Origin of the sequence: Mesorhizobium sp. M2A.F.Ca.ET.043.02.1.1 (assembly GCF_003952405.1) — a bacterium.
In the GTDB taxonomy this organism is placed as follows: Bacteria; Pseudomonadota; Alphaproteobacteria; order Rhizobiales; family Rhizobiaceae; genus Mesorhizobium.
Genome location: NZ_CP034445.1, coordinates 1,294,393 through 1,408,292, shown reverse-complemented (window position 1 = coordinate 1,408,292; position 113,900 = coordinate 1,294,393). Strand labels below are relative to the sequence as shown.

Sequence of the window (113,900 nt, the reverse complement as noted above, 5' to 3'; positions counted from 1 at the left end):
AGCGAGCCGGCGTTCCAACGAAGATCGACAGCAACGTATTGAGCAATGGAGAAGGCTTGATCGGCTTGGATAGCGCGGCCGCAAACCGCAGACTTTCAATTTCCTTTTTCCTGTCCTCCGACATTGGCACCATGGAACTAAGTAGCACCAGCGGAACGCCTTCCATGCTTTCGAGCGCGCGGATTTTTCTAGCGAGTTCGATGCCATCCATGTCAGGCATGTTCATGTCGAGAACGATGACATCGAAGACTTCCCCTGCTTCAAGCCTTCGCAGTGCGTCGCGCGGGTGTTCGCTCGCCGACGCGACCATATTCCATGACTGCGCCTGCAGGGCCATGATGCGGCGGTTGGTTGCGTTGTCGTCCACGACCAGCAACCGCTTGCCTGCCAGTCCGACGGTAGCCGTCGGGGCGTTTGCTAATTGGCGCGATGCCACGGGCGCGCGAATCGTGAAGAAGAAAGTGGTGCCTTTTCCTTCCGCGCTGTCGACCCAGATCTCGCCGCCCATCAACTCTACCAGACGCCTGCTGATGGCCAAGCCAAGTCCGGTTCCGCCATAGCGCCTGGTCGTAGAAGCGTCGACCTGGCTGAAGGATTTGAAGAGCCGGTCCATCCGGTCGCCGGGGATACCGATGCCGGTGTCGCGAACCGAAAATTGGAGCGTGCAAATCTTCCCCTCGCCGTCCTCGTTTGAACCATGGCTTGTGGCTGCGGGCGCGATCGTCATCACCGAAAGGACGATCTCTCCCCGCTCAGTGAATTTGACCGCGTTATTAAGGAGGTTGATCAGCACTTGGCGAAGCCGACTACTGTCGGCAATTACCGCCTCCGGCGTACCGGGCTCGATCAAATAGCTCAGATCGAGCCCTTTTTCGGCCGTTCTCGGAGCTATTAGATCGATCGCACTTTCCAGGCAATCGCGCAATTCGAACTGCCGGGGATCGAGATCGATCTTGCCCGCCTCGACCTTGGAGAAATCGAGTATGTCATTGATGATGGTGAGCAGGGCCTCGGCGCTGTTGTTAATTGTCTCTCCAATTTCCCGCTGCTCGTCATCTAGTTTTGTCGCCAGGAGCAAGTTGCTCATTCCGATCACGCCGTTCATTGGCGTACGAATCTCGTGGCTCATCGTCGCCAGAAACGAACTCTTCGCCTCATTTGCCGCCTCGGCCGCCTCCTTTGCCTGCTGGAGAGCCAGGGACAACTGTTTGAGCTCAGTGAATAGTTGCGCGTTGTGCAGGGCAGAGCCCGCATTGGCGGCAATGGTGGAAAGCAAGCGGAGCGAGTCATCGGTAAAAATGCCCTCCCGCGTGGTGCTCTGAACACTGATAACGCCAAGCGTTCCTTGGGCCGTTTTGATCGGAACGCCGAGGTAGGACAAGGCATTCTTGCCGACGGGGGTGGCCCCGATCTGAGCCCCCCTTTTCGCCACATCCTGATTGATGAGCAGCGGCTCGCCGGTCTGTATGATCTTGCTCGTCAGTCCCTCGCCGAGCGTGAGCGTGGTGAAGGCCTCGCCAAACTGATAGGGGAAATGGATTAGCTTAGTTTCCGGATGGAGCAGAGCGACGTAGACGATATCGGCATCGAAGATTTCCTGCATCTGATTGCCGATCAGCTGGATCGTGCTTTCGAGTTCGGATTCCGCTATCAGCGCCTGGCTGACCATACTGATGGCGCCGAGCTCGGCAGCGCGAGCTTCTGTCACTCTCAGCAGACGCTGCGTTTCGTTAAACAGGCGCGCATTGGCTATGGCGACCACCATGTTGGAGGCAACCGTCTGCAGGAGGCGTACGTGATTTTCGTCAAACGCATTCTCCCGGTAGCTTTGTACACTGATAACCCCCAGCGTTCTTTCACCAGACTTGATGGGAACACCTATGTAAGATGCGGTCCTGTCCTTTTCGTCTGGAAAGAATGCACCAAGCTCTTTTCCTCCCTCGAGAGTCTTGAAGACTAACGGGCGCCCTGTATCTATGATTTTGGACGCTACACCCACGCCAAACGGAAATGGATCAATAACTCTATATTGCCTGAAGTATGCATAAGGCACATGGATCAAACCGGATTCGCTGTCATGCAGCAGAATTTCACTGACCTCGGTCCCGAAGGCCTCCCGCACCTTATCGCCTACAAGACGAATTACTGTATCCAGGTCTAGTGACTGTGTCATAGCCTCGCCAACGCTATTGAGAATAGCGAGTTCTGCCGCGCGGTCCTCGGTTACCTTCAGCAAGCGCCTGGTCTCGGTGAACAGCCTCGCCTTTTCAACTGCAATAGACGTCGCATTACCAATCGTGGTGAGCAGATTCACGTCCGATTCATTGAAGGCGTGCTCGTGATCGAGGTTTTGCAGGGAAATGACGCCCTTTGCCTGTCCTCCGATGATCAACGGTACGAACAGCCCCGACTTAGCTGCCTCACCCTGCAGCACGGGGTTGCCGTATTTCTCGGACGCAGTGACAGCATCATTGAGCAGCAATGGCTGCCCCGTATCCATGACATGTTTCCGAAAACCAATGAGCGGCATCGGTAAATCGGGGAAGCGAACGTTCCGCTCAATCGTATAAGGAAAATGCAGAAGGTTGTCGTCGGGATCGAACAGTCCGATATCCACCACCTGGGCATCGAAAATCTCATGAATCTGGTCGCCGATCTGGTCATATATCTCCTGCATTTCCAAATTGGAGACGAGCACTTCCTGAACGCCATTCACGAAGGCCAGTTCAGCATTACGAGCCTCCATCATTTTCAATAGGCGCTGGGTCTCGTCGAACAGGTGGGCGTTAGAGATAGCGACGCCCATGCTGGATGAAAGCCCCTGCAACAGACGCACATGATCTTCATTGAAGACATTCTTCTCGTAGCTCTGGACGCTGACGACACCCAAAGTCCTGTCGCCAGCGATGATTGGCACACCTAGGTAGGATTCGGTCCTGTCTTCCTCTGTAGGTATAAGTGCACCCGGAGCAACGTGTTGCTCAGTCGTACCCAATACCAATGGTTTGCCTGACAGTATGACCTTTGAGGTCAGCCCTTCGCCCATCGCAAATGGTTCGGGGTCCTGATAGCCCTTGTAAAATGCATAGGGTACGGTGATTAGGTCAGACTCCTCATCACGCAGGAGGATTTCGGTGACGTCCGTTCCGAATATTTCGCGCACCTTATCACCGACGATGCGTGTGACGGTCTTGACGTTCAGCGTCTTCGCCATTGCTTCGCCGACGCTGTTGAGAATGGCCAGTTCCTTTGCGCGGTCCTCAGATACTTTCAGCAGCCGCTGCGTTTCGTCGAAAAGGCGTGCATTGGCAATCGCAACGCCCATGCTTGATGACAAGCCTTGCAGCAGGCGCAAATGATCTTCGCCAAAGGCATTCTTTTCGTAGCTTTGAACACTGACAACGCCCAGGGTTCTGCCACCGGCGATGATTGGTACGCCGATATACGATTCTGACCGCTCCGCTTCGCTGAGGAAGATCGCACCGAACTCAATGGACTGTTCAGACGTCCCGAGAACCAGTGGTTTTCCAGAGAGGATGACCTTGGAGGTCAGCCCCGCGCCCAAAGTGAAAGGCGCGACGTCCTGGTACTCGCGGTAAAATGAATACGGGACGGTGATGAGATCAGAGGCCTCGTCGTGCAACAAAATTTCGGTTATATCCGCCCCAAATATTTCACGTACCTGATCGCCCACGATGCGGGTCACCGTCTTGACATTCAGCGTCTTTGCCATCGCTTCACCGACGCTGTTGAGGATGGCCAATTCCTTCGCGCGCTCCTCGGCGAGTTGAATCAGGCGCTTGTTTTCGGCGGAAAGTCGATCAAGCTCGATTGCCGCGTCAGCATAATTATTTTCCAGTTCGGCAATACGGCGATCTGCGGATGCCAGGCGACTTGCAAGATCGCTTCCCACCGAGCCCTGCATATTGGCTTCTCCCCAAAGGGCCTTCCGCCGGCTTCAGCGGAATGCTTCCCACCCGTATATTAGTAAGTAGTGTTGCACGACAGGCGCCCGATTGACAGACCGGCGAGGCGTGGCCTTGGGACAAGCTCCGCGGCTCGGCTTCCATGTCTGCTTCCAGGCGGCGGCAAAATTCCCTCCAGCGGCCGAGATGAGCGCAAAGCTGCCATGGCGTCTTTGGGGCCGGAAGCGGACGGTCCGGTTCTGGGACGACCTAGCGAGAAAGATGCCATTCCGCTGGTGCCCCCATCTTGGCCGCAACGACGTCGCTTGCCGTTGCCGGAAAAACAACCGCGGCGCCGCGTCGGCCGCCTTGCGCCAGCACCTGCCTCTTGACGCTTTCAGCCGTGATACGCTCCTACCAATCGGTCATCAGGGGTGCGTGGCTGAAGGCGGGTGACGAGCGTGGCGAGTTTGGCTTGACGGTGTGTGTCAAAGGAATCCTGATTCCTTTAGATTGCGACTAGGCCTAGCCCGGTGGCGAGGCAGCCACAGGATGGACATTTCAGCCCATATGGAAAATGATCATGTGCCGTGCACAATATTGCAGTGCTCGGGTCTCGACGAAAAAGCCTGAGCGTAGAAGCGGATCAACCGACCTCCGGGTCCAGCGAGGGGGACGCAAATGGATATCACAGGCAATGGGCAATTGCGTTGCGACGTGGGCGAGCGACCCCGTCGATCGGCCGGCTGGCTTGCCTGCGCCACCGCGTCGGCGGCATTCCTGCTCGGCATGGCTTTCAGCAGCACTGCGTTTGCGCAGGACCAGCAGCTGCCCGTGGTGACGGCGGCCAAGCCGGTGGTGCGTGACATCATCGAGGACGACGAGTTCGTCGGGCGTTTCGAAGCCGTCGACCAGGTTGCCATCCGTTCGCGCGTCAGCGGCTATCTGGACAAGGTCAGCTTCCAGGACGGCGCACTGGTCAACAAGGGCGACCTGCTCTTCACCATCGACCAGCGTCCGTACCAGGCCGCTTATGATGCCGCCAAATCGCAAGTGGATGTCGCCAAGAGCCTGCTCGAATTCACCAAGATGCAACTGGATCGCGCCAACGAACTTGCCAAGACCGGCAACATCTCGCCCGCCACGGTCGACGACCGCCGGCGGGAATACCTTGCGGCGCAGGCGCAGATGCAGGGCGCGACGGCTGCGCTGACGACGGCCAGCCTGAACATGGAATTCACTGAGATCAAGGCGCCGTTGTCCGGCCGCATCGACCGCCGGCTGGTATCGGTCGGCAACCTCGTGCAGCCGGATTCCACCTTGCTGACGACCATCGTCACGCGCGACCCGATCGACTTCTATTTCGACGTCGATGAGCGTCTGTATTTCAGCTACGCCCGCGACGCGATGGCGCGTGGCGGCAGCATGCAGGAAGGCGCCGGCGGGCTCGATGTGCAGATTCAGGTCGCCGACCGCGCGGAGGCGGTGGTCAAGGGCAAGCTCGATTTTGCCGAGAACCGGATCGACAACGCGACCGGCACAATGCGGGTTCGTGCGACGTTTCCCAACCCCGACGGCGTTCTCCAGCCAGGCATGTTCGGGCGCATCAACGTGCCGGGGTCGCTGCCGCATAGCGGCGTGCTGGTGCCTGACGAGGCGATCGGCGCCGATCAGGATCGTCGCATCGTGTTGCTGGTGGACGAGGCCGGAATGGTGTCGGCGAAGCCCGTGCGCACCGGACCGCTTCTCGACGGCTACCGGGTGATCCGCTCGGGCCTGACCGGCGCCGAGACGATCATCGTCAACGGGCTGATGCACGCAAGGCCCGGCACCAAGGTGAAGGTCGAGATGGTGACGTTGCCGCCCAAGGTCGAAACCGCCGGGTTGCAGCAATGAGGTTCGCGCATTTCTTCGTCGACCGTCCAATCTTCGCATCGGTCGTTTCGATCGTCCTGCTGATCCTCGGCGGTATTGCTTATACCCAGCTGCCGGTCGCGCAATATCCCGAGATCGCGCCGCCGACCATCGTCGTTCGCGCGCAGTATCCGGGCGCCGACGCCCAGACGGTCGCAGCGACGGTGGCAACGCCGATCGAGCAGGAGATCAATGGCGTCGAGGGCATGCTCTACATGTCATCCTATTCGTCGGGCGACGGGTCGATGGCGCTGACCATCACCTTCAAGCTGGGCACCGATCTCGACAAGGCGCAGGTGCTTGTGCAGAACCGCGTGTCGGTCGCCGAGCCGCGCCTGCCCGAAGAGGTCCGCCGCCTCGGCATCACCACCACCAAGAGCTCGCCCGACCTGATGATGGTCGTGCACATGCTGTCGCCCGACAATACCTACGACCAGCTCTACGTCTCGAACTACGCCCGCTCGCGGGTGCGCGACATACTGCTCAGGTTAGACGGCGTCGGCGACCTTATCATCTTCGGCGAACGCGAATATTCGCTGCGCATCTGGCTTGATCCGGAAAAACTGTCCGCCCTGGGAATGACCTCGGGCGATGTGGTGCAGGCGCTGCGTGATCAGAACGTCCAAGTGTCGGGTGGCTCGATCGGCGCGCCGCCGACGGGCACCGGCACGGCGTTCCAGTACACGGTCACCACGCAAGGCCGCTTCAACGACGCCCGCGACTTCCGATACGTGATCGTCAAATCGACCGACGACGGGCGCCTGATCGCGCTGCAGGACGTGGCGCGCATCGAACTCGGAGCCAAGGATTACGTCACCAACTCCTATCTTAACGGCAAACCGGCGGTCGCGCTCGCCATCTTCCAGCGGCCGGGCACCAATGCGCTCGCCGCGGCCGCGGAGATCCAGGACAAGATGAAGGAGCTTTCCCGCGACTTTCCGAAGGGGTTGAACTACGACATCGTCTACAATCCGACCGAGTTCGTCGCCGAGTCGATCCAGGAGGTCTACAAGACGATCCTCGAGGCGATGTTGCTCGTCATCATCGTCATCATCGTCTTCCTGCAGTCGTGGCGCATGGCGATCGTGCCGATCGTGGCGATCCCCGTGTCGCTGATCGGCACCCTGGCGGTGCTTTACGCCGCCGGCTTCTCGCTCAACATGCTGACGCTGTTCGGCCTCGTTCTGGCGATCGGCATCGTCGTCGATGATGCGATCGTCGTGGTCGAGAACGTCGAGCGCAATATTGCCAGTGGGCTGGCGCCCAATCCGGCGTCGCACCTCACAATGAACGAAGTCGGAACGGCCATCATCGCGATCTCGCTGGTGCTGATAGCCGTGTTCGTGCCGACAGCCTTCATCCCCGGCATTTCCGGGCAGTTCTACCTGCAGTTTGCGATTACCATCGCGGTCTCGACGGCGATATCGGCATTCAATTCGCTGACGCTTTCGCCAGCTCTGGCCGCACTGCTGTTCAAGCCGCACCATGCCGCGGCGGCGGCGCCGCGCTTTTTCCCGGCGCGGTTCGGACGGGCGCTCGCCGACGGCTTCAATCGCGGCTTCGACAGGGTCGCCCATTGGTATTCCAGCATCATTCGCGTGCTGGTCGGCTCGCGGATAGCGATCACCGCCATGCTGGCCGTTTTCGCGGCCCTGATCTACGCCACGGTCTACATGGTGCAGACGGTGCCGCGCGGTTTCATTCCGTCGCTCGACCAGGGCTATGCGATCGTCGTCGTCCAGTTGCCCGACGGCGCCTCGCTGTCGAGGACCGATGCGGTCATCCAGCAGGCGTCGCAAATCATCCAGAAAACCCCAGGCGTCGACTACGCAGTCGCGTTCGCCGGCTTCTCCGGCGCGACCTTCACCAACGCCAGCAACCAGGGCGTCATCTTCGCCAGGTTCAAGCCGTTTGATGAGAGGCTGAAAGCCGGCCAGTCGGCGACCAGGGTCATCGGCAATCTGTTCGGCAGCCTGCAAAGCATCAAGGAAGCCTTCATCATAGCACTGCCGCCGCCGCCTATTCGCGGCGTCGGCAATGCCGGCGGCTTCAAGCTGCAGATCCAGGAGCGCAACAGCGCCGACATGCGGCAGATCCTGGCGCTTGCCTACGAAATCGCCGGCAAGGCCAACAAGACGCCGGGGCTGATGGGCGTGTTCACCACCTTCTCCGCGTCGAGCCCGCAATTCTTCCTTGCGATCGATCGCGACAAGGCGCGCATCCTGAACGTGCCGATCCCCAACATCTTCGAGACTCTGTCGATCAATCTGGGCACTGCTTATGTCAACGACTTCAACGCTTTCGGGCGCGTCTACCAGGTGCGGGCGCAGGCCGACCAGGCCTTCCGCCTCGATCGCGCCGACATCTTGAAGCTGAAGGTTCGCTCGGCGACCGGCGCGCTGGTTCCGCTCGGCACGTTGATCGAGATCCGCGACGTCACCGGCCCGGCGCTGGTCCAGCGCTACAACATGTACGTCTCGGTGCCGCTGCAGGGCAACGCCGCGCCCGGCGTTTCCACGGGCGACGCGCTGGCATTGATGGAAGGGATCACGGCAAAGACGTTGCCGGCCGGTACCTCCTACGAATGGACCGAGCTCGCCTATCAGGAACGCAACACCGGCAATGCCGCAGTCTATATCTTCGGACTGTCGGTGCTGTTCGTCTTCCTGGCGCTGGCGGCGCAATATGAAAGCTGGGTGCTGCCGTTCGCCATTGTGCTGGTGGTGCCGCTCGGCGTGCTCGCGGCGTTGCTCGGCGTGACTTTCCGAGGGCTGGACAACAACATCCTCGTGCAGATCGGCCTCATCGTGTTGATCGGGCTTGCCGCCAAGAACGCGATCCTGATCGTCGAATTCGCGCGGCAGGCGCAGGAACGGGGCCTGTCGGTCGCAGAGGCTGCCGTCGAAGCCTGCCGGCTCAGGCTGCGGCCGATCCTGATGACCGCCTTCGCGTTCATCCTCGGCGTCGTGCCGCTGATGATCGCAACGGGCCCGGGCGCAGAAATGCGCCAATCGCTCGGCACCGCGGTGTTCTCCGGCATGCTCGGCGTCACCTTCGTCGGCCTGTTCCTGACGCCGGTGTTCTACGTCACGCTCAGGTCGCTGTTTTCAGGGCGCAACCCCCGTGCCGAAGCCGAGCCTTCGGGGCCGGCAGAGACGCCATCGGAGACGCCCGCCGAGTAGGGTTACGAATTCGCCGCGACCGCGCGAACGGCGACGTTTCTTCCTTCCTGTCGAGGCGAGGTTGGCGATTGTCCGAACTAATGTCGGCCCAACCTCGACGGCTGGTGTCGCTGCCGTTACGAGAGACGCTTGAACCCCATAACGGTCATTCGCCGAGTCGTTCTCAAACGACTGCATTGGGGCGCCAAGCTGCCTGCGAAATCGGATCTGCTTGTGGCTCGGATCGCCACCCGGCAAATCAGCTATGCTGATGAGCGTTACGGCTCACTTCTTTGGAAAGGGCACGCCCTTGGTGGTGAATCGCTGTCCTCTGCCGATCGAGCGCACGGGGCGCTTCGTGGCGGCGGCCTTGCCGGTGCCGGGCGGCTGGTGGGCAGGCACGAGCTGGTCGGGGCGGGGACCGATCAGGTCGGCGCGGCCCATCTCCTTCAGGGCATCGCGCAGCAGTGGCCAATTGTCGGGGTCGTGGTAACGCAGGAATGCCTTGTGCAGCCGGCGTTGCCGCCCGCCGCGAACGGTCTCGACCTTGTCGGTCGCGCCGCGCCGCACGCCCTTCAGCGTGTTGACGCCGGTGTGGTACATGGCCGTCGCGGTCGCCATGGGCGAAGGCAGGAAGGTCTGCACCTGGTCGGCGCGGTAGCGGTTCTTCTTCAGCCAGAGCGCCAGCTGCAGCATGTCCTCGTCGGTCGTGCCGGGATGGGCGGCGATGAAATATGGAATGAGGTAGTATTTCTTGCCGGCTTCCTTGGCGGCTGCGTCGAACATCTCCTTGAAGCGGTCATAGGTGCCGATGCCGGGCTTCATCATCTTGTCGAGCGGCCCGCGCTCAGTGTGCTCTGGCGCGATCTTGAGGTAGCCGCCGACGTGGTGGGTCACCAGTTCCTTGACATATTCGGGGCTCTTGACGGCCAGGTCGTAACGCACGCCGGAGGCGACCATCACCTTCTTGACGCCCTTGACCTCGCGGACCTTGCGGTAGAGCCGGATCAGGTCGTCATGCGAGGTGTTGAGGTTGGGGCAGATGTCGGGAAACACGCAGGACGGCAGGCGGCAGGCCGCCTCGATCTTGGGGTCCTTGCAGGCCATCCGGTACATGTTGGCGGTCGGCCCGCCGATATCGGAGATCACGCCGGTGAAGCCCGGGGTCTTGTCGCGGATCTTCTCGATCTCGCGCAGGATCGAGCCCTCGGAGCGGTTCTGGATGATGCGGCCTTCGTGCTCGGTGATCGAGCAGAACGTGCAGCCACCGAAGCAGCCGCGCATCACCGTCACCGAGAACTTGATCATGTCCCAGGCGGGGATCTTGGCGTCGCCATAGGACGGGTGCGGCGCGCGTGCATAGGGCAGGTCGTAGACGGCGTCCATCTCCTCGGAGGTCAGCGGGATGGGCGGCGGATTGAGCCACAGGTCGCGGTCGCCATGGCGCTGGACGAGCGGGCGGGCATTGCCGGGATTGGCCTCGCGGTGCAGCACGCGCGAGGCGCGGGCATAGGCATCGCGATCGCCCTCGACCTGCTCGAACGATGGCAGCCGGATCACGATATCGCCGGGCTTGCGGCTGGCGCCTTCGTCGGCGGAATCGAGATCGTCGGCATGGAGTTCCGTAAAATGCCCGAGCACGCGGCGAAACAGGGCGACGCCCCTGATGGCGTCGAGTTGGCGTGGCGTGTCGCCGGCGGCGAGCCGGTTCGCCACCTCGACGACGGCGCGCTCGGCATTGCCGTAGATCAACAGGTCGGCCTTGGCGTCGGCCAGGATCGAGCGGCGCACCTTGTCGGACCAGTAGTCGTAGTGGGCGATGCGGCGCAGCGAGGCTTCGATGCCGCCCAGCACGATAGGCACGTCCTTGTAGGCCTCGCGGCAGCGCTGCGTATAGACGATCGTGCAGCGGTCCGGCCGCTTGCCGCCCTCGCCGCCCGCCGTATAGGCGTCGTCATGGCGCAGCTTGCGATCCGACGTATAGCGGTTGACCATGGAATCGAGGTTGCCGCCGGTGACGCCGAAGAACAGCCTTGGCCTGCCCAGCGCCTTGAACGGCTCGGCCGACTGCCAGTCGGGCTGCGAGATTATACCGACCCGAAACCCCTGGGATTCGAGCAGACGGCCGATGATCGCCATGCCGAAGCTCGGATGATCGACATAGGCATCGCCGGTGACCAGCACGATGTCGCATTCATCCCAGCCGAGCGCCGCCATCTCGGCGCGGCTCATCGGCAGGAACGGCGCAGCCTTCCCGGCATGAGGCTTGCTGCCGGACAACGGAACGATGTTCTTTTGGGCGCTGGCTATGGTTTCCATCGGCCGACGTATAGGCCGCCGCCAAGGCGAATTCAATTAAGCTCGATCTTGGGCTCCGGAAATGCATTGGGACGATGGAGCGCGCCCGCTTATGGCTTGCGTCGAGCAGGGCCTCAAAACCCGAAAGGCCCGGGCGCCGCAGCAGGAGCGCGTAATTCCACCAAGAGAATGGAGGTCTTGGTTACCACGCCCATCAGCACAACCAGGCCAATTACCACGGGCATTGGAGAAGCTGGTGCCTGCCACCACTGGAGGCAGTCGTGCTCCACGGCAAACTGCAGCATTTTCCACTTTGAGGCGAAATAGTTCTCAACTATGGTCTTGCTAGGCTTAAGGCATGGGGGATTGCCGATGGTTCTATCACGCAGGGGTGTCGTGATCGGCGGCCTGGCGCTGGTCGCGGTCGGTGCAACCGGCAATATTGTTCAAGCCGCGACCGCGAAATCCTTTTTCGCCGGCACCGCCATCGACAACAATTTCGTCTATCGAAAGACCAACTTCGCCAAGATAGACAAGAGATGGCATCGCCAGATCGTCAAGTATTTCAGCAGCGAGCCGGTCGGCACCGTCGTGGTCGATACCCGCCACCACTTCCTCTACCTCATCATGGAAAACAAGACCGCCATCCGCTACGGCGTCGGCGTCGGCAAGGAAGGCTTCAAATGGTACGGTCGCGCGACGATCGAGCGCCGCGCGCTATGGCCGCAATGGGTCCCGCCGCCCGAAATGCGTAAGCGCAGGCCGGAACTGCCGGACATGATCGCAGGCGGCGCGTCCAACAATCCGCTCGGGCCACGCGCGCTCTATCTGTACCGCGACGGCGCCGACATCGGCTACCGCCTGCACGGTACGCTGGAGCCATGGAGCATCGGCACCGACGCTTCCAGCGGCTGCATCCGCATGTTCCCGGAAGACATAATCGACCTTTACCAGCGGTGCCCGATCGGCACCGCGGTGGAAGTCCTGCCGCACATCGCCGACCAGGCGCCCGCTTCCACCTCTGTCGAATGATGGCGCCTCATGGACCGCATGATTGAAAACACCCGCCGGCTGCTCGCCGCCAGCCTGCTGGTGCTGACCGCATCCTGCTCGACCAGCAACACGCTGGCCCCTTCCACGCCCGACGTCACCAACGCCGAGATTGCCGCCTTCCAGAACGTGCAGCCGGGCAGCGAGGAGGATTTTATCCTTAATGTCGGCCGCCGCACCTATTTCACGAAAGGTTCGGCCGCGCTCGATTCTGTCGCCAAGACCACCCTCGACACCCAGATCGCCTGGTTGGCAAAGTATCCGCGCTGGCTGCTCAAGCTGCAGGGTTTCGCCGACGATCCCGGCGCAAACGAAACGGCGCTGTCGCAGCAGCGCGCCGATGCAGTGATGGACTACCTCGCCGCCGGCGGCATAGACCGTAGTCGCATGTGGGCCAAGGGTTACGGCAAGGACAGGCTCGTCCGCGACTGCCCTGACGCCGCCTGCAGGTCGCAGAACCGCCGCGTTGTGTCTAATTTGCGCGATGAGAGGGACGAGCCGTAGAGGGGGAGTGTCTCAGAAGATGGGAGCGGCTGGTCAACGCCATTGCGAAGGGCCATGGCGACCCAACCGTGCTGGGACCGCAATCAACAACGCTGAACGAAGAGCGCAAGAGCATTTTGGCAGGGTTGGATCGGGTACCCGCTGCGACCGATCGTGCTGCACCCTGCGGTGCTCGCCCGCTACGAGGGGCAACTGAACCAACTTTGGACCGGGCGTGCCAAGGGCATTGCTTCCTGGCGATTCCGGATGTGCAGAGGCAATGCGTGGCCTGATCGAAACCGTTACGGTGTTTCGAGATCCTCGAAAACCGGCGCATTGAAGTCGAAATCGCTGGTCGGATGACGGCACTCTTGGGCAACAACGCCTTCCCCACAGCGTCCAAGGAGTAGGGGGAAGATGGTAGCGGGAGAGGGACTTGAACCCCCGACCCCAGGATTATGATTCCCGTGCTCTAACCAACTGAGCTACCCCGCCAGGGTGGCAAATGGCCCGGAAAACCGTCCAGAAGGAACGGGCGTCGCGAGGCGTTCGCCAAGGTCGCGCGGATATAAGGTTGGGAGGGTGAGCCTGTCAAGCTTGGATGATGCCGACACGCCGGCATAATCCAGCCCGTATAATCTCGTCCCAGAAAAGCTTTGCCGGACAGACACTCAGGGCATCTCCCGGGGTTGAGTTCGGCGGGGCACGTCGCTATGTCTCGGCCATGAAATTCTAGAGTTTGAACGAATGAAGCCGCGCATCGCCGTCCTCGGTTGCGGATACTGGGGCAGCAACCATATCCGCACCCTTAAGGCGCTTGGCGCGCTCTATGCCGTTTCCGACGTCAACCGCGCCCGCGCCGAAGGTTTCGCCAGCGAGCAGGACTGCCTGGCGATCGAGCCGGACAGGCTGTTCGAGAGAAACGATATCGACGCCATCGTCATGGCGCTGCCGCCGCAATTCCATGCCGACACCGCCGTGCGGGCCGTCGAAAGCGGCAAGGACGTGCTGGTGGAGAAGCCGATCGCGCTGACCGTCGCGGACGCCGAGCGCGCGGTGAAGGCGGCCAAGGACAATAGCCGCGTGTTCATGGTCGGCCATGTGCTGCGCTTCCATCCGGCCTTCGAGACGCTGAAGGGGCTGATCGACAATGGCGAGCTCGGCGAGGTGCGCTACATCCATTCGCACCGGCTCGGTCTCGGCAAGTTCCACACCGAGAACGACGCGCTCTGGGACCTTGCGCCGCACGACTTGTCGATGATCCTCGCCATCACCGGCACCGAGCCGATCGAGGTGAGGGGCGAGGGCGCGGCGCTGCTCGACAATCTCAGCGACTTCGCGCATCTGCATATGCGCTTCCCGAACGGCCTGCGCAGCCATCTCTTCGCATCGCGCCTCAATCCCTATCGCGAGCGGCGGCTGACGGTCGTCGGCACCAAGGCGATGGCGGTGTTCGACGACGTCGAGCCCTGGGAGCGCAAGCTTGCCGTCTACCGCCACGCGGTCTGGCAGGACAGCGGCCAGTGGGCATTCACCGCCAACGAGCCCTCCTACGTGCCGGTCGGCGAGGGCATGCCGCTGACGCGCGAGCTCGCCCATTTCATGCAATGCATCGAGACGCGCGCCGAGCCGCGCACCGATGGCGAGGAAGCGATACGGGTGCTGCGCATCCTGACCGCGGGCACAGTCATACACACCGGCTCGTCGGTCTGAGCCGTCCTGAAGCAGCGACGATAAGACTGAGAACTTACTCGGCGGGAATCTGCGCCGGCCTTGCCGCAAGCCTGGACAGCATGGCCTCGGCCTCGGCTCCACGCTCGGAACGCTCGATGAAACCGCCGCCGAACACCCGCGCCTCGTTTCCGTCGTCGGAATAGAGCACGCAGGCCTGCCCAGGCGCGATGCCGGACTCGCCGTCGGCCAGCTCGACCGACGTCACACCGTCGCGGTGATGCAGCACGGCCGGACGCGGCGGCCTGGTCGAGCGGACTTTTGCGAAGAGCTCGATGCCGCCGGCCGGTACGTCCGACAGCGGCCCGTCGCCAAGCCAGTTCATGGCGCGCAGATAGATCTTGTGCGTCTCCAGCGCCTCGCGCGGGCCAACGATGACACGCGCCCGGTCGGCATCCAGATGGACGACATAGAGCGGCTCGCCAGAGGCGATGCCGATGCCGCGGCGCTGGCCGATCGTGTAGCGCAGGATGCCTTCGTGGCGGCCGAGCACGCGGCCATCGATATGGACGATGTCGCCTGGGTTGGCGGCGGCCGGCTTCAGCTTGGCGATGATGTCGGAATATTTGCCCTGCGGCACGAAGCAGATGTCCTGGCTGTCCTGCTTGGCGGCGACCGTCAGCCCCATCTCCTCGGCAATGGCGCGGACCTGCGGCTTCGACAGGCCGCCGAGGGGAAATCGCAGATAATCGATCTGCGCCTGCGTGGTGGCGAACAGGAAATAGCTCTGGTCGCGGTCGGCGTCGACCGGCCGGTAGAGCGCGCGATGCGCGCCATTGGCGCGCGAGCGGATGTAGTGGCCGGTGGCCAAGGCGTCGGCGCCGAGATCCTGCGCGGTGGCTAGGAGGTCGGCGAACTTGACCGTCTGATTGCACGATACGCAAGGGATCGGCGTCTCGCCGGCGACGTAGCTCTCTGCAAAGGGATCGATGACCGCCTTGCGGAAACGCTCCTCATAGTCGAGCACATAGTGCGGGATGCCGAGCGTTTCGGAAACGCGGCGGGCGTCGTCTATGTCCTGGCCGGCGCAGCACGAACCGGCGCGATGGGTGGCCGCGCCGTGGTCGTAGAGCTGCAGCGTCACGCCGACGACGTCATAGCCTTCTCGCTTCAGGATGCCCGCAACCACGGACGAATCGACACCGCCCGACATCGCGACGACAACGCGGGTTTCTTCTGGGCGGCGAGGGAGGTCGAGGCTGTTCATGGTGCTTTCACTGTGCGGCGCTCAATGCCAATGGCCGGAATATAGGTCAAGCGCCACGTCTGCGCCAGCTTGCGGCCCAGGACGAAATTACCGGCAATTCAGGGCCTGGAGGTCGGTGTTTCAAATTCTAAACGATATCCTAACCGGGCGTTCACGATCCTTACCTAGTGATTAGGGTTCGCTTAGGCAATTTTTAAAGCTGTGGCGGTACTGTGGCGGGGATTGGGTCTTTGAGTTTTTAGTAGAGAGTACGATGACCGATCTGGTTAGACCTAGAGTCAAGTATGTTATTGGGCCCGACGGCAGCCCTCTTACCATCGCCGATCTGCCGCCGACGAACACGCGGCGCTGGGTTATCCGGCGCAAGGCGGAAGTTGTCGCAGCGGTACGTGGCGGCCTGCTCAGCCTTGAGGAAGCCTGCCAGCGCTACAAGCTCACCACCGAAGAATTTCTATCCTGGCAGGCATCGATCGACGAATACGGCCTTGCCGGGCTGCGCACCACGCGGATCCAGCAATACCGGCACTAGGCTGGACAGACATTAACGAAAAGGGCGCGACGTTCCGCGCCCTTTTCGCTTTTGTAAAACCTCAGACCGTCAGCACGACCTTGCCAATTGGTCGGGTGGTCAAAAATGCATGGGCTGCTCCCGCCTGGTCGAGCGGGAAGGTCTTCGCCACATGTGGCGAGAGCTTGCCTGCATCCACCAGCCTGGCAAGCTCGACAAGGCCATCGCGGTCGGGCAGCACGGACATGCGCTCGACGTGGATACCGCGCGCGCTGGCCTTCGCCCTGGTGGCATCGTGAACGTTGAGCAGCGAAACCAGAACGCCGCCACGCAGGACTGCCAGCGACTGGTCGGCATGGTCGCCGCCGATCGGATCCAGTACCAGATCGACATTGCCGACTTTCCCCGTGAAATCATCCTTGGTGTAGTCGATCACCTCGTCGGCGCCGAGCGCGCGGACGAAATCCGTTTTGCCCGGGCTGGCCGTGGCAATGACATAGGCGCCGCGCGCCTTGGCGATCTGCACCGCCAGATGGCCGACGCCACCTGCACCGGCATGGACCAGCGCGCGTTGGCCCGCCTGCAGGTGCCGTGGCGGATGAGGCCCTGCCAGTCCGTCAAGCCGGCGAGCGGCAAGGCCGCGGCATGCGCGTGGTCGATGGCTGCAGGCTTCGCGGCGATCTCGTCCGCCGGCGCTGCGGCAAGCTCGGCATAGGCTCCAGCCTGCTTGGGAAAGCGCGGCATGCCTAATACCGCGTCGCCGACCTTGAAGGCGGTCACGCCGGCGCCGAGCGCGGCGACGATTCCTGAAATATCCCAGCCGAGAATGAAGGGCGGCTCGCCGAGCAGTGGGTAGGAACCGCCGCGCACGGCGCCGTCGACTGGGTTGATGCCCGCCGCCTTGACGCGCACGAGCACTTCGCCGGGCTTGGGCGCGGGGTCAGGCTGCTCGGCAACGAAAAGGATCTCGGGTGCGCCGACGGAAGTCTGGACAACGGCACGCATGAACGCCTCCTGTTCAAGTGGATGTGCCGCTATCTTTTGGATAGTAATAGCTGATTGTCGAGTATGCACCTTTTTGATATATAGGCACCCTATGGATAGTGAAGACGTTTCCCCGCTCGGCTACGACGCGTTCCGGCGCACCTGCCCGTCGCACACCGTGCTCGAGATGCTGGCCAGCAAGTGGGTCTATCTTACCGTCTGCGCGCTGCGGCGCGGCCGGCTGCGCAATGGCGAGCTGGCACGCAAGATGGAAGGCATCACGCCCAAGATGTTGACGCAGACGCTGCGCGTGCTGGAACGCGACGGTCTTGTGCGGCGCGAGGTGTTTCCCGTCATTCCGCCGCGCGTGGAGTATGAACTCACGGAGCTTGGCCAGAACCTGGCGGGGCTGCTCAGCCAGATACGCTCATGGGCCGAAGAACATGCGCCGGAAATCAAGGAAGCACGAGCCCGGGCATCGGCTGATCATGACGAGATGGCCATGTCCTGAAGCAGGCGGCGAGGCTGATTCGACCGGCTGGCGGTGCTGAAGCTGCCGGCGGCATCCTCCGGCTCGGCATGTCTGCCGCAATGACTGCGATATGCCGGCGATCAGCCGATCATGGCGCTGCGGCCGCCTATTTCGGCGTCGCGGATCTTGGTGTCGCGCGATTCCAGCATCTCCGCTTTGGAAAGCTCCGCTTCAGCTTCGCCGAGTAATGATTCGGCGGTGCTTCGCTGCTGGGCGAGGTCGCTTTGCGAATTTCTAAGGTTGTCGCGGCGAAGGCGGGCCGCTTTGGCGAAGGTCGGATAGGCGAAATGGTTGATGTCGGTGATGCCGGCTTTTTTCTCCTCGGCGATGATCTGCGCTTCCAGCTCGACGGCCATGCGTTCGAACTCGGCGATCATCATGTCCAGCTGCAAGAGCTGCCGCCGCTTCTCATTCACCTGAAATTGCTTCAGCCGAACGAGGTTTTCACGTGACTTCATGATTCGATACTCCGCAAACGCACACCTGCAATACCGTCCAGTCCGCCCGGAACGACCCAAGCGCCGCCCGTTTCCCCCGGCTTTCCCTGGGCTATAGGAAACAAAGCCCTAAAGATTTTCGCCGGCGGTAACCATTCGTTTACGGGCATTGTTAATCATACGGGCGAGGACTTAAGGCCGGGTAAAAATTCCGGCTCTCGGCGGAAGCCCGGGCCAGCGAGTCTCTGGAGTCACTTAGGCTGACTTTTTGATGTGGTGCATTAGCGGTTTGCGTCTGTGATTCGTTATTAGATTCAAGTGGGTGTAGAAAGGGGTTAAAAAATCTGGTATCGTGTATGGCACGAAATTAGGATTTGTTAACCAGTCGGTGGCACCTTCTGTTCAGGCAATCACTGCTCCGGGTCCCGGACGGGTCGTGAGACGGCCCGGCAGCAGAAAAGGGGAATGAAATGCGTGTTCTGCTGATTGAAGATGACAGTGCAACCGCACAGAGCATCGAATTGATGCTGAAATCGGAGAGCTTCAACGTCTATACGACCGATCTCGGCGAAGAAGGTGTCGACCTCGGCAAGCTCTACGATTACGACATCATCCTTCTGGATCTCAATCTTCCCGACATGTCGGGATACGAAGTCCTGCGCACGCTGCGCCTCTCCAAGGTCAAGACGCCGATCCTGATCCTGTCCGGCATGGCCGGTATCGAGGACAAGGTGCGCGGCCTCGGCTTCGGCGCCGACGATTATATGACCAAGCCGTTCCACAAGGACGAACTGGTGGCGCGCATCCACGCCATTGTGCGTCGCTCCAAGGGCCACGCCCAGTCGGTCATCACCACGGGCGACCTGGTGGTCAATCTCGACGCCAAGACGGTCGAGGTCGGCGGTCAGCGCGTGCACCTGACCGGCAAGGAATATCAGATGCTGGAGCTGCTCTCGCTGCGCAAGGGCACCACGCTCACCAAGGAAATGTTCCTCAACCATCTCTACGGCGGCATGGACGAGCCGGAGCTGAAGATCATCGACGTCTTCATCTGCAAGCTGCGCAAGAAGCTCGACGCGGCATCCGGCGGCCAGAACTACATCGAGACGGTGTGGGGCCGCGGCTATGTGCTGCGCGAACCGGAAGATATCCGCGTCAGCGCGTAAGCGATCCAAGCGATATCAAGCAAAAACCCGGCTCAGGCCGGGTTTTTTGTTGGACCGCGCCCTGCGAATCAGGCGGCGATCTTGAGGAAACGGAAGCTTTCGAGCAGTTGCGCGCGGTTGAAGGGCTTCAGGAGATAACCTTGAGCGCCGGCGCGCTTGGCGCGCATGATCGCGGCCACATCGACCTCGACCAGCGAGACCAGGATTTGGGGCTTGATGGGAGCTTCCATAGCGCGGATGCGGCGAATAAGGTCCACCGCCTGGACGTCGGTCAGCCCGCCGTCGATGACAATGACGTCCGGCATGCCGTCGGCGCAGATTTCGGTAGCCTCGACCCCGGTCGACGCCTCGACGACGATGATGTCCGAGCCGCCAAGAATACGTTTTGCGACCTTCCTGATGACGCTCGAATCATCGACGAAAAGGCAGCGCTTCATGTCCGGATCCTCTTTGCCATCTGCCGAACCGGCAGCCTCCGGGTAACCGGTGAGCACCATAGGCCAATCTGGTAAAGAAGCTGAAAAGCCGTTAGGTAAAGTTTTTCCAAACAGGGGCATCGCGCGGTTTTTGGCCACGACGCTGTTACATGGATCGCGGCCGGCATTGCTCGATCTGCACTGCCAACACTAATATTGGCAATAAAAGATACTTGTATTTTTCTTAATGCGCGTCGCGCTGAACCGGATTCAGGCGACGCGGTTCAGGTCTTTGTTTGATGCATGTCGTTGTCCCAGAACCGCGCACACTTCTGGGCGACATGCATTAAAGCGCGTCGCGATCCTTCGGATTCGCTCCATGCGCTTTAGGTTTTTGATTTTACGCATGTCTTTATCCCGAAACCGGTTCCCACTTTCGGGAGACATGCATTAGGCAGCCGTCAGCACGATCTCTTCGGGGGTCGCGTGGATCGAGATCGTCATGTTGGCCTCGCGCGCCAGGAGCAGCGTGTAGTAAGGCTGGACCGAGTGGGCGTCGATCGGCTCCTCGGGCTTATGCCCGGAATGCAGTTCGAGGAATTTCGGCGGCACGCGCAGCATCGGTCCACTGGCCGACAGCGAAAAGCGCGGTTCGGTTTCGAGGTTTTCCAGCGTGATCACCAGCTTGCCGCCGCGCGGGATCGCCGCATGGGCGACAAGAATGAGGTTGAGCAGCAGCTTGACCTTGTTCTTGGGCAGCAGCGCGCGCGAGCCGTTCCATATAAGTTCCGGTTTTTCGTTCTTCAAGAAGGCGATGGCCACGGCCTCGGCATCACCGGTGTCGATCATCATCCCGGCGGAGCCCGCGGCGCCGAAGGCGATACGGGCAAACTGCAGCCGCGCCGAGGCGTTTTTGGCGCTCTGGCGAATGAGCTTCATGGCGTCTTCGTCGGCGCCGCCTTCGTCGAGCAGTTCCAGGCCATTGTTGATTGCGCCGACCGGCGAAATGATGTCGTGGCAGACGCGGCTGCAAAGCAGCGCCGCGAGATCGGGCGCGGAAAGAGTGAAGAGCTCGGCCATCGGTGAAATCCCTGCTTCAAGTCACTTGTTCATGGCCGAGCGACCGTTTTCGCGCCCGCCTACACGAATCACGCGCCTTTCCAAGGCTTTCTGAATACACAGCGCCTGAGCGCGCAGCAACAAATCCAAATTGCTGAGCCTGAAAATGGTGCGTTCACGGGGGGAAAACCGGTGGTCGGGACCAAAGCTCAGCCTTCGAACCGCCATCTTCGTGTCGGAGCTTAATGGTTGAAAAAGGATTACGGCATAGTTTGCCCGTGATAGCCACCCTGAACGGCCGCCAAGAGCCGCAAGGGTGCGAGGCGTCGGCGAAAGTGCTCCCTGACGGAGATTGGAAGCATGTTTTCCCGATACTACGACCGGACATTCGTCCGTGTCCTCACCATGACCATCACACTCCTGGGGGCTTTGGTCCTTTCGACCGCGGCATCGCGGGCTCAACAGTACACCGCTCAGGAAATCATCGATTCCGGTCATAAATTCTTCGGCGAGACATCCGGTGGCTTGGCCACAGTCGTCGAGAAGATATTCGCGTCCTACGGCCTGCCGAACGGCTACCTGCTGGGCGAGGAGGGATCCGGGGCCCTCATCGGCGGCCTGACCTATGGCGAGGGGACGCTCTACACCAAGAACGCCGGCGACCATAAGGTATTCTGGCAAGGGCCGTCGCTCGGCTGGGATTTCGGCGGCGAGGGCTCCCGGGTGATGATGCTGGTCTACAACCTCGACGACATCAGCAGCCTCTACAACCGCTTCGGCGGCGTTGCGGGCTCCGCCTATGTCATTGCCGGCGTGGGCTTCAACGTGCTGCAGAGCAATCGCGTGCTGCTGGTGCCGATCCGCACCGGCGTCGGCGCCCGCCTCGGGGTCAATCTCGGCTATCTGAAGCTCACCGAAAGGCCGACCTGGAACCCGTTCTGATCGGGTTCTGCCCGTTACAATCGCTCGGACCGTGCTGATCACGCCGCGGCAAGCTCTTGCCGCGGCGTTGAATTTCCGCCATGCCAAGGTGGCACAATCCAGCGATTGCCGCTCCGCAAAGTGGATAGCTGCCTTGGTCCAGTCGGTTCTGTTCTTCGCACTCGGTTTCCTGAGCGCCGTTTTCCTGGTGTCGCTGATCGCGCCGGCGGTCTGGCGGCGGGCCGTCGTGCTGACGCGCAGACGCCTGGAGGCGTCGCTGCCGCTGACACAAGCCGAGATCCAGGCGGACAAGGACCGGGTCCGGGCGGAATATGCAATGACGACGCGCCGGCTGGAGATAACCGTCAAGAACCTGCAGGAGAAGGTGGCCGAGCAACTGGTGGAGATCGCTCGCGGGCACGAGGCCCTGAAGGGGCTCGCGGTCGAAACGAGGGACAAGAACCAGGCGCTCTCCGATTTGCAGACCAAAAATGCGGAGCTCAGGCAGCGCGAGGAGGATTTGCACCGCCTCTCGGAAAAGCACGCGCAGGCCGAGCGGGCGTTGGAGAAGCGCGCGCTGGAGCTGCAGAAGCTCGAGCAAATGTATGATGACGCCAGTTTCTCCTCGTCGAACCGCCAGATCGAGCTGGTTGCGCGCGAGTCCGAGCTGGAAAAGCTCGCCAGCGACATCGCGTTGCTCAAGGGCCAGCGCAAGGAGGCGGACCGCCACAGCCAGGAAATCGCCTCGGAAAGCAAGGCTGCGCGCGAAGCGTTGAAGGTCGAGAAGAAGAAAACGGCCGAGCTCGAGAAGAAGGTGGAGCGGCTGCTCGCCACGCTCGCCGATCGTGAGGAGAAGCTCGACCGGCGCGAGAAGGACCTTGCTCGAATGCGCGAACGTTCGAAGGAGACCGCCGTGGCAAACGGCGTCGCGCGGCTGACTGCCGGCCCGGATGCGAAAAGCGACGATGTCGACAAGGCGATCGCCAAGCTCGAGGCCGACCGGGAACAGCTGGAGGCAAGGCTGACGGCGCTGGCGCGTGAGAACAAGCGGCTGAAAAGCGATCTTGCCGACTCGGGGACAGCAATGCCGGAATCGGCAGGCGACGCACGCTCCGGCGCCGGCCTTCGCGAACAGATGAACGAGCTGGCGGCCGAGGTCGTCAATCTGACGATGAAGCTCGAAGGGCCGGATTCCCCTATCGCCAAGGCCCTGGCGAGTGACGGGCAGCAGAATGGGCGGGGCATCAGCCTTGCCGACCGCGTGAGGGCTTTGCAGAAGGCCAGCTCGTCCAGCTGAGGTGTGTTGATATTCAGGTGAGGCCGGCCTGCAAATAGCGGCTTCCTGCGCTTCCGGTGCTCACGTACGTTAAGTACGCTCCGCTCCGGTTCTCGGAAATCGTCATTTTCTCGGCCTGACTTGAATCTCAACACACCTCCGAGCGCCGCAGCTGCTGGGGCTCAGGTCGGGCCACTACCGGTTTGAAAAGTGATGTAAGGCGACGGCCGAAGCTGCCGCGACGTTCAGGCTGTCGAAGTCTTCCGCCATGGCGATCCTTACCGTGTGCAGTCTGGCAAGCAGCTCTTGTGGCAGGCCTTCGCCTTCAGTGCCGAGATAGAGCGCCAGCCTCGATGGCCGCTCCGCATCGCGGATGTCGGTTGCGCCACGCGGCGAGAGCGCGAACTGGCTGAAGCCAAGCTGGTCGAGCGTCCCGGTGAAGGCTGCGGTATCGTTGAAGGACGCGAAGGGAACCTTCAGCGCCGCGCCGACGGAAACGCGGATCGCCTTGCGGTAAAGCGGATCGCAGCAGGTCCGGTCTAGCAGCACTGCGTCTGCGCCGAAGGCCGCGGCATTGCGGAAAATCGCCCCCATATTGTCATGATTGGAGATGCCGACCAGGACGACGGCCAAGGCTTGCCGAGGCAAGTCTTGCACCAGAAGTTCGGCGGGCGCCGCATCGCCGCGCATGCCGATCGCCAGGACGCCGCGATGCATGTGGAAGCCGGCGATCCGGTCCATGACCTCGCCGGCCGCGACATAGACCGGGAAATCCGAAGGCGCCTTGCGCAAGATCGGCTGCAGGCCCGCCAGCCGGTTTTCGAGGATGAGGGCCGACTCGGCGGCGAAGCGCCCTGTCGACAGCAAGAGGTCCAGCACCACCTTGCCTTCGGCGACGAAGCGGCCGTGCCGGCCGACGAGATCGCGCTCGCGGATGTCGAGATAGGCGGCGACGCGCGGGTCCCGGGGGTCGTCGATAGGGATGATGTTCATACAGGCCTCGCCGAGGATGGTCAGCGAGGTAATGAGCCGCTGGCGCCGCGGGTCAAGCCCCGGCGCGGCGCAACCGATAGGCCATCTGCGAAAGATCGCCGTCGCCGAAAATGCCTTCCAGCATACGCAGCAATTCGCGCACCGCTTCGGATTTGCAGGAATAGTAGATCATCTGGCGGTCGCGCCGGGTCTCGACAAGATCGAGCGCCCTCAGCTTGGCGAGATGCTGCGACAGCGCGGACTGGCTGAGTTGCACCTTTTCGGCGATGGCGCCGACCGACATTTCGTCGTCGATCAGATAGGCCACGATCAGCAGGCGCTTTTCGTTGCCCATGAGAGTGAGAAACGCGGCGGCCGATTCCGCATTGGCGATTAGTTTGTTTGAGATCATAGATCCCCCAAAGGGTCCTGGCTCATCCTGGCGCCAGGGGGCAATGGCGCCTGATTCCACAATGTTCAGATGTCGACAGGCGCTGCTGAATCAGCGCCATAACAAAGGTAGATCATTTCGTTTAACTATCAAGCGTTGCTTTCGCCGGCGCGCGATCAACTATCGCTCTTGCTCTGCTGCGCGTCCCGCCTTCGCCATCTCGACGAGCACCGAACGCAACTCGCGCGCGGCTTGCAAAGGCTGGGGAAAGAAGATCCTGCAGGTCGCGTCCGGTGCGGCGAGATCCATGCCGTCGGCATCGAAGCCGGTGACGGTCCAGCCGTCGCCCGCGGCGCGGCCGAAGTGACGGGCATAAAGGGCAATCGCGTCGCGATGGTCGGCATTCATGTGATCGAGTGCTGCCTGCTCGCTGCCGGCCAGTTCCTCGACAAGGGCGCCGCCGATGATGAAATCATCGCGCTCGAGAAGATAGGCCCTGCCGAAGCCGCCATTCAGGCTGGCGCGGCCAGGCTCGAGCCGGAAGAACGAGAAATCGCCGAGCCCGGCATAAAGCTTGGCCTTCAGATTGCGATTGAGATAGCGGCGTTCGGCTCGGATCTGGTCGGCCGATCCCCGCTCCAGCCGCGCGGCCCGGCAGGCCAGGCTGATGCGCGGATGCGCCAGCGGATCGCCCTTGCCGGGTTCGCCAAGCAGCAGCGAGCAGCGCGGATCGGCGACAAGCGCACCGGTGTGCGCGGACAGCATCGAGACCAGGATCAGCGGCGCGCCGTCGATGTCGGTGGCGACGCCGACCCGGCTCGCCAGCGGCGAGCCGGTGCCGGGCTCGATAACCGCGAGCGCGCCGAAACGCGCCGATCGGATCAGGGTTTTCGCCAGCCTGATCGCTTCGGCGTCGGTCTCGCGAATGACATCTTTTTTCCGTTCGGTCACAAGCTCACCCGAGATAAGTTGATTTCTATTCTCCGGTTATCGGCCGAGTACACCCGCCTTTGCAAGGGCCGCGATTTCCTCCTGGCTCAAGCCAAGACGGGCCAATATGCTTGCGCTCTCGCGATCGGCGGCGGCCGGTGCTGCCGCAGCCGCTGCCGGGTCCTGCGAGAAACGCGGCGCCGGCGCGGGGCGCTCGAACCCGCCAGACGTCACAAAGCTTTGCCTGGCGCGATTGTGCGGGTGGTTCCTGGCTTCGACCAGCGACAGCACGGGCGCGACACAGGCATCGGACGTGGCGAAAAGCTCGGCCCACTCGTCGCGCGTTTTCTCCCTGACCCGCTCGGCAATGGCGGCGCGCATCGCGGGCCACAACGATCTGTCATATTGGCTGCCAACAAAATGCCCGGCGAGCGGCAGCAGCCTGGCGAATTCGCCGAAGAAGCGCGGTTCGAGGCAGCCAACGGCAATGTGCCTCGCGTCCGCCGTCTCATAGGTGTCGTAAAACGGCGCGCCGGAATCGAGCAGGTTCTCGCCGCGCCTGTCGCTCCACAGGCCCGCCGCCATGTAAGCGTGGATCGGTGCGGCGAGCATTGAGGCCCCCTCGATCATCGAGGCGTCGACCACCTGACCCTTTCCGGTCACCGAACGCTGGAAAAGGGCGGCGAGCGCGCCGGCAATCAGCATCATCGCGCCGCCACCTTGATCCGCGAGGAGATTGAGCGGCGGCACCGGCGGCGTGTCCTTCCTGCCGATCGCGTGCAGCAGGCCCGCATAAGCGAGATAGGTGATGTCGTGCCCGGCTCGCCCGGACAGCGGCCCGTCTTGGCCGAAACCGGTCAGGCGGCCATAGATCAGCGCCGGATTGTGTTGGAGCAGGATATCGGGCCCTAGGCCGAGGCGCTTCATCACACCGGGGCGGAACCCTTCGACAAGCAAGTCGGCCCATGCCGCGAGCCGAAGCAACAGCTCCGCGCCCGCCGGACGCTTGAGGTCGAGCTTGAGGATGGAACGGCCGTGGCGGTCGAGGTCGTATTCTTCCGGCAGGTTCAGAAGCGGCTGGCCGGCATCGGCGCGTTCGATGCGCAGCACGTCGGCGCCCATCTCGGCCAGCATCAGGGCGGCAAGCGGCACCGGGCCGAGCCCGGCCATCTCGATGACCTTCAGGCCCGCAAGCGGGCCTGTCCTTTCGGTGGAAACACCGGCACCTGTCGGCGATCCCGTCATCCCGCTATTTCGGCGCCATGCGGATTGCGCCATCGAGGCGGATGGTCTCGCCGTTCAGCATCTGGTTCTCGATGATGTGGAGGGCAAGGGCGGCATATTCCGCCGGCTCGCCGAGCCGCGGCGGGAAGGGCACGGCGGCGCCGAGTGAATCCTGCACGTCCTGTGGCATGCCGGCCATCATCGGCGTCTTGAAGATGCCGGGCGCGATGGTGCAGACGCGAATGCCGGAGCGCGCCAGATCGCGCGCGACCGGCAGCGTCATGCCGACGACGCCGCCCTTGGAACCGGAATAGGCGGCTTGCCCGATCTGGCCGTCATAGGCGGCAACGGAGGCGGTGTTGACGATGACGCCGCGCTCGCCCCCGGCAAGCGGATCGAGCTGCGCCGCCCGATCGGCAACGAGGCGGATCATGTTGAACGTGCCGATCAGGTTGATCTCGATAACCTTGCGGTACTGGTCGAGCGGATGCGGTCCGTCCTTGCCGATCGTCTTCACACCGATGGCGATGCCGGCGCAATTGACCAGGATGCGCGGTTGACCAAGCTTTGCAGCTACTTCGGCGATCGCGACCGTGGCGCTGTCCCCGCTAGAGACGTCGCATTGGACGGCAATGCCGCCGATGTCGGCCGCGACCTTCGCCGCGCGCTCGATGCCGACATCGAGGATGGCGACGTGGGCGCCCTTGTCGGCAAGCGCGCGCGCCGTCGCCTCGCCAAGACCCGATCCGCCACCGGTTACGATCGCGATCTGGCCGTTCGGGTTCATGCAAGCCTCCCAGGATTCCGGATTATGCTACGAGGCGCGCAGGGGAGGCGCAACCGCAATGGCCGGCTCGATCGATAGCTGCGCATTGCTGGCCGGCCGCGCCAGAGCCGGGGCAAATTCCGCGACCCTCGCCATGCTGGCGTGGCAGACCTCACCGGCAAAGCGGGCGACTGCGCCCGGCTTGATCTCGTGATGCAGCAGCCGGTCGAGATCGACCGGGCGCGGCATGGTGATCTGCCCGCGCGGGAAGCGCCTGAAGCCGAGCGGCCCATAATACGGCTCGTCGCCGACCAGGATGACGGCAGGCGCGCCGGCCTTCCTGGCCGCTTCCAGCGCGATCGCGACCAGCTTGCGGCCGATGCCCACATTCTTGAAGGCGGGGCGCACCGCAAGCGGGCCGAGCATCATGGCGCGTCCCGCGCCCGCGGCCACGCGCGTCATGCGCACCGAAGCGATCACCGTATCGTCCTTGACGGCGACATAGGACATCGAGCGGTCGTGCCCGCCCGACTCGCGGATCTTGTAGGCGGCAAGCACGAAGCGGCCCGGGCCGAAGGCCTCGTCGTTGATGGCTTCGATTTCAGCATCATGGGCCGGGGTTTCCGGCAGGTATTTCACGTCGGCAAGGCTCATGGTCTTTGCGTTCCGGCATGCGAGGAAGGTTTGCTGCAAAGCGGCAGCGTTCGCCAGTCAGCGCTTGTTAAGCGCGGGCGCCCTTTCGTCGTCGGTCGAACCGGATCGAGGCAAAGTCGAACATGGGCGCCTCCGCTAGCACCAATTTTGTGCCGCTGCAATCGGCGCTTTTCGTGTTTCTTTGTGCCATTCGACGAACTGGTTTGTCATTTGACGAACTGTTCAGCGTCGAAGGGCTTCGCCAACCCGGCTATCGGCCTAGATTGTTGCGAACCGCAGGGAGATTTCCGCATGGGATTGCTGATCGAAGGCAAATGGCAGGACCGCCCGTTCGAGACGGACAGCGGCGGACGGTTCATACGCAGAGAGTCGCAATGGCGCGACTGGATCACGCGTGACGGCCGTCCGGCGCAGGGCCGCAGGCGGGGCTTCAAGGCGGAGCCCGGCCGTTATCACCTCTATGTCTCGCTCGCCTGCCCATGGGCACACCGCACCTTGATCTTCCGTGCCCTGAAGAAGCTCGACGGCATCATCTCGGTATCGGTGGTGCACCACTTCATGGGCGAAAACGGATGGACCTTCAAAGCCGAGGACGGCGCCACGGGCGACACGCTCTACGACCTCGATTTCCTGCACCAGATCTACACCAGGGCCGATCCGGCCTATTCCGGCCGCGTGACGGTGCCGGTGCTGTGGGACAAGCAGGAACAGACGATCGTCAACAACGAGTCCTCCGAAATCATCCGGATGCTCAACACCGCCTTCGACCAATGGGGCGATGCGGGTCTCGACTTCTATCCTGCCGCGCTGCGCGCGGAGATCGACAGGATCAATGCGCAGGTCTACCCGGCAATCAACAACGGCGTTTATCGCGCCGGCTTCGCCACCACGCAGGAAGCCTATAAGGAAGCTTTCGGCGAATTGTTCCAGGCGCTCGATGCGATCGAGGAGCGGCTGTCGCGACAGCGCTATCTGGCCGGCGAACACATCACCGAGGCCGATTGGCGGCTGTTCACGACGCTGGTGCGTTTCGATCCGGTCTATGTCGGCCACTTCAAATGCAATCTGCGCCGCATCGCCGACTACCCGAACCTGTCGAATTATTTGCGCGATCTCTATCAGGTGCCCGGTGTGTCAGGCACGGTCAACCTGCACCACATCAAGGCGCACTACTACGGCAGCCACAAATCGATCAACCCGACGGGGATCGTTCCAGTGGGGCCGGAACTCGACTATGCCGCGCCGCATGACCGGGCCAGGTTCAGGAAGGCGGCGTGATTACCAGTAGGGTGAGATGCGCTCCCCGCCAAAAATCTCTGCTATCCGTCGTCTTGTCGCCGGGGTCGCGCCTTCCGGCAAGCGATCGATCGGGAAGAAGCCGGCCTCGGCGATCTCATGGTCGGGCAGTTTCGGCGCGGTTTGGCTGAAGGCTTCGATCAGATAAAGGCCGACATGGTCGCGCTTGCTGGAGCGACGGTTGAAATGCATCGACCTCAGCACCGGCGGCGCGAGCAGCGCGATGTTGCCTTCCTCGGCCAGCTCGCGCGTCAACGCTTCCTCGAGCGTCTCGCCGGACTCGACGCCGCCGCCGGGCAACTGCCAGCCTGGAACATAGGTGTGGCGGATCAGGAAGACGGAATTGGAGGCACGCTCATAAACCAGGCCACGCACGCCGAGCGTCATTGGGCGGCGCAGCACGAAGTAAAAATGAAAGAGCCTCGCGCGCAGGCCCGGCCAGCCGGTCTGGCGGAACGCCTCTTCCGGATCGTCTGTGCCGGTCATCGAACGATCCCTGGGCGAACAGCAAAGGGTGAGTGGAAAGCCTCGCCAGCGTCGCTTAAGAAGGGGTCATGTTCAGGCTCACGCATATTTCCGATGCTCATCTGGGACCGCTGCCCGATGTAACCTATCGCGACCTCGCGTCCAAGCGCGTGCTGGGCTATGTCAACTGGCAGCGCAACCGACGCCGCCATATGCATGATGCCGTCATCGACACAATCGTCGCCGACATCAAGGCGAACGCACCGGACCATCTCGCCGTCACCGGAGACCTCGTCAACCTGGCACTCGACGGCGAAATCGAGATGGCCAAGCACTGGCTGGAGACGCTCGGATCGCCGCACGACGTTTCCGTGGTCCCCGGCAATCACGATGCCTATGTGCCGGGCGCCTTCGACAAGGTCTGCCGAGCCTGGGCTCCCTGGATGACGGGCGACGGCGTCAACAGTCCGGTCGACCGCAATTCCTTTCCGTATCTGCGCGTGCGCGGCAATGTCGCGCTGATCGGCGTCACCACGGCGCGCGCCACCGCACCCTTCATGGCCAACGGCTTCTTCATGGAAGGGCAGGCCGAACGGCTCGGCAAGGTCCTCGATGATACGGTCAAACAGGGACTCTTCCGGATCATCATGATCCACCACCCGCCGGTGCGCGGCGCAGTCCCGCAGCACAAGCGGCTGTTCGGCATTGCCCGGTTCCACAAGGTCGTCCGCCGGCATGGCGCGGAACTCGTCCTGCACGGTCACTCGCACCTGCCGTCCTTGTTCGCCATCGGTGCACGCGGCGCCAAGGTGCCGGTGGTAGGGGTCGCCGCCGCCGGCCAGGCGCCGGGTGGCAAACATCCGGCGGCGCAGTACAACATGTTCGAAATCGGTGGTGAAAGGGGCAACTGGCGCCTGCGCCTGACCCGGCGCGGGCTGACCGGACCGGCCATGCCGCCGTCGGACCTCCAAAGCATGGACCTCGACGTGCCGGCAGACGGGCGCCAACTCGTCAGAAGCTGATCTTCATCTGCATGATGCGGTCCCAGAACAAGACCAGCGAAACCGCCAGGCCGACAAGGGCGCCGGCGGCGATCAGGCCGAGGCCGGCGAAGAAGGTCGTCCAGCCGTTGCGGCCGGTTTCGGATCGGATGGGCGGCTCCGCTTCCTGGACCACGTGACGATGCAGGCCGGGAACGGCTCTTTCCATGCCGCCCTCCATCATGTGCTGCCGCTCGACGACACGTTCGGCCACGTAGCGCGTGACAGCATCGGCGACGGCTTTCATCTCGGTCGATTCAGCCAGCACCACGCGGCCGACGCGCGTGTCCTTGAGGAAGCGGTAGGTTCGGCGGTCGCGTCCCATGGCGACGTGGCTCACCGCATCGATCCATAGCCGCGGCTGCAGGCCCGACGAGACGGCGAAGTCGAAGCTGTCCATGTCAGCCGGGACATCGGCAAAGACGGAGGCAAGCTCGGCTGCCAGCAGATCGAGCCGCATGCGGTGCGCCTCGCGCATGTCGACAACCACGTCATCGCGGTCGGCGAAGGCGTTCTTGACGTCGCGTATGGCATCCGAAAGCTTTCGCGATGGCTCGATCGGGGTGATTATGTCGCCTGCATCCTTCATGGCGGCTGTCTCGCTGTTGGTTAACAGCGAGTTAACACAATCGCCGGCAAAATGCACTGAATGATAGCGCCGGTCAGCTTGCTGCCGCCCCGTACACCGGTCGTTGTCGCCTGGCCCCCGTCGCGTGTTGCGACGCACGATCTCGGCAATCAGGTCCGGAGCCTCCTCGACCAGCATGTGACCCGCGTCAAGGACATGGTGCAGATGGAAATGCGACGGCAGGGCCTCGGCCTGCCCGACAGGCAGGAGCGGATCCTCCGCTCCCCAAACAACCATCACCGGCATGTCGAGCGCATCGAGCTGCGCTCGAGGGATGACACCTTGCCGCTCATCCTTGGTTATCGCGGCCGCCATATCGATCAAGGTCTGCAACTGGCCGGGCTGTTCGCGCATGAGGCAAAGCGCATCCACCACGTGGTCAGGCGGCACGCTGCGCGGGGCCGACATGGCCGCAAGGCTGGCGCGGATCTGCTTCCTGCCGGAAGCCGCCGCATAGCGGCGCAGCAGGGCTGCGTTGATCTCCGGGCCGAAGCCGCCGGGCGCCAACAGCGTGAGCGAAGCCACCCTGCCAGGATCGGCTAGCGCCATCAATGTCGCAATCGCGCCGCCCATGGAATGACCGACGAGATGGACCTTGGCCAGCTGACGGGCGGCAAGATCGGCGAGGATGGCCCGCGCGGCCGGCTTGGCCCCGCCCATGCCCTCGCATTGCAGCGAATGACCATGGCCCGGCAGATCGTAGGCCAATATTCTCGCCTCGGCCGCCAGCGGTGCCATGACGTCACGCCAGATCTCACGGCAGGCTCCAAAGCCATGCAGAAAGACGATCGTCCTCGGACCAGCGCCGGCCTCGACGGCATAAGGGAGTGGAAGCATGAAAAAGGAGCGGTGAGCAGGCAGCAATCAGAAATTGTGGCTGAATTGCTCCTGATCCAGACCTGTGGCTAGTAAAATTTTCGCGACCGAAGCGCTCCGTCAGGCGCTCGACGTGGAAACCCGTCCTAATAGGTGTCGGATCACAGCGTGATACTTCCGCTGCTGCGATCAGGTGGCCCAAACACGGGCGTAAGGTGTGCCTATGTCCTAGTCTTGATGCGATTCCGCAATTTCAGACGGAAAACCGCTTCACATTAACTCTAGGTCGGATTGCCGATGCCGGCGGCACGCAAGGATTGCACTAGCCGATCGGTGAGATCCGCGGGATATTTGCGGTCGACGAACGTCGCGCGCGGGTCGGCGGCGAATTTCGGGAATTCGGCGATGAGCTCGTTGGCAAGCTCGCCCGCCAGCTTGTCGCGGCCCGAAAGCCTGGCGCCGATCAGGCGCGCGGCCAGATAATGCGACTTGGATGCCGTCGTGCGCAGCGACTCGCTGGCGATGGCGGCCTTCTTCATATCGCCCTGCATGAAGGCGCCGACGAACAGGCCATAATCCCACCAGGTCGGATGGCCGCTGAAGGCCTCGACCGCGTGGCCCAGGATCGGCGTTCCCTCATCATACTTGCCGGCGAAGATCAGCCCATAGCCATAGGCGGCGGCCATGCCGAGATCATATGGGTTGAGTTCGTAGGCCTTGCGCGTCAAGCGGATCGCTTCGTCCGCGTTGCCGAGGCGCGAGTTGAGGTAGCCGAGGGCACGATGCGCGTGCGGGTTCATAGGCCCCATCTGAACGGCGCGGTGCGCAAGCGACATGGCCTTTTCGAGCGTCGCATCTGGCGGATAAGGATAGTGGGCGGTGACGGCCTCTCCATGAAGCGCGGCCAGTTCCGCATAGACGAGCGACGATTTGGTGCCTGCGGCGGCAAGCTTCTCCAGGCAGCGATACGCAACCTCGTGCGACTGGGCGTTCATGTCGAGAAAGTAGCGGTCGTCGAGCAACAGGCACCCGATCTGGCTGGTCCTGAGGTCGCTCTGGTCGATGTAGCTGTAGATCGCGCCGGAAGCGGGAATGGTCGATGTCAGAAGGCTGGCGATGTTGCTTTCAACCGCGCCGGGCGCGGTTTCGGCCGATGTCAGGTTGCGCGACAGCAGAACCCGACCGGTCGCGACGCTTTGCAGCTCGACCGTGACGTCGCCGGCGGCGGGGCCGGGAACAATATCGAAGACGAAACTGATCGGGTCGGCCGATTGATCGCGCGTTGAATCCGGAGCGCGCCCGATGAAGTCGATGGTGTCGAAACCGGCAAGACCGGCGCGCAACGACGATGCGACGCGAGCTGCCTCTGCTCCATCGGCGTTCATGGCAATGTAGATGAGCGGCAAGGAGTCGAATACTGACTGGGCGGTGGTTCCGGCGATGCCCGCCGTTTCGACCGCCGTGTCGCCGCCGCCGAGCAAGGCATCGCCTTGGCGAAAGATGAGCACGCCGAGCATGGCAATGACCAGAACCATGGCAGCCCAGAAGAATCGCAGTTGCCGCGTCAGTGATTGTGCAGGCGCGGCCGGCGCCATAAACGGCACGGGTTCGTCCGATGTCGGGCTGTCGAGATAGTCGGCCGCCGGAGCGGCTTCGGCCGATGCCAGGGGTTGGCGCGCGATGTTGCCGGTGGCGGACCTTGCGTCACCGGGCAGGCGGATTGCGTTCAGCTCATAGGAGGGGACATAGCCGCCGCGCGGGATCGCGATACGCACCGGTTCGGCGATGCCTTCATTGGCAAAGTACTGATCCAGGAGCTCGCGTAGGCGACCGGCCTGAACCCTGACCACGGCGTCGGTGGAGGCGTCGAAATCGCCGTCCTTGCCGAAGACGTCCATGGCGATGGAAACGCCCTTCAGCCTGTCCGCCTCGCCAGCCTGCTCGCGCTCTACCAGGTAGCGTAAAAGCCTGCGGGCACGCTCGGATCGTCCGAACGTCTCGCTGGCAAGCAGTCGCTCCAATGTCTCGCGCACTGCGGGGGCGGCAGGCGGGGCATGCTCCAAGTGTCGATCCTTCCGAACTCGGCACAGGTTAGGGCGCGATAATATAGCGCTCGCGCCGGCGCACAAGGATGCTTCTGTTATGTGATCGCGTAAGCCACCGGAAATTCCCCCGCCGGTTAACGAACGACAAGGAAGTTGCGTCTGCTTGCAACACGGCGCGCCTTGCGGACGCGCCGTGTTCGGGAGCCTGACTGGTCAGCCGGCCTTACCACCGATGATGCGGTTGGCGGCCGAAACGACGGCCTCCAGCGAGGCGGCGACGATGTTGGTGTTGATGCCGGCGCCGAACAGCTTGCCGCCCGGATATTCCATCTCGACATAGGAGATGGCCGAGGCGTTGGAGCCGCGCTGCAAGGAATGTTCGGAATAGTCGAGCACCGACATGTCGACGCCGACATGGCGCGATAGCGCATCGACAAAGCCGTCGATCGGGCCGGTGCCCGAGCCGGTTATCGTCACTTCCTTGCCATTGTCGATTATATCCGCCTCCACGATGCGCCGGCCCTTCACCTCGGTATCGGGGAAGGTGCGGTGGTCGAGGAACTTCAGCCGCGCGCCGGGCTGGTCGATATAGGTTTCGAGGAAGCGTTCATGGATGCGCTTGGCCGGCACTTCCTTGCCTTCCGCGTCGGTGATCGCCTGGATCGCCTGGCTGAACTCGATCTGCAGATTGCGCGGCAGATTGAGGCCGTAATCCGCCTGCAGCACATAGGCGATGCCGCCTTTGCCCGATTGCGAGTTGATGCGGATGATCGCCTCATAGGTGCGGCCGACATCGGCCGGATCGATCGGCAGATAAGGAACTTCCCAGATCGGAGTGTTGGCCTTCTTCAGCGCCTTCATGCCCTTGTTGATGGCGTCCTGATGCGAGCCCGAGAAAGCCGTGTAGACCAGTTCGCCGACATAAGGATGGCGCTCCGGGATCTTCAGCTGGTTCGAATATTCGTAGACATCCTTCATCCGGTTGATGTCGGAGCAGTCGAGCTCCGGATCGACGCCCTGGGTGAACATGTTGAGCGCCAGCGTCACGATATCGACATTGCCGGTGCGCTCGCCATTGCCGAACAGCGTGCCTTCGACGCGGTCGGCCCCGGCCATCAGGCCAAGCTCGGTGGTGGCGACGCCTGTGCCGCGGTCGTTGTGCGGATGCAGCGAGATGATCAGGTTCTCGCGGTTGTCGAGATTGCGGCACATCCATTCGATGCGGTCGGCATAGACGTTGGGCGTCGACATCTCGACCGTCGAGGGCAGGTTGATGATCAGCTTGTTGTCGGCCGTCGGCTTCACGATCTCCGTGACGGCGTTGCAGATCTCCAGCGCGACGTCGAGTTCGGTGCCGGTGAAGCTTTCCGGCGAATATTCGAAGCGGTAGCCGCCGCCGGCCTTGGCCGCCATGTCGGTGATCATCCTGGCGGCGTCGGTGGCGATGCGCTTGATGCCGGCGACGTCCTTTTCGAAGACGACGCGGCGCTGCAATTCGCTGGTCGAATTGTAGAAATGCACGATCGGGCGGTGCGCGCCCTTGAGCGCCTCGAAGGTCCGTGTGATCAGTTCTGGCCGGCACTGCACCAGCACCTGGAGCGATACATCGCGCGGCACGCCGCCTTCCTCGATGCACCAGCGCGCGAAGTCGAAATCGGTCTGCGAGGCCGAGGGGAAGCCGATCTCGATTTCCTTGAAGCCCATGTCGAGCAGCAGCGCGAACATGCGCGCCTTGCGCTCATGACCCATCGGGTCGATCAGCGCCTGGTTACCATCGCGCAGGTCGACCGAGCACCAGATCGGCGCCTTGTCGATCACCTTGTTCGGCCAGGTGCGATCGGTCAGGCCGACAGTGGGGTAAGACTGGTACTTGCGGGCTGCATCCGGCATGTGGCCGGCCGCGCGCTTCCCGGCTTCAGCCTCGTCGGCGCGGATTTCTTCTCGTGCGTTCATCGTCTCTTCTCCGGGCGGCTCGCATGTTCGCCTTGGGCGGATTGATGGCGAGCGTCGCCTCTACCAGAATTGCATTCGCTTGATTATGACTTTGCCAAGGAGCATGCGCCTGAGGCGGCGGGTATCGACCGCCGGGCGCTCCTTCAGCGAACCCGGCGATCGCCGATAAGGCCGAGAAGAAGCAGGGTGGAAGCGAGCGCGCGCGCGGTCTCGCCGGCAAAGCCGGGGCGAGAAGAAGCGACGGAGCGGACGCGCGTGGTCATGGCGGCTCTCTTACAGGAGCGGCCCGCCGGAGGCAAGCGTGCGCAGGGGCGAATGCGCCGAGCCTGGTCTCGTCGCGGGCGGAGATGTCTTCCCCGCGCCTTGTAAATGGGCCAGACTTGGTTCCGAAGGCTTGGCTGCCAAGCGAAGCTCCGGGGAGGGGTCGCCCATGAATTTCGTGTTCTTCTCGCCGCATTTCCCGGCCAACGGCGCCGATTTCTGCGACCGCCTGAAGAAGGCCGGCGCGACCGTGCTCGGCATCGGCGATGCGCCCTACGAGACCCTGAACGGCAAGCTGAAGGCCGCGCTTTCGGAATATTACCGCATCGCCGACATGGAGGATTACGATGCCGTGTTCCGGGCGATGGGCCATTTCATCCACAAATGGGGCCGCATCGATCGCTTCGAGTCGCTCAACGAGCATTGGCTGGAGCTCGAAGCCAATATTCGAACCGACTTCAACATCTATGGCACAAAGCTTGACTTCGTGAAGAATCTCAAGCGGAAGAGCCGCATGCGCGCCTTCTTCCGCAAAAGCGGCGTCGAGACCATTCCGCAGCGCAAATGCTCCGACCGTGCCGGCGCGATGACTTTCATCCGCCGTGTCGGCTATCCGGTGGTGGTCAAGCCGGATTCCGGCTCGGGCGCCTCCAATACGTTCAAGATCTCCAATGCCAGGGAGCTCGACCAGTTCTTCAGGGATAAGCCGGAGGACGTCACCTTCGTCATGGAACAGTTCATCGAGGGGCTGGTGGTGACCTTCGATGGGCTGGTCAACCGCGACGGCGAGGTTGTGCTGGCGGCCAGCCACCGCTACGACCAGAGCATCATGGACGCGGTCAACAAGGACCGCCACATGAGCTACACCTGCTTCCCCGAAATCACGCCCGCGGTGGAGGAGGCGGGGCGCAAGATCCTCAAAGCGTTCGACGTGCGCGAGCGCTTCTTCCACATCGAGCTGTTCGAGACCAAGGACAAGCGCGTCATCGCGCTCGAGGTCAACATGCGCCCGCCCGGCGCCTGGATGACAGACGCCATCAACTACACATTCGACATCGACGTCTATGCCGCCTGGGCCGACATGGTGGTCAAGGATGCCGCCGGAGGCCCCTACAAGGGGAAGTATTTCACCGCCTATGCCAGCCGCAAACGCCATATCGACTATTTGCACAGCCATGCGGACGTGCTAGCCGCCCATGGCGACAAGATCGTCCATCACCAAGCCATCGAAGAGGTCTTCAGCCGCGCCATGGGCAATTACGCCTACCAGATGCGTTCGAAGGATCAGAAGGCGCTGCGCCAGGCGGTCGACTATATCCACGCGGAAAAGGCCTGAGCCGATGGACGTCTCCTATCACAAGGGCCATGCCCGTAATCTCGGCCGAGACATGGAATACAAGCGCTACGGTCATGCCGGGCGCCCGGTGGTGGTGTTCCCGACCTCGCAAGGACGCTTCTACCAATTCGAGGATTCCGGCGGGGTTGGCGCGCTTGCCGAGTTCATCGACACCGGCCGCATCCAGCTCTTCACGCTGGACGGCATCGATTCGGAATCCTTCTTCAACAGGCATGCCGACGCGGCGCATCGCATCGCGCGGCACGAGGCATATTTCCGCTATGTGCGGGAAGAGGCGCTGCCGGAGCTGCAGGCGGTCGCCGCCAAATCTAATGGCGGCCGCCCCTTGAAGCCATTGTTCTGCGGCTGCTCGATGGGCGGCTATCATTCGTCGAATTTCGTGTTCCGGTTCCCGGAACTGGCAAGCGGCGTGATCTCGCTGTCCGGCGTCTATTCGGCCCGCGACTTTTTCGGCCGGGCGCTGGAAGGCAACATCTATTTCAACTCGCCACTGGACTATCTGCCGGGCATCGTCGACCAGAAGCTGCTCGGGCGGCTGAGGGCGCTCAGGCTGATCTTCTGCTGCGGGCAGGGCGCCTGGGAAGAGCGCATGCTGGTCGAGACGCGCGAGCTTGAGCAGGTGCTGCGCGACAAATCCATTCCCGCCTGGGTCGACTATTGGGGCGGCGACGTCAGTCACGACTGGCCATGGTGGCACAAGCAACTGGTCTATTTCTTCGGCCGCTGGCTGGATGACGATCTGATGCACAGGCTGGATTGATGACCACGCCCGATCCGATCCGCCGCTTTGTCGAAGCCACCAACGCCGGCGATAGCGCGGCCTTTCTCGGTACATTCACTGACGACGCTTTCCTGAGCGACTGGGGTCGCGATTTCCATGGCCGCGACGGGGTCGCGCGGTGGAACCGATCGGACAATATCGGCGTGCAGTCCAATCTTCGCATCGTCCGCATCGCGCAGCGCGACGGCGTCTACCATGCTCGTGTCGCCGTGACGGGCAATGGCTTCAACGGCGAGGGCGACATGGCCTTCACGCTGGACGGCGACCGGATCGCAAGCCTGGTCATCAGCTGAAACCGGACAGCAGGCTGGTCTTTCCGCAAGTCGACACAAAATATGACTTTAATGATCATGTTTTAGTGGCAAAGCCGCCGACGCTGTGGCATGCCGGTGCCCATGACGACATCGAAAGGCCCGGCGATGAAGCTCTTGAGCGCGCAAACTCGTATCCAAAACGATGACATTCGCGCGGTGATGGACAGGCTGCGCGCCGAGCATAGCGACCATGAGATCGACACCGGCGATGCCGGCCGATGGGAATTCCGTATGCATTACGGCTCGTTGAACGCATCGTTCGACGATCACGGCGTGCTGGTCCGTGTCGCGGCGGAGGACGAGACCTGCCTCTCCTATATGAAGATGATCTTTGCCGGCCATATCGCCGCGCATCTCAGCACGACCGAAGGATTGCGCTGGCATGGCGACGGCACGGACGCTGGAACGCCGGTGTTCTTCCGCGAAATAACGGTGCTGTCCTCGACGAAATTGTCGCCGCATATGCAGCGCCTGCGCTTCTCCGGCCGCGACCTCGGCCGCTTCGCTCATGGCGGATTTCATGTCCGCCTTCTGCTGCCGCCGGCCGGGCGGCAGGCGGTCTGGCCGACCATGGGCGCCGACGGCCTTATCGTCTGGCCATCGGGCGAGGATGCGCTGACCATCCGGGTCTATACGATCCGCTCGCTGGACGTGGCCGAGGGCTGGCTCGACATCGACTTCGTGCTGCATCCGGGCACCGAGACGCCGGCAGCGACTTTCGCGCAGAATGCGCGGGTCGGCGACATCATCGGCATGATCGGCCCCGGCGGTGGCGGTTTGGCCGAGGCGTCCAACCTGCTTCTTCTGGGCGACGATACCGCGCTTCCGGCGATCGGCCGGATGCTGGAAGAGCTGGCGCCGTCCGCCCGCGCCGAGGCCTTCATCGAGGTCGATGGTCCGCAAGACCGAGTGGCGTTGGCGGCGGGCGAGAACATCGCCGTCCGTTGGCTCTACCGGCATGGCCGCGAAGCAGGCCGCGCCGGCCTGCTTCCGCAGGCATTGCGCGAATGCGCTCGGCTGCCATGCCCTGACGATCTCTATGTCTGGGCGGGATGCGAGTTCGCCGACTTCCGCGAGATCCGCCGGATAGCACGCAAGGAATGGGGCTTGCAGCGCGACCGGCATCTGGTCACCGCCTATTGGCGCCGCGGCGTGCGAGGCGAGGACGGGGCCGGCGAGGAATAGCGCCGTCTCGTCTCAGTCGCGGTCGCTGACCATGGCGATCGCCGGCGCTGCCAGCAGCGCGACCACGCCCGCTCCGGCAAACAGCGCACCATAGCCGAGATGCTGCGCCGCATAGCCGGCCAGGATGCCGCCCGCCATGCTGACCAATGCGTCCATGCACTGGAAAAGCGTGAAATCGACGCCCGCCTGCCTCGGGTCCGACCAGCGCATGAACTGCGCATAAAGCGCGACGAAGCCGAGCGCCATGATGCCGGAGGAACTCAGCATTGCGACGGCTGCCAGCGGGCCCGCCGGGAAAACGCCCGAAAGCGCGAAGGCGGCGAGGACGAACAGCGATCCAGCCTGCAAGACGAGCGCGAGCACAAGCACGCTGCGCGTGCCCAACCATCGGACGAGCGCGCCGCCGGCAAGGGCGGCCGCGACGCCGAGGATCATGCTGCCGGCGCCGTTGACCAGGCCGATGGTGGAAAGGCTGAGCCCGGCATCGACGAGAAACGGGCCGAGCATCGCCAGCGCCGCCTTCTGCGCCAGAACGTAGATCGCCGACGCCACCAGGCCGCGTTGTATCTGCGGACGCCGCAACGCCATGCCGAGCGAGGGCACGTGGTCGCGAACTTCCTCGTGCGGCCGGCCAGCGACGCCGAGCAGGAAGGGCAGGCCGAGCAGCACCAGCAGCGAGGCCATGGCCGACACCGCCGGACGCCAGCCCTGGGAATCGACAAGGAAGAGGAACAGGCCGCCGCCGATCGCCGAGCCGAGATAGGCGCCGCCGACCTGGGCCGCATTACCCCAGCCGAGATTCTTGCCGGCAAGGTTCTGCACCGCAAAACCGTCGCAGGCGATGTCGACCGTCGCGGCTGCAAAGGCAACCACCGTCAGGCAGGCGACCACGGGCCAGAAAGCGGCCGGGCCGAGTTGCGCGACAGCCAGCATTCCGGCGATGGAGACCAGGCCACCGATGAGGACGATCGCGCCGGTTCGGTCCCGTCCCGACAGCGGAAGCCGGTAGCGCTCCACTGCCGGCGACCACAGGAATTTCAGCGCCCACGGCAGGGCGATCAGGGTGAGCAGGCCGATACGGTCGAGCGGCAGGCCCTGATCGCGCATCACGGCCGGGAGACCCGTCCAGGTGATGCCACCGATCACGCTCTGGGCCACATAGAGGCCGCCGATCGCCGCGACGATGGCAGCCGGCGACGAGGCGGCCCGGTTCGAGGCGGAGACTGACATCAGAAACGATAGCGCAGGCTGCCGAACAGCGAGCGGCCCTCGTCGCGGTAGCAATAACCGGCCGAGCAGATCGTCTGCTGGTTGTCAAGCAGGTTCTTGGCGTTGATCTGCAGCTTCACCCCTTCGAGCTTCGGGTTGCGATAGCCGAAATCGTAGGACAGCGAGGCGTCGACGAAGGCGCGCGCGTCGTTCTTGAACGTGTTGGTGTCGTCGCCGTAGCTGGCGCCGGCGAAGCGCACACCGGCGCCGAGCCCAAGCCCTCCAAGCGTGCCGTTCTCGAATTGGTAGTGGCCCCAGAGCGAGAGGATGTGATTCGGCGTCGCCGACAGCTCCTTGCCGTCGGTGCCTTCGGCGCCGCGTTCGATCTTCACACGCAGATAGGTGTAGGAGGCGATGACGCTGAAGCCATTGTCAAGCGAGGCATTGGCCTCCAGTTCGACGCCGCGCGAGTTTAGGTCGAGCTGGCGCTGCTTGTTGATGCCAGTCGAGGCGTCGAAGACGACGCCGTCCTTCTGGTCGATGTCGAACAGCGCGGCGCTGACGGTCGCGTTGCGGTCGGGGATCTCGTATTTGACGCCGATCTCCTTCTGCGTGGCGATGGTGGGGCGGGCGACGCGGCCGACGGAACTCGTAATGTCGTCATAGACGAAGCCGATGTTGGGCGAGAACGAGGTCGAATAGTTGATGTAGGGAACGATGCCCCATTCGGTCCGGTAGGACAGGCCGACGCGGCCCGAGAAGGCGCTGTCCTTCTGCTTCGACTGGCTGAAATCGGCGGCCGTGGAGGTTGTGTCGACCCAGTCGTAGCGGCCGCTGGTGAACAGGGTGAAATCGTTCCACTCCATTTGGTCGTGCAGGTAGACGCCGAGCTGGTTCATCTCCTGCCCGCCAGAATGCGGGACGGGGGCGGCCTTGATGTCCTCGACCGAGACATAGGAGAGCCCGCTGCCAGCGTCATAGTCCGACCAGGCGTAGTCGATGCCGACAATCGCGGTGTGCTTGACCGGACCGGTGTCGAATTCAAGCTGGGCCATGTTGTCGACGACGAAGTTCTTCATCGCCTCGGTGTAATGGCCCCAGTAGCGCTCAAGCGGCTGATCTGCGCCGATCGAGTAATGGCCGCTATATTCGATGTCCGAGTCGACGGCGTTGTAACGCAGGTTCTGGCGTACAGTCAGCCAGTCGTTGAAGCGGTGCTCGAACTCGTAGCCGATGCGTCCCTGGTCCTGGGTGAAATCGTTCCAGGCCGGATCGCCTTCATAGACGTTCGACAGCGCGCCATAGGCGGAGTTGTAGAAGGCCGCGGTGCCGCCGGTGACGGACTTCGAATATTCGCCGAGGATGGTGAGCCTGGTGTCCTCGTCCGGCTTGAAGGTGACGGCCGGCGCCAGATAGAGCTTGTCGTCGGGATAATCGGGCAGCCCGGTCTCGCTCAGGCGGCCGAGGCTGGTGAAGCGGTAGAGGATGCTGCCGTCGTCATTGACCGGCCCGGAAGCATCGAGCGCGGCCTGGAAGCGGTTATGTTCGCCGGCCAGCAGCTCGATTTCATGGAATGGCTCGTCCTTGGGCCGCTTGGTGACGACGTTGACGATGCCGCCCGGACCGCTGACGCCGTAAAGCGAGGAGGCCGGTCCCTTCAGGATGGTGACGCCCTCGATGCCGTAAGGTTCTGTCTTGAACCAGGCGGAAGGGCCGTTGTACTGGCGCAGCCCGTCGCGGAACATGCCGTTGTAGAAGGCCTGGAAACCGCGCAGGAAGAAGGCGTCATAGCGCGTGTCGAAACCGAAGCTGTTCGGATTGGCGCTGGCCGTATAGCCCAGCGCGTCGTTCAGCGTACGCGGCTTCTGGTCCTCGATCTGCTTTTGCGTCACGACCGAGACCGCCTGCGGGATTCTGGCGATCGGCGTGTCGGTCTTGGTGCCGATGCGGTCCTTCTTGGCGACATAGCCGTCCTGCTTCAGGATCTCGTTGCTCTCGGCGGTCACCTCGATCCTGTCGAGAACGGTGGCGTCGCCGCCGTCCTGGGCAAGTGCCGGCCAGACATGGCCGAGGATGGCGCTGCCCGCCAGCAATGATAATCCCCGGCGCCACGTCCTCGACCGCTTCGGCATTAACCTGTCTCCAATACTCATATTTGATCACGCCTCCGCGCTCTCAAATATGAGTATGGGAGTCAAGTATTTTTTTGATGCCTCCTCGAACTTGATGGCGTCACGCCGCGTCAGCCTTCCTGGCAGGCCGGGAGAGGAGCGATGTCTTGCTCCGGCGCCGATCCGCGACGCAGGCCGAGGAAGACGACGATGGCGGTAAGCATGGTGATCGTCGCCAGCACGATGAGCAGCCGGTCGAAGGCCGTCTCGTAAGCTTGGATCAGGGCGCTGGCGTCGGCCAAGTGCAGATGTTGCACCGGTTCGCTGATATTGCCGGTTGCCAGCAACTGCGCTGCTGCGACCGCTTCGGCAGGCGAGGCCAGTCCTTGAGCGCCGAGCTGCGTGGCCGTGAAACCCGACAAGACCGCCATCACGATCGCCAGGGCCACGCCCTCGCTGGCGACGCGGGTGGTGTTGAAGATGCCGACCGCCATGCCGGCGCGCTCCTTCGGCACGACGCTGACCGCCAGTCCGTCCATCAGCCCCCAGGGCAGGGCGATGCCGATGCCGATCAGGACCAGCGGGGCCACAAGTGCGCCGTCCGCCGCAGGCACGCGGCTGAGCCAGACAAGGCCGGCCGCTGCGACGAGGAGGCCAACGCCGCAGATTGTGGCGGGCGCGATCCAGCGCGCCGCCTGGCCGGCGAGCAACGGCAGGATCAGCAGCGGGCCGGAGAGGCAGATCATCAACTGCCCCGCCTTGATCTCGCTCATCCCCTCGATGCCGATGAATCGGCTCGGCAGGAGCACGAGCAGGACGACGAAGGCATAGGCGGGTGCCGCGGCCAGGAACTGGACGCCGACGAAACGCGGGAAGCGGAACAGCGTCAGGTCCAGCATCGGCCGGCGCACGCGCCGCTCGACAATGACGAAGGCGGCAAAGCCCACGGCAGCGATGCCTAGGAGCGCGAGAACGAAGGGATCGGCCCAGCCGCTTTGAGGCGCCTGCAGCACGCCATAAGTCAGCGCGGCAAGCGCGATGGTGAAGGTGCCGGCGCCGGCCCAGTCGAGCCCGGTTGCGTCAGGATCGCGTGATTCGGTGACGGTGCGCAGGCCCAGCGCGGCCGCGGCAACGCCAAGCGCCGCCACCAGAAGGAAGATCGCGCGCCAGCCGAATGTATCGATGAGCAGGCCGGAGGCGACAGGGCCGAAGGCTAGCCCGATGCCGAAGCTGGTGCCGAGAAAACTGAAGGCGCGCAGCCGCGATTGCCCGTCGAATTCCTGGGCAAGTGCTGAGGCACCGCCGGCGAAGGCGGCGGCACCGCCTATGCCTTGCAAGGCGCGGAACATATCGAACCAGACGATATCCGGCGCCAGCATGCAGCCCAGCGCGGCAAGGAGGTAGACAGCGAGGCCGGCGAGAAAAATCCGCTTGCGGCCATGGTTGTCGGCCAATGCCCCGGCCGCCATCAGGCCGGCGCCGAAGGTCAGCATGAAGGCATTGGTCACCCAATTGAGCGCGAGCGGACTGCCGCCGAGATCGGCGGCAATGCGAGAAAGCGCCACGGCGGGGCCGGTAAAGCTCAACGGCATCGTCATGGCGGCAAGGCAGACCGACAGCAGCACAAGCCATCTGCCGGCGGGGCCGGTTCTGGTCATCAAAGTCATGGATTTTCCTATCCGAGGAGGAATTGCCGGCTCGCGCTGACTCGCGTCGCCGATCGCAGCCAAAGATAGGGCAGGGACATTTCCGGCAAAATAGTATTAAATCTCCATTCATACCGGAATGAAACGCTCGAATGGATTCAAGCGATGGATCGTCTCAACGGCCTTCTTGCCTTTGCCCGCACCGCCGAATTCGGCAGTTTCGTAAGCGCGGGGCGAGCGCTCGGCATCTCCGCTTCCGCCGTCGGCAAGAGCGTCGCCCGGCTCGAGCAGGAGCTCGGCGTGCGGCTCCTGCAGCGCAGCACCCGGCGCATCGGCCTGACCGAGGAGGGCAAGCTGTTCAATGAGCGGGTGCGCCGCATCCTCGACGACATCGACGACGCCGAGGCGATGCTGTCACGGACACGCGAGACGCCGCACGGGCGGCTGCGTATCTCCACCCCGATCGTCACCTATCACATGCTGTTGCCGGTGCTGTCGGAATTCATGGCGCGATACCCGGAAATCGAGCTCGATATCGATTTCAACGATCGCATCGTCGACGTCATCGAAGAGGGCATCGACGTCGCGATCCGCAGCGGCGAGCTGCCCGATTCACGGTTGGTGTCGAGGCCGGTCGCGCCCTTTCGCATGATCCTGTGCGCGGCCTCGTCCTATCTCGATCGGCATGGTACGCCTGGCACGCCGGCGGATCTGGCAACGCATTTCGGCATCCATTTCCGTTTCCTCAACAGCGGCAGGCTGCTGCAATGGCCGTTCATCACCGGAAGCGCCGCGCCGCAGATACGCTCGATGCTGACCTGCAACAACATGGAGGCATTGAAGGGCGCGACGCTTGCCGGTCTCGGCATCGCCTGCATGCCCGATTTCCTGGTGCGGGAGGCGCTGCACGACGGAAGGCTGCGGACCGTGCTCGACGAACATGTCGACGGCCGCGGCCAGTTCCGCATGCTGTGGCCATCCAATCGCCACCTTTCGCCGAAGGTCCGCGTCTTCGTCGATTTCCTGCCCGAGCGGCTTGCTGCCGGGCGATAGGTCCCCCGCGGGGTGGTCAGTAGGTGGTGCGACCGCCCGAGAGGTCGAAGGTGGCGCCGGTGGTGAAGGAGTTCTCGTCCGACAGCATGAAGGCGATCATGGCGGCCGCCTCCTCGACCTCGACGAAACGGCCGCGCGGCACCTTGCCGAGCATGTAGGCGACCTGGGCCTCGGTGAGCTGCTCCAGAATGCGGGTGCGGGTGGGCGAGGGCGTCAGCGCGTTGACGGCTATGTCGTATCCGGCGAGCTCCTTGCCGAGCGATTTGGTCAGCGCCAGCACGCCGGCCTTGGCGGCCGAATAGGCGGCGGCGTTGGGATTGCCCTCCTTGCCGGCCACCGAGGAGATGTTGACGATGCGGCCGTAATTGCGCGCGACCATGCCGGGCACCAGGCGCTTGCAGCAATAGAAGACGCCGTTGAGGTCGATATCAACGATCTGGCGCCAGACGGCGGGATCGTAGTCGACCACGGTGGCCGCCGGCCCGGCAATGCCGGCATTGTTGACGAGAAGATCGACGGGGCCAAGCATCTGCTCGGTCTCGGCGGCGGCGCGATCGACGGATTCGATCTGCGACTGGTCGCAAAGGATGGCCTCGAGCCGGCCGAGCGATGCGAGTTCGGCTACGGCCTTGGCCATTGCGGCCTGGTCGATGTCCCAGATGGCCACGCCGGCGCCCGACGACAACAAGCGTCGCGCGACTGCAAGGCCGATGCCTTGCGCGCCGCCGGTCACCACGGCGACGCGGCCGGAAAGATCGACGGCATTCACACGACGGTTCATGGGCATTTTCCTCGCTCCCACCTTGCAATAGCGCGGATCAGGCCCTCACGTTTCGCGCCACCAGCCTGGCTACGCTTGGCCCAATGAGCAGCACGACCAGGAAGCGCGCTGACTGCAAGGCCATGACGAAGGAGATATCGACGTTGCGCGCCGCGGCGGCGATGATGGCGACGCTGTCCATGCCGCCCGGGCTGGTCGCCAGATAGGCGGTCAGCGGATCGATGCCAAGCAGGCGGCTGATGACGAAGGCCATGCCGCCGCAAAAGGCGATCAGCGCGACGATCGAGCCGATGATCTGCGGCAGGGCGCGCGCCGCGTGGCGCAGGATCGGACGCGTGAAGTTCAACCCGATCGACCAGCCGACTATGGCGTAGCTGATCGCCAGCAGCCAAGGCGGCAACTGCATCGGCACGCCGAGGCCGAGATGGATCACCGCGCCGAAAATGAAGGTGCCGAGAAAGAACGGCGAGGGCAGCCTGACCAGCTTTCCGGCCAGGCCGCCTATGACCGCGATGCCGATGGTGGCGGCGAAGGCCAAGGCATCGATCGGCGGAAACCAGACGATGGGCGGCACCTCGACGCCGGATGTGTCGACCCACATCCTGGCAACGAGCGCGGCCGTCATCGAGACGAAGATGACGCGCAGATATTGCATGAAGGCGACGAGACGCTGGTCGGCGCCAAAGGCGCCAGCCATCAGCACCATGGCCGTGGCGGCGCCGGGCGAGGAGCCCCAGACCGCCGTGGTGCCGGGCAGGATGCGCCAGCGGCTGATCAGCCAGCCGAGCAGGCTGGAGGCGGTAACGGTTGCTATCACCACACCGAGGAAAAGCGGCCATTCCTTGTAAAAGGCCGAAAAGATGTCGGCGGAGATCGAATTCGCCACCAGGCAGCCGACGATCGCCTGGGCCGACGCGAAAAGCGGACGGGGCACGCGCACCGTGGCGCCGTTGGTGCCGGCGAGGATGGCGGCAAGCATAGGGCCGATCAGCGGGCGGCGAGTTCCAACGCGCCGGCGAAGAGCAGCGAGAACACCAAAAGCACCAGCCATTGCCGTGGCGGGCGCAGGCGCGCCGTGCGGTCGATGGGTGCGTGGTCCTGGGATGGTTGCTCTGGCGAGGAGTCCATATCCGGCTCTTAGACCTGATGCAGACAAATGCGAACCCGCTTTTCGCGGACAATCCGTGTCGAGGCGGTCAGCCGGCCTTTTCCGGCGCAGGGAGTCCAAAGCCGCCGACCGGATGGGTCTCGATCTGGAATTCGAAGCCGGCGATGAAGGGACGCGCCCTGGCGATCGCGGCCTGGACTTCCGGCAATTGCAGCGAGGCCTTGTGGCTCGCCTGGTCGGTCCACACCTCGGTGACCCAGATGGCATCGGCGTCGGCCGGATCGGTGGCGATGATGTAGCTCAGGCAGCCGGGGAGCGCGGCAGTGCTTTCGCGCAGCACGTCCATGACCGCATCGCGCTGGCCGCGCGCCGCCCGCATCTTGCCGATCAATCCGTACATGCCTTGATCTCCCTCCAGGTTGCACGCTGCATCAGTATGCAATCGCCGGCTCACGGCATCAACTGTCCGCCATTCACCTCGATCACCTGGCCGATGATGTAGCCGCTCAACAGATCGGACGACAGGAACAGGTAGGCGCCGACGCAATCTTCGGCCGTTCCGGCGCGTCCCTGCGGAATGGTCGCGACCATCGCCTTGATCTGCTCAGCGCTCGAATAGCGTTCGTGGAACGGCGTCAGGATCGTGCCTGGCGCCACGGCGTTGACGCGGATGCCGAAGCCGATGAGTTCCTTCGCCATGCCGCGCGTCACGTTGGAAACGAAGGCTTTCGACGAACCATAAAGGCCGGCGCCGCCGCCGGCGCCATTGCGCGCGGCGATCGAGGTGGTGTTGATGATGAAGCCGCCCTGGCGCTTCAGCCACGGTATCGCCTTGCGCGAGGCGGTCAGGACAGAACGGGCGTTGAGATCCATCACGGCGTCGTAATGCGCTTCGTCCTGATCGGCATAGGCGATGCGGCCGAGCATGCCGCCGGCATTGTTGACCAGGCCGTCGAGCCGGCCGAAATGCTGGGCGCTTTCCTCGACCACACGCTCGACGTCGGCGGGTATCGAAAAATCGCCCTGGACCAGAAACACCTCGCCGCCGTCATCGCGGATGGCTTCGGCCACGGCTTCGGCGGGTGCGCGGCTCGCATTGTAATGCAGCGCGACGCGGCATTTCTGCGCCGCGTAAGCACGGGCAAGGGCGGCACCGATGCCGGTCGAGGCGCCGGTGACCAGCACCGCCTTGCCGGCAAGATCGGGGATGGCAAGTGTCGTCATGTCGGTCGGCCTCCAGGTTGGCACATTTCGTAGGCTATTACCGGCCTTCCGTTCAAGCGTTGGCGTTCAAGCGCGACCGCATTCAGGGCCTGAGATAGACATAGCCCTGATGCTGCAGTTCGGCGAGTTTAACGACGCCACCTTTCTCTGCGACCTGGAAGCCCGACAGCAGGTCGGCAAGCGTGATGTCCATGCCGCGCAGGGTGTTGCCGCAGGCCTGCGGGACAAGCCCCTGCTGGACGAGGCCGGCAAAGCGGCTGGAAACAGCGCCGGAAGCGCCCTGGGATTTGAAGGCGGCCAGTGCCGGACCATGCACCACAAGGACAATATCGACATTGCCGCCGGTGCCCTCATAGTGGTTCTTGATGTTGCCGAGGACGAAGTTGACCTTGTCGGCGTCGCTGAGGTGATAAGCGACCTTCAGCTTCTCCTCAGCCGTTGCCGCGTTGGCCCGGCTCAGGCCGAAAAGACCCGCGGCGCCGGCAAGGCCGGCACGAAAAATGTCACGGCGCAGCATCCTATCCTCCGTTTGCCGGCCTGCTCGCGCGATTTTGCATGGTCCAGGCGGGTCTCCTAGACTACCATAAAGCAGTCCTGTCGGTGGGAGGAGGATCGCATGGCATCGAAGGCCGTTGTGGGGAGGACCATGGCGGGCGTTGCGCTTTGCGCCGCCCTTGCCGCTTTTGCCGACGCGGCGCGCGCCGAACAGCCGCCCAAACTTCCCGAGCTCAGCCCGACCGGTGCCGATGTCTGCTTCGGCCGTATCTACGATGCCGCCCATCTCAAGGCGCATCCGCACCAGAAAGTGGCGCGCATTTTCTTTTTCTATGGCCACGATCCGGTCAGCCGGCCGAACGAAGAACCCCCGCCAACCAGGATACTTCCTATAACGGCTTCCTCACCACCACCGTGCGCGGCGCCAAGAAGCCCGACTGGGCGGCCGGCTGGTGCAACAAGGAAGATCCGAGCGACAAGGCGAGTGGCATCCGCTGCGGCATGGATTGCGACCGCACGCTCGCCTCGCTGAAAGTCGACGACAAGGGCCGGCTGATGCTCTCCAACGTACAGCCTGATGTGTATCTCGACGCTGGCGCGGAGGAGGACCTCGGCAAAGCCGAGTACAACAGGCAGGCGCTGGGCAGCGAGGACGACAATTTCAAGCTGGATCCGATGCCGGCCGAGACCTGCAAGGCGGAGTTCGCACGCATCGACCCCATCGACCCGGCGCTGGGTGATCCGCTGCGCGTGCGCCTGAAGCCCGATCAGCCCTTCTGCTTCGGGCGTGACTATGATGACGCGCATCTGAAAACACATCCCAATCAGCTGACGCAATCGATCCGCGTCTTCCGCGGGCCGGTCGAACTCGCTTCCTTCGCGGCCGGCGGCGATGCCGCGACCTGGCCCGACGGGGCCGACATCGCCGTTTCAGTGACGACCAGGCAGAAGGGGAAAAAGGTCACGCAGACCTATTCCTGCCAGGGCGAGGCCGACCAGTGGCGCTGCTCGGCAAGCTCCAAGATGAGCGATTTTTCCTGCGACATCTCGCAGAAGGAGATCTTCCTCAAGCGCGGGCCCAACGGCACGATGATGGTCGCGAACCCAAACAATGCGGTGGCGGTTGTCGATCTCTGTTCGAAGGCGGCGGACGGCAAGACCAAGTCGGACGACAAGGTTTATCGGCTGCAGCCCATGCCGCAGTCGGCGTGTGCTCCATGAGACCTGCCATGGTCGAAGAAGCGCTTCCACAGGACTGGCAGTGGCTCGGCCAAGTGATCGGGCCGCTTAACGACGATTTGTCGAAGCTGTGCTGGCGGTCGGCGGAACAGATGCGCCCTGCTCTCGACGACGTCTTCTGTTGATCGCTTGTTGAAGGCCTAGAAGCGCTTCCACAGGACTGGCAGTGGCTCGGCCAAGTGATCGGGCCGCTTGACGACGATTTGTCGAAGCTGTGCTGGCGGTCGGCGGAACAGATGCGCCCTGCTCTCGACGACGTCTTCTGTTGATCGCTTGTTGAAGGCCTAAGACCTGGTGATCAGGCGAAAGGCACCGCGGTGGTGCCTTTCGGCAGTTTGGCCTCGTCGTCCGGCTCGACATGGATAGTGACGCGCACCGAGGGGATCTCGGCCTTCAACGCGTCCTCGATGCGATCGCAGATGACATGGCTGGCGCCGACGGTCATGTCGGCGTCGACGACAAGGTGGAACTCGATGAAGGTGGCCCGTCCGGCGATGCGCGTTTTCAGGTCATGCACCTCGAGCGCGCCTTTCGAATTGGCCGAGATGATGTCGCGGATCTGCATGTTCTCATGGCTATCGACGGCGCGGTCCATCAGGCCGTTCATCGACGAGCCGATGACATGCCAGCCCTGCCACAGGATGTTGAGCGCGACGATCACGGCCAATGCCGGATCGAGGATCTGCCAACCGGTGAGCACCGCGCCGACAAGGCCGCCGAGCACGCCAACGGACGTCACCACGTCGGTCATGATGTGCTGGCCGTCGGCGACTAACGCCGGCGATTTCGCGTTGCGGCCGGTCTGGATCAGAGTCCAGGCCCAGATCGCGTTGACGATGGTCGCCAAGCTGTTGACGGCAAGGCCCTTCCAGGGCTGCTCGAGCGGGGCCGGATGCTGCCAGGACTGCCAGACCTCGTTGAGGATCAGCAGCGCCGCGACGACGATCAGCACCCCCTCGAGCACGGCCGAGAAATATTCGGCCTTGTGGTGGCCAAAGGGATGGTCCTGGTCGGCGGGCTTGTAGCTGACCTGGATTGCCCAGAAGGCGGCTGCCGACGCGATGACGTTGACGATCGATTCCGCCGCGTCGGAATAAAGCGCGACGGAGCCCGTGATGTACCAGGCGGCCACCTTGAGGGCGAGCACGGCGAAGGCGACGACGATCGACCAGAAGGCGAGCCTTGCGACCTTCTGCCTGGTCGCGGCTTTCGCCGCGGCCGTCGTCGTGTCCCTCGCCTCGGTCATCGTCCCTACGCGGCCTTTTCCTTGGCCTTGCGCGGCAGATGCGCGACGATGTTCTCGATGATGCGCATGCCGGCATTGTGACCGAGGGTCATGATCGATTCCGGATGGAACTGCACCGCGGCGATTGGCTCCTTGCGGTGCTCGAAGGCCATGATGATGCCGTCCTCGGTCTCGGCTGTGACCACGAAACCATCAGGCAGGCGCACCGGATCTGCGAAGATCGAGTGATAGCGGCCGACGGTCACTTCCTTGGGCAGGCCTGAGAAGATGATGCCGGGCTTCGAGACGCGGATGCGCGAGGGCTTGCCATGCATGGGGATGTGCAACTGCCTGAGTTCGCCGCCATAAGCCTCGGCCAGCGCCTGCAGGCCGAGGCAGACGCCGAAGATCGGCAAGTCGCGGGCGCGCGCCCGTTTGATGGTGGCGGCGCAATCGAAATCGGTTGGCGTGCCTGGTCCGGGCGACAGCACGACGAGGTCGGGCTTCAGCCGTTCGAAGACTTCCTCCGGCACCGGCGTGCGCACGGTGGAGACATTGGCGCCGGTCTGGCGGAAGTAGTTGGCCAGCGTGTGGACGAAGGAGTCCTCGTGGTCGACGAGCAGGATGTTGACACCGTCGCCGACGCGCGCGGTGGTGCGCTCGGTTCCGGTGGCGTTGCCGGTCTTGGCGTCGCGGATGGCGGAGAGCATGGCGGATGCCTTCAGTTCGGTCTCGGCTTCTTCTTCCTCGGGCACGCTGTCGAAAAGCAGTGTAGCGCCGGCGCGCACCTCGGCTATGCCGTCCTTGATGCGGATGGTGCGCAGCGTCAGGCCGGTGTTCATGTCGCCGTTGAAGTTGACCATGCCGATCGCGCCGCCATACCAGGCGCGCGGGCTCTTCTCGTTCTGTTCGATGAAGCGCATGGCCCAGAGCTTCGGCGCGCCGGTGACCGTGACGGCCCAGGCGTGCGAGAGGAATGCATCGAAGGCGTCCATGCCTTCGCGCAGCCGGCCTTCGATGTGGTCGACGGTGTGGATGAGGCGCGAATACATCTCGATCTGGCGGCGGCCGATGACGCGCACGGAGCCCGGCTCGCAGACGCGCGACTTGTCGTTGCGGTCGACATCCGAGCACATGGTGAGCTCGGACTCGTCCTTCTTGGAGTTGAGCAGCTTCAGGATCTGCTCGCTATCGGAAATGGCGTCGTCGCCGCGCTTGATGGTGCCCGAGATCGGGCAGGTCTCGACGCGGCGGCCGTTGACGCGCACGAACATCTCCGGCGAAGCGCCGATTAGATATTCGTTCTCGCCGAGATTGATGAAGAAGGAATAGGGCGAGGGGTTGATCGATTTCAGCTTGCGCGAGATGTCGGAGGGCTGGGTCTCGCAGCGCTCGTAGAACATCTGTCCAGGCACAACCTCGAACAGGTCGCCGCGCTTGAAGCTTTCCATGGCGCGCCGCACCAGGTTGGCGTATTCGCCCGGTTCGTGGTCGCCGCGCGGCGGGATGCGGTCGGCGGTCTTGAACGGCTCGACATGGGCATCGCGCGCCAGGCCTTCGGTCGAAAAGCCCTCGCCGGAATAGTCGTAGCGGTCGGTCCAGGCCTTGGTCGAATAATGGTCGACCACGAGAATCTCGTCGGGCAGGAACAGCACCAGGTCGCGCTGGCTTTCCTTGCGCTCGAGCTTGTAGTCCACCGGATCGAACTGGAAGGCGAGGTCGTAGCCGAAGGCGCCATAAAGGCCGAGATTGGCGTCCTCGGCGGTCTTGAACAAAGCGGTGATGGCGCGCAGCACGGTGAAGACGGACGGAACGCGGCTGCGCTCCTCCTCGGTGAAGACGCGGCCGGGTTTTGCCACATCGACGCGGATAAGCGTCTTCGAGGTCTCCGCGATCGTCACTTCGCTCAGCGCGCCAAGCGCCTTTCCGATCACAGGCAGGAGCACTTCGCCGCGCTTGTTCAGCGCTTCGATGCGCATGGCGCGGCCGCGCGCGGAGATCACCAGCGGCGGATCGATAATGGCGGTGTCCCAGCGCGTGTAGCGGCCCGGATACTCGTAGTTCGAGGAAAACACCGCGCCGCGGCGTGAATTCAGGCCGTCGACATAGGCGTCGATCGCGCCTTCATAGGGCCTGTCGTGCCGTTCGCGGGTGATCGTCACGCCGCCCGCGGTAACGAAGCGCTCCGCCCCGTTGTCCAGAACTTTAGTCGTCATTGCCGTCTCCATCAGCGTTTTGGGCAACGGACCCGGGAATGGCTATAAAAAACAAATGGCCGCCCGGACATTCCGCTGCGGCCACCCTCATTTTCACGCGCACACGCACGAACCGGCCGCTGTCAGCGAGCCCACCACCAAACGGTCTTGTTCGAACGCATGTTCATGCCGACTCCCATAGCGGCGAATGCTTGGATCGGCAAGCGGAATCAAGGAAATCGTCGGACGAGGTGAATCGGCTGCCGCGCAGGGAGCTTTATTCAGCGGGCTGCGGCTCCAGGATCGCGCGGCGGTCGAGCGATTGCGACAGCACGGCCACCGCGACGGCCAGAAGCGCGAGTGCGGCGCCCACCAGCGGCAGGTTGGCGTAGGAGACACCCCAGGAGATGGCGAGGCCGCCGATCCAGGCGCCGCCGGCATTGCCGACATTGAAGGCGCCCTGGTTCAGCGTGGCGGCAAGGTTCGGGCCTTCGGCGGCTGCCTCCACGACACGGATCTGCAGCGGCGGCACGACGATGAAGATCAGCATGCCCCACAGGAAGACGATAGCCACGGCCACGCTTGCGATGGCGCCGAGTCCGGTGAAGACGGCGAACAGCAGGGCCATGGCGAGCAGTGTGGCGATCACCGTCGGCATCAGCTTCCAGTCGGCCAGCCTGCCGCCGATGATGTTGCCGATGGTCATGCCGGCGCCGAACAGGAGCAGCACCCAGGTCACGGCCGCCGTCGACAAGCCGGAAACGTCGGTCAGATAGGGCTTGATGTAGGTGAAGACGGCGAACAGGCTGGCGGAGGCGAGCGAGGCGATCAGCATCGCCAGCCACACCTGCAGCTTGCCGAGCACGCGCAATTCGCCGACCAGCCCGCCGCCGCTGGGTTCGGCGACGTCGGACGGCACCAGCCAGGCGATGGCCGCGACCGAGACGAGGCCGATGCCGACGACGGCGAGGAAAGTGGCGCGCCAGCCGAAGGCTTCACCCAGCGCCGTGCCGGCGGGAACGCCCAGGATGTTGGACAGCGTCAGGCCGGCAAACATCAGCGCGATGGCGCTCGCCCGCTTGTTGCGCGGCACGAGGCTCGCCGCAACGACGGAGCCGATGCCGAAAAAGGCGCCGTGGCCGAAGGCGGTGAAGACCCTCGCGGCCATCAACAGCCAGTAGTTCGGGGCGATGGCGCAGAAGAGATTGCCGATGACGAAGAGAGCAGCGAGGCCGACAAGCACGGGCTTGCGCGGCAGGCGCGCCGTTGCCATGGCCACGATCGGCGCACCGAAGACGACGCCGAGCGCATAGCCGGTGACCAGAAGGCCAGCCGAAGGGATTGAGACGCCAAGGTCGGCCGCGACCTCCGGCAGCAGGCCCATGATGACGAATTCGGTGGTGCCGATGCAGAAGGAGGCAATGGCAAGCGCTAGGATCGGCAGCGGCATGGGATGTCCGGTCTGAATCGGTTCAAAATCGAGATTGACTTTGGACGTGCTCAGTGCGCAAGCGCCATTGTTGCAACGCAGCAATGCAAAAAGACGAGATCGGGGTCGCGACGCACAACTAGGTGAGCGGTTTAAGCTCCTGGGCGATCGTCGGCAGCAGTTCCGAGACGTTGGGGTGGATGTGCATGGCGCGCGCCAGCGTCGAGATCGGGGCCTTGGCGTACATGAGGTCGAGCACGCAATGGATCGCCTCGTCGCCGCCTGGCCCGAGCACGGTGCAGCCGAGGATCTCGCCGGTGTCGGCATCGGCGAGGATCTTCATGAAGCCTTGCGTCTCGCCCTTCTCGACCGCGCGGCCGACACGCGTCATCGGCCGCTGGCCGACCAGCGCGCGGCGGCCGGATTTCTTCACCGCGGCTTCCGTCATGCCGCAGCGCCCAAGCGGCGGATCAATGTAAAGCGCATAGGCCTCGATGCGGTCGGTGACCTTGCGCGGATCGTTGTCGAGCAGGTTGGCCGCGACGATCTCGAAGTCGTTGTAGGAGGTGTGGGTGAAGGCGCCCTTGCCGTTGCAGTCGCCCATCGCCCAGATGCCGGGCACGCTGGTGCGCAACTGGTCGTCGACGACGATGAAGCCGCGCTGGTCGACCTCGACGCCGGCTTTTTCGAGGCCAAGATCGTCGGTGTTGGGGACGCGGCCGAGCGCCAGCAGCACATGCGAGCCGACCGCCGGCGGCTGGCCGGCGGAGAAAGTCACGGCGACCTCGTTGCCTTTCCTGGCGAACGCGATGTCGCCGACGCCGACATGGACGCTGATGCCTTCATTTTCGAGAATGGACTGGATGGCGGCGGACGTGTCCTCGTCCTCGCGGCCGGTCAGCCTCGGCGCCTTCTCGATCACCGTGACCTCGGAGCCGAAGCGGCGGAACATCTGCGCGAATTCGAGCGAGATATAGCTGCCGCCGACGACGATCAGATGGCTGGGCAGCACATCGAGATCCATCATCGAGGAATTGGTGAGATAGGGGATATCATGGACGCCGGGCAGGTCGGGCACGGAGGCGCGGCCGCCGGTGTTGAGGAAGATCTTTGGCGCGGTCAGCAGCTCGTCGCCGACACGCACGGTGTCGGCGGATTCAAAGCGCGCGTGGCCGCGATAGAGCGTGCACTTCTCCATGCCGGCGATCCAGGTCTCGAGCCCCATGCGGGAAGCGCCCGAAACCTTGTCCTTGCGCGCCTTGATGGCCTTGTAGTCGACGGCGACGGGACCGGAAACCGTCACGCCATAATCGGCGGCGCGGCGGGCGAGGTGCGCGGCATAGGCGCTCGCCACCATCGTCTTGGTCGGGATGCAGCCAGTGTTGACGCAGGTGCCGCCGATGAGCTTGCGCTCGATCAGCGCCACGCTCATGCCGGCCGCGTTGAGCCGGCCGGCGAGCGGCGTGCCGGCCTGGCCGGCGCCGATGACGATGGCGTCGAAGGCTTTGGCGCTCATGCGACGGCAGCCACGATCAGCAGCCCGCCGACGATCGCAATGGCGTCCTCGATGAAGGCTGCGGGCGGATCCTTGCCGAAGGCGGCGGCCAACCGGCCACGCACCTCGGCTCCGCCCAGCGTGCCGATCACCGCGCCGATGGCGCCGGCGATAAGACCGCCGATGGTGGCGCCGCCGGTCGCGCCGAGCACTGCGCCGGTGAAGGCGCCCAGGACGATACGGGCGCCGAATTGCTGCGGCACCTTCCGGCTCGGCGTCGACGGCAACTGGTCGGTGACCAATTCTACGATCGCCAGGATGGTGAAGATGCCGACGGCAATCCAGTGGCCCATGAAACTCGCCCAGGTGCCGGCGACCGGCAGCCAGCCGAGATAAGAACCCCAGGCGACGGCGGCCGGCGCTGTCATGGCGCGCAGGCCGGCAACGACACCTATCAGCAGTGCAAGCAGGTAAAGCATGATCCACCCCCTCAAAATCGGAACCTCGCACGGTTCCATGAAGGCAGGCTAGCATAGGCTGGGCGTTTGGCCACGGGCTTTTGTCCGACAATCGGTTGTGCAAACGAAATCGGGAGATGTCGCCATGTCGGCAAGCGAGCGCATGAAGATGGCGGCGGGCGAATGGTACACCTGCATAGACGATGAGCTCGAGGCGCTGCGCTTCGCCGCGCGCGATGCGGTGTTCGAGCACAATAGCCTGCCGCCCCGGCATCGTGGCAATATAGGGCCTGCTTTGCGGGCGCTGCTTGGTGGCGCGGGCGAAGGGGCTCGCATCGAGGCGCCGTTCCATTGCGCCTATGGCTTCAATTTGTTTCTCTGCGAGGGCGTCTTCCTCAATTCCGGCTGCATCATCCTCGACACCGCGCCGGTGCGCATCGGCAAGGGCACGCTGCTCGGCCCAAATGTGCAGATCTACTGCGCCGAGCATCATCGCGAGGCCACTGGACGGCTGGCCGGGCTGGAGATCGCAAAACCGGTGACGATCGGCGACAACGCCTGGGTCGGCGGCAGCGCGGTGATCCTCGCCGGCGTCAGCATAGGCGAGGGCGCCATCGTCGGCGCCGGCGCGGTGGTGACTCGCGACGTGGCGGCCAACACGACCGTGGTCGGCAACCCGGCGCGGGTTGTCACGCCGCGCTGAGCGTCCCCGCGGTCTTGGAAAACTCCCGCCGATATTGCATCGGCGAGGTTTTCAGCCGCGCGGCGAAATGCTGGCGCAGCGAGGTGGCGCTGCCGAAGCCGGCTTCGAAGGCCACCATGTCCATCGATTTTTTTGTCTGCTCCAAAAGCCGCTGCGCCAGCGCCACGCGCTGGTCGGCAAGCCAGTCGCTGAAACTGGTGCCGGTGGTTTTCTGGAAATGGCGCGTGAAGGTGCGGCGGGTGAGACCCGCTGCTTCGGCGACGCTGTCGAGACTGTGCGCTTCGCCGAGCGATGCCCGCACGTCATCGAGGGCCTTGGCGAACCGGTCGGCGTTTGGCGTTGGCGCAAGCGGGCGCTCGATGAACTGTGCCTGGCCGCCCTGCCGGTGCGGCGAGAGCACGACGTGACGAGCGAGCCGCAGCGCCGCCTCCGCGCCATAGCGGGCGCGCACGATGTGCAGGCAGCAGTCGAGCCCGGCGGCGACGCCGGCGGAAGTGATGACGTCGCCATCGTCGACATAGAGCGCGTCGGCGTCGATAGCGATGTCTGGATGAAGCGCCTGGAGTTGATCGGCATAGGCCCAGTGAGTCGTTGCCTTACGCCCGGCCAGCAATCCGGCGCCGGCAATGGCGAAGGTGCCGAGGCACAGACCCACGATCAGCGCGCCGCGCTTATGCGCGCCTTGCAGCGCCTCCTTGAACGGCGCAGCCAGAGGGGCATCGAGGTCCTTCCAGCTTGGAATGATGACGATATCGGCCTCGTCGAGCGCCGAAAGATCGTGCGGCACAACGATGCTCAGCCCCGCATCGGTATGAATGGGTCCCTCCTCCATCGCGCAGACGCGGAAGTCGAAGCGTGGCAGTCCAAGCCTGGTTCGATCGGCGCCGAACACCAGGCAGGGCACGGAGAGGTGGAACGGGCTGATGCCGTCGAAGGCGAAAGCGGCGATGATCGGTTGCTTCATGGCTCACATCGTTTGCGTTGATTGGCGAATGTCCCAATTCTTTCGAATGATGTCAATTGGGCCACTTTCGGCCACCGGGACATCCGCCTAGCTTTGCGCCCATCAACCCGGTCGAAAGGAAAATGCCATGTCAGCACCAGCCATCCAGCCGGGCCGCGCGCTTGTCGTCGTCGATGTCCAGAACGACTACAATGGCGGCAATTTGGCCATCCAGCATCCGCCCTTCGCCGAGACCGTCGCCAATGTGGCGCGCGCCATGGACGCTGCCGCGGCGGCCGGCATCAAGATCGTCGTCGTCAAGCAGATGGCGCCGGAGACCTCGCCGATCTTCGCCAAGGGCAGCCATGGCGGCGAATTGCATCCAGAGATCGCCAGGGGCAGCCGCGACCATTATGTCGAAAAGACGCTGCCGTCGGCCTTCGCCGGCACGGATCTGGAAGCCTGGCTGCGCGCCAATGCTATCGATACGATCGCGGTCGTCGGCTACATGACCCACAATTGCGATCTGTCGACCATCATCCACGCGGTGCATATGGGCTTTGCGGTCGAGTTCCTGTCGGATGCCAGCGGTTCGGTGCCCTATGCCAACAGCGCCGGCTTTGCCTCGGCCGAGGACATCCATCGGGTGGTGACGATCATTCTGCAGTCGCGCTTCGCCGCGGTGCTGAAGACCGCGGAATGGATCGATTGCCTGACAACCGGGAAGCTGCCGGAGCGCGACACGATTTATGCATCGAACCAGCGGGCGCTGAAGCGGAACGCTGCCTAGTCCGGCAAGCAAAAAGGGCGCCGCAATAGCGACGCCCCTGATCGTTCCCGGTCTGAAGGGTGCTTAGAACAGTCCCTCGATCTGCCCCTGCTCGTTGAGGAAGATCTTTTCCGAGGACGGCGCCTTGGGCAGGCCGGGCATGGTCATGACCTCGCCGCAGATGATGACGACGAAGCCGGCGCCGGCCGAGAGCCTGACCTCGCGCACCGGCACGGTGTGGCCGGTCGGCGCGCCGCGCAGGTTCGGGTCGGTCGAGAAGGAGTACTGGGTCTTGGCCATGCAGACCGGCAAATTGCCGTAGCCGGCCTGTTCCCAGGCATGCAGCTGGTCGCGGATCGACTTGTCGGCGATCGCCTCGTCGCCGCGATAGATGCGCTTGACGATGGTGTTGACCTTCTCGAACAGCGGCATCTCGTCGGGATAGAGCGGTGAGAACTGCGAGGCGCCGGACTCGGCAATTTGGACGACCTTGCGGGCGAGGTCCTCGATGCCGGCCGAGCCTTGCGCCCAGTGCTTGCACAGGATCGCCTCGGCGCCCTGCGCCTTGACGAAGTCCTTCATCGCCTGGATCTCGGCTTCGGTGTCGGTGGTGAAGTGGTTGATCGCCACCACCGCTGGCACGCCGAACTGCTTCACGTTCTCGATGTGGCGGCCGAGATTGAGGCAACCCTTCTTGACCGCCTCGATGTTCTCCTTGCCGAGGTCTTCCTTCTTGATGCCGCCATTCATCTTCATGGCGCGCACGGTGGCGACGATGACAGCCGCCGACGGCTTCAAGCCAGCCTTGCGGCACTTGATGTCGAAGAACTTTTCCGCGCCGAGGTCGGCGCCGAAGCCGGCTTCGGTAACGACATAGTCGGCGAGCTTCAGCGCGGTCGTGGTGGCGACGACCGAGTTGCAGCCATGCGCGATGTTGGCGAACGGGCCGCCGTGCACGAAGGCCGGGTTGTTCTCCAGCGTCTGCACCAAGTTGGGCTGCATGGCGTCCTTCAGCAGAACCGCCATCGCGCCGTCGGCCTTGAGGTCGCGGGCATAGACCGGCGACTTGTCGCGGCGATAGGCGACTATGATGTCGCCGAGGCGCTTCTCGAGGTCCTTGAGGTCGGTGGCAAGGCACAGGATGGCCATCACTTCCGAGGCGACAGTGATGTCGAAGCCGGCTTCACGCGGATAGCCGTTGGCGACGCCGCCCAGCGAGCAGATGATCTCGCGCAGCGCCCGGTCGTTCATATCCATGACGCGGCGCCAGGCGACGCGGCGGGTGTCGATGCCGAGCTCGTTGCCCCAGTAGATGTGGTTGTCGATCAGCGCCGACAGCAAATTATGCGCGGTGGTGATGGCGTGGAAGTCGCCGGTGAAGTGGAGGTTCATGTCCTCCATCGGCACCACCTGGGCAAGGCCGCCGCCCGCGGCACCGCCCTTGACGCCGAAATTCGGGCCGAGCGAGGCCTCCCGGATGCAGATGATCGCCTTCTTGCCGATGCGGTTGAGGCCGTCGCCGAGGCCGACCGTGGTGGTCGTCTTGCCTTCGCCGGCGGGCGTCGGGTTGATGGCGGTGACCAGGATCAGCTTGCCGTCCTTGTTGCCCTTCACCGACTTGATGAACTCGGCCGAGACTTTGGCCTTGTCGTGGCCATAGGGCAGCAGATGCTCGGTCGGGATGCCGATTCTGGCGCCGATCTCCTGGATCGGTTTCTTCTTGGCGGCGCGCGCGATCTCGATGTCGGACTTCACTTCGGCCATGACGGCTTTCCTCTGGAGTAGGCGGTGGAGGGGAGGGGTTCGATCATTCGTGCATGGTCGAAACGCCGCCCGGACGCAAGGTCATGTTCTAACCCTGTCGCTGGCGCGGCGTCAACTTCCATGCAACTATGTTTCCTGTTAAGAAAGAGTGTTCCTGTCGCCGGCCTCTTCCAAGGCGGTCGTCTCGGGCCCGGTCGTTGCGCCGTATAGAAGCCAGAGCGGGGGCGGTTTCGCCGTCTCAAAACAGCCGCCTAATGCGCGAAAAGCGACAGGGGCGACGGCGCAAATCCGCCATCGCCCTGTCGCCCCGAGACGGTGCTATTGGGTCAGAACGTTGCTGATCTCGACCATGTTGGAGCGCACGCGCAGGATGTAGAAGCCCATCGTCGTCAGATGCGTCGGCAACAGCCAGCCATCCTCGCGGCCATTGGCGATGATGAAGGGCTGGATGCGTAGCGCCGAGACGAATTGCGAATCCATCGTGTCCCACAGGCTCTGCAGGTGCTTTTCCTTGAGCACGTCCTCGAAGTCGGCCTGGGCGCCCTTCATGAGGCCGTAATAGGCATAGAGCTGGCCATAGGCGAACCAGAAGCGGTCGTCGGCGCGGGTATCGAACCAGCCGTTGTTGTGGTTTTCGGCGCGCTCCTTGAGGATCGCCGAAGTCGAGCCGATATCCGAAGCGATGCGGTCGATATATTGCTTGAGATTGTCGGCGCGCGCGTCGAACGTCGCCTGGCAGGTGGCGAGCCGGGCGTTGAAGGAACGCAGCTTGCGCACCGCGTCCCGATAATAGCTCGGCGTCGGCGTCTTGGGGCCGAAGGGGTTCAGGCCGAAATACCAGGTGTACTCGTCGAACTGCAGATTGCCGCGTGCGTCCTGCAGGTCGGCATCGATCTGCGAAGTCGTGCGCACGCGGCCGAGATTGTCGGCAAGCTCGGTCGCGGTGCGGCGCACCGCCTGGTTGATGCCGCGCTGGAAGGACGCCTTGTTGTCCATCCAGGGCGTGTTGTCCCAGTCGATGCCGAACAGGCCGAGCTTGTAGAGGATCATCGATGAGATCCAGGCATTCTGGTTGACGTTGAAGTCCGTCAGGTCGGCGGCGACCTGGGCGATCGCCGAGTTGCCGCAGGTCTTGGCCGTGTCGGTGCCAGCGCCGGCGGAGACCTGCTCGCCGGCCGACACGTTGCGCTTCTCGAATGTGTAGGTGTCGGGATAGTTCGGGTTGAAATTGTTCCACCACTGCGTGGCGTAGAAGAAATTGGCGTAGAGGCCGATCAGCACCAGGAGGGCGAGACCGACCACCGCCTTCAGGATCCAGCCGCGCTGTCCGTACCAGCGGCCGACCCACATGAACGGCCACAGAATGACGCCGATGACGAAGCCGATGCCGCGGCCGATCCACTGGAAGATCTGGGTGAAGAAGTTCACGATCGGGTCGAGCATGGCTGTGGCACCCCCTTGGAGCATTTCACCGTTTCAAGGGAAACGGCGATCTGCCCTAACCCTTTGTTTTGGCACAATTCCGGGCGGAAAACCGCCCAGACTTTCCTAGTCAGTCAGGCCGTAAAGACGCGCGCGGAACGCCGCCTTGTCCTTCAAATATGTGGTTTTCAGAACGTCCACAACATGGCTTCGCCAGGCGTCGCTGTAGCTCTCATAGTCCTTGTAGAAGCCGGGCTTGTTGAAGACGTAGCGTGAGACGAAGTCCTGCGGCACGAAATCCGAGATCAGCTGGTTGGTCAGCCAGGCATCGGGGTGTTCGGGCTTGGCGCGCACGACCAGGAAGCGCTGGCGCGGCGGTACGTCCTCGATCTTGAGATGACCGAGTTGGGCGATCTCGCGCTTGGCGGCGTTGAGGAAGGGAAAGTTCCCGTCCTGGGCGATCAGGTCGGCATGCCCGTGGATCCAGGTCTGCAGCCAGACCTTGTCGACATCGGTCAAATTGCGGTTGGGCTCGACATCGGCGATCAGCGCGCGCACAACCATCTCGGCCCGATGCTCGAGATAGCCGGAGGCCTCGATCCACGAGGCGCGCGGCAGGTCGAGGCGGCCGGTGGCGGCGAGGAAGCGGAACACTTTGTCGGCGTCGTTGATCGACAGGTAGCTGACCTGCCAGGGGCGTGAGCGGCGGAAGCCGGGAGCGGCCGGATCGCAGATCACCGTCGTCATGTCGGGATCGACGAAGACATAGAGGCCGCCGAAATGGCTGGTCCAGTAGGCATTGTGGCGGAAGATCACCTGGTCGGGGACCAGCGCGTTCTCGCGGATGTCGCCGCAGATTTTGGCCAGATCGACCATGCGCTGCAGCATGGCATTGTCGCGCCAGGCGTCGGGTTCCTGCTTCAGCCGGTCGACCAGTCTGCCGAGCTCGGCCGCCTTGCCCAGCACATCCTCGGCCGACAGCACTTTGAACTCGACCTGGTTGATCGACAGCAGGTCCTCGATGTCGTTGACCTTGGGGACCGAGTCCTCGATCTCGCCGTAGATCACGTCCTTGATGGTCAGCGCGTCGATGGCGCGCTGGTTCTTCGACATGAACTCGAACATCAGCTGCGAGGTGTTGGAGAAGGCGGTGTGCACCACGGGCAGATCGATCTGCGACGGCGTCAGGATGATGAAGCGGCGGTTGACCTCGTTGGGATCGAGATAGTCGAAATCGCCGCACTCCTCGGCGATCTCGGGCGAGAAGCCGGTGCGGTCGATCTGGAAGCTCTTCAACCTGGTCGGCTCGAGGCCGAAGGCGACAAGCGCCTTGTTGTAGCGCTGGATGAGATGCGGCTCGTCGACGGCGAGCAGCCTGCCGTAGATCAGCTCGTTATCGCGCAGGAGGTCGGGTTTCTTGGCGGTGGGCTTCATCTTTCCTTCTCCCCGTTCACGGGGAGAAGGTGCCCGAAGGGCGGATGAGGGGCGGCGCCAACGCTCATCATCCTTGCTCCGATCTTGCGGCCGGCAGAAATTTCGCATCGACCCCAATTATCTTTCGATCCAACCGACCATCCAGCGCCGCAACAATCGTATCCAGCACGCTCGCGCAGTTGGTCAAAACATCTGCGTGCCAAACCCTCAATACGGAACAACCGTTTCCGTTCATCGTCTCGTCCCTGTATCGATCCCTGGATCGACCGGCATGTTGGCTGCCGTCAACCTCGACAACCAGATTGGCTCCGCGGCAAGCGAAGTCCGCGAAGTAAGGGCCGATCGGCAGTTGGCGAACAAACTTATGGCCGTTCAATCGCCGCCCCCGCAGTTCATGCCATAGCCGTTCCTCCGCATCGTTTTCGACCTGCCGCAGCTCGCGGGCTCTCGTAACCTTTGGCTCATTTCTGCCACGGATGGCGCTGCCCCTCATCCGCCCTTCGGGCACCTTCTCCCCGTGAACGGGGAGAAGGAAGAAATCACCACGCCCCCTTCTTCTTCAACTCCTCCATCTCGCGCGCCGCGCGCTCACGCAGCCGCGCGTCGCGCAGGAGCTTCTCCACCGCGGCATCATCCGACTTGTCGGAATAGCGGAATTCGGAATCGGCGTAGCGGTTGATCTCCTGCATGACCATGTCCATCGAGAACGGTCCGCGCAGTTCCTCGATCATCGCCTTCTTGTCGTCGTAGCTCTTGTGCATGAAGGCTTCGGGCTTCTCGAACCAGTCGTCCGGCAGCTCGAAGTCCATGGCGCGCATCTTGATCGCGTCGGTGACGTTCTTGACGGCGCGGCCGGTGAAGCGCGGTTCGGCGTCCTTGATCATGTGCAGGTAGGTGCCGATATCGGCCATGGTCTTGGGCGCGCCATTCTCCTTCATGTAGCGCTCATAGACCTTCATCAGCCCGTCTTCCTGCGGCTTTTCGTGCTCCTCATAGGCCTCAGCCACGGCGCGCTGGATCTCCTGCGCGGCATAGAGCTCATGCTCGCCCAGCGGGATCTTGTGGTTCTTGCCGGCGAGCAGCACGAAGATGTCGATATAGTCGTCGCGGGTCTGCGGGCCGTCGACAAGCCAGCGCGCGCCGGCGCGCTGGCGCAGCGCGTCGTCGACATTTTCGGGATAGTTGGAGAACATGCCGAAGGAGCAGTTGCCGCGCACCACCGTCGAGGCGCCGGCGAAGGCGTCCATCAGCACGCCGGTGATCTCCTGCTGGCCGGCCGATGCGCGGTCGTCGGAGCGGCGCGCGGCCACCTGGTCGATATCGTCGATGGTGCCGAAGCCGATGACGCGCGGATTGAGCACGTTGTTGATGAATTGCCGGCAGTTCTGACCCGACTTGCCCTGGTAGGACGAGATCTGGTCGACGCCGAAATTCTCATAGGCGAAGGGATAGCCGGCCACCTGGCAATAGCCGTTGACGAGCCCGGCGATCATCTGGATCAGCGTCGTCTTGCCGGTGCCCGGCGCGCCGTCGCCGATGAAGGTGAACAGGAAGCCGCCAAGCTCGACGAACGGGTTCAGCTCGCGCTCGAAATCATAGGCCATCAGCATCTTGGCCAGCCTGACCGACTGGAGTTTGGCGATGTGGTTGCCGACAACCTCTTCCGGCTTCTTGAAGGTCATCACCAGCGGCTTGGAGCGCTTGCCGGGCGCGACGTCGAAGCCGTCGAGGGTGAAATCGTCGACGTCGATGCGAATATGCGCGTTCTCGAACGGGCCGATGCCGTCGAAACGGCCTTTGCGCGCCAAGAGCCCGTCGATGGCGACCCGGGCGAAGGCGCGAGCACGCGTCATCAGGTCCGCATCGTCCTTCGAGCCGGCGATCGCCTTGTCGAGGCCGGCCACGATCGATTTCACCGCGTCCTGCGGCGTGTCGAACAGGAAGTCGGGCTCGGCGATATCGTTCGGCGCCTCGCCGTCGCTGTCGATCAGCTGGAACAGATAGGAGGCAAAGCTGAAAGCGGAGACGTAAGCCGAAGCCGAGAGAAGCTTCTTGAAGGTCGACGCCTCGTCGCCCTCCAGCGGCGCACGGGCATTCTTGGCCTGCAGGCTTTCCAGGTCCGAGCCTTCGGCGAAGACATCCGAAATGGCGAGCGCGATAGCGAGGCCACGGCGGGCGCGGTAGAGCAGCGTGTGCTGCGGGATGCTCATCAACTGGTCGTCGGGATGGATCGCTGCGACCGTCTTGGTGAGCTCGACCTCGCGCGTGCGGCGCACCGAGCCGACCGACACGGTCGAGACGAAGCGGCGGTTGGTGCCGGCAAGCGCGGTGCCGGATTCGCGCGACGGGTCCTCCAGCACCACGATGCGGGTGATGAAACTCTGCGCGACAGTGCGGTGATTCTCGATTGCGGCTTCCGAGATCGTGGTCAGGCCGGTGTCCATGAAGGATGCTCCGCGGTTTGACGATCATACATCGCTGATGACCTGTCCGTTGGACAGGATGTGGACCTTGTAGCCGGAAAAGATCTTCTGCGCTTCACCCGCGGCATAGAGCGCCTGGTAGGCCTCGTGCGGGATCAGCGCGTGGTTCTCGTAGCTCGAGACGCCCTGGCGCGCGGCTTCGAGATCGTCGGTGTTGATGAAGAATTCCTGCGTCGTCTTCTCGCTGGAGAAAAGACCCCTGCGGCCGGGCTTCTCGCTCTTGGAAAAGACCTCCTGGATTGTCCAGGTGAGCAGCCAGGCATTCTCGGGCTTGCGCACTTTGGAGAGCACCTCGGCGACGGTCGAATTGTTATCGGTAATGCCGGCCGAGTAGAAGGGCCCGAGCACCACGCGCCGCAGTTGCTTGGGGTGCAACGGCTCGAAATCCTTGTCGAGATTGACGGCGATCGTCGCGGGCGAGAGCGTGTAGGCCGAGTTCTTTTCGGTGAAATCGTCGAAGCGGTGCGCAAGCTCGGGGTTGAGCAGGCCGTCGACAGGCAGCGGGATCTCGACCTTCTCGTTCAGCTTGCCGGTGCTGTCGTCGACAAGCTGGCGCACCATGCTTTCGGAGGAATCCTCCACCGTTACCATGTAGATCAGCGGCAGGTTGGCGCTGCCGTCGAACGTCGCCCAGTGGACGAGATAATAAGGCCGCATGGTCTTCGGGTTGACCGAGACCTTGGCCGTCTGCGCAAGCGTGAAGGGGCCGAAGGTCGCCTCGCTCTTGACGTCCTCCAGATAGAGCCGCTCGGCCATCGACTTCTGCAGCGCCTCGGGAAATTCCTTGTGGCGTAGTATGAAGTCGGCCATCTCCTCGCGCAGCTCGCCGGCCTGCGGGATGTTGGCCAGGCGGGCATCGGCCTGCTGGCGGTCGTTTTCCAGCTCGAGCAGGTTCTGGAACACGGGATAGCCGCTGTCGGCGCGCGATATGCGGAAGGTGTCCATGAAGCCCAGCCGGTTGCGCCAGCAGGCAAAGGATTTGTCCAGCCGCGCGATATATTCCGCGACGATCCTGGCGACGATCCCGTGCCGGTAAAGCGGCGAGCGGTCGTCGCGCATGAACACTTCCAGTCCGCCCAGCGCCGCCGTGATGGCGGAGAAATAGCGGGCCGCCGCGTCGTTCTCAGGTGTCATGAGACTGCCGTGGAGATGAGATCAGCGGCGCCGCCCAAGCAGATATTCGTGGGGTGCCCCACGAATATCTGCTTGGATTCCTTTGTTTTTCGCAGGTTCTGACCGCAAAACCGTGGGACACTTTTGCGGAACCTGCTTAGGACTGCACGTAGTTGGCGGAATTGTGCTTTTTCATCACCTCGTCGAAGCGGCGCGCGAAGGCGTCGTCGGCAAGCTTCTTGCGGCGCTGGATGTCGGCTGAAGCCACCATGTTCTTCTCATGCATCTCGAGCAGGTCGCCGATATGCTTCTGCGAGGCGGCGCCGATGCCGGCCATCGTCTCCTCCGCCGTGTTGTCGACCTGGCTGCCCAGCGTGTTGATCTTGTGGGCGACGTCCTGCTGGGCGGCGGTCTTCAGGGAATCTTCCAGCGCCTTGTACAGCACGATGCGCTGTTCGGTGTCGATGGTCAGCTTGTTGATCAGCGTCGACTGCGCGGCGATCTGGTTGTTGAGCGAATCGACGAAGGTCTGGAACATCGAGGTATAGCGCTCCAGCGTCTGGCTTTCGGCGAGCAGCTCCTGCTCCTTGGCCTGTTTTTCGTTGTACTCGGTCGCCATTTTGGAGCGCTCGCCCTCGAGCTCGGTCCGCTCCTTCTGGGTCGTCGAGGCGGCGATCTTGTTCTCGATGTCGAGCAGCAGGGGGTTCAATTCCTCGATGCGCTTCTGCACGGCCTCGAGGTTGGACATGGTCGTTTTGCGGCGCTCGATCACCTGGGACAGGCTGGTCTCGGAAGTCTTGTAGCGCTGGTCGAGGATCTGTTTCTGCGCCTTCAGGATGCCGACGATGGTATCCGACTTCGCCAAAAGCTCCTGCAAATTGCCGGCCAGCGACATGTTGCGGACGCGGTCGGTGCGCATGCGCTGCTTGCGCTGCTCAGAGAAGACACCGACGAAGTTTTCCCAGCCGGTGTAGCTCTTCATGCTCTCGAACTCGGCGCCGAAAACGTTGGTGGCGTCCTCGAGCCCGATGATCAGGTCGGCGATATTGCCTTCCATGACCTTCTGCTGCTTGAGCACGTCCTCGATGCGGGCGTTCTCGATGTCGAAATTGGCGTCGCCGATCTTCTTGTCGGCCTGGGCAAGCGTGTCGAGCACCGTCCCGGACTGCTCGATCTTGGTGCGCATGTCCTGCACGACCTGCTTGGTCTTGGCAATTTCGGCATCGAAATTCTGCAATGTCGCCATTGGGGCCTCCCGCTTCGGCATCCGTTTCCATGTCGTGGCGGCGAATATATGTGGGGCTTCAAGGGATTGAAAGAAGGAAGACAAGGCGAGACGTCAAAACAAAAGAACTGGTCAGGTCCTTGAAAGACAAGGCAAGCATGTGCATGGCGGCCAGTAATGAGCGACGCCGTCTAACAGCTTCAGCTTTTATGCCTTAAGCTATTGTTTTTACGGACGGCCAAGGCGATGACACAGCGCCGGCAAATCTCGTGCGCCGGCGGTAAGACCAGTTTCTTTCCAATTCCGATCAGGGTTTTGGGTCGGCCTTGAGATAGGCGATCACGTTGGCGATGTCGTCGTCGCTGGTCAGGCCGGCAAAGGCCATTCTGTTGCCGGGAACCTTCTGCCTGGGCGCCTTGAGATATTCGGCGAGGTTGGCTTCGTCCCAGACCAGGCCGGCGGCGCCGGCATCCTTCATGGCTTGCGAATAATGGCCGGCAAAGCTCTCCGCCGAGCCGGCCTTGCGGCCGACGACGCCCAGCAGATGCGGGCCGACCTTGTCGCGGTCGCTTGCCGCCTCATGGCAGGCCATGCAGCGGTTGAAGACCTTCTTGCCCAGCGCTGCATCGCCACCGGCATGCGCGGCAAGGCCGCTGGCAAGCAGGAAAAGCGTGGCGGGCGAAATGGCTCGAAGCATGGCTGACCCCGGAGAGTTCTGGCTGTCGGCCTTATAGGGCGAAGCCTTGATAAAGGCCACACCCGGGCTGCGGGCAGTCTCCGCGGCTCAGGCCTGCTGCGCCAGGTCGCGGCGCAGAAAATCATGCAGACGATCGACTGCCGGCGTCGTCGACAGCGGGTTGCGCAGTATGCCGATCTCGAGGTCCGGCAACGCCGGCAGCCCCTCATTGGCGCCGATGATGCGCAGCGACGGCGGCACGCTTCGTTGGGCAAGGCCGGCGACCGCCAGCCCGGCTTGGACGACCGCGACCAGTCCGAGCAGGGAGGCGCTGGAATAGGTGCAGCGATAGGATCGGTCGGCACCGCCCAGTGCCTGCAGCACATTCATCCTTGCCGCGCAGCCAGGTTCGAACAAGGCGACAGGCAGCGGATCGGTCTGCCAGGCGACGTGATTGGGGGAGGCGACCCAGACAAAGCGCTCCAGCCTGATCACCTCGAGCGGCTGATCCGGGAGGCGGGTGACGATCGCCAGGTCGAGCCTTCCCTCCGCTAAGGTCTTCACCAGCGCGGTCGACTGCTCGCAGACGAGTTCGACGGTGACCAGCGGGTGATCCTCGGCAAAGCGTGACAGCACGGGCGGCAGCAGGAAGGCGGCGTAGTCGTCCGGCACGCCGAGGCGCACGCTGCCTGTTTCCTTCGGCCGGGTGACGCTCGCCCATGCCTCGTCGGACAGTTTCAGCAGCCGGCGCGCATAGATGAGGAAATCCTCGCCGGCAGCATTGGGGGTGACCGTTCTAGGGCCCCGCACCAGAAGCTGGTTGCCCACCATGTCCTCCAGCCTTTGCATCTGCATGCTGACCGCCGACTGGCTGCGGCCGACTCGCGGCGCCGCATTGGACAGGCTGCCGCTTTCGACGACGGCAACGAAGGTCTTCAGCAGGTTGAGGTCGAGTGGAGCGGCCATGGCGCTATCAGCATATCGAATAGGTACTTACAAATCTATTCGCTTGATTGAAATCGTTTCGGCTGGCCACATGAGCTTCGATCCGTTGGAGAGCCGATGATGAGGGACATATCGATCGCCCGCTTCCCCGCCGCGAGCCTCGCTCTGGCGATGGTGATTGCCGGCACGGTTGGCGCCTTCGTCACGGAGTCGGGACAACATCCCGTCACCGTCGTCTTCTGGCGATGCGTGTTCGGCGCGCTGTTCCTGGCCGCCTGGTGCCTGCTGCGCGGCTACCTGCCGGACCGGACGCTGTCCCCATCCCGGCTTGCGCTCGCCGCGCTCGGCGGCGTTTGCATGGTGCTGAGCTGGACGGCCTTCTTCGCCGGCTTCGGCATGACATCGATCGCGACGACGACAATCGTCTACCATGTACAGCCGTTCTTCGTGGTGCTGATCGGCGTTGTCTTCCTCAAGGAACGCATTTCGCCCGACCAGATCCTATGGATGCTTGGCGCGTTTCTCGGCGTGGTGCTGGCCAGCGGCTTGGTCGTCACACACGGCCATGCCGACGCCAAATGGGCGTTGGGCATCGCGCTGACGCTGGGCGCTGCCCTGCTTTATGCGGTGGCGACGATCCTTGCCAAGGGCCTCGGACAACAGCGCGCGGAGATCACCGTGCTTTGCCAGACGCTGGTCGGGGTCGTGTTGCTCGCCCCGTTCGCCGACATCGGCCATCCCATCCCGCCTGCGTCGTGGGGCTGGCTGGCCGGGATCGGACTCCTGCATACCGGCATCGCCTATGTGCTGATGAACTCCGCCTTTCCGCGCCTGACGACGCCGGTCATCGGCATCCTCACTTTCATCTATCCGGTCGTGGCCATCATCATCGACTGGGCCATGTACGGCCACCCGCTCGGACCGGCGCAGGCTGCCGGCATGGCGCTGATTGCCCTGGCAACGCTCGGCGTGCGGCTTGGCTGGCGGTTTCCGATGCGGCGTGTCTCGGCCGCCTAAACTCAGGGGCTGACAAAACCAATGAAATCGTCGGGAGCAGACCTGCCCATTTCCTCTTCCCAATGGCGGCGGCAGAGCGAGACATAGACGTCCTTGCCGATGGCGACCTGCTGGCCCTGCTTCGCCACCTTGCCGTCGGAGCCGAGCCTGACCACCATCGTGGCCTTGCGGCCGCAGCGGCAGATGGTGCGCACCTCGCGCAGGTCGTCGGCGATGGCGAGCAGCGCGCGCGAGCCGGAGAACAGCTTGCCCTGGAAATCGGTGCGCAGGCCGTAGCACATGACCGGGATGTTCAGCCTATCGGCGATGCGCGCGAGCTGCCAGACCTGCTCCTCCTCGAGGAACTGAGCCTCGTCGACGAATACGCAATGCACGGTCGTATGTTCGTGATGCTCGGCGACCCTGGCGAAGAGATCGTCGCCGTCGCGGAACATCTCGGCCTCGGATTCGAGGCCGATGCGCGACGAGATCAAGCCGCTGTCGCCCTTGCGATAATGTCCGGCGACGAACAGCATCGTCGACATGCCGCGTTCGCGATAGTTGTAGGACGCCTGCAAGAGCATCGTCGTCTTGCCGGCGTTCATCGTCGCGTAGTGGAAGTAAAGCTTGGCCATGCGTCCTTCTAAGCTCACAGGTCGGCACCGGGGGAGGGGGGCGGAGGCTCCGTCCACCAAAAACTCCCTGCCGTCTAAAATCCGATGTCGTTCAAAAGCCTGTCATGTCGCGTAAAGGCCAGCGCGCGCCGTTCGTCGTGAGGTTGAAGCGCTTGAAACGGCTTCAAAATGGTGTTTGGCTGACGAAACAAGGCGGGCGCAAGAACCGTGACTTCGCACCGCCTGGTAATTGCAATGGGAGAAAGTTCATGTCGCGTATGAAATCTATCGCCGCGGGCATCGGCCTTGCGGCGCTTCTGACCACGACCGCCGCTTATGCCGGCGATCCGGCGAGCTGCAAGGCGGTTCGCCTGTCCGATGTCGGCTGGACCGACATCCAGGCCACGACGGGGCTGGCCTCGGTGCTGCTCACCGCGCTCGGCTACGAGCCGCAGACGATCCAGCTTTCGGTACCGGTGACCTATGCGTCGCTGAAGAACAAGGACCTCGATGTCTTCCTCGGCAACTGGATGCCGTCGATGACCAACGACATCAAGGACTATACTGCGGACGGCTCGGTCGAGACGATCAGCACCAACCTGACCGGCGCCGGCTATGGCATCGTCGTGCCGACCTATGTCGCGGATGCCGGCGTCAAGACGCTGACCGATCTCGGCAAGTTCAAGGACAAATTCAACGGCAAGATCTACGGCATCGAGGCCGGCAATGACGGCAACCGCATCATCCTCGACATGATCAAGAACCCGAAGGACAATCTCGAGGGCTTCGAACTGGTCGAGTCGTCGGAAGCCGGCATGCTGACGCAGGCCGAGCAGTCGATGAAGAACAATGAGTGGATCGCCTTCCTCGGCTGGACGCCGCACCCGGTGATGGGTGCCATGAAGATCACCTATCTCGACGGCATGGGCGACAGCGGCTTCGGCGCCGCCACCGTCTACACCAACGTGCGCAAGGGCTACACCACCGAATGCCCGAACGCCGCCAAGTTCATCGCCAACCTTAAGTTCAATCTCGATATGGAAGGCGAGATGATGGACGCGATCCTGAAGGGCGGCGATGCCCAGACGGTGGCGAAAGACTGGCTGAAGAAGCATCCCGACGCCATTGCGCCGTGGATTGCCGGCGTCACCACCTTTGATGGCGGGGACGCGGCTGCCGCCGTCAAGACCGCGCTCGGGAGCTGAGCCGCTTGGGACCGGCATGATTTCCGGAAAAGGGCAGCCCTTGAAGAGGCTGCCCTTTTTCATATGCCAGGAGACGTGAGAGGATGACCGCGCGGCAAGCGCGGCGAAGCCGAGAGGGGAAAGATGGATCCGATTTCGAAATTCCTGACCGACTACAAAATCCCCATCGGGCCGTGGGGCAAGGCGTTCTTCGGCTTCCTGACCGACAATTTCGACACCATCTTCCGGGCTTTTTCAAACGGGTTGAATTTCATTCTCGACGGGGCGGTGAACCTCCTGCTGATGGTCCCGCCGGTGCTTCTGGCGCTGGTCATCGCGATCGTCGCCTGGCTTCTGCAGCGCTCGCGGCCGCTCGCCATCGGCGTCTTCCTCGGCCTGATCTTCATCATCAACCAGAACCTGTGGAAACAGACGGTGCAAACGCTGGTGCTGGTCGTTGCCGCCGCCGCCATGGCCATGGCGATCGGCGTGCCGCTCGGCATCTGGGCCGCGCACAAGCCGAAGGTCTACCGCGTCATGCTGCCGGTGCTCGACCTGATGCAGACGCTGCCGACCTTCGTCTACCTGATCCCGGTGCTCACGCTGTTCGGCCTCGGCAACGCGCCCGGTCTCATCGTCACCATCATCTTCGTCATCCCGACGGCAGTCAGGCTCACCCATCTCGGCGTGGTCTCGGTGCCCAAGGCGATCATCGAGGCGGGCGAGGCCTTCGGCGCCACCAAGCGCCAGCTCCTGTGGAAGGTGGAGCTGCCATCGGCGCTGCCGACCATCATGGCGGGTCTGACGCAATCGATCATGCTGTCGCTGTCGATGGTGGTGTTCGCCGCCCTGATCGGCGCCGGCGGCCTCGGCACGGAAATCAACCGCGCGCTCGGCTCGCGCCGCATCGATCTCGGGCTTGAGGCGGGCCTCGCGATCGTTGTGCTCGCGATCGTGCTCGACCGCATGACCCGCATCGGCGTTGGAGGCAAGAAATGACCGTCGCGGTTGATTTCAAGAATGTGGACATCGTCTTCGGGGCCGACCAGGCAGGTTCGCTGGCGCTGATCGACCAGGGCGCCACGCGCGCCGAGATCCTGGAAAAGACCGGCAATGTGCTGGGCTGCGCCGGCGCCAGCCTCACCGTGCACGAAGGCGAGATCTCGGTGCTGATGGGCCTGTCCGGCTCCGGCAAGTCTACGCTGCTGAGGGCCGTTAACCGGTTGAACGTGGTGTCGCGCGGCCAGGTGCTGGTCAAGGACGGCGACCGCATCGTCGATGTCGTCACCTGCGACGAGGCGACCTTGCGGCGGCTGCGGCAGAAGCAGGTGGCCATGGTGTTCCAGCAGTTCGGCCTGCTGCCCTGGCGCACCGTCGAGGAAAATGTCGGCTTCGGCCTCGAGCTCGCCGGCGTGCCGGAAGCCGAACGCAAGGCGCGCGTGCAAAAGCAACTGCAGCTCGTCCATCTCGACCAGTGGTCGAAGAAATACGCCCACGAGCTTTCCGGCGGCATGCAGCAGCGCGTCGGCCTGGCGCGCGCCTTCGCCACCGAGGCGCCGATCCTTCTGATGGACGAGCCGTTCTCGGCGCTCGACCCGCTGATCCGCACCAAGCTGCAGGACGAATTGCTGCAGCTTCAGGCCGAACTGAAGAAGACCATCATCTTCGTCAGCCATGACCTCGAGGAGGCGCTGAAGATCGGCAGCCACATCACGATCATGGAAGGCGGCCGCATCGTGCAGACCGGCGCGCCGGAAGACATCGTGCTCAGGCCCGCCAACGACTATGTCCGCGACTTCATCGCCAACGTGAATCCGTTGTCGGTGCTGACGGCGTGGAACGTGATGCGCGACCGCCGCGACCTGGAGCAGGGCGAGGATGGCTGGGTGTGGCTCGACCGGCGCAAGACGACGCGCTTCAAGATCGACGAGCATGGCCTGGTGGCCGCGGCCGAGCGCGACGGCAAGCCGGCGGTGTGGGTCTCCTGCGCCGATGTCGAGCGCCAGCCGGAAGAGGGCGCTCAGGTGTTCTGGGCCAATCCCGGCACGCCGCTGAAAACGGTGATGCTCGCCATGCACCGCTCGCAGACGGCGCCGGTGGCGCTGTTCGACGAAGGCTCGCGCTTCGTCGGCGCGATCGGCATCCGCGACGTGCTGAGCGCGGTGCTGCGGCGATAGGCTTCTTCGCAGGCGTATAGCGCCCTGGCTGGGCGTTTTGCGTGCGGCTTGTCTTTCGCTTCCTTCGGGCGCAGAATCCACCTGTTGCGTGGCCATGCGCCAGAGGGGTGATGCCGACGTCGCGCACAGGGGTTCCAGGCGCGATAGCGCTGTCGATTGTCGCCGGGGTCTCGCTTGGAAACGGCGCGGCGTTCGCCCAAGATTTTGTCATCGGCAATGGCGTCATTGCCGGCCAGCAGACGATGAGCAATGCCGGTGATACCGGCCACGTGCAGGCAAACGGAGCGATCGAAACATTCGGCGCCGGCGTCGATGCCGTGCGGATGTTCAATTCGGGTCAGCGGCTGACCAATTACGGGCTGATCGCAACATTGGGCGGCGGCGCCGCCAATGTGCATTCGCAAGGGCCCGACGCGACCATCCTCAACAACGGAGCAATCCTGGCGATAGGCGATGGCTCGATCGGCGTCCTGTCGGAAGGCGGCCATGCGCAGATCGTGAACAACGGCTCGATAGAAGCGCTTGGCGTCGCCACATACGGGATCATCAGCGATGCTCCGGCCGGGCATGTGGATAACCGTGGCTTTATCGGCGTTTCCGGCACGGCTGCCGCAGGCATAATCGGCGATGGGCCGGACCTGACGGTGGACAACAGCGGATCCATCGAGGCCTATGGGACCGCGGCCGGAGGGATTCTGTGGCAGAGCAACGGGCTGCGACTCGATAATTCCGGGTCGATCGTTGTGTCGGGCCTGGCTTCGGTCGGCATCGGCGCCAGCGGCAATGACATCACCATCGCCAACAGCGGCACGGTCGATGTCTTCGGGACAGCTTCGACGGGTATCAGTGCGCTGTTCGGCAACGCCACGATCACCAATTCTGGTTCGGTGATCGTAGGAGGGCTGGGCGGTGTCGGCATTGCGGTCCAGGGCAGCAGTTCCGTCATCACCAATTCCGGTCGCGTCTTCAGCGACCAGAGCGTGGCGATCTATTTCGGCGCGCCCGACGCCACGCTGAACCTGTTGGGCGGGACGGCCATCCAGGGGCCGATCGTCTTTTCCGGCGGGGGCAACACCGTCACCTTCGGCCCTGGGCTCAACGCCGTCATGAGTTTTTCAGGAAGCGGCCTGCCGCAAACCATCCTCACAGGCGGCAGGCCGTTCGTGACGAGCGGCGACAGCGTGGCGGTGGTCGACATCACCGGGTTTGCGAGCAGCGGGCCGCTGATCGAGGACCTTGTCGACGGCATAGCCGGTGTCGCCGAGGCGCGTATGGCTGCCCCAGAGGACGGCTTGCCTGCGCTACGGAAAGGTCCGGACGCCTGGATCTCCACTTTCGGCGGGATACGCTCCCAGGGTGGTTACGGCGCATCGGCCGGGTTCAGCGAGGCGCTGGGCGGTGTGGTCGCCGGCGCTGAAAGGCGCTCGGGCGACGGCTTCCTCGGCGGCTTGTTCCTCGGCGGCGCCGCCGGGTCTACCGAGGTCGACGACGACGCGCAGGAGATCGTCCATCGCGGCGCGTTTGCGGGCGGCTATCTCGGCTATGACGCAGGTGCGCATTTCGCCGAGGCGGCGTTCGTCGCCGGCGTGCTGCAGGAGCGCAGCCGCCGCCATGTCGCGAACAATCTGGTGCTCGGCGGCATCGAAACGGCGCGGGCCGATTTCAACGGCGTTTTCCTGAGCCCCTCGGTCACGCTCGGCATGCGGCTGCCGGTGACGGCCGGCACGCTGATACCCAGCGTGCGGCTGCGCTACGCTGGGCTCTTCTTCGACGACTACACGGAGACCGGCTCGGACGGCGATCTTGTGGTCTCGCGGCGTGACGTCAACGTCTTCGAGGCGCGCGGCCAACTCGCGCTGGCGCTCGCTCCCGTCAGCACGCCAAGCCAGGCCTGGCAAACCACGCTTCGCACCGGGGTCGACGCGATCGCGCAAAACAGCGATGACGTTTCGGCAACGCTGCTCGGCCAGGACATCTCTTTTCCCGCGGGCGGCGAACAATTTGTGTTGCGCGGCTTTGCCGGTGCGGACGTCGCGGCGGAGGTGGGCGCCGGCATGACGCTCGATGCCGGCTTCGAGGTGGGTTACGGCAGCGACAATGCCTTCACTGTCAGGGGGGTAGCTCGTCTCAGCAAGGCTTTTTGAGACAGCTGACCGCCGGCCGGCGCCGCGTTTGAAGGGTGGCATTCCATCGCTATGGGAAGGCCGTCTACCGAATTATATATTTTTCGAAATCCATTCCGATTCCAGAAGCCCATGCAGTAGAATATTGCTACGGTCGGGAGGGCGATGCCCGGCGGTGAAAATGCAGCGGGGTATGCGACGATGATCTTCCGCCAGCTCTTCGATTCCGTCTCGGGCACCTACTCCTATCTGCTGGCCAGCCGGCGCGGCGGCGAGGCGCTAATCATTGATCCGGTGCTGGAGAAGGTCGAGCGTTACCTGCAATTGGTCAACGAACTGGATTTGAGGCTGGTAAAGGCGGTGGATACCCATCTTCACGCCGACCATATCACCGGCCTCGGCGCGTTGCGCGACAGGACGCATTGCGTGACCGTCATGGGCGAGCAGACAAAGGCCGACGTGGTGTCGATGCGGCTTGCCGACGGCGATAAGCTCGGCATCGAGGGGCTGGCGCTCGACGTCATCTATACACCCGGCCACACCGACGATTCCTACAGCTTCGTCCTGCCGGACCGGGTCTTCACCGGCGACACGCTGCTCATCCGCGGCACCGGCCGCACCGACTTCCAGAACGGCGATCCGCGCCAGCAGTATGAATCGATCTTCGGTCGCCTGCTCAAGCTGCCCGACGAAACGCTGATCTTCCCGGCGCATGACTATAAGGGCGAGACCGTCTCGACGATCGGCGAGGAAAAGGCCTTCAATCCGCGCCTGCAGGTGAAGTCGGTCGACGAATATGTGAACATCATGAACAATCTGAACCTGGCCAACCCGAAGATGATGGATGTGGCCGTGCCCGCCAACATGCGGGTCGGGCTGCATCAGGACGACATCGCCGCCCGCGGCTGGGCGGTGAGCGCCGAGCAGGCGTTGGCGCTTGTCGGGCGGCCCGACGTGGCGCTGATCGACCTGCGCGAGCAGTCCGAACGCGAGCGCCACGGCGTCATCCCCGGCGCGATCCATCTGCCCTATGCGCGGCTCCAGGAGAACATCATGGCCGGCGGCATGCTGCATGAGCTGGCCAAATCAACAGCCAAGCAGCTGCTGTTCTACTGCGCGTTCGGTGAGCGTTCGGCGATGGCGGTGCAAGCGGCGCAGGATGTCGGGATTTCCAGCGCTCGCCACATCCAAGGCGGCATCGACGCCTGGCGGAAGGCGAGCGGGCCGCTATCGCACTAGAGCGTTTCACCGTTTCACGGAAACGGCGATCCGCTCTATCCCTTTGTTTTTACGTAATTCCGGACGGAAAACCGCTCACACTTTTCCTGGAATTGCTCTAGCAACCGACTGGATTCAATTCAGTCCGATCAGCTTGGCGCCGTTGCGGAACAGAGTCTCCCCATCCCGGTCGAAGCGGAAGGTGGCGATGAAATCGTCGGCACGATAGTTCGGCAAGGTGCTGCGGATCGTGGCGGCGAAGGTCCGCGCCTCGTCATGCCGGCCGGCCAGCGCCAGGCAATGGGCGGCGATCGCCAGGATGATGACATGGGCGTTTGGCCTCGCGGCCGCCTTCAGCGCCCATTCGGCCGCCGCTTCGAATTCGCCCAGCCTTGCATGCGCCATGGCGCGCGCGCCCATCATGCCGAACAGCAGCGGATCGAAGGGGCTGAGGTGACGCGAATGGTCGGACGAGCCGATCGCCGATTGCGGGTCGCCCGACTGAGAATGGACGAAGGACAGCGCGTAATGGCCGAGCGCGAAGTTCGGGCTGAGGTCGACGGCATTCGCCAGCTCCAGCAGCGCGCCGTCCTGTTCGCCGCGCAGCCATAGCGCGCGGCCCATCGCCCAGTGGGCGGCGGGGTTGCGGTCGTCGACCAGCAGGCTCTGGCCGGCGCTTTCGAAGGCAAGCGCGGTCTCCCGATCGCGGTCGCCCCAGCGCTGGAAAGCGTTCTGCCAATGGGTGAAGGACATGCCGGCATAGGCGCGCGCGAAAGTGGGGTCCAGCTTCAACGCTTCGCCGAAGAAATGCTGCGCCAGCTCGTTTTCCTGGCGGGTGAAGCGATACATGTGCCAGAGGCCGCGATGGTAGGCTTCCCAGGCATTGAGCGAATTGGGCGCCTTCAGCAAGGCGCGGTTGCGCTCCACCGTCGCGATCTCGGCGGCAATGGAAGAGACGATGCTGTTGCCGATATCCTCGATGACGATGAAGATGTCGTCGGGCTTGTGCTCGAAGGTCTCGGCCCAGGCGATCCGCGCCGTGCGCACCTCGACGAGTTCGACCGACACGATGAATCGGCCCGGCAGAGACTGCACCGAGCCCGTCGCGACATAGTCGACATTCAGCCTGCGCCCGGCGTCTTCCGGCGCGATGTTCTTTTCGGCGAGCGCGAAGACCGAGCCGCGGGCGATGACGAAGAAATCGCGAAGCTTGGCAAGCCGCGTGATGATGTCATGCGTGAGGCCGTCGGCAAGCCCGCCACGGAAGCCGCCAGCGCCGGCGCTCTCGGCAAACGGCATCACCGCGAGCGAAGCCCGGCGCGTCGCCGCGGGCTCGGATTCGATCGCTCCAGCCGGCAGGTCCGGGGCCGGGAAGGGCGGCCCGGATCGGGCGCATGGCGTTGCGCCGGCGTTGCGGGCTCTTATCTCCTGCCAGGCCTCGCGCAACGGCGTGAAATCCAGCTCTTCCGAGCGGAACAGCTCCGCCGCCGTCACTAGATGCTCTTCGCCGGCGCCGAACTGCCCGCGCCGTGCCAGGTTCTCCAGCAGCGCCACATGCGCGCGGCCGTCGAAGGGCGCAAGCTCCAGCCATTTGTCGATATAGGCGCCGGCCTCGTCGGCTCCCCGCGGAAGAAGGTCGATGATGTGCTCCAGAACAGCGACATGGGATGCGCTGAAACGGCGGCGCTGCGCCGTCTGCCAGCTGCCGAAATGCGGGCTGCGATCGACTTCCAGCCCGTCGAGGAAGTCGCCCGCGAACAGTTGCGCAAGCGCCCGCAGACGGTCGAGGCTAAGCGTCTCGATCCCTTCCGCCACCGCGGCAGCGGCCACGACGGCATCGACGCTCATATCGCCGAGGCGAAGCGCCGCGGTGTCGCCTTCCGTCTCAATCCGGCGCAGGCCGGGTTCGTCGAGCGCTGCGCGCAGTTTGCTCAGGCACCAGCGCAGCTCGCCGCGCGGATCGTTGGGCACGTCCCAGAGAAGCTCGCAAAGACGGCTGCGGCTGACGGGGCGCGGCGCCAGCGCCAGATAGGCAAGCAGCGCGCGTAGCTTGCGTGACGAAGGCAGCGCGACGGGAACATCGTCGCGCATGATCGCGACCGGGCCGAGCAGCCGGATCGACAGGCGGGCTGCCTTGCTTTTCTGGGCCGACCAAACGGATTCCACGTCCGTTTCCACGCTCGCTCCCACGCTGACTGGTTGGTCCATGTTCTATCACCAAACACAACAGGGCGCATCTGGCGACGAGTTCTCGAGCCGGATGGGGCCTTTGCCGAATGTCGGCAAGCAACCTAACGCGGCAAGGTGTCGAAACCGCGCCGCCCAGTCCGCCGGTCTGTAACCGGCATGTGAGATTTCGAGGAGAGAGATCCATGTTGCATCAGTTGAAAATCAGGACCACGGCCGGGCGCGGCCGGCTGTTCGACAGCATTCTCGACACGGTCGGCGACACGCCGGTCATCCGCATCAACAATCTCGGGCCGGGTCACGCGACGATCTATGTGAAGGCCGAGTTCTTCAATCCGGCGGCCTCGGTGAAGGACAGGCTGGCGCTCAACATCATCGAGGAAGGCGAACGCAGCGGCAAGCTCAAGCCCGGCCAGACGGTCGTGGAGGCAACGAGCGGCAACACCGGCATCGGCCTTGCCATGGTTTGCGCGCAGAAAGGCTATCCGCTGGTGGTGACGATGGCTGACAGCTTCTCCATCGAGCGCCGCAAGCTGATGCGCATGCTGGGCGCCAAGGTTGTGCTGACGCCGCGCGCCCAGAAGGGTTTCGGCATGTACAAGAAGGCGGTGGAGCTCGCCGAGGCCAATGGCTGGTTCCTGGCGCGCCAATTCGAGACGGAAGCCAATGCCGCCATCCATGAGGCGACCACGGGCCGCGAGATCATCAACGATTTCGCGGGCTCAAGGCTGGACTATCTGGTTACCGGCTACGGCACGGGCGGCACGGTGACCGGCGTTGGCCGCGTGCTGCGCCAGGAACGGCCGGAAGTCAGGATCGTGCTCGCCGAGCCGGCGAACGCGCAGCTGATCGGCAGCGGCAAGGCCCAGGAGCGCGGCGCCGGCGGCGCGCCGGCCGCCAGCCATCCGGCTTTCGAGCCACATCCGATCCAGGGCTGGACTCCTGACTTCATCCCCAATGTGCTGCAGGAGGCGATCGACCAGCGCTACTATGACGAGGTGGTGCCGATCCCTGGTCCCGAAGGCATCAAGTGGGCGAAGGCGCTGGCGCAGCAGGAAGGTATCTTCACCGGCATCTCCGGCGGCGCCACCTTCGCCGTGGCGCGCCAGATCGCCGGTAAGGCCCCGGCGGGCTCGGTGATCCTGTGCATGCTGCCCGACACTGGCGAACGCTACATGTCGACGCCGCTCTTCGACGGCATCGAGGCCGAGATGGACGCCGAGGAGACGGCGCTGTCGCGCTCGACGCCCAGTTGCCAGTTCGAGGCCTGAGGACGATCCGCGGCGTCGTCCATTTTCGAGTGGCGACGCCGCGGTGATTGGCTGCACATTGGCCGATCTGGAAAGGGCTGCGGGAGAAATCGCATGGATAGCTTGCGGGAATTAACGGCCGCTGACGAAACGCTCGATCCGGCGGACTGGGCCGATGCGGAAGCGCTCTCGCACCGGATACTCGATGACGCCATCACCTATCTCAGGGATGTGCGTGAGCGTCCGGTGTGGCGCGAGATGCCGGCCGATGTGCGATCGTTCTTCAAGACACCCCTGCCGCGATCGCCGGCGCCGGTGGCCGAGGTCTATGACGATGTCGCCCGCAACGTCATGCCTTATCCGATGGGCAACATCCATCCGCGTTTCTGGTCCTGGTATATGGGGGCCAGCAACTTCACCGGCGCGATCGGCGATTTCCTGGCCGCGATCCAGGGGTCCAATCTCGGCGGCGGCAACCATGCCGCCGGCTTGCTGGACAGCCAGGTGGTCAACTGGATGAAGGAGATGATGGGCTTCCCGGCCTCGTCCAGCGGCACGCTGGTCAGCGGCGGTTCGATGGCCAACATCATCGGCTTGACCGTGGCGCGCAACGCCAAGGCCGGCGTCGACGTGCGCGAGCGGGGTGTCGCCGCTATGCCGAAGCCGTTGCGCTACTACGCTTCGGACCAGGTCCATTCCTGCCACCGCAAGGCCATGGAAGCGCTTGGCCTCGGCAACCGGGCGCTGCGGCGAATCCCGACCGACGCAGGGTTGCGCATCGACATCGGCGCGCTCAAAGCGGCCATCGCGGAGGATCGCGAGGCGGGTTTCAAGCCGGCCTGCGTGATCGGCACCGCCGGCACGGTCAACACCGGCGCGGTCGACGATCTGCAGGTGCTGGCGAAAGTGGCGGCCGAAGAAGACCTCTGGTTCCATGTCGACGGCTGCATCGGCGCGCTGATCGCGATCGCGCCCGAGAACCGATCGCTCGTCGCCGGTATCGAACAAGCCGATTCGATCGCGCTCGACCCGCACAAATGGCTGCATGCGCCTTTCGAGGCCGGCTGCGCGCTGGTGCGGGACGCGTCGGCCCACCGCAACACATTTGCCGTCACGCCGGAATATCTGGAATCGACGCCGCGCGGCCTTGCCTCCGGAGCGTGGCTGAACGACTACGGGCTTCAAACGTCGCGCGGTTTTCGCGCGCTGAAAATCTGGATGGCGCTGAAGGAGCATGGCGTCGAAAAGTTCGGCCGGCTGATCGACCAGAACATCGCCCAGGCTCGTTACCTCGCCGGACTGATCGAGGCGGAGCCGGCGCTCGAACTGATGGCGCCGACCACCATCAACATCGTCAGCTTCCGACACCGGCTTGATGACGGGTCCGAAGAGCGGCTCAAGGCGTTCAACACCGAGATCATGTTGAGACTGCAGGAAGAGGGCATCGCGGCTCTGTCCGACACGACCGTGCACGGCCGGCATTGCCTGAGAGTGGCGATCGCCAATCACCGCACGCGCCGCGACGATCTCGACCTGCTGGTGCGCGAAACGCTTCGGCTGAGACGGGAAATCGAGGCTGCGACGCTGCCGGATGAAGACAAGTGCGCCTAGGACGTGTCATTCGGGCAGGCCGGCCAGCCGCAGGGCCTCAAAATATTTGGCGAAATAGGCCGGCCTGATTGGCCCAACCCGGTGCTTGAGGTTGGAAAGCGTCAGTTCTGGGTCGAGCTGCCGCGAACGCGCGATATACTTGCTCGCGGCATCCCGCCTGCCGGCCATGGCATTGCTGGCGGCGGCTACACGCAGACCAGTAAGATAATATGGCTGCGCCCGTGAAGCCGCTTCCGCCAGCGGCCAGGCGGTATCGTAGCGGCCGGCCACGAAATGGGCGAATGCGGTGAAGGTCTGCATGAAGAAGGTCAGCGGATCGAGCGGGCTCAGCCGTCTTGCCCGCGACAGGTGCTCGATGGCGATGTCCGGATCGCCGTAGCAGGCCTTGAGGTAGCCGCTGGCGCTCCAGGCGGTGGCGCAGTTCGGGTTGAGCACGAGCGCCCGATCGACCAGCGCCGAGCCGGCCTCGTAGTCGCCGACGACGTAGCCAAGCGCCACACTGCTGAAGGCCAGCGCCACCGCATCGTCTTGACCGTGAATGACGACGTTGCCGACCAGGCGGGCGACTTCGGCGGTCTCCTGATGCCGGTTGGTCATCCAGCCATTTGCCATCCGCCAGAAATAGCACCAGGCGGCAGCGCCCTGTGTCGCGGCAAAGTCGGGGTCGAGCTCGATGGCCTTGTAGAACTGCGGCAGCGCCTCATCCAACCCCTCCCTCGTCCAGCGGTAAAGGCTCGTCATGCCGCGCAGATAGTGGTCATAGGCGTCGAGACTTTCGGTAGGCTTGCGCTTGGCGCGGGCCATCTCGGCCTGCTCGAGCCGGGGCGAAATCGCGCCGATGACGCGGGAGGCGACGAGGTCCTGCAGTTCGAATACCTCCGACACGTCGCCCTCGAAGCGATCGGCCCAGAGACTTGTCCCCGCCGCCGCCTCGACGAGCTGGCCGGCCACGCGCAGCCGGCTGCCGGCCTTGCGGACGCTGCCTTCCAGCACGTAGCGGACCCCAAGTTCGCGGCCCACGCGGGTGACGTCGACCGCCCGGCCCTTGTAGGCAAAGGCGGAATTGCGTGCGATCACGAACAGCCAGCTGACATGCGACAGCGCCGTCGTGATCTCCTCGACGACGCCGTCGGTGAAATAGTCCTGCTCGACGTCGCCGCTCATGTTCTGGAACGGCAGGACTGCGATCGACGGCTTTTCCGGCACCGAAACGGCAGGGCGCGGCGCCTTCATTTCCTCGGACGTGCCGCTGTCAGCTACTGGCTCCTTCGGCGCCATGTCGGGCGCTTCGATCCGTTCGACCAGCGCCCGCGTCGCCTCTTCGGGTTCGACGCCGAGCTCGCGCTTCAGGGCTTCCCTGCAGGCCAGGAACTGGCGGAAGGCGTCGTTGGTCTTACCGCGGTGGTGGAAGATGCGGATCAGGGCGCGGTGGGCCTGCTCGGCGCATGGGTCGAGCGCCACCAATCTTTCGGCCAATGCTTCGCAGGCCTGTTCCTCGCGTGCGTCCCATCCCGGCAAAAGGCTAAGCCGCTCGGCCAAATCCAGCGCCTTGCGCGTGTAGTTCGCCCGAAGCGGCGCAAGCCATTCGTCGACCTCGCCCGCGAAAGACAACCCGTCGAGCAGATCCCCCCGGTAGAGGTCGGCAGCAGCCGCAAGGTTAGTGCCGTCTTCGGCCTGCCACGCGCCGTCGAAAACCCAGATGTCAGCCTCATCGGCATCCGCCGCCAGCCAGATGGTGTCGGCATTGCCTTCGACGCGAATGGCGGCGTCGCCGGTTGACGGAAACAGCCGCCTTATGTCGACCAGGGCCTGGCGCAGGCTGTTTCGCGCTTGTTGCTCGCCGCTACCGGCCCACAACATCGCCGCCACCCTCTCGCGGCGAAGGCCCTTGGGACCGGCCAGGACGAGCGCGGCAAAGAGCAGCGACGTCTTGCGCGTCGCGAAATGCAGAGGTTGCCCGCCTGCGGAGACAACCTCGATGCCGCCAAGCAATCGGATATGCACCCCGGCCCCCTTGAAAAAGCCCTGGGCAGAATATCACGTCCTGCATTCGACTTAACGACGATTTAGCGCGGTTTTTCCCGCGCTTTCACGCTTGGATGAACATCGGCCAAGCGCGCCGGTGGAACATTGCCTTCGTGAATTCGAACGAGGGAGAATGGGAATGGCGTATATCAGCATCAGAACCTTCCACCCCACCACCCGGCTTGCCGGCACGTTTGCCACCAATATCGCGATGGCCTTCGCTGGGCTCCAGCGCCGATATCAGGTTGCAAGGCGGCGTCGGGCTTTGGCCGGGCTGTCGATGTCGGAACTGAAGGATTTCGGCTATCCAGTCGATGAGGCTCCCGCCGATATCGCGGCGCGCGACCGCATTGTCAGGCGTCGCGCGCAGCAGTGAACCGCTTGCGAGTAGGCGGCAGCGGGAATAGATCTCAACCAGCCGCCAGCGCGGCGCCCGGCAGATAGAGCATGATCGGCCGGATCTCGTAGACGGCGGAAGGGTTGACGCGCTTGAGATCGCGCGCGGCAGCGATAGCTTCGTCCTGGTCGGCGCAGTCGAGGACATAGAGGCCGAGCAACTGTTCCTTGGTCTCGGCAAAGGGACCGTCGATCACCATGCCGTCGCCGGGACCGCGCAGCGTCACGGCCTGTGCCGTCGCGCCGAGCCTCGCCGCCGGGCCGAGCTTGCCTTCCCGGGTCAGCCTGTCGTTGACCTCGAGCAGGTCCTTCATCAGTGCGGCATCCTCGTCTGGTGTCCATGACTGGACGGTGTCTTCGACGTGGTAGGCAAGGATGGCGTAAAACATGGGGGCGGATTCCTCGTGCAGAAACGGGCGCACTATCACAAGGAAGAGGTTATCGATCCAGTACCGGCGTGGAACCGGCAACCGCCTGCTGACTCAAGCTGCCACCGGCAGCCGCAGCTCCGTCAGTAGGCCGCCGCCGGGGTAATTGGAAAGAGCGACCTCGCCGCCGGCGCCGCGGGCGATGTTGCGGGCGATGGTGAGGCCGAGGCCGAGGCCGCCGGTGGTGCGGTTGCGCGATTCCTCCAGCCGCACGAAGGAGCCGAACACCGCGTCAAGTTTCGCCTGCGGGATGCCGGGGCCCTCGTCGCGGATCGAGAGCGTGATCGTGTCGCCCGTTCGCCGCACGCCGAGATGCGCTTTCTTGCCGTAGGTCACCGCGTTCTGGATGAGATTGGTGATGCAGCGGCGCAGCGCCACCGGCCGCGCGATGCAGATCAGGCCGCGCGAAGGCGTCGCATCCTCGTCGAAGGATGCATCTTCGAAAGAGTCCGCCACCGATTCCACCAGCGACCAGAAATCTATCCGCTCGGCCTTTTCCTCGGTCACCTCGAATTTGGCGAAGTCGATGACGGAACTCGCGATGCTTTCGATGTCGGCGAGGTCGTGCGCCAGCGCCTCGCGCGCGGGCGACCTGCGCAACAGTTCGAGGCGGAGCCGCATGCGGGTAAGCGGCGTGCGCAGGTCATGCGCCAGCGCCGCCGCAAGGTGCTCGCGGTCCTCGACGTAATCGCGCAGCCGCATCTGCATGGCGTTGATCGCCTTCGCCGCGGCGCGGATCTCGCGGCTGCCGCTCTCTGAGATCGGCGGGCTTTTCAGGTCGTTGCCGATACGCGTCACCGCCGTTTCCATCATCCGGTAAGGCGCGGTCAGCCGGCGCAGCGACCAGATCGACATGATGACGATCAGACCGGCGATCAGCGAGTAGAGCGGCAGGCTGTCGAGGCTCAGGATCGGCCCCGCCGGCGTGATCGGTTCCGTGAAATTCAACCATTGCCCGTCGGAAAAACGCAATGATGCCGTCAGCTTGTCGCTCTGCGCGAAATCCGCGGCGAGGACCAGAAGGTCGCGTTCGACCTGGCCGACATCCTTGTTCACCGCCTGACCGTCCGGGACGTCGGCCTCCTGGGTGGCCGGATCGCGCCGCACGCGCGCATCGGTGATGCCGAATTTCGACAGGCGCCCGACCAAGATGTCCTCCAGTTCGGCCAGCTCGTCGTCGCCGGCGATCGAGGAGGTAACGGCGGGCGTGTCCGAAACCGTCAGCGCATAGGTCGAGTTGAACAGGCCGGACGCGGTCGCCTTGCGCTCTTCGGGCGTGGCGTCGTGCATCAGCTGCACGAGCGAATAGGCGCGGTCGTTCAACCGGTAGAGATCGACGACACCGTTGGCGGCGGCGCGGTCGCGTGCCACGATGTAAAGCGTCGCCACCTGGCTGAGCATGAGGCCGGCAATGACGATGAGCAGCACCCAGGCAGGCAGGGTCTGCGGCAGAAAGCGTCTCATTCGGACGTTGTCTCGGGCAGGAACTGATAGCCGCCGCTGCGCACCGTCAGGATCAGTTTCGGCGTTTTCGGATCGTCTTCCATTTTGCGGCGCAGGCGGCTCACCAGAATGTCGACGCTGCGGTCGAAGCTGTAGCCGGTGTCGCCGCCGGAGAGCTCGATCAGCTGCTCGCGGGTCAGCACGCGTCCCGCGCTCTTGACGAGGGTCTGCAACAGGTTGAACTCGGCCATAGTCAGCTCTACCCGCACATCGTCGGGGGCCGTCAGGCGGCGGCGGGCGCAGTCCATCGTCCAGCCGGCGAAGCGGTATATCTGCTTGGCGACGGGGCGGCGCGGCTCGGCGCTGCCGTTGCGCCTCAGCACGGCGCGGATGCGGGCCAGAAGCTCGCGCGGATCGAAGGGCTTGGGCACATAGTCGTCGGCGCCCATTTCGAGACCCACAACACGGTCGGTCGTCTCGGTGACCGCGGTCAGCATGATGATCGGCGTGGTGTAGTTGGCGCGGATCTCGCGGCAAAGCTCGAGTCCGCTCCTTCCGGGCAGCATCACGTCGAGAACGATCAGGTCCACCGGCGTGCGGCGCAGGACCGCCTCCATCTCGGTGCCGTCACCGGCTACCGTCGTGTGCAGCCCGCGCTTCTGGAAAAACTCTTGCAGCAGGTCGCGTATGCCCTTGTCGTCGTCAACGATCAGTATGTGTGCGTCCGATTTCACTCGAAACCTATGATTCTGTTAGCCGGGCGTCCCTTCGGCGATCTCTCACACGATAGAATTCGGGCCACATCTTGGCCAGTGGGCGCGATCGCCGCGCCGGTCGGGTTCCCCAGAAACAATCCAGAAACAAAATTCTACAGTCGAGAAAAACTGCTGAAAAATTTCAAGGTCATAACCGGTGCCGTGGCGGTCAGGTCATCGGCTGCGACGCAAGTTTCCGGAGTAACGGACGAGACCAATGCAGAGGTTCTGGATCAGCGTGATGGGTGCTTTGCTCAGCATATCGCTCATCACAGCAGCGGCCGGCGCCTCAACCGCAAAGGTCGCGCCACCGCTCACCCGGACCGAGCGCTGCACCAATCTGAGCCGTCAGGTTGACGAAGCCCTCGAAACCCATGCCGCGGCAACGCAGGTCACTGCGGCGAAAGCACTGCAAAGAAAGGGAGACCGGTTCTGCGCCAACAAGAAACAGGCACAGGGTATCCGGATGCTCGCAAACGCTTTGAAGCTGCTTGGAGTGACACCGATCGATCCCGTTCAGTGACGCTCATCAAGATCTGCAAGAAAAAGGAAATGAAGCCATGAAGAAGTCCATCCTCTCCGCCCTCGGCCTCGGTGTTGCCCTCGCTTTCGCCATGCCGGCTCTCGGCAACGCCGCCGCCACGACGACCGCTGCTCCGGCTGCCTCGACGACCACGACCGCTCCGGCCGACGCCACGGCCAAGCCGGTGAAGAAAGTTTCGGCCAAGAAGACCGTCAAGAAGCACAAGAAGGCCGACACGAAGAAGGTCGTCAAGAAGACCGAGAAGAAGGACGCCCCGAAGACCTGATCCGGGCTTCGACATCATCCTGCAAAGCCGCTCCGGCTCAGGCCGGGGCGGCTTACGCGCGACGGAAGCCTTCTCGATCGGCAAGTTTCCGCCGCGCACCATTAACCTGATTGCAATGCCGGTGCTGTAGGACAATCCGCATGAAGAAGCGGTTTTCGTCCCTGATGCGTTGGCTGACACTCGGCGGCCTGATCGTCACCGCGGCCGCGCGATCGTTGATCATCTTTACCGCCAGCCCCGTGCTGGATCCAGCCAGCGGCAGGACCGAGCCAGAGCTGTTCGCTCCGCTGATCTCTTCAAGCTTCGACTACATCACGCCGGCGCAGTCCTGGATTCTTCTCGTGCTGACCGGCTCGACGATGATCGGCTTTGCCGCCTGGATGCTCTTTGCGCTGCTGGAGCGCGGATCGGGCGGCCCCGACAGGTCGCGCACGGCCGGGCGGCAGGGCCGTTGACCGGCAGCCAGCGCTTCCCCACATAGTGTTGATCGCCCTGGCCTTGTCGCCGTTGCGCAGTCAAATGGACGAGCGCGTTCCCGCGTGACAAAGTGATGTGAAACCCAGTTCATCGCTGGTGGATTCCGATGCCCGAAACCGTCATCAAACCCCGTGTCAAGGCGCAGCCGAAGACCGAGCGGCCGAAGCTCTACAAAGTCATCCTGATCAATGACGATTTCACACCGCGCGAATTTGTCGTTACTGTGCTCAAAGGCGAGTTCAAGCTCAGCGAGGACCAGGCGCATCGTGTCATGATCACGGCGCACACGCGCGGCGTCTGCGTCGTTGCAGTGTTCACCAAGGATGTCGCCGAAACCAAGGCGACGCGGGCGACCGATGCCGGCAAGGCCAAGGGCTATCCGCTGCTGTTCACCGTCGAGCCGGAAGAGTAGGGTCTTTTCCCTCGCCCCGTTTACGGGGAGAGGGACAGCGAGGCCGGCTTGCCGGCCGCGCAGGGTGAGGGGTAAGGCAAGCGCCGATCTCTAATTGCAAACGTTGGCGCCGCCCCTCATCCGCCCTTCGGGCACCTTCTCCCCGTGAACGGGGCGAAGGAAGAGCTACCGCCCTTCGCGATACCACATCGAGCCGATGGCGAGCAGCAAGAGGCCGAGGCCGAGAAAGCCGCCGAACAGCGGCACGCGCGATACGGCCTTGAGCGTGCTGTCGTCGGTGGTGCGCAGGCCTATCCAATCGTCACCCGAAGCCGCCGCCGAAGAGCGGATCGGCACGATCGACGGCAGGGCCACGCCGCCGGCGAGATTGGCGAGCGTGGATGACGGCGCCAGCCGCCGCACGCTGCCGCCCGTCGCTTCGGCCGGCGCCTTGAGCCTGTCCTCTGTCGAGACCACGTCCTGGAATTCCGGCGCGTTGACCGGACCGACATGGGCGAGCGCGGTGAGATCGCCATTGCCGATCTGGTAGAGTCCGATCTCGCTGGTTCGCAGGCTGCCGGTGAAGATGCCGGGCTCGGCTTTCTCGAGCTTCACCGTCATCGTCTTGCCGGAGGGCGTGATCACCTGGGCGGGGCCCGGATCGTCGCTCATCGACTGGCGGCGGATCTCCAGCATCATGCCGCGGCCGTCGGCCGTCAGCCGTTCCTCTTCCAGCTCCGGCTCCTTCATCAGCCAGTGGGCGATACGGCGATAAAGCTGCACATGCGGGCCACCGCCCTCGAAGCCACGCGCCCACAGCCAGCCTTGGTCCGACAAGAGCATGCCCACCCGGCCTTCGCCCTTGCGGTCGAGCAGGAGCAGGGGCCGGTCGTCGGCGCCCTTCATCACCACTTCGCCTTCCGGATTCTTGACGCCGATGGTGCGGAACCAGCGGCTCCAATGCGGCGGCTCGCTTGCCGAGCCGTCGAGCCCGCGCGTCACCGGGTGGCGCTGGCCGAGATCAGTCAGGCGCGGATAGAAGGCCTTGTCCACCACTTCGCCGGTCGGCATGGCCGGCAGCGCGGCGTTGAGCGGCGTGCGGGCGATGGAGTTCTCGCCGGCATATTCGGGACCCGCGGCAATCAGCAGCGCGCCGCCCTTTTCGACATATTCGGAAATGTAGTCGTAATAGAGGATCGGCAGCACGTCGCGGTGCTGGTAGCGGTCGAAGATGATCAGGTCGAAATCCTTGATCTTCTCGACGAACAGCTCGCGCGTCGGGAAAGCGATCAGCGACAGCTCGTTGATCGGCGTGCCGTCCTGCTTTTCCGGCGGGCGCAGGATGGTGAAGTGGACGAGATCGACCGACGCGTCCGACTTCAAAAGGTTGCGCCAGGTACGTTCGCCGGCATGCGGCTCGCCGGAGACCAAGAGCACGCGCAGGTTCTCGCGGATGCCGTCGACCAAGGCGATCGCCCGGTTGTTGGCGTCCGTCAGCTCGCCGGGCTCGCGGTCGATGCCGAGCTGGACGATGTTGCGGCCGGCATTGGGAATGGTGACCGAGAGCTTCATCGGCTGGCCGACCGTCGCGTGCTCGACCGAGACCTGCTCGCCATTGACCGAGACCCGCACATCCACCGGGGCGCCATTGCCTTCCGTCGAAATGACGCGGTAGGTCATGTCGAGCGGCTTGCCGACGAGGCCGAAGCGCGGCGCGTTCTCGAAGCGGATGCGGCGGTCCTTCTCATGCTCGCTGCCGGTGATCAGCGCATGCAGCGGCGCGTTGAATTCCGGCGTTCCGCCAGATGCATCATGCACCTCGCCGTCGGTGATCATGATCGCGCCGCCGATGCGCGACGGCGGCACGTCGCGAAAGGCGCCTTCCAACGCGCTGAACAGCCTGGTTTCGGTGCGTTCGTCGGCGGCTTCGGACTTGCCCGCCTCGACGACGCGGACATCGAATTGCTTGAAGCGGCCAAGACGCTCCTGCATCCCGGCCAGCGCCTCGTCGGTCTGCGTGGTGCGGTCGCCGATATCCTGGCTCTGGCTGCGGTCGACGATCAGCGCGACGACGCTCTTCAGCGCCTCGCGCTCCTCGGCGAGGAACACCGGGTTGAGCAAAGCCGCGGCAAGCGCGAGCAGCGCGATGAAGCGCAATGCCGATCCGCGCTGGCGGAACCACAGGCCGACCAGCGCCAGCAGCAGCAATGGCACGAAGAGCAGGCCGAAGAGCGGCCAGGAGACGAGCGGTTCGAAGGAAATCGACCAGTTCACGATCTACTGCCCCAGCCGTTCGAGCAGCACAGGCACATGCACCTGGTCGGATTTGTAGTTGCCGGTCAGCATGTACATCATGATGTTGACGCCGGCGCGCAGCGCATAGACGCGCTGCATCGGGTCCGGCGGCACGGTCGGCAGCATCGGATCGCCGTTCTCGTCGACCGCCCAGGCGCCGGCGAAATCATTGGCGGTGATCATGATCGGCGAGACGCCGTCGCCGGTGCGCACGGGGCGGTTCTCGGTGTTGCTGGCGTCGAGCGAGGCCTCGACCCACAACGGGCTGCCGCTGAAGCGGCCGGGGAATTCCGGCAGGATGAAGAAGGATTTGGTCAGCACGTGGTCCGAAGGCACCGGTTCCAGCGGCGGCACGTTGAGATTGGCGAGGATGTCGCGCAACCGCTCGGTCGCCGGACTTGCCGAGCCGGCGCCGATGCCATTGGAAAACTGGTCGCGCGTGTCGAACAGGACCGTGCCGCCCTGCTGCATATAGGCATCGATGCGGGCGATCGCCGCCTGGCTGGGCATCGGCGCCGATTCATCGATCGGCCAATAGATCAGCGGGAAGAAGGACAGTTCGTCCTTGGCGATGTCGACGCCGGCCGGCGGGCCGGGCTCGAGCGCGGTCTTCTCGATCAGGAAACGGGTCAGGCCTTCAAGGCCGGCACGGCTGATCGAATCGACGCCGGGTTCGCCGGTGATGACATAGGCGATGCGGGTCTTCGAAATATCGTCGACCGCCTGGGCGTCGCCTGGCTTCGAATCGTCGGCGCGGGCGAGATCGGCGTGGCCGAAGAGGCTGCCCAGGACGACCAGGACGGCGGCTGTGGTCGCCACGGCCGCGCGGCGCGGCCGGCGCGCCAGCAGGCCGCCCATCCAGAATACGGCCAAGGTGTCGAGCGCCATTAGCAGGAGCGCGGCGGCGACCAGCGGCCCCTTGAGGTTTTCCGACTCGTCGAAGGCATAGGGGATGGCGGTCACCGGCAGCGAAATCTGCGGGCGCACCAGCGGCGCGAAGGTGCTCGATGCCTCGAGTAGATTGTGCGCGAAGACGCCCGTCTCGGAGCCGTAAAGGCCGGGCGGGTTCTCCAGGGTCACCGGCAGCGGGCCGGCGCCGGGCACCAGCGAGCGGGCATCGGGCGAGGGCGGCGTCAGCATGCCGTCGGCGCCGATCATGCGGTAGGGTGCCAACGATGCGGCGGTGGCTTCGGCATTGGCGATCGCCGCGCCCTGGTTGCGCGACAGCTGCACGACGCGCCGCAGCATCTCGACGAAAGTGCCGGAGATCGGCAGGTTCGACCAGGTCGCCTCGGGCGTGACATGGAAGAGCACCAGCGTGCCCTTGTCCTTTTTCATGCCTGTCACCAGCGGCGTGCCGTCGGCAAGCGTGGCCCAGGTGCGCTCGACGATGTCGGGCGTCGGCTCGGCCAGAACCTGCCGGCTGACCGTCACCTCGGAGGGCGGGGAAAGATCGGCGAAGGGACCGTTCTTCGGGAATTCGGTGACCGCCTGCGGTGTCGTCCAGGACAGCGCGCCGCCGAGCGCGCGCTCGCCGCTGCGCAACCGTACAGGCAAAAGGTCGTCGTCATTGCCGGCCGCGGCAAGACGCGGGCCGGCAAAGCGGACCAGCGTGCCACCCTTGTCGACCCAGTCGACCAGACGCTGCCTGACCTGCTCCGGGATGGTGCCGACATCGGCCATGATGATCATCGCCGGTTTCTGGTCGAGAAGCTGCGGAATGGCGTCGGCGAGGTCGGCGCTCGACGGCTCGACCAGGTCCGCGAAGGGCTGCAGGGCGCGGCGGATATAGTAGAGCGGCGACAGAAGCGGCTGCGCCTGGTCGGCCTCGGCCTGAGACAGCAGGCCGACACGGCGTCGTTTCGAGCTTTCGTCCAGCACCCGCACCGCGCCCGCCTGGTGCTCGCCGTCGAGCGCGATCGAGGCGAAATCGTTGCGCAGCTCGAAGGGAACCGCCATCGTCGCCGTGGCGGCGGCTTCGCCCGGCGCGAAGGTCAGCGTCGCGTCGGCGATGCGGCGGCCCTTGTCGTCGAAGGCGCCCGCGGTGACCTGCGCCGGCGCCGGACTGCCCGGCGCGCGGATAGCGGTCAAAGCGAAACCGTCGACCTGGTTGTCGGCGCTAGTCAGGCCGGTCACCGAGGGCCGGTCGGACGTGGCCCAGACCAGCCGCTTCGCGTTCTTTTCGAGCAGCGTCTTGAAAGCGGCTTCGTCGCCTTTGGCGGCAAGGCCATCGGCGAGCACCGCGACGCTGGCGCCCGGCAGCCGCTCCAACGCGGCGGCGACGCGGGCATAGACGGCGGGCCTGTCGGTGGGGATCGGCCGCGGCTTGGCGGCGCGCAGATGGTCGAGCGCGGCCGAGGCATCGAAGGGGCCGATCTCGGCATTGGGCTTCTCGGCGGTGAAGGCAATGACGATCGGCACGCCGTTAGATCCGGCGTCGGCTATCAGCCGCTCGGCGGTGGCGACGCGCTTGCCCCAGTCAGCGGCGCTTGCCCAGCTGTTGTCGATGACAAGCGCCAGGACGGAACCTTCCGCCGGCAGCTTTTCGCGCGGATTGAAGACCGGCTCGGCCAGCGCCATCACGACAAGCGCCGCCATGAGCAGCCGAAGCAGCGTCAGCCACCACGGGCTTTGCTGCGGGGTTTCCTCGCGTCGGAGGACCCGGGCCAGGATTTTCAGCGGCGGGAAAACTTCCGTCTGCGGCTTGGGCGGGGTGAGCCTGAGCAGCCACCAGATCACCGGCAGCGCCAGAAGGCCCCACAGCACCATGGGCGCACCGAAGGAAAGCGGCAGCCAGCTCATGCGACCGCCTTTCCAGTGGCCTGCGGGGGGTGACCTCTATCGGCCAGCCCTGCATGACCTTTGTCGGCCAGCCCTGCATGACTGCCGTCGGCGGTCATTGCCATGTGGACGCGCACCAGCGCTTCGGAGGCGAGCCGGTCCGTGTGATTGGCGGTAAAGCTCCAGCCGAGGCGCTTGCACCATGCGGCCAGCTCCTCGCGGCGGGCCCGGTAAAGCAGGCGGTATTCCTCGGCCAGCATCTCGGCGCGACCGGCGGTCAGCTTCTCGCCAGTCTCCGGATCGGTGAACTCGGTGCGGCCGGCATAGGGGAAGGTTTCCTCGGCCGGGTCGGCGACCTCGATAAGATGGGCGCGCACGCCATGGCGAGCGAGCACCTCGAGCCAGGCCATGGTTTCCTCGACCGGGTCGAGGAAATCGCTGACGAGCACGATGTCGCAGAAGCGGCGGATGGCCGACAGGTCGGGTTTGGCCGGCAGCGCGGCGGCGTGGCTCAGCTGGGCGGCGATGCGCTCGGCGCCGTTGCGGGCGGTGAACGGGTCGGTCAGGCCCGGCCAGGCGATGCGCTCGCCACTGCGCGACAAAAGCTCGGCCAAGGCGAGCGCCAGCACCAGCGCGCGCGATTCCTTGGAAACGCCAGCGCCGGCCGATTTGTAGAGCATGGAAGGCGAGGGGTCGGCCCAGAGCCAGACGGTGTGCGCGGCTTCCCATTCGCGGTCGCGCACATAGGTATGGTCGTCTCTGGCCGAGCGGCGCCAGTCGATGCGCGAGGAATCGCCTTCGACATACGGCCGGAACTGCCAGAAATTCTCGCCGATGCCGCGCTTGCGACGGCCGTGCCAACCGGCGATCACCGTGTTGACGATGCGCCGCGCCTCGACCAGCAGGTCCGGAACCAGTGAAGCCCGCAACCGGCCGCGGGCGAGCGCGTCGCGCGTCGCAACCGGTGCCTGGACCTCGCCTATTCGACCCATCAGATGCCTTTTGCCAGCTTCGCCACCACGTCGCGCACCGAAGTGCCTTCGGCGCGGGCGGCGAACGTCAGCGCCATGCGGTGCTGCAGCACGGGTTCGGCCAAGGCGCGGACGTCGTCCACCGACGGCGCCAACCTTCCATCATATAGGGCGCGGGCGCGGGCGCACAGGGTCAGCGCCTGGCTGGCGCGGGGGCCCGGCCCCCAGGCGACATGCTTGTCCGTCTCGGCATTGCCCTGGCCGGGTCGGGCCGAACGCACCAGCTTGAGGATCGCCTCGACGACGCTTTCCGGCACCGGCATGCGGCGGATCAGCGTCTGGATCTCCTTCAGTCTCGCCGGCTGCAGCACCTTGTCGGCCTTGGCTTCGTCGATACCGGTCGTTTCGAGCAGGATGCGGCGCTCCGCATCGATCTCCGGATAAAGGATGTCGACCTGCATTAGGAAGCGGTCGAGCTGGGCTTCGGGCAGCGGGTAGGTGCCTTCCTGTTCCAGCGGGTTCTGCGTCGCCAGCACGTGGAAGGGCGAGGGCAGGTCGTAACGGGCGCCGGCTATGGTGACGTGATATTCCTGCATTGCCTGCAGCAGCGCGGACTGCGTGCGCGGCGAGGCGCGGTTGATCTCGTCTGCCATCAGCAACTGCGTGAAGATCGGCCCGGAAATGAAGCGGAAGGAGCGCTTGCCGAACTCGTCCTGCTCCATCACCTCAGAGCCGAGGATGTCGGACGGCATCAGGTCGGGCGTGAACTGGACGCGGCGCGAATCGAGGCCGAGCACGATCCCCAGCGTCTCGACCAGCTTGGTCTTGGCGAGGCCCGGCACGCCGACCAGCAGCGCGTGGCCGCCCGCCAGAAGCGCCACCAGCGTGCGCTCGACGACCGCTTCCTGGCCGAAGATCACCCGGCCGACCGCGTCGCGGACCTTGGAGATGTCGGCCAGCGCTTTTTCAGCTTCCTCGATCATCGCTTTTTCGCTGATCGGGCTTTCCTTGATCATCACGCTCATGCCGTTTCGATCCCTTGTGGTTGGAAATACCGGCCTGCATTCTCAATGTCGCAGAATGCCGCGATTCGGCCCCGCCTGGCGCCTGCATTCGAACTTAAATCACAGACTTGGGCGGACAAGGCTGACAATCGGGACAACAGTGACTATTTCGTGACCATGGCCGAACGCAGCGAACATCGTGAACAAAGCCCGGGTGGGCAGAGCTTGACGAGCGCTACCGAGGCGCGCGGCCTCGAGGCGCTGATCTCGCGCGCGGCCCGGGCGGGCAAGGGGCCGGCGCCGGTCGAGCGCTGGAATCCGGACTTCTGCGGCGACCTCGACATGGAGATCAAGGCGGACGGCACCTGGTTCTATCTCGGCACGCCGATCGGCCGCATGCCGCTGGTGCAGCTCTTTTCCAGCGTGCTGCGCAAGGATGCCGACGGCAAGACCTATCTTGTGACCCCAGTCGAGCGGGTCGGAATACGAGTCGTCGACGCGCCTTTCATCGCCGTCGAAATGAATGTCTCCGGGAGCGGCGACGAGCAAGTCATCACCTTCCGCACCAATGTCGGCGACGTTGTCGCCGCCGGGCCCGGCCATCCGCTGCGTTTCGTCGACGAGGACGAAACCGGCGGGCTGAAACCCTACGTGCTGGTGCGCGGACGGCTGGAGGCGCTGGTGGCGCGGGCTGTCATGTATGAGCTGGTCGCGCATGGCGAGGAGATCGACATCGACGGCAAGGCGATGTTCGCCGTCCGCTCTGGCGGCGAGGTCTACCCGATCATGCCGGCCGAAAAACTGAAACGGCTGAGCGCGTGATGGACCAGGTGACCCGGGCGCCATTTTCGATCGCGGATTTCCGGGCCCGGGCCGCCGCGCAGGCCGCGATCACTCTTGGCGAGGATTTCGGCGATCATCGCTTCAATCCCGATCACCCCAGGCTCCAACACGTCAAGCCGCTGCGTGACGCGGCTGTGCTTATCCCGGTCGTCGACCGCGCCGAGGGCGCCATGGTGCTGCTCACCAAGCGCGCCGAGAAGCTGCGCAGCCATTCCGGCCAGGTGGCGTTTCCGGGCGGCACGATCGATCCCACCGACCCCGGCCCCGAGGCGACCGCGCTGCGGGAGACCTTCGAGGAGATCGGCCTCGATCGCGACCATATCGAGATCATCGGCCGCATGCCGGACTATGTGTCGGGCAGCGGTTACCGCATTGTGCCGGTGCTCGCCGTCGTACGTCCGGGCTTTTCGCTGACGCTCAATGCCGACGAAGTCGACGCCGCCTTCGAGGTTCCCCTGAGTTTCCTGATGGACCCGGCCAACCACACGCGCGACAGCCGCATGTGGAACGATCTCGAATGGTTTTTCTACGATATGCCCTATGGCGACCAGCGAATCTGGGGCGTCACCGCCGGCATCATCCGCACGCTGTATGAAAGGCTTTATGCGTGAGCGTCGAGCTGTCCCTCTCGGGCCAGGCCGGTTGGCTTGGCGACAAGGCCCTGCAGCAATTGCTGGCCGCGCTGAAGCAGGGCGGCGAGGAAGCGCGTGTCGCCGGCGGCGCGGTTCGCAATGCGCTGCTTGGCCAACCGGTGGCCGACATCGACATCGCCGCGACGACACTGCCCGAAGAGACCATCCGGCGCGCGGAGGCGGCCGGCTTCAAGACGGCGCCGACAGGGATCGAACACGGCACCATCACCGTGATTGCGGGTGGCAAGCCCTATGAAGTAACCACACTGCGCGCTGATGTCGAGACCGACGGCCGCCGGGCGAAAGTGACTTTCGGGCGCGACTGGAAGCTTGATGCCGAGCGGCGCGATTTCACGATGAACGCGCTCTATGCCGAAGCCGACGGCACGGTCGTCGATCTTGTCGGCGGCATTGCCGATATCGAGGCGCGGCGGCTGCGTTTCATCGGCGACGCGGAGGCACGCATCCGCGAGGATTATCTGCGCATCCTGCGGTTTTTCCGCTTCTTCGCCTGGTATGGCGACGGCCGGCCCGATGCCGAAGGCCTGAAGGCCTGCGCCAGGCTGAAGGAGGGGCTTGCCCAGCTTTCTGCCGAACGCGTCTGGTCCGAACTGAAGAAGCTGCTGTCGGCTCCGGACCCTTCGCGCGCTCTGCTCTGGATGCGCCAGGCCGGCGTGCTGACCGCCGTGCTGCCGGAAAGCGAGAAATGGGGCATCGATGCCATCCACGGGCTGGCCAGGACCGGGAAGGATCTCGGCTGGATCGACGATCCGATGCTGCGGCTCGAGGCAATCGTCCCGCCCGATGTCGCGCGCATGAAGACGCTTGGCGAGCGGCTGCGGCTTTCGAATGACGAGGCCGCTCGCCTGCGGCACTGGGCGCTGACCATCGCCCCGGACGCGAAGATGACCGAGACCGAACTGGCCAAGAAGCTCTACTACGGCGATCGCGACGGCTATCTCGACCGTATCCGGCTGGCGCTTGCCGCCGCGCGGACGCGTGCCGTGGAAGACAACCAGGCGATGATGGAGGCCGGCGGCCTTTCACGCCTGCTCAACTTCACGCTGAAATGGACAAAACCGGTGTTTCCGATCAAGGGCGCCGACCTGACCGAACTTGGGGCGTCGCCGGGGCCGAAGCTTGGCGCGACGCTGAAGAATCTCGAAAGGGAATGGGTCGGGTCGGGCTTCACCTTGGAACGCGGCGCGCTCATGGAACGCGCCGCGCAGGCCCTGGAGCCTTAGTCCGTCGGGCGACTGGCGCTAGTCCGCCGGGGCGACCGGCGCGACCTGTCAGCGTATCGCCACGGGAGCCAGCGCCCGCGAGAGACTTGCCTCGCCCTTGCCGTAGATGGACGGGTCGTAGTTGGCCAGCGTGTCGGTGCGGGCCGTGTTGAGCAGGTCGTTGGTGATCTGAACCGGCGTCGCCTTGGTGAACTTGCTGCCGATGATCGCGGCGTAGCCCGAGATGATCGGCGCGGCGAAGGACGTTCCGTAAAGACCGGTCTTGTCGCCTTCGACGCCGACCACCAGGAAATGGCTCTGCACCTGCGTATTGGTACCGGCGTAGTCGGAATACCATGCAAGCTGAGCCTTGTTGGCCGTCGTGCCGTTCGTCGACAGCGCGCCGACGAAGATCGCCGTCGATTTGCCGATCAGGGCAAGGTCGAGATAGTCCTGCTGGCCGTTGATGGCCGCGCCAACGGCGACGGCGTCGTTGCCGGCCGCCTTCGAGACGATGGCCGTGCCTTTGGTTGCATACGATATGATCGACGCCTCTTCCGGGGCCCAGCCGATCTGGTTCACGCTGTAACCCGCGCTGGTGTACATGCCATAGCTGAGGTTGAGCACGTTGCGGCCGCCCGCCAGCGGGACATACGTGCCGGTCGAGAAATCCTTGGAGCGAATGGTTGCCGCGGGAGCGATCATGCTTGCCTCCTCGCGCGTCCATTCACCGTGCCGCTGCGTCTGCACGCCGATTCCGAAATTGCCGGAGAAGCGCGACGTGCTGCTGAAGTCGTCGACCATGGTGATGGTGACGCCCTTGCCCTTGTAGCCGGCGGCCCATGCGGCGCCGACGTCGGGGCTCATCCAGCTCTGCACGGCCTGCGTCTTGCGCGTGACCGGGATCGTTGCGCTTACGCAGATGGACCCGCCGCCATGGCAGAGCGCGGCCCATTTCGTCCGGGCTGAGAGCTTCCTGCGCCGATGCCATCGGCGCCGAAAGAAGTGCCAAGGCGGCGGCGAGGCCGAACTTCAAGGACTTAACCGACATGTTCATTCTCCAGTCAGACAGAACGAGGACGGCAGATCGTGAGTTTCGGGACAAGATGATTTCATTTGCCTGCCCCTCCGATCAGAAAGTGAGACGGTAGTTCAGCCAGAGATGCATGGTCTCCGGCCTGGCGCTGACCAGATACTTCAGCGTTTCCTCAGGCGCGGTCTCGCCCGCCGCCAGCCGGCAATTGACGCTGTAGGTTCCGAACTCGCCGTAGTCGGCCTCGCAGGGCTTTTCCGTCAGGTTGCCGCCGATTGTAGTGGTGACCGACAGGGACAGGGTGCTGTTGGGATTCGGATGGGTCTGGGTGAGAAATCCGAGCTTGAGGCTCGGCTCGATACGATATTTCTCGGCTTGCTCGCCGGTGCCGAACCCCCAGAGAAAGCCCGTATCGGGCGTGATCTGAGTGAGGAAGTCGACATGCATGTCGACCCAACTCGCGTGATACCAACGGCTGAAGGAGACCCAGCTTCCGCTCTGCAATTCATAGCCGCCAGTGCCGAGGCCCCTGGCCTTGTCGCTGAGCGGAGAACCCTGATGGACATCGACGAGCGAGGTGGTCCATTCCTGCGCGGCCGCGGCGGGCGCAAAGAGGAACGCGCACGCCAAGAGCACCGCCGTGCAGAAACCGCCTCGGATGTTGGACCGCTCGCGCATGCGCGAAGCACCTCGCCCCACCATTCCGGACAGCGCCTTGACGGCGAAGGGCTTCTCGGGCAGCCGCCTCTGGCCGGATCATGCGCGGGAGAATCGCACGCAGACCGTTACCGCCAAGTTATCTAAGCTGTTATGAATATAAGAATTCGCTGGAAATATGCGAATAGCGCCGTTGCCGGCGGTCGGAGGATCGCCGGCAAAAGAGGGCGGATGCGCCGGAAGCAATGTCCCGCCAGCCTTGCCGGCTGGTGACGTGTGGGAAGCCTGCGATCGGGCCGGTCAGGCGGCGTCGCGAACCTTCTGGATGCGCGAGCGGATCGCCTCGATCATGGTCTCGCGAATGACGGTCTCGCCATGCGTCTCGCGCATATGCTCGACGGCGCGGCGCATGACCTCCGCTTCTTCCTCGGCGCGCGTGTGCCAGTCACAGCCGGGAACCAGCGATCCGCATTGAAATTCCTTCATGGGGATTTCCTTTCCTCGCGACGGGGCCGCTCAGCCAGAGCGCTCCAGCCATTTGTCTTATGTGCAATCCCGCCGAAGGCCGATGTACGTTTTCGCAGGATTGCCCGGATGGATATCAATAACACATGCCGCCGCTTTCGGTTGCACGAAGAAGTGGCCGAGATCGGTCGGCGCGGCAAAGCATGACCCGAAGGGCGGAGCACTGGTTCTCCGCCCTTCGCGCCGCCTGACCCTGCTATGCCTCCCGAGCAGCTTCCTGGAATTGCTCCAGCCGTTACTTCATGATCTTGACGGCCTCGGCGATCTTGTTCTTGCCGCTCATGTCCCAGGACACGCGGACCTTCTCGCCGGCCTGAATGCCGGGATCCTTGAAGGCCTTGGACAGCTTGAAGGTCGATCCATCCTCGAGAACCAGGCTCATGGCCGTTCCGTCAAAGCTCTTCACGGTGCCGGTGATGTGCTTGACCGCCGCGAATGCGGCGCCACCGGAGGCGAGAAATGCGGCGGCTGCCGCCGTCACGATAAGCTTGCGCATGGCATGCTCTCCTGGAATGCGGGTGCCCGTTCGATCAGGCACCTTCCTTGGTCAGGGCCGTCAAGTCGCGTCGGGTCACGGCCGGCGGGAGACAAGAGGTCTCCGCTTCGACCGCCGGCGCTTCCCGACCCGACGACCCTAAATAACTCAATTCTTTCAAAAGGATATTAGACGAAAAAGATATCATCCTCGCCACATTGCGCGCCAAGATTCGACGAATGGGACAGCAATGCGGCCACGGCCGCGCTCACCTGATCGTTACGGCCATTTTACCTCGGGGGGCAGGCTGGACAGGATCGAGGCGACATTGCCGCCGGTCTTCAGGCCGAAGATGGTGCCGCGATCGTGAAGCAAGTTGAATTCGACGTAGCGGCCGCGGCGGATCAGCTGTTCGTCGCGCTCGGCATCGGTCCAGTTCTGGTTGAAGTTGCCCCGAACCAGATGGGCATAGACGACCAAGAAGGAGCGGCCGACATCCTGGACGAAATTGAGATCGGCGTTCCAGCCGCCCTTGTCCTCTTCCGAATGCAGCCAGTCGAAGAAGATACCGCCGATGCCGCGCGGCTCATTGCGGTGGGGCAGGAAGAAATACTCGTCGCACCAGGCCTTGAATTTGGGATAGTCGGCGACCGCGGCGTTCTTCTCGCAGGCGAACTGCATGGCGCGATGAAAGGCGATCGTGTCGGGGTCGTCCTGGGTGCGGCGACGGTCGAGCACCGGCGTCAGATCGGCGCCGCCGCCAAACCATTGGCGCGTGGTGACGACCATGCGCGTGTTCATGTGCACGGCAGGCACGTTGGGGTTCCAGGGATGCGCAATCAGCGAGATGCCGCTTGCCCAGAAGCGCGGATCCTCCTCGGCGCCGGGTATCTGCTTCCTGAATTCCGGCGAGAATTCGCCATGGGCCGTCGAGGTGTGCACGCCGACCTTCTCGAAGACGCGGCCGCGCATCATCGACATGGTGCCGCCGCCACCGCGACCTTCGTCGCGCTCCCAGGGCGTCTTCTCGAAACGGCCGGGCGACCATGAGGACAGCGGTCCCTGAAGCTCCTGCTCGAGCTGCTCGAAGGTGGCGCAGATACGTTCGCGCAGCGCTTCGAACCAGAGGCGGGCCTTCATCTTCTTCTGCTCGATGTCGGCCGGCAACCCCACCGGTATTTCGGGTCGTTCCAAAAGCTGTCTCCAGTCGCGGCCGACAAATGACTCGTTTTTTCTGCGCGCGATCCCTAATCTGTTAAAGACAAGGGTCAAGTCCTGTCTGATCCAGGTGCAAAGGAGTTCCTTCGTGCGCACCCCGGCAAGACCGCCGCTGGATGGCTTGAAGAAGAGGCTGGAGCGCTCGCGCGCCGAGCGCGCAAACCTGCCGCGCGACGGTTTCCTGCGCGAGACCTTCGTGCTGCCGAGGCCCGCCGCCCGCCTCAAGGCCAAGGAGTGGTTCGAGCGCTTTCCGAAGCAGGCCTACTGGACCGAGATCGAAAGCTGGTTCGAACGCCCAGGCGATGTGATCGAATTCACCATGCGCCGGCTGCCGGCGGCCGACTGAGACATCTTTGGCGGCCAACCCGTCAGCGCACCGCCAGCCTTCTCGCGCCCGTGCCCTCCCGGGCCAGCCGATCTTCCTTGTTCCTCAGCGGGCATTTGTCGATCGACATGCAGCCGCAGCCGATGCAGTCGGTCAGGCCGTCGCGCAACTTCTTGAGCTGGGCGATCTTCTGATCGAGCTCGTCGCGCCAGGCCGTCGAAAGCAGGTTCCAGTCCTCGCGCGTCGGCGTGCGCTCTTCGGGCAGGGACTGGAACGCCCGTGCAATGTCGGCAAGCGAGATGCCGACCTCCTGGGCAACGCGGATGATCGCAACGCGCCTGAGCACATCGCGGCCGTAGCGCCGCTGGTTGCCAGCCGTCCGATGGCTGCGGATCAGCCCGCGCGCCTCGTAGAAATGCAGCGCCGATACCGCGACGCCGCTGCGCATCGCCACTTGGCCGACCGTCAATTCCTTTACCGGAGCCATTCTCAAATTCCTGCTTGACCTCAAGTTAAGTTGAGCTTGTAGCCAGGAAATATCGATAGGGCAATTGCAGGAGAAGGCGATGTGCGCCTGGGCAGGAATGACGGCGGAAGGGATGGCGATTCGGGATAGCGCGGAGGCGCGAAAGCTGGCTCATTATTTCGACGCAATTCCGGGCGGAAAACCGTTTCACACTTTTCCTGGAATTGCTTTAGTCGATCTGGCGGAGCGCTTCGCCGGCGACCATGGCGACCGACAGCGCGACATTGATGCTGCGTGCGCCCGGCCGCATCGGAATGGTCAGTCGGGCATCCGCCGCCTGGTGGACTTGTTCCGTGACGCCGGCGGATTCGCGGCCGAACAGAAGGATGTCGCCGGCGGCGAAAGCAAAGCCGGTATAAGCGGCCGTGGCCTTGGTGGTGAGCAGCACCAGGCGGCGCGCATGCGCGTTTCGCCATTCCTCGAAGGCGTGCCAGTCGGCGTGGCGGGTGAGCGTCGCCATTTCGAGGTAGTCCATGCCGGCCCGTTTCAGCGCCCGGTCGGAGAGCGGGAAGCCGGCAGGTTCGATGATATCGACAGCGATGTCGAGGCAGGCGGCGAAGCGCAGGATGGTCCCGGTGTTGCCGGCGATATCCGGCTGGTAGAGCGCGATGCGGAGACGATGGTTCATTTTCGCATCCTGCTAATAAGTGGCAGATCGGCCACAGGCATCTCCCGCTTTCGGCGATTTCTGGCCTGTCGGGTGGCCATTTTCTGCGAAGTCGAGTATAGGACCATCATCGTCAACCCGAACCGAATGGAGGGGAACACATGATGACCATGCACATCCAGCGCCTCTCCTGGGCTCTCCTATGCCCAATGGCGGTTTCGGTACGACGATTCTTCTGACACTTTAAGTCTTCATCGCACCGATTCCCGCCGAACCCAGTTTTCGGCCTTCGAAGGAATCTTGCGATGTTTTTCAAACTGCCAAAGGGGCGCCGCGCCCCAGCTGAACGTGTCGAGACCGACGCTTGCCGCGCCGTTACGACCGATTCGATCCGCGCCTTCGGTCGAATGCCGGGGATCGAGGCCATATCACCCTTTTTAACGCATTTGCATATGGAGGACGGACCAATGTTCGATCCCTACAAGATACCGGGGTCAAGAAGCCTGCATGAGCGCAAGGCAGCGACCTGGGCGCTGCTGATCGCCGAGACCTATTCGTCGGCGGTGCATGCCGAGGAGCGGCGCAGGCCGCATCGCGGCATGCTGCCGGACGTCGATTTCTCGCGCGCGGTGCCCGACCACAGCCGGCCGACGCTGGTGCGCCGGATGGTGCGTCTGTTCCGGCCAGGCGACAGGAACCAGGCAGGCTCCGGCTTTTCGTCGGGAAGCTCGGCGCCGTCAGGATCGTCGAACGAGCCTGTCGGCGAAATGCCGGCGAAACCCTATATTGCGAGCAGCAAGGCCGGTGATGCGGATGATTCCGTATCGCCGGCGCGCAATGCCGCGCGGCCGCAAAGCCTAGCCCGTCAATCCCGCGCTGCGTGAGCGCGCATAGCATCGTGAGTGCCTGGAATGTTCCGCTGGTTTGAACAGAGGCTCGATCCATTTCCCGCCGCGGAGCCGGTCGAGCCGCCGAAGACGCTGGTCGCGTTTTGCGTGCATTATACGCGCGGCGCCTGGCCCTACATCCTCCTCGATGCGGTGCTGGTGACGGCGATCTCCATCGCCGAAGTGTGGATGTTCGGCTTCATGGGCCGCATCGTCGACTGGCTGTCGGGGCAGAACCGCGAAACCTTCCTGCAGACCGAGAGCTGGAAGCTCGCCGGCATGGCCTTCGTCGTGCTGTTCGCGCTGCCGGGCACGGTCTGGCTGCATTCGCTGCTCAACCAGCAGACGCTGATGGGCAATTATCCCATGCGCATCCGCTGGCAGGTGCATCGCTACCTGCTCAAGCAATCGATGGCGTTCTACCAGGACGAATTCGCCGGCCGCATCGCCACCAAGCTGATGCAGACGGCGCTCGCCGTGCGCGAATGCGTGATCAAGCTGATCGACGTCTTGAACTACGTCATCGTCTATTTCCTCGGCATGCTGTTCATCGTCGGCTCGGCCGACTGGCGGCTGGCGGCACCGCTCGCCGTCTGGCTGGTCGGCTATATCGGTCTCCTGCGCTTTTTCATCCCGCGGCTGGGCAAGGTCGGCGAGGAGCAGGCCAATGCGCGCTCGACCATGACCGGGCGCGTCGTCGACAGCTACACCAACATCCAGACGGTGAAGCTGTTCAGCCACGCGCGCCGCGAGGCGACCTTCGCCAGGGAAGGCATGGCGAGCTTCCTTGACACCGTCTACCGCTCGATGCGGCTGGTCACGGTGCTCTACGGCCTGCTCTACATCCTGAACTCGCTGCTTCTGTTCTCGGTGACGGCAATCTCACTGTGGCTGTGGCTCGGCCAGGCGGTAACGATCGGCGCGGTCGCGGTGGTCATCGGCCTGGTTCTGCGCATGTGGGGCATGTCGCAGTGGATCATGTGGGAGATGTCGGGGCTGTTCGAGAATATCGGCACGGTGCAGGACGGCATCCAGTCGATCTCGCTGCCGCGCCTGGTCGAAGACAGGCCGGGCGCGAAGGACATCGCCGTCAGCCAGGGTGAGATCCGCTTCGAGGACATCCGCTTCCATTACGGCAAGCAGAAGGGTGTCATCGAGAACCTGTCGCTCACCGTGAAATCCGGCGAGAAGGTCGGCATCGTCGGCCGTTCCGGCGCCGGCAAGTCGACGCTGGTCAATCTGCTGCTGCGTTTCTACGACCTGGAAAGCGGCAGCATCCTCGTCGACTGCCAGGAGATCGCGGCGGTGACGCAGGATTCGCTGCGCGCGCAGATCGGCATGGTGACGCAGGACACCTCGCTTCTGCACCGCTCGGTGAAGGAGAACATCCTCTATGGCCGGCCGGACGCGACCGACGAGATGCTCATCGAGGCGGCGCGGCGGGCGGAGGCGCTCGATTTCATCGGCGGGCTTTCCGACCACAATGGGCGCAAAGGGTTCGATGCCCATGTCGGCGACCGCGGCGTCAAACTGTCCGGCGGCCAGCGGCAGCGCATCGCGATCGCCCGCGTCATGCTGAAGGACGCGCCGATCCTGATCCTCGACGAGGCGACCTCGGCGCTCGATTCGGAGGCCGAGGCGGCGATCCAGGAGAACCTCTACAAGCTGATGCAGGGCAAGACCGTCATTGCCATCGCGCACCGGCTGTCGACGATCGCGGCAATGGACAGGCTCGTCGTCATGGACAAGGGCCGCATCATCGAGGAGGGCTCGCATGAGGAGCTCGTCGCCAAGGGCGGGCTCTACGCCCAGCTCTGGCAGCGTCAGTCGGGCGGCTTCCTGCTCGATGACGGACCGGCCGAGTCCGACGCCAAGGCGACGGAAATGGCGGCGGAGTAACGCGATCGCGATTGGGATCAAGGTTACGGCGATTGCCGGGAATCGATCCCGGGCGTAACCACGGCACGGCCAGAGGTCCTGCCGTGGTTACCTGCGTAGAGCCCCGCCGGCGACCAGATCGGACGCCGGCGGGTTTGTGGCCTCCACGAGAGAAAAATGTTCGACCGCATCTTCACCTGGTTCGAAAGCCGTTATTCGCCGGTGGCGCTGGCCGACGACAGGCAGCCGCCAATGGGGCTTTGGCGGTTCTACTGGTATTTCATAAGGCAGTTTCGCGCCGCCTATCGGCTGCGCATGATCATCGTTGCCGTAGCGGCGATCATCGACGCGATGCTGCCGATTTTCGTCGGCCTGATCGTCGGCCTGCTCGCCAGCACCGGGCCCGGCGATTTCTTCGCCGCGCATGGGCCGCTGCTCGTCCTGATGGCCTTCGTCGTGCTTTTGCGTCCGCTGTCGATGGTCGTCGATGCGCTGATCCGCAACCATGCCATCGCGCCGAACCTCATCGACCTCATCCGCTGGCAGAGCCACTGGCATGTCGTGCGCCAGGACTGGTCGTTCTTCCAGAACGACTTTGCCGGCCGCATCGGGACCAAGGTCATGCAGAGCGGCGATTCGGTGGAGATGAGCGTCAATTTCACCGTCGATGCCGTCTGGTATGCGCTGGTGTTCGTCGCGGTCGCCATCGTGGTGCTGGCCCGGCTCGACCCGCTTCTGCTGGCGGTCGTGGCGGTCTGGCTGGTGTTCTATTGCCTGATCTTCTGGTCCGCGATGCCCAGGATCACACAACGCTCGTCCCAATTGTCGGAGCGGTGGTCGCAGGTGAGCGGCCGCATGGTCGACAGCTACACCAATATCCTGACGCTCAAGACATTCTCGACCGGCAAGCATGAAGACAAATATGTCTCGCAGGCGGTGGTCAAGCACGCCGACACATTCTACCAGCTCATGCGCGTTTTCACGCTGATGTGGTCGGCCTTGTTCGTCCTCAACGCGGCGCTGCTTATCGCCGTGAGCTGGGTGGCGCTCGCCGGCTGGAACGCAGGGACGATGACCACCGCCGCCGTGGCGACCGCGATACCTTTCGCGCTGCAGATCGCCAACATCTCCGGCAGGATCCTCGATGTCGGCGCCAATGTCTTCCGGCAGATCGGCGTCGCCAGCAACTCGATGACGACGATCGCGCGGCCGATCGTCATGCAGGACCAGCCGGACGCACCGGCCCTCGTCGTGACCGCCGGCGGCATCGAGTTCGACCGGGTGAACTTCAACTATTGGCGCAAGGACGGCAAAGGCGGCGTCATCGACAACCTGTCGCTGAAGATCGCGCCGGGCGAGCGGGTCGGCCTGATCGGCCGTTCCGGGGCCGGCAAATCGACGCTGGTCAATCTCGTGCTGCGGCTGTTCGACGTGCCGGACGGCAAGGTGCTGATCGACGGGCAGGACATCCGCAACGTCTCGCAGGAGAGCGTTCGTGGGGCGATCGGCTTCGTCAACCAGGACACCTCGCTCTTGCATCGATCTGTTCGCGAGAACCTCAAATATGGGCGCCAGTCGGCCAGCGACGAGGCGATGCTCAACGCCGCGAAAGCCGCCCAGATCGACGAGGTGATCGCGGGGCTGACCGATCCGCATGGGCAGAGCGGCTATGAGGCGCTTGTCGGCGAGCGCGGCGTGAAACTGTCCGGCGGCCAGCGGCAACGCATCGCCATTGCCCGCGTTATGCTGAAGGACGCGCCGATCCTCATCCTCGACGAGGCGACCTCCGCGCTCGATTCGGAGGTGGAGGCCGCCATCCAGGAGAACCTCTACAAGCTCATGCAGGGCAAGACCGTCATCGCCATCGCGCACCGGCTGTCGACGATCGCGGCGATGGACCGGCTCGTCGTCATGGACAAGGGCCGCATCGTCGAGGACGGCTCGCATGAGGCGCTGATCGCCAAGGGCGGGCTCTATGCCCAGCTCTGGCGCCGCCAGTCTGGCGGCTTCCTGCTGGAGGAAAAGCCGGTCGCCGACGCCCCGCCGACGAAAGGTGAAGCCGCCGAATGATGCAGGCCATCTATCGCTGGTTCGAGCACTGGGTCTACCCGTTCCGCGAGCCCGCGAATCTGCGGCCGCCCGCCGGCGTCGGCGGCTTCCTCTGGCACTATGTCGGACAGGCGAAGCTTGCCTTCTTCGCCATGCTGATCATCGGCGGCATCGCGCCGCTGGTCGAGGCCGGCCTGTTCTATTTCGTCGGCAGGCTGGTCGATATACTCGACCAGTTGCCCGGCGAGCGCAGCTGGCACGCGCTCTGGGCCGCGGCCGGACCTGAGCTCTTGTTCATGGGCGCGGTGGTGCTCGTCATCCGCACGGCCGTCGTCGGCCTGTCGGCGCTGGTCGACGAGCAGACGATCACGCCCGGCTTCTACAACTTGGTGCGCTGGCAGGCGCACCGGCATGTCTCGCGCCAGTCCTATGCCTTCTTCCAGAACGATTTCGCCGGCCGCATCGCGACAAAAGTCTGGCAGGCGGGGCAGGCAACGGGCGACCTGATGGAAAGTTTCATCGAGGTCATCTGGTTCATGATCATCTATACTGTGACGACGCTGGCGCTGGTCGCCGGCCTGGACCTCAGGCTGGCGGTTCTGGTGGTGGTCTGGATCGCCGTGTTCGGCTGGCTGGCCAAACTCTATCTGCCGCAGATCCGCAAGAACGCCGAGGCGACGGCCGAGGCCGGGTCGATGATCACCGGCCGGATCGTCGATTCCTACTCCAACGTGCAGACGCTGAAGCTGTTCTCGGCGGATGGCGACGACCGCTACATCAGGAACGGTTTCGACATCTATCTCGACGCGCTTCGTCCGTTCACGCGCCGTCTGACCGGCGTGCGCATGGCGCTGACGACGTTGTCGGGCGTCATGATCACCGTGATCGCCGGCTTCGCCATCTATCTCTGGGTCGAAGGCTCGATCACGGTCGGCGCTGTCGCCTTCACGCTTTCTCTCGTCCTCAGGCTCAACATGCTGCTTGGAAGAGTGATGATGCAGCTCAACGGCATTTTGCGAAATCTCGGTGTGCTGGAGAATTCCAAGGCGATGATCTCGCAGCCGCTCGGCCTCACCGACGCCCCGGATGCAAAGGAACTGATCGTCACCGGCGGCCGCATCGACGTCAGCAACGTCACCTTCCATTACGGCAAGGGGGCAGGAGTGCTCGACGGCATCAACCTTGTCGTGCGTCCGGGCGAGAAGGTCGGCCTTGTCGGCCCGTCCGGCGCCGGCAAGACGACCTTGACCAATCTGATCCTGCGCCTCTACGACTTGGAAGGCGGCCGGATCCTGATCGACGGCCAGGATATCGCGCATGTGACGCAGAACTCGCTGCGCGGAAATATCGGCGTGGTCAGCCAGGGCACCGCGCTGTTCCACCGCTCGCTGCGCGACAACATCAAGCTCGGCATGCCGGATGCCACCGACGCGCAGGTGATTGCCGCGGCCCAAAAGGCCGAGGCGCATGACTTCATCCTGGGATTGCGCGACACCAGAGGCCGCGCCGGCTACGAGGCCTATGTCGGCGAGCGCGGCGTGAAACTTTCCGGCGGCCAGCGGCAGCGCGTGGCGATCGCACGCGTCTTCCTCAAGGACGCGCCGATCCTCATCCTCGACGAGGCGACCTCGGCGCTCGATTCGGACATCGAGGCTGCGATCCAGGAAAATCTGACCCGCCTGATGGAAAACAAGACGGTGATCGCCATCGCGCACCGGCTCTCCACCATCGCGGCGCTCGATCGGCTGGTGGTGCTCGACGGCGGCCGCATCGTCGAGCAGGGCACGCATGACGAGCTGGTGGCGCTCGACGGGCTCTATGCACGGCTGTGGAAACGGCAGTCGGGCGGCTTCCTGTTCAATGAGGAAAGCGCGCTGGAAGAGACGCGGCCGGCGGAGTAGAACGGCATCATGTCGGTACGCATGCCCACAAACTTTGGACGGTCAGGCGCGCAGGAAAGCGCGCTCGACCTGCTCGGCCACGAAATCCTTGCCGAAAAGGCCGCAGCGCTCGGCCGCGCCGGCCAGCGCGTGGAGGAAATCCTTGCCAGATTGCGCCAGAGTGGGGAGGGCGAGCACCGCAACCGGCTGCTCAAGGAAGCGACCGCGGCCGTGCACGCCTATTTCATCCAGCGCGAGCTTTGCGGTCTGCGCAAGCACGATGCCGTGATCCGCGAATACGACATCCCACGGGCGGTTTTGGTCAGGCTCGGCGCCAGCTAGGCGCTCTTTGGTTGACCACAATCTTTCCCGAAAACCGGTTCCCACTTTTTGCTACGCCGACCTGCGGTTCGGTATTATGGTCTATTCCAGCCATTCCGTGATGAAGTGGCCGTTCTCGTGGATGTCGGTGCTTTCGAGCGGACCGGGGCCGAGATTGGTGAATTTGTGCGGCGTGTCGGGGGGCACGATCAGGATCTGGCCGGCGGTGGCCTTGATTTCCTGGTCGCCGATGGTGAAAAGTCCGGTGCCGGAACGGATCACGAAGATCTCCGCATAGGGATGCTTGTGCAGGCGCGGGCCGGCGCCGATCTTCTCCTGATAGTTGAAGATCAGGCAGGAGTTGGCGCCGAACTGACCGCATTGCAGCTCGCCCTTCCAGCGGTCGGGGGATTCG

The 113,900-nt window shown here is 63.8% G+C and carries 103 protein-coding genes, 1 tRNA gene and 1 pseudogene (2 of these 105 only partly in view); 43 read left to right on the top strand and 62 right to left on the bottom strand.

Features of this window, described 5'->3' with window-relative positions:
• A protein-coding gene (locus EJ068_RS06680; protein ID WP_127250697.1) for a GAF domain-containing protein crosses the window boundary here: on the bottom strand, positions 1–3,925 show its 5' portion. 494 nt of this gene lie to the left of the window's left edge; the window shows 3,925 of its 4,419 coding nt (coding positions 1–3,925); it begins with the start codon at positions 3,923–3,925; its stop codon lies beyond the left edge, outside the window.
• A gap of 769 nt (positions 3,926–4,694) precedes the next feature.
• On the opposite strand from EJ068_RS06680, the gene EJ068_RS06675 reads away from it, so the two are divergent.
• The gene (locus EJ068_RS06675) at positions 4,695–5,801 is read left to right on the top strand and encodes an efflux RND transporter periplasmic adaptor subunit (RefSeq protein WP_189342031.1); all 1,107 of its coding nucleotides are present in this window, start codon (positions 4,695–4,697) and stop codon (positions 5,799–5,801) included.
• A complete protein-coding gene (locus EJ068_RS06670; RefSeq protein ID WP_127250699.1) occupies positions 5,798–9,001 on the top strand; it encodes a multidrug efflux RND transporter permease subunit in 3,204 nt (1,067 codons plus the stop codon). The genes EJ068_RS06675 and EJ068_RS06670 overlap by 4 nt, the downstream gene beginning before the upstream one ends.
• 264 nt (positions 9,002–9,265) lie before the next feature.
• Here EJ068_RS06670 and EJ068_RS06665 read toward each other — a convergent pair whose 3' ends face one another.
• The gene (locus EJ068_RS06665) at positions 9,266–11,299 is read right to left on the bottom strand and encodes a YgiQ family radical SAM protein (RefSeq protein ID WP_127386007.1); all 2,034 of its coding nucleotides are present in this window, start codon (positions 11,297–11,299) and stop codon (positions 9,266–9,268) included.
• Between the two features lie 351 nt (positions 11,300–11,650).
• Between EJ068_RS06665 and EJ068_RS06660 the strand changes: the two genes are divergently transcribed.
• Together EJ068_RS06660 and EJ068_RS06655 are read left to right on the top strand one after the other, a co-directional pair.
• Positions 11,651–12,310 (top strand): L,D-transpeptidase, encoded by a 660-nt coding sequence (locus EJ068_RS06660; RefSeq protein ID WP_126081573.1) that lies wholly within the window; start codon positions 11,651–11,653, stop codon positions 12,308–12,310.
• A 9-nt stretch (positions 12,311–12,319) separates the two neighbouring features.
• A complete protein-coding gene (locus EJ068_RS06655) occupies positions 12,320–12,832 on the top strand; it encodes an OmpA family protein (RefSeq protein WP_126081574.1) in 513 nt (170 codons plus the stop codon).
• A 397-nt stretch (positions 12,833–13,229) separates the two neighbouring features.
• Here the strand turns inward: EJ068_RS06655 and EJ068_RS06645 are convergent.
• Positions 13,230–13,306, bottom strand: a tRNA-Met gene (locus EJ068_RS06645).
• Between the two features lie 252 nt (positions 13,307–13,558).
• Here EJ068_RS06645 and EJ068_RS06640 point away from each other — a divergent pair.
• Positions 13,559–14,524, top strand: a complete 966-nt coding sequence (locus EJ068_RS06640; protein ID WP_127250701.1) for a Gfo/Idh/MocA family oxidoreductase — start codon at positions 13,559–13,561, stop codon at positions 14,522–14,524.
• Positions 14,525–14,558: 34 nt separating this feature from the next.
• Here EJ068_RS06640 and mnmA read toward each other — a convergent pair whose 3' ends face one another.
• Entirely contained in the window at positions 14,559–15,749 is a 1,191-nt protein-coding gene (gene mnmA / locus EJ068_RS06635; RefSeq protein WP_129554499.1) for a tRNA 2-thiouridine(34) synthase MnmA, read from the bottom strand.
• A 253-nt stretch (positions 15,750–16,002) separates the two neighbouring features.
• Between mnmA and EJ068_RS06630 the strand changes: the two genes are divergently transcribed.
• Positions 16,003–16,278 (top strand): DUF1153 domain-containing protein, encoded by a 276-nt coding sequence (locus EJ068_RS06630; protein WP_006203587.1) that lies wholly within the window; start codon positions 16,003–16,005, stop codon positions 16,276–16,278.
• A 61-nt stretch (positions 16,279–16,339) separates the two neighbouring features.
• Here EJ068_RS06630 and EJ068_RS33140 read toward each other — a convergent pair whose 3' ends face one another.
• Together EJ068_RS33140 and EJ068_RS33135 are read right to left on the bottom strand one after the other, a co-directional pair.
• On the bottom strand, positions 16,340–16,783 hold the full coding sequence (locus EJ068_RS33140; RefSeq protein WP_245463356.1) for a zinc-binding dehydrogenase: 444 nt from the start codon (positions 16,781–16,783) through the stop codon (positions 16,340–16,342).
• Positions 16,690–17,262: an alcohol dehydrogenase catalytic domain-containing protein gene (locus EJ068_RS33135; protein ID WP_245463355.1), complete on the bottom strand. Its 573-nt coding sequence runs from the start codon at positions 17,260–17,262 to the stop codon at positions 16,690–16,692. Before EJ068_RS33135 ends, EJ068_RS33140 begins: the two co-directional genes overlap by 94 nt.
• Positions 17,263–17,353: 91 nt before the next feature.
• On the opposite strand from EJ068_RS33135, the gene EJ068_RS06620 reads away from it, so the two are divergent.
• Complete coding sequence (locus tag EJ068_RS06620; RefSeq protein ID WP_127250703.1) at positions 17,354–17,752, top strand: helix-turn-helix domain-containing protein; 399 nt, start codon at positions 17,354–17,356, stop codon at positions 17,750–17,752.
• A gap of 101 nt (positions 17,753–17,853) precedes the next feature.
• Here EJ068_RS06620 and EJ068_RS06615 read toward each other — a convergent pair whose 3' ends face one another.
• A complete protein-coding gene (locus tag EJ068_RS06615) occupies positions 17,854–18,231 on the bottom strand; it encodes a flagellar export protein FliJ (RefSeq protein ID WP_126064596.1) in 378 nt (125 codons plus the stop codon).
• A gap of 449 nt (positions 18,232–18,680) precedes the next feature.
• On the opposite strand from EJ068_RS06615, the gene ctrA reads away from it, so the two are divergent.
• Positions 18,681–19,376: a cell cycle two-component system response regulator CtrA gene (gene ctrA / locus EJ068_RS06610; RefSeq protein ID WP_006203583.1), complete on the top strand. Its 696-nt coding sequence runs from the start codon at positions 18,681–18,683 to the stop codon at positions 19,374–19,376.
• A gap of 68 nt (positions 19,377–19,444) precedes the next feature.
• On the opposite strand, the gene EJ068_RS06605 is transcribed toward ctrA, so the two are convergent.
• Together EJ068_RS06605 and EJ068_RS06600 are read right to left on the bottom strand one after the other, a co-directional pair.
• Positions 19,445–19,813 (bottom strand): response regulator, encoded by a 369-nt coding sequence (locus tag EJ068_RS06605; RefSeq protein ID WP_126064597.1) that lies wholly within the window; start codon positions 19,811–19,813, stop codon positions 19,445–19,447.
• A 429-nt stretch (positions 19,814–20,242) separates the two neighbouring features.
• On the bottom strand, positions 20,243–20,872 hold the full coding sequence (locus EJ068_RS06600; RefSeq protein ID WP_127250704.1) for a histidine phosphotransferase family protein: 630 nt from the start codon (positions 20,870–20,872) through the stop codon (positions 20,243–20,245).
• A gap of 384 nt (positions 20,873–21,256) precedes the next feature.
• On the opposite strand from EJ068_RS06600, the gene EJ068_RS06595 reads away from it, so the two are divergent.
• Positions 21,257–21,793 (top strand): EipA family protein, encoded by a 537-nt coding sequence (locus EJ068_RS06595; protein ID WP_245463440.1) that lies wholly within the window; start codon positions 21,257–21,259, stop codon positions 21,791–21,793.
• Between the two features lie 133 nt (positions 21,794–21,926).
• The gene (locus EJ068_RS06590; protein ID WP_127250706.1) at positions 21,927–23,069 is read left to right on the top strand and encodes a hypothetical protein; all 1,143 of its coding nucleotides are present in this window, start codon (positions 21,927–21,929) and stop codon (positions 23,067–23,069) included.
• A 174-nt stretch (positions 23,070–23,243) separates the two neighbouring features.
• Here EJ068_RS06590 and EJ068_RS06585 read toward each other — a convergent pair whose 3' ends face one another.
• The 6 genes from EJ068_RS06585 to EJ068_RS06560 form a co-directional block, all read right to left on the bottom strand.
• Positions 23,244–24,041 (bottom strand): RNA methyltransferase, encoded by a 798-nt coding sequence (locus EJ068_RS06585; protein WP_127250707.1) that lies wholly within the window; start codon positions 24,039–24,041, stop codon positions 23,244–23,246.
• A gap of 52 nt (positions 24,042–24,093) precedes the next feature.
• The gene (locus tag EJ068_RS06580) at positions 24,094–24,432 is read right to left on the bottom strand and encodes a metalloregulator ArsR/SmtB family transcription factor (RefSeq protein ID WP_127250708.1); all 339 of its coding nucleotides are present in this window, start codon (positions 24,430–24,432) and stop codon (positions 24,094–24,096) included.
• 159 nt (positions 24,433–24,591) lie between these two features.
• Positions 24,592–25,362, bottom strand: coding sequence for a HugZ family protein (locus EJ068_RS06575; protein WP_127250709.1), 771 nt, complete (start codon positions 25,360–25,362; stop codon positions 24,592–24,594).
• A gap of 36 nt (positions 25,363–25,398) precedes the next feature.
• Positions 25,399–26,586: a CaiB/BaiF CoA-transferase family protein gene (locus tag EJ068_RS06570; RefSeq protein ID WP_127250710.1), complete on the bottom strand. Its 1,188-nt coding sequence runs from the start codon at positions 26,584–26,586 to the stop codon at positions 25,399–25,401.
• 4 nt (positions 26,587–26,590) lie between these two features.
• Entirely contained in the window at positions 26,591–27,352 is a 762-nt protein-coding gene (locus tag EJ068_RS06565; protein WP_127250711.1) for a 3-hydroxyacyl-CoA dehydrogenase, read from the bottom strand.
• A gap of 27 nt (positions 27,353–27,379) precedes the next feature.
• On the bottom strand, positions 27,380–27,985 hold the full coding sequence (locus tag EJ068_RS06560; protein WP_127250712.1) for an N-acetyltransferase: 606 nt from the start codon (positions 27,983–27,985) through the stop codon (positions 27,380–27,382).
• A gap of 291 nt (positions 27,986–28,276) precedes the next feature.
• Between EJ068_RS06560 and EJ068_RS06555 the strand changes: the two genes are divergently transcribed.
• Entirely contained in the window at positions 28,277–29,263 is a 987-nt protein-coding gene (locus EJ068_RS06555; protein WP_127386082.1) for a glutathione S-transferase family protein, read from the top strand.
• Here EJ068_RS06555 and EJ068_RS06550 read toward each other — a convergent pair whose 3' ends face one another.
• Entirely contained in the window at positions 29,264–29,767 is a 504-nt protein-coding gene (locus tag EJ068_RS06550) for an NUDIX domain-containing protein (RefSeq protein ID WP_127252485.1), read from the bottom strand.
• Positions 29,768–29,835: 68 nt separating this feature from the next.
• Between EJ068_RS06550 and EJ068_RS06545 the strand changes: the two genes are divergently transcribed.
• Complete coding sequence (locus tag EJ068_RS06545; protein ID WP_127252486.1) at positions 29,836–30,768, top strand: metallophosphoesterase; 933 nt, start codon at positions 29,836–29,838, stop codon at positions 30,766–30,768.
• Here EJ068_RS06545 and EJ068_RS06540 read toward each other — a convergent pair.
• The 4 genes and pseudogenes from EJ068_RS06540 to leuA form a co-directional block, all read right to left on the bottom strand.
• The gene (locus EJ068_RS06540) at positions 30,758–31,375 is read right to left on the bottom strand and encodes a hypothetical protein (protein WP_127252487.1); all 618 of its coding nucleotides are present in this window, start codon (positions 31,373–31,375) and stop codon (positions 30,758–30,760) included. The genes EJ068_RS06545 and EJ068_RS06540 overlap by 11 nt on opposite strands.
• Positions 31,376–31,576: 201 nt before the next feature.
• Positions 31,577–32,152: pseudogene (locus tag EJ068_RS06535) on the bottom strand (alpha/beta fold hydrolase); the annotation flags it as partial.
• 359 nt (positions 32,153–32,511) lie between these two features.
• Positions 32,512–34,293, bottom strand: coding sequence for a hypothetical protein (locus tag EJ068_RS06530; RefSeq protein ID WP_127252489.1), 1,782 nt, complete (start codon positions 34,291–34,293; stop codon positions 32,512–32,514).
• A gap of 195 nt (positions 34,294–34,488) precedes the next feature.
• On the bottom strand, positions 34,489–36,228 hold the full coding sequence (leuA, locus tag EJ068_RS06525) for a 2-isopropylmalate synthase (RefSeq protein WP_127252490.1): 1,740 nt from the start codon (positions 36,226–36,228) through the stop codon (positions 34,489–34,491).
• A 430-nt stretch (positions 36,229–36,658) separates the two neighbouring features.
• On the opposite strand from leuA, the gene EJ068_RS06515 reads away from it, so the two are divergent.
• From EJ068_RS06515 to EJ068_RS06500, 4 genes are all read left to right on the top strand, one after another.
• Entirely contained in the window at positions 36,659–37,825 is a 1,167-nt protein-coding gene (locus EJ068_RS06515; protein ID WP_126059690.1) for an ATP-grasp domain-containing protein, read from the top strand.
• Between the two features lie 4 nt (positions 37,826–37,829).
• The gene (locus EJ068_RS06510; RefSeq protein WP_127252492.1) at positions 37,830–38,606 is read left to right on the top strand and encodes an alpha/beta hydrolase-fold protein; all 777 of its coding nucleotides are present in this window, start codon (positions 37,830–37,832) and stop codon (positions 38,604–38,606) included.
• Positions 38,606–38,920 (top strand): nuclear transport factor 2 family protein, encoded by a 315-nt coding sequence (locus tag EJ068_RS06505; RefSeq protein WP_127252493.1) that lies wholly within the window; start codon positions 38,606–38,608, stop codon positions 38,918–38,920. The genes EJ068_RS06510 and EJ068_RS06505 overlap by 1 nt, the downstream gene beginning before the upstream one ends.
• A 102-nt stretch (positions 38,921–39,022) precedes the next feature.
• Positions 39,023–40,126 (top strand): siderophore-interacting protein, encoded by a 1,104-nt coding sequence (locus EJ068_RS06500; protein WP_245463354.1) that lies wholly within the window; start codon positions 39,023–39,025, stop codon positions 40,124–40,126.
• Between the two features lie 12 nt (positions 40,127–40,138).
• Here EJ068_RS06500 and EJ068_RS06495 read toward each other — a convergent pair whose 3' ends face one another.
• From EJ068_RS06495 to EJ068_RS06485, 3 genes are all read right to left on the bottom strand, one after another.
• Positions 40,139–41,356 carry an MFS transporter gene (locus EJ068_RS06495; protein WP_127252494.1) on the bottom strand — a complete coding sequence of 406 codons (1,218 nt, stop codon included), beginning with the start codon at positions 41,354–41,356 and terminating at the stop codon, positions 40,139–40,141.
• A complete protein-coding gene (locus tag EJ068_RS06490) occupies positions 41,356–43,428 on the bottom strand; it encodes a TonB-dependent siderophore receptor (protein ID WP_127252495.1) in 2,073 nt (690 codons plus the stop codon). Before EJ068_RS06490 ends, EJ068_RS06495 begins: the two co-directional genes overlap by 1 nt.
• A gap of 149 nt (positions 43,429–43,577) precedes the next feature.
• Positions 43,578–45,113 (bottom strand): MFS transporter, encoded by a 1,536-nt coding sequence (locus tag EJ068_RS06485; RefSeq protein WP_127386084.1) that lies wholly within the window; start codon positions 45,111–45,113, stop codon positions 43,578–43,580.
• Between the two features lie 144 nt (positions 45,114–45,257).
• On the opposite strand from EJ068_RS06485, the gene EJ068_RS06480 reads away from it, so the two are divergent.
• Positions 45,258–46,145 carry a LysR family transcriptional regulator gene (locus tag EJ068_RS06480; RefSeq protein ID WP_127252872.1) on the top strand — a complete coding sequence of 296 codons (888 nt, stop codon included), beginning with the start codon at positions 45,258–45,260 and terminating at the stop codon, positions 46,143–46,145.
• A gap of 16 nt (positions 46,146–46,161) precedes the next feature.
• On the opposite strand, the gene EJ068_RS06475 is transcribed toward EJ068_RS06480, so the two are convergent.
• The 6 genes from EJ068_RS06475 to EJ068_RS06455 form a co-directional block, all read right to left on the bottom strand.
• Positions 46,162–46,914, bottom strand: coding sequence for an SDR family NAD(P)-dependent oxidoreductase (locus EJ068_RS06475; protein WP_127252874.1), 753 nt, complete (start codon positions 46,912–46,914; stop codon positions 46,162–46,164).
• Positions 46,915–46,963: 49 nt separating this feature from the next.
• Positions 46,964–47,977 carry an AbrB family transcriptional regulator gene (locus tag EJ068_RS06470; RefSeq protein ID WP_245463353.1) on the bottom strand — a complete coding sequence of 338 codons (1,014 nt, stop codon included), beginning with the start codon at positions 47,975–47,977 and terminating at the stop codon, positions 46,964–46,966.
• On the bottom strand, positions 47,914–48,054 hold the full coding sequence (locus EJ068_RS33130) for a hypothetical protein (RefSeq protein WP_245463518.1): 141 nt from the start codon (positions 48,052–48,054) through the stop codon (positions 47,914–47,916). The genes EJ068_RS06470 and EJ068_RS33130 overlap by 64 nt, the downstream gene beginning before the upstream one ends.
• A 68-nt stretch (positions 48,055–48,122) precedes the next feature.
• Positions 48,123–48,434 (bottom strand): putative quinol monooxygenase, encoded by a 312-nt coding sequence (locus EJ068_RS06465; protein ID WP_095817233.1) that lies wholly within the window; start codon positions 48,432–48,434, stop codon positions 48,123–48,125.
• Between the two features lie 50 nt (positions 48,435–48,484).
• On the bottom strand, positions 48,485–49,258 hold the full coding sequence (locus EJ068_RS06460) for an SDR family oxidoreductase (protein ID WP_126081602.1): 774 nt from the start codon (positions 49,256–49,258) through the stop codon (positions 48,485–48,487).
• Positions 49,259–49,340: 82 nt separating this feature from the next.
• Complete coding sequence (locus tag EJ068_RS06455; protein WP_127252870.1) at positions 49,341–49,775, bottom strand: DsrE family protein; 435 nt, start codon at positions 49,773–49,775, stop codon at positions 49,341–49,343.
• Between the two features lie 392 nt (positions 49,776–50,167).
• On the opposite strand from EJ068_RS06455, the gene EJ068_RS06450 reads away from it, so the two are divergent.
• Positions 50,168–50,974 (top strand): hypothetical protein, encoded by an 807-nt coding sequence (locus tag EJ068_RS06450; protein WP_245463352.1) that lies wholly within the window; start codon positions 50,168–50,170, stop codon positions 50,972–50,974.
• An 8-nt stretch (positions 50,975–50,982) separates the two neighbouring features.
• Complete coding sequence (locus tag EJ068_RS33625; protein WP_281059015.1) at positions 50,983–51,117, top strand: hypothetical protein; 135 nt, start codon at positions 50,983–50,985, stop codon at positions 51,115–51,117.
• A 173-nt stretch (positions 51,118–51,290) separates the two neighbouring features.
• On the opposite strand, the gene EJ068_RS06445 is transcribed toward EJ068_RS33625, so the two are convergent.
• From EJ068_RS06445 to EJ068_RS06425, 5 genes are all read right to left on the bottom strand, one after another.
• Positions 51,291–52,238 (bottom strand): cation diffusion facilitator family transporter, encoded by a 948-nt coding sequence (locus tag EJ068_RS06445; RefSeq protein WP_127252868.1) that lies wholly within the window; start codon positions 52,236–52,238, stop codon positions 51,291–51,293.
• A gap of 5 nt (positions 52,239–52,243) precedes the next feature.
• Positions 52,244–54,433 carry an anthranilate synthase gene (locus EJ068_RS06440; RefSeq protein ID WP_127252867.1) on the bottom strand — a complete coding sequence of 730 codons (2,190 nt, stop codon included), beginning with the start codon at positions 54,431–54,433 and terminating at the stop codon, positions 52,244–52,246.
• Positions 54,434–54,689: 256 nt separating this feature from the next.
• Positions 54,690–55,862, bottom strand: a complete 1,173-nt coding sequence (locus EJ068_RS06435) for an MFS transporter (RefSeq protein WP_127252866.1) — start codon at positions 55,860–55,862, stop codon at positions 54,690–54,692.
• A 118-nt stretch (positions 55,863–55,980) separates the two neighbouring features.
• Positions 55,981–57,357 carry an FAD-containing oxidoreductase gene (locus tag EJ068_RS06430; protein ID WP_128315139.1) on the bottom strand — a complete coding sequence of 459 codons (1,377 nt, stop codon included), beginning with the start codon at positions 57,355–57,357 and terminating at the stop codon, positions 55,981–55,983.
• Positions 57,354–57,815, bottom strand: coding sequence for a DUF4126 domain-containing protein (locus EJ068_RS06425; protein ID WP_126081609.1), 462 nt, complete (start codon positions 57,813–57,815; stop codon positions 57,354–57,356). Before EJ068_RS06425 ends, EJ068_RS06430 begins: the two co-directional genes overlap by 4 nt.
• 124 nt (positions 57,816–57,939) lie before the next feature.
• Here EJ068_RS06425 and EJ068_RS06420 point away from each other — a divergent pair, with 124 nt between their 5' ends.
• Positions 57,940–58,497: a sugar O-acetyltransferase gene (locus tag EJ068_RS06420; RefSeq protein ID WP_127250737.1), complete on the top strand. Its 558-nt coding sequence runs from the start codon at positions 57,940–57,942 to the stop codon at positions 58,495–58,497.
• Here EJ068_RS06420 and EJ068_RS06415 read toward each other — a convergent pair.
• Entirely contained in the window at positions 58,484–59,461 is a 978-nt protein-coding gene (locus EJ068_RS06415) for a helix-turn-helix domain-containing protein (protein ID WP_127250738.1), read from the bottom strand. The two genes, EJ068_RS06420 and EJ068_RS06415, sit on opposite strands and share 14 nt — an antisense overlap.
• A gap of 127 nt (positions 59,462–59,588) precedes the next feature.
• On the opposite strand from EJ068_RS06415, the gene EJ068_RS06410 reads away from it, so the two are divergent.
• On the top strand, positions 59,589–60,230 hold the full coding sequence (locus EJ068_RS06410; RefSeq protein WP_127250739.1) for a cysteine hydrolase family protein: 642 nt from the start codon (positions 59,589–59,591) through the stop codon (positions 60,228–60,230).
• Positions 60,231–60,293: 63 nt separating this feature from the next.
• Here the strand turns inward: EJ068_RS06410 and EJ068_RS06405 are convergent, their stop codons facing one another.
• The 9 genes from EJ068_RS06405 to EJ068_RS06365 all read right to left on the bottom strand — a co-directional run bounded on the left by EJ068_RS06405 (position 60,294) and on the right by EJ068_RS06365 (position 71,292).
• Positions 60,294–61,973 (bottom strand): formate--tetrahydrofolate ligase, encoded by a 1,680-nt coding sequence (locus EJ068_RS06405; protein WP_127250740.1) that lies wholly within the window; start codon positions 61,971–61,973, stop codon positions 60,294–60,296.
• 318 nt (positions 61,974–62,291) lie between these two features.
• Entirely contained in the window at positions 62,292–63,416 is a 1,125-nt protein-coding gene (locus EJ068_RS06400) for a DUF2333 family protein (RefSeq protein WP_126081614.1), read from the bottom strand.
• Between the two features lie 105 nt (positions 63,417–63,521).
• Positions 63,522–64,829: a DUF6638 family protein gene (locus EJ068_RS06395; protein WP_127250742.1), complete on the bottom strand. Its 1,308-nt coding sequence runs from the start codon at positions 64,827–64,829 to the stop codon at positions 63,522–63,524.
• A 67-nt stretch (positions 64,830–64,896) separates the two neighbouring features.
• The gene (locus tag EJ068_RS06390; protein ID WP_127250743.1) at positions 64,897–65,322 is read right to left on the bottom strand and encodes a DUF559 domain-containing protein; all 426 of its coding nucleotides are present in this window, start codon (positions 65,320–65,322) and stop codon (positions 64,897–64,899) included.
• Positions 65,323–65,368: 46 nt separating this feature from the next.
• Positions 65,369–67,273, bottom strand: coding sequence for an ATP-binding protein (locus EJ068_RS06385; RefSeq protein ID WP_127250744.1), 1,905 nt, complete (start codon positions 67,271–67,273; stop codon positions 65,369–65,371).
• A gap of 24 nt (positions 67,274–67,297) precedes the next feature.
• Positions 67,298–68,446, bottom strand: a complete 1,149-nt coding sequence (locus EJ068_RS06380; protein ID WP_127250745.1) for a hypothetical protein — start codon at positions 68,444–68,446, stop codon at positions 67,298–67,300.
• 136 nt (positions 68,447–68,582) lie between these two features.
• The gene (locus EJ068_RS06375; RefSeq protein WP_127250746.1) at positions 68,583–69,671 is read right to left on the bottom strand and encodes a hypothetical protein; all 1,089 of its coding nucleotides are present in this window, start codon (positions 69,669–69,671) and stop codon (positions 68,583–68,585) included.
• A 286-nt stretch (positions 69,672–69,957) separates the two neighbouring features.
• Positions 69,958–70,347 carry a cytochrome c family protein gene (locus EJ068_RS06370; RefSeq protein WP_126081618.1) on the bottom strand — a complete coding sequence of 130 codons (390 nt, stop codon included), beginning with the start codon at positions 70,345–70,347 and terminating at the stop codon, positions 69,958–69,960.
• 87 nt (positions 70,348–70,434) lie between these two features.
• Complete coding sequence (locus EJ068_RS06365; protein ID WP_042640274.1) at positions 70,435–71,292, bottom strand: LysR substrate-binding domain-containing protein; 858 nt, start codon at positions 71,290–71,292, stop codon at positions 70,435–70,437.
• 96 nt (positions 71,293–71,388) lie between these two features.
• Between EJ068_RS06365 and EJ068_RS06360 the strand changes: the two genes are divergently transcribed.
• Positions 71,389–72,288 (top strand): DMT family transporter, encoded by a 900-nt coding sequence (locus EJ068_RS06360; RefSeq protein ID WP_245463351.1) that lies wholly within the window; start codon positions 71,389–71,391, stop codon positions 72,286–72,288.
• Positions 72,289–72,290: 2 nt separating this feature from the next.
• Here the strand turns inward: EJ068_RS06360 and EJ068_RS06355 are convergent, their stop codons facing one another.
• On the bottom strand, positions 72,291–72,902 hold the full coding sequence (locus tag EJ068_RS06355) for a thymidine kinase (RefSeq protein WP_126081619.1): 612 nt from the start codon (positions 72,900–72,902) through the stop codon (positions 72,291–72,293).
• A gap of 248 nt (positions 72,903–73,150) precedes the next feature.
• On the opposite strand from EJ068_RS06355, the gene EJ068_RS06350 reads away from it, so the two are divergent.
• The 5 genes from EJ068_RS06350 to EJ068_RS06330 all read left to right on the top strand — a co-directional run bounded on the left by EJ068_RS06350 (position 73,151) and on the right by EJ068_RS06330 (position 79,604).
• Positions 73,151–74,086 carry a choline ABC transporter substrate-binding protein gene (locus tag EJ068_RS06350; protein WP_042640272.1) on the top strand — a complete coding sequence of 312 codons (936 nt, stop codon included), beginning with the start codon at positions 73,151–73,153 and terminating at the stop codon, positions 74,084–74,086.
• Positions 74,087–74,209: 123 nt separating this feature from the next.
• Positions 74,210–75,064 (top strand): choline ABC transporter permease subunit, encoded by an 855-nt coding sequence (gene choW, locus EJ068_RS06345; RefSeq protein ID WP_042640270.1) that lies wholly within the window; start codon positions 74,210–74,212, stop codon positions 75,062–75,064.
• Complete coding sequence (gene choV / locus EJ068_RS06340; protein ID WP_126081621.1) at positions 75,061–76,242, top strand: choline ABC transporter ATP-binding protein; 1,182 nt, start codon at positions 75,061–75,063, stop codon at positions 76,240–76,242. Before choW ends, choV begins: the two co-directional genes overlap by 4 nt.
• A 110-nt stretch (positions 76,243–76,352) precedes the next feature.
• The gene (locus tag EJ068_RS06335) at positions 76,353–78,386 is read left to right on the top strand and encodes an autotransporter outer membrane beta-barrel domain-containing protein (protein WP_127250748.1); all 2,034 of its coding nucleotides are present in this window, start codon (positions 76,353–76,355) and stop codon (positions 78,384–78,386) included.
• Positions 78,387–78,566: 180 nt separating this feature from the next.
• Positions 78,567–79,604, top strand: a complete 1,038-nt coding sequence (locus EJ068_RS06330) for an MBL fold metallo-hydrolase (protein ID WP_127250749.1) — start codon at positions 78,567–78,569, stop codon at positions 79,602–79,604.
• Positions 79,605–79,718: 114 nt separating this feature from the next.
• Here EJ068_RS06330 and EJ068_RS06325 read toward each other — a convergent pair whose 3' ends face one another.
• A complete protein-coding gene (locus EJ068_RS06325; RefSeq protein WP_127250757.1) occupies positions 79,719–81,674 on the bottom strand; it encodes a transcriptional regulator in 1,956 nt (651 codons plus the stop codon).
• Between the two features lie 281 nt (positions 81,675–81,955).
• On the opposite strand from EJ068_RS06325, the gene EJ068_RS06320 reads away from it, so the two are divergent.
• Complete coding sequence (locus EJ068_RS06320; RefSeq protein ID WP_127385987.1) at positions 81,956–83,041, top strand: pyridoxal-phosphate dependent enzyme; 1,086 nt, start codon at positions 81,956–81,958, stop codon at positions 83,039–83,041.
• Positions 83,042–83,134: 93 nt separating this feature from the next.
• Complete coding sequence (locus EJ068_RS06315; protein ID WP_127250751.1) at positions 83,135–84,631, top strand: aspartate aminotransferase family protein; 1,497 nt, start codon at positions 83,135–83,137, stop codon at positions 84,629–84,631.
• Between the two features lie 6 nt (positions 84,632–84,637).
• Here the strand turns inward: EJ068_RS06315 and EJ068_RS06310 are convergent, their stop codons facing one another.
• Positions 84,638–86,635 (bottom strand): BTAD domain-containing putative transcriptional regulator, encoded by a 1,998-nt coding sequence (locus EJ068_RS06310; RefSeq protein WP_127250752.1) that lies wholly within the window; start codon positions 86,633–86,635, stop codon positions 84,638–84,640.
• 160 nt (positions 86,636–86,795) lie between these two features.
• On the opposite strand from EJ068_RS06310, the gene EJ068_RS06305 reads away from it, so the two are divergent.
• Positions 86,796–87,032: a hypothetical protein gene (locus tag EJ068_RS06305; RefSeq protein ID WP_127250753.1), complete on the top strand. Its 237-nt coding sequence runs from the start codon at positions 86,796–86,798 to the stop codon at positions 87,030–87,032.
• A 34-nt stretch (positions 87,033–87,066) separates the two neighbouring features.
• Here EJ068_RS06305 and EJ068_RS06300 read toward each other — a convergent pair whose 3' ends face one another.
• The 3 genes from EJ068_RS06300 to EJ068_RS06290 form a co-directional block, all read right to left on the bottom strand.
• Positions 87,067–87,441, bottom strand: coding sequence for a YciI family protein (locus tag EJ068_RS06300; RefSeq protein ID WP_127250754.1), 375 nt, complete (start codon positions 87,439–87,441; stop codon positions 87,067–87,069).
• A gap of 93 nt (positions 87,442–87,534) precedes the next feature.
• Positions 87,535–88,944: an ATP-binding protein gene (locus tag EJ068_RS06295; protein WP_127250755.1), complete on the bottom strand. Its 1,410-nt coding sequence runs from the start codon at positions 88,942–88,944 to the stop codon at positions 87,535–87,537.
• On the bottom strand, positions 88,941–89,657 hold the full coding sequence (locus EJ068_RS06290; protein WP_126081630.1) for a response regulator transcription factor: 717 nt from the start codon (positions 89,655–89,657) through the stop codon (positions 88,941–88,943). Before EJ068_RS06290 ends, EJ068_RS06295 begins: the two co-directional genes overlap by 4 nt.
• Before the next feature lie 238 nt (positions 89,658–89,895).
• Here EJ068_RS06290 and EJ068_RS06285 point away from each other — a divergent pair, with 238 nt between their 5' ends.
• The 4 genes from EJ068_RS06285 (at position 89,896) to clpS (ending at position 91,376) form a co-directional block, all read left to right on the top strand.
• Positions 89,896–90,201, top strand: coding sequence for a hypothetical protein (locus EJ068_RS06285; protein WP_126059731.1), 306 nt, complete (start codon positions 89,896–89,898; stop codon positions 90,199–90,201).
• A 37-nt stretch (positions 90,202–90,238) separates the two neighbouring features.
• Positions 90,239–90,487 (top strand): hypothetical protein, encoded by a 249-nt coding sequence (locus tag EJ068_RS06280; protein WP_126081632.1) that lies wholly within the window; start codon positions 90,239–90,241, stop codon positions 90,485–90,487.
• Between the two features lie 140 nt (positions 90,488–90,627).
• Positions 90,628–90,942, top strand: a complete 315-nt coding sequence (locus EJ068_RS06275; RefSeq protein ID WP_245463350.1) for a hypothetical protein — start codon at positions 90,628–90,630, stop codon at positions 90,940–90,942.
• Between the two features lie 128 nt (positions 90,943–91,070).
• Positions 91,071–91,376, top strand: coding sequence for an ATP-dependent Clp protease adapter ClpS (clpS, locus tag EJ068_RS06270; RefSeq protein WP_042640247.1), 306 nt, complete (start codon positions 91,071–91,073; stop codon positions 91,374–91,376).
• Positions 91,377–91,541: 165 nt separating this feature from the next.
• Here the strand turns inward: clpS and EJ068_RS06265 are convergent, their stop codons facing one another.
• The 4 genes from EJ068_RS06265 to EJ068_RS06250 are packed head-to-tail and all read right to left on the bottom strand — an operon-like array spanning position 91,542 to position 98,427.
• Positions 91,542–93,629, bottom strand: a complete 2,088-nt coding sequence (locus EJ068_RS06265; RefSeq protein ID WP_127385988.1) for a hypothetical protein — start codon at positions 93,627–93,629, stop codon at positions 91,542–91,544.
• A gap of 3 nt (positions 93,630–93,632) precedes the next feature.
• Positions 93,633–96,452: a DUF4159 domain-containing protein gene (locus EJ068_RS06260; RefSeq protein ID WP_127385989.1), complete on the bottom strand. Its 2,820-nt coding sequence runs from the start codon at positions 96,450–96,452 to the stop codon at positions 93,633–93,635.
• Positions 96,449–97,423, bottom strand: a complete 975-nt coding sequence (locus EJ068_RS06255; protein ID WP_127251100.1) for a DUF58 domain-containing protein — start codon at positions 97,421–97,423, stop codon at positions 96,449–96,451. Before EJ068_RS06255 ends, EJ068_RS06260 begins: the two co-directional genes overlap by 4 nt.
• A complete protein-coding gene (locus EJ068_RS06250) occupies positions 97,423–98,427 on the bottom strand; it encodes a MoxR family ATPase (RefSeq protein WP_126059736.1) in 1,005 nt (334 codons plus the stop codon). The genes EJ068_RS06255 and EJ068_RS06250 overlap by 1 nt, the downstream gene beginning before the upstream one ends.
• A 156-nt stretch (positions 98,428–98,583) precedes the next feature.
• On the opposite strand from EJ068_RS06250, the gene EJ068_RS06245 reads away from it, so the two are divergent.
• Genes EJ068_RS06245 through EJ068_RS06235 form a run of 3 tightly spaced genes read left to right on the top strand, consistent with a single transcriptional unit; the run spans position 98,584 to position 101,125 of the window.
• Positions 98,584–99,228, top strand: a complete 645-nt coding sequence (locus EJ068_RS06245) for a DUF1285 domain-containing protein (protein WP_127251102.1) — start codon at positions 98,584–98,586, stop codon at positions 99,226–99,228.
• On the top strand, positions 99,228–99,860 hold the full coding sequence (locus EJ068_RS06240; protein WP_127251099.1) for a CoA pyrophosphatase: 633 nt from the start codon (positions 99,228–99,230) through the stop codon (positions 99,858–99,860). The genes EJ068_RS06245 and EJ068_RS06240 overlap by 1 nt, the downstream gene beginning before the upstream one ends.
• Positions 99,857–101,125, top strand: a complete 1,269-nt coding sequence (locus tag EJ068_RS06235; protein WP_127251098.1) for a CCA tRNA nucleotidyltransferase — start codon at positions 99,857–99,859, stop codon at positions 101,123–101,125. Before EJ068_RS06240 ends, EJ068_RS06235 begins: the two co-directional genes overlap by 4 nt.
• Positions 101,126–101,173: 48 nt before the next feature.
• On the opposite strand, the gene EJ068_RS06230 is transcribed toward EJ068_RS06235, so the two are convergent.
• From EJ068_RS06230 to hemF, 5 genes are all read right to left on the bottom strand, one after another.
• Positions 101,174–101,971, bottom strand: coding sequence for a S8 family serine peptidase (locus EJ068_RS06230; RefSeq protein ID WP_245463349.1), 798 nt, complete (start codon positions 101,969–101,971; stop codon positions 101,174–101,176).
• A gap of 265 nt (positions 101,972–102,236) precedes the next feature.
• Complete coding sequence (locus tag EJ068_RS06225; protein ID WP_127251097.1) at positions 102,237–102,815, bottom strand: hypothetical protein; 579 nt, start codon at positions 102,813–102,815, stop codon at positions 102,237–102,239.
• A 279-nt stretch (positions 102,816–103,094) separates the two neighbouring features.
• Entirely contained in the window at positions 103,095–103,280 is a 186-nt protein-coding gene (locus tag EJ068_RS06220) for a DUF1059 domain-containing protein (RefSeq protein WP_095766497.1), read from the bottom strand.
• A 274-nt stretch (positions 103,281–103,554) separates the two neighbouring features.
• A complete protein-coding gene (locus EJ068_RS06215; protein ID WP_127251096.1) occupies positions 103,555–103,815 on the bottom strand; it encodes a DUF1344 domain-containing protein in 261 nt (86 codons plus the stop codon).
• Positions 103,816–104,073: 258 nt separating this feature from the next.
• A complete protein-coding gene (hemF, locus tag EJ068_RS06210) occupies positions 104,074–104,988 on the bottom strand; it encodes an oxygen-dependent coproporphyrinogen oxidase (RefSeq protein WP_127251095.1) in 915 nt (304 codons plus the stop codon).
• A gap of 112 nt (positions 104,989–105,100) precedes the next feature.
• Between hemF and EJ068_RS06205 the strand changes: the two genes are divergently transcribed.
• On the top strand, positions 105,101–105,358 hold the full coding sequence (locus EJ068_RS06205; protein ID WP_042639873.1) for a hypothetical protein: 258 nt from the start codon (positions 105,101–105,103) through the stop codon (positions 105,356–105,358).
• 22 nt (positions 105,359–105,380) lie between these two features.
• Here EJ068_RS06205 and soxR read toward each other — a convergent pair whose 3' ends face one another.
• Together soxR and EJ068_RS06195 are read right to left on the bottom strand one after the other, a co-directional pair.
• Complete coding sequence (gene soxR / locus EJ068_RS06200) at positions 105,381–105,824, bottom strand: redox-sensitive transcriptional activator SoxR (RefSeq protein ID WP_127251094.1); 444 nt, start codon at positions 105,822–105,824, stop codon at positions 105,381–105,383.
• 208 nt (positions 105,825–106,032) lie between these two features.
• The gene (locus EJ068_RS06195) at positions 106,033–106,491 is read right to left on the bottom strand and encodes a tRNA (cytidine(34)-2'-O)-methyltransferase (protein WP_127251093.1); all 459 of its coding nucleotides are present in this window, start codon (positions 106,489–106,491) and stop codon (positions 106,033–106,035) included.
• Between the two features lie 446 nt (positions 106,492–106,937).
• Between EJ068_RS06195 and EJ068_RS06190 the strand changes: the two genes are divergently transcribed.
• The 5 genes from EJ068_RS06190 (at position 106,938) to EJ068_RS06170 (ending at position 113,506) form a co-directional block, all read left to right on the top strand.
• Positions 106,938–107,354 carry a hypothetical protein gene (locus EJ068_RS06190; RefSeq protein WP_245463348.1) on the top strand — a complete coding sequence of 139 codons (417 nt, stop codon included), beginning with the start codon at positions 106,938–106,940 and terminating at the stop codon, positions 107,352–107,354.
• Between the two features lie 27 nt (positions 107,355–107,381).
• Entirely contained in the window at positions 107,382–109,256 is a 1,875-nt protein-coding gene (locus EJ068_RS06185) for an ABC transporter ATP-binding protein (RefSeq protein ID WP_127251091.1), read from the top strand.
• Positions 109,257–109,412: 156 nt separating this feature from the next.
• On the top strand, positions 109,413–111,305 hold the full coding sequence (locus tag EJ068_RS06180) for an ABC transporter ATP-binding protein (protein WP_127251090.1): 1,893 nt from the start codon (positions 109,413–109,415) through the stop codon (positions 111,303–111,305).
• Positions 111,302–113,185, top strand: coding sequence for an ABC transporter ATP-binding protein (locus EJ068_RS06175; protein WP_127251089.1), 1,884 nt, complete (start codon positions 111,302–111,304; stop codon positions 113,183–113,185). Before EJ068_RS06180 ends, EJ068_RS06175 begins: the two co-directional genes overlap by 4 nt.
• Positions 113,186–113,194: 9 nt before the next feature.
• Positions 113,195–113,506: a DUF6665 family protein gene (locus EJ068_RS06170; protein ID WP_127251088.1), complete on the top strand. Its 312-nt coding sequence runs from the start codon at positions 113,195–113,197 to the stop codon at positions 113,504–113,506.
• Positions 113,507–113,587: 81 nt separating this feature from the next.
• Here EJ068_RS06170 and EJ068_RS06165 read toward each other — a convergent pair whose 3' ends face one another.
• Positions 113,588–113,900, bottom strand: partial view of a cupin domain-containing protein gene (locus EJ068_RS06165; protein ID WP_127251101.1) — the 3' portion only. It continues 32 nt past the right edge of the window; 313 of the gene's 345 nt are visible here — the last part of the coding sequence; the start codon falls outside the window, past its right edge; its stop codon occupies positions 113,588–113,590.

Bases quoted from the DNA above. Each gene is read 5' to 3' on its own strand.
- EJ068_RS06445 (WP_127252868.1), bottom strand. From the start codon at position 52,238: ATGACCGAGGCGAGGGACACGACGACGGCCGCGGCGAAAGCCGCGACC.
- EJ068_RS06425 (WP_126081609.1), bottom strand. From the start codon at position 57,815: ATGCTTTACCTGCTTGCACTGCTGATAGGTGTCGTTGCCGGCCTGCGC.
- EJ068_RS06510 (WP_127252492.1), top strand. From the start codon at position 37,830: ATGGACGTCTCCTATCACAAGGGCCATGCCCGTAATCTCGGCCGAGAC.
- EJ068_RS06405 (WP_127250740.1), bottom strand. From the start codon at position 61,973: ATGGCCGAAGTGAAGTCCGACATCGAGATCGCGCGCGCCGCCAAGAAG.
- EJ068_RS06280 (WP_126081632.1), top strand. From the start codon at position 90,239: ATGAAGAAGTCCATCCTCTCCGCCCTCGGCCTCGGTGTTGCCCTCGCT.
- EJ068_RS06390 (WP_127250743.1), bottom strand. From the start codon at position 65,322: ATGAGGGGCAGCGCCATCCGTGGCAGAAATGAGCCAAAGGTTACGAGA.
- EJ068_RS06565 (WP_127250711.1), bottom strand. From the start codon at position 27,352: ATGAACCCGAACGGCCAGATCGCGATCGTAACCGGTGGCGGATCGGGT.
- EJ068_RS06180 (WP_127251090.1), top strand. From the start codon at position 109,413: ATGTTCGACCGCATCTTCACCTGGTTCGAAAGCCGTTATTCGCCGGTG.
- EJ068_RS06275 (WP_245463350.1), top strand. From the start codon at position 90,628: ATGAAGAAGCGGTTTTCGTCCCTGATGCGTTGGCTGACACTCGGCGGC.
- EJ068_RS06330 (WP_127250749.1), top strand. From the start codon at position 78,567: ATGATCTTCCGCCAGCTCTTCGATTCCGTCTCGGGCACCTACTCCTAT.
- EJ068_RS06550 (WP_127252485.1), bottom strand. From the start codon at position 29,767: ATGACCGGCACAGACGATCCGGAAGAGGCGTTCCGCCAGACCGGCTGG.
- EJ068_RS06335 (WP_127250748.1), top strand. From the start codon at position 76,353: ATGCCGACGTCGCGCACAGGGGTTCCAGGCGCGATAGCGCTGTCGATT.
- EJ068_RS33135 (WP_245463355.1), bottom strand. From the start codon at position 17,262: ATGCGTGCCGTTGTCCAGACTTCCGTCGGCGCACCCGAGATCCTTTTC.
- EJ068_RS06305 (WP_127250753.1), top strand. From the start codon at position 86,796: ATGGCGTATATCAGCATCAGAACCTTCCACCCCACCACCCGGCTTGCC.
- EJ068_RS06240 (WP_127251099.1), top strand. From the start codon at position 99,228: ATGGACCAGGTGACCCGGGCGCCATTTTCGATCGCGGATTTCCGGGCC.
- EJ068_RS06435 (WP_127252866.1), bottom strand. From the start codon at position 55,862: ATGCCGCTGCCGATCCTAGCGCTTGCCATTGCCTCCTTCTGCATCGGC.
- EJ068_RS06395 (WP_127250742.1), bottom strand. From the start codon at position 64,829: ATGAAGCCCACCGCCAAGAAACCCGACCTCCTGCGCGATAACGAGCTG.
- EJ068_RS06350 (WP_042640272.1), top strand. From the start codon at position 73,151: ATGTCGCGTATGAAATCTATCGCCGCGGGCATCGGCCTTGCGGCGCTT.
- EJ068_RS06560 (WP_127250712.1), bottom strand. From the start codon at position 27,985: ATGAGCCTTGCCGACGTGAAATACCTGCCGGAAACCCCGGCCCATGAT.
- EJ068_RS06295 (WP_127250755.1), bottom strand. From the start codon at position 88,944: ATGAGACGCTTTCTGCCGCAGACCCTGCCTGCCTGGGTGCTGCTCATC.
- EJ068_RS06640 (WP_127250701.1), top strand. From the start codon at position 13,559: ATGAAGCCGCGCATCGCCGTCCTCGGTTGCGGATACTGGGGCAGCAAC.
- EJ068_RS06675 (WP_189342031.1), top strand. From the start codon at position 4,695: ATGGCTTTCAGCAGCACTGCGTTTGCGCAGGACCAGCAGCTGCCCGTG.
- EJ068_RS06540 (WP_127252487.1), bottom strand. From the start codon at position 31,375: ATGAAGGATGCAGGCGACATAATCACCCCGATCGAGCCATCGCGAAAG.
- EJ068_RS06420 (WP_127250737.1), top strand. From the start codon at position 57,940: ATGTCGGCAAGCGAGCGCATGAAGATGGCGGCGGGCGAATGGTACACC.
- EJ068_RS06190 (WP_245463348.1), top strand. From the start codon at position 106,938: ATGTTCGATCCCTACAAGATACCGGGGTCAAGAAGCCTGCATGAGCGC.
- mnmA (WP_129554499.1), bottom strand. From the start codon at position 15,749: ATGAACAGCCTCGACCTCCCTCGCCGCCCAGAAGAAACCCGCGTTGTC.
- EJ068_RS06300 (WP_127250754.1), bottom strand. From the start codon at position 87,441: ATGTTTTACGCCATCCTTGCCTACCACGTCGAAGACACCGTCCAGTCA.
- EJ068_RS06365 (WP_042640274.1), bottom strand. From the start codon at position 71,292: ATGGCCGCTCCACTCGACCTCAACCTGCTGAAGACCTTCGTTGCCGTC.
- EJ068_RS06250 (WP_126059736.1), bottom strand. From the start codon at position 98,427: ATGAGCGTGATGATCAAGGAAAGCCCGATCAGCGAAAAAGCGATGATC.
- EJ068_RS06230 (WP_245463349.1), bottom strand. From the start codon at position 101,971: ATGAGCCCCGACGTCGGCGCCGCATGGGCCGCCGGCTACAAGGGCAAG.
- ctrA (WP_006203583.1), top strand. From the start codon at position 18,681: ATGCGTGTTCTGCTGATTGAAGATGACAGTGCAACCGCACAGAGCATC.
- EJ068_RS06195 (WP_127251093.1), bottom strand. From the start codon at position 106,491: ATGAACCATCGTCTCCGCATCGCGCTCTACCAGCCGGATATCGCCGGC.
- EJ068_RS06260 (WP_127385989.1), bottom strand. From the start codon at position 96,452: ATGAGCTGGCTGCCGCTTTCCTTCGGTGCGCCCATGGTGCTGTGGGGC.
- EJ068_RS06480 (WP_127252872.1), top strand. From the start codon at position 45,258: ATGGATCGTCTCAACGGCCTTCTTGCCTTTGCCCGCACCGCCGAATTC.
- EJ068_RS06500 (WP_245463354.1), top strand. From the start codon at position 39,023: ATGACGACATCGAAAGGCCCGGCGATGAAGCTCTTGAGCGCGCAAACT.
- EJ068_RS06455 (WP_127252870.1), bottom strand. From the start codon at position 49,775: ATGCTGCGCCGTGACATTTTTCGTGCCGGCCTTGCCGGCGCCGCGGGT.
- EJ068_RS06410 (WP_127250739.1), top strand. From the start codon at position 59,589: ATGTCAGCACCAGCCATCCAGCCGGGCCGCGCGCTTGTCGTCGTCGAT.
- EJ068_RS06620 (WP_127250703.1), top strand. From the start codon at position 17,354: ATGGATAGTGAAGACGTTTCCCCGCTCGGCTACGACGCGTTCCGGCGC.
- EJ068_RS06185 (WP_127251091.1), top strand. From the start codon at position 107,382: ATGTTCCGCTGGTTTGAACAGAGGCTCGATCCATTTCCCGCCGCGGAG.
- EJ068_RS06215 (WP_127251096.1), bottom strand. From the start codon at position 103,815: ATGCGCAAGCTTATCGTGACGGCGGCAGCCGCCGCATTTCTCGCCTCC.
- clpS (WP_042640247.1), top strand. From the start codon at position 91,071: ATGCCCGAAACCGTCATCAAACCCCGTGTCAAGGCGCAGCCGAAGACC.
- EJ068_RS06545 (WP_127252486.1), top strand. From the start codon at position 29,836: ATGTTCAGGCTCACGCATATTTCCGATGCTCATCTGGGACCGCTGCCC.
- leuA (WP_127252490.1), bottom strand. From the start codon at position 36,228: ATGAACGCACGAGAAGAAATCCGCGCCGACGAGGCTGAAGCCGGGAAG.
- EJ068_RS06470 (WP_245463353.1), bottom strand. From the start codon at position 47,977: ATGGCTGGTGCTTTTGGTGTTCTCGCTGCTCTTCGCCGGCGCGTTGGA.
- EJ068_RS06615 (WP_126064596.1), bottom strand. From the start codon at position 18,231: ATGAAGTCACGTGAAAACCTCGTTCGGCTGAAGCAATTTCAGGTGAAT.
- EJ068_RS06495 (WP_127252494.1), bottom strand. From the start codon at position 41,356: ATGTCAGTCTCCGCCTCGAACCGGGCCGCCTCGTCGCCGGCTGCCATC.
- EJ068_RS06385 (WP_127250744.1), bottom strand. From the start codon at position 67,273: ATGGACACCGGCCTGACCACGATCTCGGAAGCCGCAATCGAGAATCAC.
- EJ068_RS06485 (WP_127386084.1), bottom strand. From the start codon at position 45,113: ATGACTTTGATGACCAGAACCGGCCCCGCCGGCAGATGGCTTGTGCTG.
- EJ068_RS06655 (WP_126081574.1), top strand. From the start codon at position 12,320: ATGGACCGCATGATTGAAAACACCCGCCGGCTGCTCGCCGCCAGCCTG.
- EJ068_RS06245 (WP_127251102.1), top strand. From the start codon at position 98,584: ATGGCCGAACGCAGCGAACATCGTGAACAAAGCCCGGGTGGGCAGAGC.
- EJ068_RS06325 (WP_127250757.1), bottom strand. From the start codon at position 81,674: ATGCGCGACGATGTTCCCGTCGCGCTGCCTTCGTCACGCAAGCTACGC.
- EJ068_RS06415 (WP_127250738.1), bottom strand. From the start codon at position 59,461: ATGAAGCAACCGATCATCGCCGCTTTCGCCTTCGACGGCATCAGCCCG.
- EJ068_RS06440 (WP_127252867.1), bottom strand. From the start codon at position 54,433: ATGACGACTAAAGTTCTGGACAACGGGGCGGAGCGCTTCGTTACCGCG.
- EJ068_RS06315 (WP_127250751.1), top strand. From the start codon at position 83,135: ATGGATAGCTTGCGGGAATTAACGGCCGCTGACGAAACGCTCGATCCG.
- EJ068_RS06505 (WP_127252493.1), top strand. From the start codon at position 38,606: ATGACCACGCCCGATCCGATCCGCCGCTTTGTCGAAGCCACCAACGCC.
- soxR (WP_127251094.1), bottom strand. From the start codon at position 105,824: ATGGCTCCGGTAAAGGAATTGACGGTCGGCCAAGTGGCGATGCGCAGC.
- EJ068_RS06460 (WP_126081602.1), bottom strand. From the start codon at position 49,258: ATGACGACACTTGCCATCCCCGATCTTGCCGGCAAGGCGGTGCTGGTC.
- EJ068_RS06570 (WP_127250710.1), bottom strand. From the start codon at position 26,586: ATGACGGGATCGCCGACAGGTGCCGGTGTTTCCACCGAAAGGACAGGC.
- EJ068_RS06600 (WP_127250704.1), bottom strand. From the start codon at position 20,872: ATGGCCGAGCTCTTCACTCTTTCCGCGCCCGATCTCGCGGCGCTGCTT.
- choV (WP_126081621.1), top strand. From the start codon at position 75,061: ATGACCGTCGCGGTTGATTTCAAGAATGTGGACATCGTCTTCGGGGCC.
- EJ068_RS06630 (WP_006203587.1), top strand. From the start codon at position 16,003: ATGACCGATCTGGTTAGACCTAGAGTCAAGTATGTTATTGGGCCCGAC.
- EJ068_RS06660 (WP_126081573.1), top strand. From the start codon at position 11,651: ATGGTTCTATCACGCAGGGGTGTCGTGATCGGCGGCCTGGCGCTGGTC.
- EJ068_RS06670 (WP_127250699.1), top strand. From the start codon at position 5,798: ATGAGGTTCGCGCATTTCTTCGTCGACCGTCCAATCTTCGCATCGGTC.
- EJ068_RS06515 (WP_126059690.1), top strand. From the start codon at position 36,659: ATGAATTTCGTGTTCTTCTCGCCGCATTTCCCGGCCAACGGCGCCGAT.
- EJ068_RS33625 (WP_281059015.1), top strand. From the start codon at position 50,983: ATGGTCGAAGAAGCGCTTCCACAGGACTGGCAGTGGCTCGGCCAAGTG.
- EJ068_RS06595 (WP_245463440.1), top strand. From the start codon at position 21,257: ATGACCATCACACTCCTGGGGGCTTTGGTCCTTTCGACCGCGGCATCG.
- EJ068_RS06285 (WP_126059731.1), top strand. From the start codon at position 89,896: ATGCAGAGGTTCTGGATCAGCGTGATGGGTGCTTTGCTCAGCATATCG.
- EJ068_RS06430 (WP_128315139.1), bottom strand. From the start codon at position 57,357: ATGAGCGCCAAAGCCTTCGACGCCATCGTCATCGGCGCCGGCCAGGCC.
- EJ068_RS06400 (WP_126081614.1), bottom strand. From the start codon at position 63,416: ATGCTCGACCCGATCGTGAACTTCTTCACCCAGATCTTCCAGTGGATC.
- EJ068_RS06370 (WP_126081618.1), bottom strand. From the start codon at position 70,347: ATGCTTCGAGCCATTTCGCCCGCCACGCTTTTCCTGCTTGCCAGCGGC.
- EJ068_RS06375 (WP_127250746.1), bottom strand. From the start codon at position 69,671: ATGGCGACATTGCAGAATTTCGATGCCGAAATTGCCAAGACCAAGCAG.
- EJ068_RS06665 (WP_127386007.1), bottom strand. From the start codon at position 11,299: ATGGAAACCATAGCCAGCGCCCAAAAGAACATCGTTCCGTTGTCCGGC.
- EJ068_RS06380 (WP_127250745.1), bottom strand. From the start codon at position 68,446: ATGACACCTGAGAACGACGCGGCGGCCCGCTATTTCTCCGCCATCACG.
- EJ068_RS06255 (WP_127251100.1), bottom strand. From the start codon at position 97,423: ATGGGTCGAATAGGCGAGGTCCAGGCACCGGTTGCGACGCGCGACGCG.
- EJ068_RS06360 (WP_245463351.1), top strand. From the start codon at position 71,389: ATGATGAGGGACATATCGATCGCCCGCTTCCCCGCCGCGAGCCTCGCT.
- EJ068_RS06585 (WP_127250707.1), bottom strand. From the start codon at position 24,041: ATGAACATCATCCCTATCGACGACCCCCGGGACCCGCGCGTCGCCGCC.
- EJ068_RS06355 (WP_126081619.1), bottom strand. From the start codon at position 72,902: ATGGCCAAGCTTTACTTCCACTACGCGACGATGAACGCCGGCAAGACG.
- EJ068_RS06555 (WP_127386082.1), top strand. From the start codon at position 28,277: ATGGGATTGCTGATCGAAGGCAAATGGCAGGACCGCCCGTTCGAGACG.
- EJ068_RS06605 (WP_126064597.1), bottom strand. From the start codon at position 19,813: ATGAAGCGCTGCCTTTTCGTCGATGATTCGAGCGTCATCAGGAAGGTC.
- EJ068_RS33130 (WP_245463518.1), bottom strand. From the start codon at position 48,054: ATGGACTCCTCGCCAGAGCAACCATCCCAGGACCACGCACCCATCGAC.
- EJ068_RS06225 (WP_127251097.1), bottom strand. From the start codon at position 102,815: ATGCGCGAGCGGTCCAACATCCGAGGCGGTTTCTGCACGGCGGTGCTC.
- EJ068_RS06580 (WP_127250708.1), bottom strand. From the start codon at position 24,432: ATGATCTCAAACAAACTAATCGCCAATGCGGAATCGGCCGCCGCGTTT.
- EJ068_RS06320 (WP_127385987.1), top strand. From the start codon at position 81,956: ATGTTGCATCAGTTGAAAATCAGGACCACGGCCGGGCGCGGCCGGCTG.
- EJ068_RS06175 (WP_127251089.1), top strand. From the start codon at position 111,302: ATGATGCAGGCCATCTATCGCTGGTTCGAGCACTGGGTCTACCCGTTC.
- choW (WP_042640270.1), top strand. From the start codon at position 74,210: ATGGATCCGATTTCGAAATTCCTGACCGACTACAAAATCCCCATCGGG.
- EJ068_RS06220 (WP_095766497.1), bottom strand. From the start codon at position 103,280: ATGAAGGAATTTCAATGCGGATCGCTGGTTCCCGGCTGTGACTGGCAC.
- EJ068_RS06170 (WP_127251088.1), top strand. From the start codon at position 113,195: ATGTCGGTACGCATGCCCACAAACTTTGGACGGTCAGGCGCGCAGGAA.
- EJ068_RS06465 (WP_095817233.1), bottom strand. From the start codon at position 48,434: ATGTACGGATTGATCGGCAAGATGCGGGCGGCGCGCGGCCAGCGCGAT.